This window comes from Paraniabella hibiscisoli, assembly GCF_022512515.1.
Lineage (GTDB): Bacteria > Bacteroidota > Bacteroidia > Chitinophagales > Chitinophagaceae > Niabella > Niabella hibiscisoli.
In genome coordinates, this window is the sequence record NZ_JAKWBK010000001.1 from 1,625,371 (window position 1) to 1,740,713 (window position 115,343).

Annotated in this window: 121 protein-coding genes and 8 pseudogenes (2 of these 129 only partly in view); 67 read left to right on the plus strand and 62 right to left on the minus strand. The window is 42.2% G+C overall.

The annotated features are described in order from the left end of the window. Positions 1-105 carry the 3' end of a RagB/SusD family nutrient uptake outer membrane protein gene (locus MKP07_RS10460; RefSeq protein WP_240847144.1) on the plus strand. The gene continues 1,605 nt to the left of window position 1, outside the view, so only the last 105 of its 1,710 coding nucleotides appear in the window; its start codon lies off the left edge, out of view; its stop codon occupies positions 103-105. A gap of 80 nt (positions 106-185) precedes the next feature. Here the strand turns inward: MKP07_RS10460 and MKP07_RS43690 are convergent. The 3 genes and pseudogenes from MKP07_RS43690 to MKP07_RS43700 form a co-directional block, all read right to left on the minus strand. Next, positions 186-380 (minus strand): annotated as a pseudogene (locus tag MKP07_RS43690) (tRNA ligase subunit PheS family protein); the annotation flags it as partial. After that, positions 377-897 (minus strand): annotated as a pseudogene (locus tag MKP07_RS43695) (tRNA ligase subunit PheS family protein). The pseudogenes MKP07_RS43690 and MKP07_RS43695, both read right to left, overlap by 4 nt. Positions 898-947: 50 nt before the next feature. After that, on the minus strand, positions 948-1,223 hold the full coding sequence (locus tag MKP07_RS43700; RefSeq protein WP_240847148.1) for a hypothetical protein: 276 nt from the start codon (positions 1,221-1,223) through the stop codon (positions 948-950). A 52-nt stretch (positions 1,224-1,275) separates the two neighbouring features. On the opposite strand from MKP07_RS43700, the gene MKP07_RS10485 reads away from it, so the two are divergent. From MKP07_RS10485 to rlmD, 4 genes are all read left to right on the plus strand, one after another. Then, complete coding sequence (locus tag MKP07_RS10485) at positions 1,276-1,800, plus strand: META domain-containing protein (RefSeq protein WP_240847149.1); 525 nt, start codon at positions 1,276-1,278, stop codon at positions 1,798-1,800. Positions 1,801-1,937: 137 nt separating this feature from the next. Then, complete coding sequence (locus MKP07_RS38310; RefSeq protein WP_262919253.1) at positions 1,938-2,150, plus strand: methylenetetrahydrofolate reductase; 213 nt, start codon at positions 1,938-1,940, stop codon at positions 2,148-2,150. Between the two features lie 82 nt (positions 2,151-2,232). Continuing rightward, positions 2,233-2,895, plus strand: a complete 663-nt coding sequence (locus MKP07_RS10490) for a methylenetetrahydrofolate reductase (RefSeq protein WP_262919254.1) — start codon at positions 2,233-2,235, stop codon at positions 2,893-2,895. Positions 2,896-3,031: 136 nt separating this feature from the next. Then, positions 3,032-4,471 (plus strand): 23S rRNA (uracil(1939)-C(5))-methyltransferase RlmD, encoded by a 1,440-nt coding sequence (gene rlmD, locus MKP07_RS10495; RefSeq protein WP_240847150.1) that lies wholly within the window; start codon positions 3,032-3,034, stop codon positions 4,469-4,471. Positions 4,472-4,555: 84 nt separating this feature from the next. Here rlmD and MKP07_RS10500 read toward each other — a convergent pair whose 3' ends face one another. From MKP07_RS10500 to MKP07_RS10530, 7 genes are all read right to left on the minus strand, one after another. Further along, positions 4,556-5,422 (minus strand): DUF4185 domain-containing protein, encoded by an 867-nt coding sequence (locus MKP07_RS10500; RefSeq protein ID WP_240850760.1) that lies wholly within the window; start codon positions 5,420-5,422, stop codon positions 4,556-4,558. Continuing rightward, positions 5,376-5,882, minus strand: coding sequence for a hypothetical protein (locus MKP07_RS10505; protein WP_240847151.1), 507 nt, complete (start codon positions 5,880-5,882; stop codon positions 5,376-5,378). The genes MKP07_RS10500 and MKP07_RS10505 overlap by 47 nt, the downstream gene beginning before the upstream one ends. A gap of 109 nt (positions 5,883-5,991) precedes the next feature. Then, positions 5,992-7,749: a RagB/SusD family nutrient uptake outer membrane protein gene (locus MKP07_RS10510; RefSeq protein ID WP_240847152.1), complete on the minus strand. Its 1,758-nt coding sequence runs from the start codon at positions 7,747-7,749 to the stop codon at positions 5,992-5,994. Between the two features lie 10 nt (positions 7,750-7,759). Beyond that, positions 7,760-7,903 (minus strand): hypothetical protein, encoded by a 144-nt coding sequence (locus MKP07_RS10515; RefSeq protein ID WP_240847153.1) that lies wholly within the window; start codon positions 7,901-7,903, stop codon positions 7,760-7,762. Continuing rightward, positions 7,891-10,455, minus strand: a complete 2,565-nt coding sequence (locus MKP07_RS10520) for a SusC/RagA family TonB-linked outer membrane protein (RefSeq protein WP_317235990.1) — start codon at positions 10,453-10,455, stop codon at positions 7,891-7,893. Before MKP07_RS10520 ends, MKP07_RS10515 begins: the two co-directional genes overlap by 13 nt. After that, positions 10,439-10,798 carry a carboxypeptidase-like regulatory domain-containing protein gene (locus MKP07_RS10525; protein WP_240847154.1) on the minus strand — a complete coding sequence of 120 codons (360 nt, stop codon included), beginning with the start codon at positions 10,796-10,798 and terminating at the stop codon, positions 10,439-10,441. Before MKP07_RS10525 ends, MKP07_RS10520 begins: the two co-directional genes overlap by 17 nt. A gap of 236 nt (positions 10,799-11,034) precedes the next feature. After that, the gene (locus MKP07_RS10530) at positions 11,035-12,093 is read right to left on the minus strand and encodes a hypothetical protein (RefSeq protein ID WP_240847155.1); all 1,059 of its coding nucleotides are present in this window, start codon (positions 12,091-12,093) and stop codon (positions 11,035-11,037) included. Positions 12,094-12,654: 561 nt separating this feature from the next. On the opposite strand from MKP07_RS10530, the gene MKP07_RS10535 reads away from it, so the two are divergent. The 8 genes from MKP07_RS10535 to MKP07_RS38330 all read left to right on the plus strand — a co-directional run bounded on the left by MKP07_RS10535 (position 12,655) and on the right by MKP07_RS38330 (position 17,349). Next, the gene (locus MKP07_RS10535) at positions 12,655-12,861 is read left to right on the plus strand and encodes a hypothetical protein (protein ID WP_240847156.1); all 207 of its coding nucleotides are present in this window, start codon (positions 12,655-12,657) and stop codon (positions 12,859-12,861) included. A 5-nt stretch (positions 12,862-12,866) separates the two neighbouring features. After that, positions 12,867-13,310 carry a rhomboid family intramembrane serine protease gene (locus MKP07_RS10540; RefSeq protein WP_240847157.1) on the plus strand — a complete coding sequence of 148 codons (444 nt, stop codon included), beginning with the start codon at positions 12,867-12,869 and terminating at the stop codon, positions 13,308-13,310. Positions 13,311-13,355: 45 nt separating this feature from the next. Then, a complete protein-coding gene (locus tag MKP07_RS38315; protein ID WP_262919255.1) occupies positions 13,356-13,862 on the plus strand; it encodes a rhomboid family intramembrane serine protease in 507 nt (168 codons plus the stop codon). After that, positions 13,777-14,202 (plus strand): rhomboid family intramembrane serine protease, encoded by a 426-nt coding sequence (locus tag MKP07_RS38320; RefSeq protein WP_262919256.1) that lies wholly within the window; start codon positions 13,777-13,779, stop codon positions 14,200-14,202. Before MKP07_RS38315 ends, MKP07_RS38320 begins: the two co-directional genes overlap by 86 nt. A 5-nt stretch (positions 14,203-14,207) precedes the next feature. Next, a complete protein-coding gene (locus MKP07_RS41100) occupies positions 14,208-14,294 on the plus strand; it encodes a hypothetical protein (protein WP_317235991.1) in 87 nt (28 codons plus the stop codon). Positions 14,295-14,357: 63 nt separating this feature from the next. Further along, positions 14,358-15,470 carry an endonuclease/exonuclease/phosphatase family protein gene (locus MKP07_RS10550; RefSeq protein WP_240847158.1) on the plus strand — a complete coding sequence of 371 codons (1,113 nt, stop codon included), beginning with the start codon at positions 14,358-14,360 and terminating at the stop codon, positions 15,468-15,470. Between the two features lie 377 nt (positions 15,471-15,847). Next, positions 15,848-16,354: a class I tRNA ligase family protein gene (locus tag MKP07_RS38325; protein WP_262919257.1), complete on the plus strand. Its 507-nt coding sequence runs from the start codon at positions 15,848-15,850 to the stop codon at positions 16,352-16,354. A gap of 20 nt (positions 16,355-16,374) precedes the next feature. Further along, entirely contained in the window at positions 16,375-17,349 is a 975-nt protein-coding gene (locus MKP07_RS38330; RefSeq protein ID WP_262919697.1) for a DALR domain-containing protein, read from the plus strand. Between the two features lie 66 nt (positions 17,350-17,415). Here the strand turns inward: MKP07_RS38330 and MKP07_RS10565 are convergent, their stop codons facing one another. Beyond that, on the minus strand, positions 17,416-19,407 hold the full coding sequence (locus MKP07_RS10565) for a M48 family metalloprotease (protein ID WP_240847159.1): 1,992 nt from the start codon (positions 19,405-19,407) through the stop codon (positions 17,416-17,418). A 201-nt stretch (positions 19,408-19,608) separates the two neighbouring features. On the opposite strand from MKP07_RS10565, the gene MKP07_RS10570 reads away from it, so the two are divergent. Further along, positions 19,609-20,205 carry an ABC transporter permease gene (locus tag MKP07_RS10570; protein ID WP_240847160.1) on the plus strand — a complete coding sequence of 199 codons (597 nt, stop codon included), beginning with the start codon at positions 19,609-19,611 and terminating at the stop codon, positions 20,203-20,205. 41 nt (positions 20,206-20,246) lie between these two features. Next, the gene (locus MKP07_RS10575; RefSeq protein WP_394803557.1) at positions 20,247-20,657 is read left to right on the plus strand and encodes an ABC transporter permease; all 411 of its coding nucleotides are present in this window, start codon (positions 20,247-20,249) and stop codon (positions 20,655-20,657) included. A gap of 311 nt (positions 20,658-20,968) precedes the next feature. On the opposite strand, the gene MKP07_RS10580 is transcribed toward MKP07_RS10575, so the two are convergent. After that, positions 20,969-21,652, minus strand: a complete 684-nt coding sequence (locus MKP07_RS10580) for a hypothetical protein (RefSeq protein WP_240847161.1) — start codon at positions 21,650-21,652, stop codon at positions 20,969-20,971. Between the two features lie 70 nt (positions 21,653-21,722). Continuing rightward, positions 21,723-22,076, minus strand: a complete 354-nt coding sequence (locus MKP07_RS10585) for a DUF3127 domain-containing protein (RefSeq protein WP_262919258.1) — start codon at positions 22,074-22,076, stop codon at positions 21,723-21,725. Between the two features lie 101 nt (positions 22,077-22,177). Between MKP07_RS10585 and MKP07_RS10590 the strand changes: the two genes are divergently transcribed. The 3 genes and pseudogenes from MKP07_RS10590 (at position 22,178) to MKP07_RS10600 (ending at position 24,598) form a co-directional block, all read left to right on the plus strand. Beyond that, positions 22,178-22,381 (plus strand): hypothetical protein, encoded by a 204-nt coding sequence (locus MKP07_RS10590; RefSeq protein WP_240847163.1) that lies wholly within the window; start codon positions 22,178-22,180, stop codon positions 22,379-22,381. Then, positions 22,336-22,794 (plus strand): hypothetical protein, encoded by a 459-nt coding sequence (locus tag MKP07_RS10595; RefSeq protein WP_240847164.1) that lies wholly within the window; start codon positions 22,336-22,338, stop codon positions 22,792-22,794. Before MKP07_RS10590 ends, MKP07_RS10595 begins: the two co-directional genes overlap by 46 nt. An 848-nt stretch (positions 22,795-23,642) precedes the next feature. Beyond that, positions 23,643-24,598 (plus strand): annotated as a pseudogene (locus MKP07_RS10600) (alpha/beta hydrolase family protein). A 65-nt stretch (positions 24,599-24,663) separates the two neighbouring features. On the opposite strand, the gene MKP07_RS10605 reads toward MKP07_RS10600, so the two are convergent. The 6 genes from MKP07_RS10605 to MKP07_RS10630 form a co-directional block, all read right to left on the minus strand. After that, a complete protein-coding gene (locus MKP07_RS10605; protein WP_240847165.1) occupies positions 24,664-25,716 on the minus strand; it encodes a right-handed parallel beta-helix repeat-containing protein in 1,053 nt (350 codons plus the stop codon). Continuing rightward, the gene (locus MKP07_RS10610) at positions 25,713-26,126 is read right to left on the minus strand and encodes a hypothetical protein (protein WP_240847166.1); all 414 of its coding nucleotides are present in this window, start codon (positions 26,124-26,126) and stop codon (positions 25,713-25,715) included. The genes MKP07_RS10605 and MKP07_RS10610 overlap by 4 nt, the downstream gene beginning before the upstream one ends. Before the next feature lie 10 nt (positions 26,127-26,136). Continuing rightward, a complete protein-coding gene (locus MKP07_RS10615) occupies positions 26,137-26,940 on the minus strand; it encodes a choice-of-anchor Q domain-containing protein (protein WP_240847167.1) in 804 nt (267 codons plus the stop codon). A 221-nt stretch (positions 26,941-27,161) separates the two neighbouring features. Next, complete coding sequence (locus tag MKP07_RS10620; RefSeq protein WP_240847168.1) at positions 27,162-28,037, minus strand: hypothetical protein; 876 nt, start codon at positions 28,035-28,037, stop codon at positions 27,162-27,164. Between the two features lie 523 nt (positions 28,038-28,560). Beyond that, the gene (locus tag MKP07_RS10625) at positions 28,561-29,067 is read right to left on the minus strand and encodes a hypothetical protein (protein ID WP_240847169.1); all 507 of its coding nucleotides are present in this window, start codon (positions 29,065-29,067) and stop codon (positions 28,561-28,563) included. 131 nt (positions 29,068-29,198) lie between these two features. Continuing rightward, complete coding sequence (locus MKP07_RS10630) at positions 29,199-30,260, minus strand: tetratricopeptide repeat protein (protein WP_240847170.1); 1,062 nt, start codon at positions 30,258-30,260, stop codon at positions 29,199-29,201. A 282-nt stretch (positions 30,261-30,542) separates the two neighbouring features. Between MKP07_RS10630 and MKP07_RS10635 the strand changes: the two genes are divergently transcribed. The 9 genes and pseudogenes from MKP07_RS10635 (at position 30,543) to MKP07_RS10670 (ending at position 37,316) form a co-directional block, all read left to right on the plus strand. Further along, the gene (locus MKP07_RS10635; protein WP_240847171.1) at positions 30,543-31,235 is read left to right on the plus strand and encodes a hypothetical protein; all 693 of its coding nucleotides are present in this window, start codon (positions 30,543-30,545) and stop codon (positions 31,233-31,235) included. Positions 31,236-31,421: 186 nt separating this feature from the next. Next, positions 31,422-31,571, plus strand: coding sequence for a hypothetical protein (locus MKP07_RS10640; protein WP_240847172.1), 150 nt, complete (start codon positions 31,422-31,424; stop codon positions 31,569-31,571). After that, positions 31,571-31,830 (plus strand): annotated as a pseudogene (locus MKP07_RS10645) (M16 family metallopeptidase); the annotation flags it as partial. The gene MKP07_RS10640 and the pseudogene MKP07_RS10645, both read left to right, overlap by 1 nt. A 135-nt stretch (positions 31,831-31,965) precedes the next feature. Beyond that, complete coding sequence (locus MKP07_RS10650) at positions 31,966-32,325, plus strand: M16 family metallopeptidase (protein ID WP_240850767.1); 360 nt, start codon at positions 31,966-31,968, stop codon at positions 32,323-32,325. Then, positions 32,319-32,744, plus strand: coding sequence for a M16 family metallopeptidase (locus MKP07_RS10655; protein ID WP_240847173.1), 426 nt, complete (start codon positions 32,319-32,321; stop codon positions 32,742-32,744). The genes MKP07_RS10650 and MKP07_RS10655 overlap by 7 nt, the downstream gene beginning before the upstream one ends. A 57-nt stretch (positions 32,745-32,801) precedes the next feature. Continuing rightward, positions 32,802-34,868, plus strand: a complete 2,067-nt coding sequence (locus MKP07_RS10660) for a M16 family metallopeptidase (protein WP_240847174.1) — start codon at positions 32,802-32,804, stop codon at positions 34,866-34,868. A 318-nt stretch (positions 34,869-35,186) separates the two neighbouring features. Further along, entirely contained in the window at positions 35,187-35,537 is a 351-nt protein-coding gene (locus tag MKP07_RS43705) for a hypothetical protein (RefSeq protein ID WP_317235799.1), read from the plus strand. Next, on the plus strand, positions 35,480-36,217 hold the full coding sequence (gene recA, locus MKP07_RS10665) for a recombinase RecA (protein ID WP_317235800.1): 738 nt from the start codon (positions 35,480-35,482) through the stop codon (positions 36,215-36,217). The genes MKP07_RS43705 and recA overlap by 58 nt, the downstream gene beginning before the upstream one ends. Before the next feature lie 172 nt (positions 36,218-36,389). Then, complete coding sequence (locus MKP07_RS10670) at positions 36,390-37,316, plus strand: LacI family DNA-binding transcriptional regulator (protein ID WP_240847175.1); 927 nt, start codon at positions 36,390-36,392, stop codon at positions 37,314-37,316. Positions 37,317-37,395: 79 nt separating this feature from the next. Here the strand turns inward: MKP07_RS10670 and nagA are convergent, their stop codons facing one another. Next, entirely contained in the window at positions 37,396-38,589 is a 1,194-nt protein-coding gene (gene nagA, locus MKP07_RS10675; RefSeq protein ID WP_240847176.1) for an N-acetylglucosamine-6-phosphate deacetylase, read from the minus strand. Between the two features lie 2 nt (positions 38,590-38,591). Beyond that, entirely contained in the window at positions 38,592-39,920 is a 1,329-nt protein-coding gene (locus MKP07_RS10680; protein ID WP_240847177.1) for a sugar MFS transporter, read from the minus strand. Between the two features lie 238 nt (positions 39,921-40,158). Between MKP07_RS10680 and MKP07_RS10685 the strand changes: the two genes are divergently transcribed. The 6 genes from MKP07_RS10685 to MKP07_RS10710 all read left to right on the plus strand — a co-directional run bounded on the left by MKP07_RS10685 (position 40,159) and on the right by MKP07_RS10710 (position 44,115). Next, positions 40,159-40,896, plus strand: a complete 738-nt coding sequence (locus MKP07_RS10685; protein ID WP_240847178.1) for a glucosamine-6-phosphate deaminase — start codon at positions 40,159-40,161, stop codon at positions 40,894-40,896. A gap of 34 nt (positions 40,897-40,930) precedes the next feature. After that, positions 40,931-41,941 carry an alpha-amylase family protein gene (locus MKP07_RS10690; RefSeq protein WP_240847179.1) on the plus strand — a complete coding sequence of 337 codons (1,011 nt, stop codon included), beginning with the start codon at positions 40,931-40,933 and terminating at the stop codon, positions 41,939-41,941. Positions 41,942-41,987: 46 nt separating this feature from the next. Beyond that, complete coding sequence (locus tag MKP07_RS10695) at positions 41,988-42,128, plus strand: hypothetical protein (protein WP_240847180.1); 141 nt, start codon at positions 41,988-41,990, stop codon at positions 42,126-42,128. A 159-nt stretch (positions 42,129-42,287) separates the two neighbouring features. Then, positions 42,288-42,455, plus strand: a complete 168-nt coding sequence (locus MKP07_RS10700; RefSeq protein ID WP_240847181.1) for a hypothetical protein — start codon at positions 42,288-42,290, stop codon at positions 42,453-42,455. After that, positions 42,452-43,009, plus strand: a complete 558-nt coding sequence (locus tag MKP07_RS10705; RefSeq protein WP_240847182.1) for a hypothetical protein — start codon at positions 42,452-42,454, stop codon at positions 43,007-43,009. The genes MKP07_RS10700 and MKP07_RS10705 overlap by 4 nt, the downstream gene beginning before the upstream one ends. Positions 43,010-43,062: 53 nt before the next feature. Further along, positions 43,063-44,115, plus strand: coding sequence for a type 1 glutamine amidotransferase family protein (locus MKP07_RS10710; protein WP_240847183.1), 1,053 nt, complete (start codon positions 43,063-43,065; stop codon positions 44,113-44,115). Between the two features lie 539 nt (positions 44,116-44,654). On the opposite strand, the gene MKP07_RS10715 is transcribed toward MKP07_RS10710, so the two are convergent. Together MKP07_RS10715 and MKP07_RS10720 are read right to left on the minus strand one after the other, a co-directional pair. After that, complete coding sequence (locus MKP07_RS10715; RefSeq protein WP_240847184.1) at positions 44,655-44,855, minus strand: SGNH/GDSL hydrolase family protein; 201 nt, start codon at positions 44,853-44,855, stop codon at positions 44,655-44,657. 56 nt (positions 44,856-44,911) lie between these two features. Next, a complete protein-coding gene (locus tag MKP07_RS10720) occupies positions 44,912-45,529 on the minus strand; it encodes a GDSL-type esterase/lipase family protein (RefSeq protein WP_240847185.1) in 618 nt (205 codons plus the stop codon). A gap of 329 nt (positions 45,530-45,858) precedes the next feature. Here MKP07_RS10720 and MKP07_RS10725 point away from each other — a divergent pair, with 329 nt between their 5' ends. The 8 genes from MKP07_RS10725 (at position 45,859) to MKP07_RS10760 (ending at position 51,359) form a co-directional block, all read left to right on the plus strand. Next, a complete protein-coding gene (locus MKP07_RS10725; RefSeq protein WP_317235992.1) occupies positions 45,859-46,182 on the plus strand; it encodes a carboxypeptidase-like regulatory domain-containing protein in 324 nt (107 codons plus the stop codon). Beyond that, positions 46,155-46,865 carry a TonB-dependent receptor plug domain-containing protein gene (locus MKP07_RS10730; RefSeq protein WP_240847187.1) on the plus strand — a complete coding sequence of 237 codons (711 nt, stop codon included), beginning with the start codon at positions 46,155-46,157 and terminating at the stop codon, positions 46,863-46,865. Before MKP07_RS10725 ends, MKP07_RS10730 begins: the two co-directional genes overlap by 28 nt. Before the next feature lie 14 nt (positions 46,866-46,879). Further along, positions 46,880-47,572, plus strand: coding sequence for a hypothetical protein (locus MKP07_RS10735; RefSeq protein ID WP_240847188.1), 693 nt, complete (start codon positions 46,880-46,882; stop codon positions 47,570-47,572). Between the two features lie 11 nt (positions 47,573-47,583). Then, complete coding sequence (locus MKP07_RS10740) at positions 47,584-49,011, plus strand: SusC/RagA family TonB-linked outer membrane protein (protein ID WP_240847189.1); 1,428 nt, start codon at positions 47,584-47,586, stop codon at positions 49,009-49,011. A 24-nt stretch (positions 49,012-49,035) separates the two neighbouring features. Continuing rightward, entirely contained in the window at positions 49,036-49,488 is a 453-nt protein-coding gene (locus tag MKP07_RS10745; RefSeq protein WP_240847190.1) for a hypothetical protein, read from the plus strand. Then, entirely contained in the window at positions 49,461-49,829 is a 369-nt protein-coding gene (locus MKP07_RS10750; protein WP_240847191.1) for a RagB/SusD family nutrient uptake outer membrane protein, read from the plus strand. The genes MKP07_RS10745 and MKP07_RS10750 overlap by 28 nt, the downstream gene beginning before the upstream one ends. Then, positions 49,829-50,788, plus strand: coding sequence for a RagB/SusD family nutrient uptake outer membrane protein (locus MKP07_RS10755; protein ID WP_240850769.1), 960 nt, complete (start codon positions 49,829-49,831; stop codon positions 50,786-50,788). Before MKP07_RS10750 ends, MKP07_RS10755 begins: the two co-directional genes overlap by 1 nt. Positions 50,789-50,936: 148 nt before the next feature. Beyond that, positions 50,937-51,359 carry a hypothetical protein gene (locus tag MKP07_RS10760; RefSeq protein ID WP_240847192.1) on the plus strand — a complete coding sequence of 141 codons (423 nt, stop codon included), beginning with the start codon at positions 50,937-50,939 and terminating at the stop codon, positions 51,357-51,359. Positions 51,360-51,513: 154 nt separating this feature from the next. Here the strand turns inward: MKP07_RS10760 and MKP07_RS10765 are convergent, their stop codons facing one another. Continuing rightward, positions 51,514-53,244, minus strand: a complete 1,731-nt coding sequence (locus MKP07_RS10765; protein WP_240847193.1) for a M60 family metallopeptidase — start codon at positions 53,242-53,244, stop codon at positions 51,514-51,516. A gap of 219 nt (positions 53,245-53,463) precedes the next feature. On the opposite strand from MKP07_RS10765, the gene MKP07_RS10770 reads away from it, so the two are divergent. From MKP07_RS10770 to MKP07_RS10795, 7 genes and pseudogenes are all read left to right on the plus strand, one after another. Next, positions 53,464-55,368, plus strand: coding sequence for a glycoside hydrolase family 97 protein (locus tag MKP07_RS10770; protein WP_262919259.1), 1,905 nt, complete (start codon positions 53,464-53,466; stop codon positions 55,366-55,368). 76 nt (positions 55,369-55,444) lie between these two features. Further along, on the plus strand, positions 55,445-55,600 hold the full coding sequence (locus MKP07_RS38335; protein WP_317235993.1) for a hypothetical protein: 156 nt from the start codon (positions 55,445-55,447) through the stop codon (positions 55,598-55,600). A 150-nt stretch (positions 55,601-55,750) separates the two neighbouring features. Then, positions 55,751-58,639, plus strand: coding sequence for a hypothetical protein (locus MKP07_RS10775; protein ID WP_240847194.1), 2,889 nt, complete (start codon positions 55,751-55,753; stop codon positions 58,637-58,639). Next, on the plus strand, positions 58,615-60,714 hold the full coding sequence (locus tag MKP07_RS10780) for a glucoamylase family protein (RefSeq protein WP_240847195.1): 2,100 nt from the start codon (positions 58,615-58,617) through the stop codon (positions 60,712-60,714). The genes MKP07_RS10775 and MKP07_RS10780 overlap by 25 nt, the downstream gene beginning before the upstream one ends. Next, entirely contained in the window at positions 60,684-61,442 is a 759-nt protein-coding gene (locus tag MKP07_RS10785) for a hypothetical protein (protein WP_240847196.1), read from the plus strand. The genes MKP07_RS10780 and MKP07_RS10785 overlap by 31 nt, the downstream gene beginning before the upstream one ends. Then, a complete protein-coding gene (locus MKP07_RS10790) occupies positions 61,426-61,932 on the plus strand; it encodes a hypothetical protein (RefSeq protein ID WP_240847197.1) in 507 nt (168 codons plus the stop codon). Before MKP07_RS10785 ends, MKP07_RS10790 begins: the two co-directional genes overlap by 17 nt. Positions 61,933-62,153: 221 nt before the next feature. Next, a pseudogene (locus MKP07_RS10795) lies at positions 62,154-64,417 on the plus strand (GH36-type glycosyl hydrolase domain-containing protein). A gap of 113 nt (positions 64,418-64,530) precedes the next feature. Here MKP07_RS10795 and MKP07_RS10800 read toward each other — a convergent pair. The 5 genes from MKP07_RS10800 to MKP07_RS38340 form a co-directional block, all read right to left on the minus strand. Beyond that, complete coding sequence (locus MKP07_RS10800) at positions 64,531-65,529, minus strand: TonB-dependent siderophore receptor (protein ID WP_240847198.1); 999 nt, start codon at positions 65,527-65,529, stop codon at positions 64,531-64,533. A 38-nt stretch (positions 65,530-65,567) separates the two neighbouring features. Further along, the gene (locus tag MKP07_RS10805; RefSeq protein ID WP_240847199.1) at positions 65,568-66,911 is read right to left on the minus strand and encodes a carboxypeptidase-like regulatory domain-containing protein; all 1,344 of its coding nucleotides are present in this window, start codon (positions 66,909-66,911) and stop codon (positions 65,568-65,570) included. Between the two features lie 191 nt (positions 66,912-67,102). Continuing rightward, entirely contained in the window at positions 67,103-68,356 is a 1,254-nt protein-coding gene (locus tag MKP07_RS10810; RefSeq protein WP_240847200.1) for a PepSY-associated TM helix domain-containing protein, read from the minus strand. A gap of 134 nt (positions 68,357-68,490) precedes the next feature. After that, complete coding sequence (locus MKP07_RS10815) at positions 68,491-68,772, minus strand: hypothetical protein (protein ID WP_240847201.1); 282 nt, start codon at positions 68,770-68,772, stop codon at positions 68,491-68,493. A gap of 106 nt (positions 68,773-68,878) precedes the next feature. Then, positions 68,879-69,001: a hypothetical protein gene (locus tag MKP07_RS38340; protein WP_262919260.1), complete on the minus strand. Its 123-nt coding sequence runs from the start codon at positions 68,999-69,001 to the stop codon at positions 68,879-68,881. Positions 69,002-69,363: 362 nt separating this feature from the next. On the opposite strand from MKP07_RS38340, the gene MKP07_RS10820 reads away from it, so the two are divergent. Beyond that, positions 69,364-70,947: a glycoside hydrolase family 28 protein gene (locus MKP07_RS10820; RefSeq protein WP_240847202.1), complete on the plus strand. Its 1,584-nt coding sequence runs from the start codon at positions 69,364-69,366 to the stop codon at positions 70,945-70,947. 109 nt (positions 70,948-71,056) lie between these two features. Here MKP07_RS10820 and MKP07_RS10825 read toward each other — a convergent pair whose 3' ends face one another. From MKP07_RS10825 to MKP07_RS10875, 13 genes and pseudogenes are all read right to left on the minus strand, one after another. Then, on the minus strand, positions 71,057-72,049 hold the full coding sequence (locus tag MKP07_RS10825) for an FAD:protein FMN transferase (protein ID WP_240847203.1): 993 nt from the start codon (positions 72,047-72,049) through the stop codon (positions 71,057-71,059). A 49-nt stretch (positions 72,050-72,098) separates the two neighbouring features. Continuing rightward, positions 72,099-72,494 (minus strand): ferredoxin reductase domain-containing protein, encoded by a 396-nt coding sequence (locus MKP07_RS10830; RefSeq protein ID WP_240847204.1) that lies wholly within the window; start codon positions 72,492-72,494, stop codon positions 72,099-72,101. Beyond that, positions 72,452-73,765, minus strand: coding sequence for an NADPH cytochrome P450 oxidoreductase family protein (locus MKP07_RS10835; protein ID WP_240847205.1), 1,314 nt, complete (start codon positions 73,763-73,765; stop codon positions 72,452-72,454). Before MKP07_RS10835 ends, MKP07_RS10830 begins: the two co-directional genes overlap by 43 nt. Further along, on the minus strand, positions 73,728-73,946 hold the full coding sequence (locus tag MKP07_RS38345; protein WP_262919261.1) for a PepSY domain-containing protein: 219 nt from the start codon (positions 73,944-73,946) through the stop codon (positions 73,728-73,730). Before MKP07_RS38345 ends, MKP07_RS10835 begins: the two co-directional genes overlap by 38 nt. Further along, positions 73,939-74,238 carry a hypothetical protein gene (locus MKP07_RS42375; RefSeq protein WP_394803646.1) on the minus strand — a complete coding sequence of 100 codons (300 nt, stop codon included), beginning with the start codon at positions 74,236-74,238 and terminating at the stop codon, positions 73,939-73,941. The genes MKP07_RS38345 and MKP07_RS42375 overlap by 8 nt, the downstream gene beginning before the upstream one ends. Before the next feature lie 100 nt (positions 74,239-74,338). Continuing rightward, positions 74,339-74,818 (minus strand): DUF2271 domain-containing protein, encoded by a 480-nt coding sequence (locus MKP07_RS10845; protein ID WP_240847206.1) that lies wholly within the window; start codon positions 74,816-74,818, stop codon positions 74,339-74,341. A 96-nt stretch (positions 74,819-74,914) separates the two neighbouring features. Next, positions 74,915-76,054: an ankyrin repeat domain-containing protein gene (locus MKP07_RS10850; RefSeq protein WP_240847207.1), complete on the minus strand. Its 1,140-nt coding sequence runs from the start codon at positions 76,052-76,054 to the stop codon at positions 74,915-74,917. Continuing rightward, positions 76,024-76,377 carry a hypothetical protein gene (locus MKP07_RS10855; protein WP_240847208.1) on the minus strand — a complete coding sequence of 118 codons (354 nt, stop codon included), beginning with the start codon at positions 76,375-76,377 and terminating at the stop codon, positions 76,024-76,026. The genes MKP07_RS10850 and MKP07_RS10855 overlap by 31 nt, the downstream gene beginning before the upstream one ends. Before the next feature lie 541 nt (positions 76,378-76,918). Further along, positions 76,919-78,445, minus strand: coding sequence for a S8 family serine peptidase (locus tag MKP07_RS10860; protein WP_240847209.1), 1,527 nt, complete (start codon positions 78,443-78,445; stop codon positions 76,919-76,921). A gap of 337 nt (positions 78,446-78,782) precedes the next feature. After that, positions 78,783-80,003: a hypothetical protein gene (locus MKP07_RS10865; RefSeq protein ID WP_240847210.1), complete on the minus strand. Its 1,221-nt coding sequence runs from the start codon at positions 80,001-80,003 to the stop codon at positions 78,783-78,785. Positions 80,004-80,271: 268 nt separating this feature from the next. Further along, positions 80,272-82,122, minus strand: a complete 1,851-nt coding sequence (locus tag MKP07_RS10870) for an outer membrane beta-barrel protein (RefSeq protein WP_240847211.1) — start codon at positions 82,120-82,122, stop codon at positions 80,272-80,274. Then, positions 82,119-82,343: pseudogene (locus tag MKP07_RS42380) on the minus strand (TonB-dependent receptor plug domain-containing protein); the annotation flags it as partial. The gene MKP07_RS10870 and the pseudogene MKP07_RS42380, both read right to left, overlap by 4 nt. A 17-nt stretch (positions 82,344-82,360) precedes the next feature. After that, positions 82,361-82,705 (minus strand): carboxypeptidase-like regulatory domain-containing protein, encoded by a 345-nt coding sequence (locus MKP07_RS10875; protein ID WP_240847212.1) that lies wholly within the window; start codon positions 82,703-82,705, stop codon positions 82,361-82,363. A gap of 275 nt (positions 82,706-82,980) precedes the next feature. Here MKP07_RS10875 and MKP07_RS10880 point away from each other — a divergent pair, with 275 nt between their 5' ends. Next, positions 82,981-84,045 carry an AraC family transcriptional regulator gene (locus MKP07_RS10880; protein WP_240847213.1) on the plus strand — a complete coding sequence of 355 codons (1,065 nt, stop codon included), beginning with the start codon at positions 82,981-82,983 and terminating at the stop codon, positions 84,043-84,045. Between the two features lie 8 nt (positions 84,046-84,053). Here the strand turns inward: MKP07_RS10880 and MKP07_RS10885 are convergent, their stop codons facing one another. Then, entirely contained in the window at positions 84,054-84,797 is a 744-nt protein-coding gene (locus MKP07_RS10885; RefSeq protein WP_240847214.1) for a hypothetical protein, read from the minus strand. A 290-nt stretch (positions 84,798-85,087) separates the two neighbouring features. Continuing rightward, a complete protein-coding gene (locus tag MKP07_RS10890) occupies positions 85,088-85,882 on the minus strand; it encodes an alpha/beta fold hydrolase (RefSeq protein WP_240847215.1) in 795 nt (264 codons plus the stop codon). 421 nt (positions 85,883-86,303) lie between these two features. Here MKP07_RS10890 and MKP07_RS10895 point away from each other — a divergent pair, with 421 nt between their 5' ends. Together MKP07_RS10895 and MKP07_RS42385 are read left to right on the plus strand one after the other, a co-directional pair. Next, a complete protein-coding gene (locus MKP07_RS10895; protein ID WP_240847216.1) occupies positions 86,304-86,753 on the plus strand; it encodes an SRPBCC family protein in 450 nt (149 codons plus the stop codon). 598 nt (positions 86,754-87,351) lie between these two features. Beyond that, positions 87,352-87,489: pseudogene (locus MKP07_RS42385) on the plus strand (hypothetical protein); the annotation flags it as partial. 111 nt (positions 87,490-87,600) lie between these two features. Here the strand turns inward: MKP07_RS42385 and MKP07_RS10900 are convergent. From MKP07_RS10900 to MKP07_RS10915, 5 genes are all read right to left on the minus strand, one after another. After that, a complete protein-coding gene (locus MKP07_RS10900; protein WP_240847217.1) occupies positions 87,601-87,792 on the minus strand; it encodes a cold-shock protein in 192 nt (63 codons plus the stop codon). 263 nt (positions 87,793-88,055) lie between these two features. Then, positions 88,056-88,493, minus strand: a complete 438-nt coding sequence (locus MKP07_RS38350; protein WP_262919262.1) for a fatty acid desaturase family protein — start codon at positions 88,491-88,493, stop codon at positions 88,056-88,058. Beyond that, positions 88,463-88,969, minus strand: a complete 507-nt coding sequence (locus MKP07_RS38355; RefSeq protein ID WP_317235994.1) for a fatty acid desaturase family protein — start codon at positions 88,967-88,969, stop codon at positions 88,463-88,465. The genes MKP07_RS38350 and MKP07_RS38355 overlap by 31 nt, the downstream gene beginning before the upstream one ends. A gap of 609 nt (positions 88,970-89,578) precedes the next feature. Next, positions 89,579-89,950, minus strand: coding sequence for a hypothetical protein (locus MKP07_RS10910; protein WP_240847218.1), 372 nt, complete (start codon positions 89,948-89,950; stop codon positions 89,579-89,581). Positions 89,951-91,078: 1,128 nt separating this feature from the next. Beyond that, positions 91,079-91,429: a hypothetical protein gene (locus tag MKP07_RS10915; protein WP_240847219.1), complete on the minus strand. Its 351-nt coding sequence runs from the start codon at positions 91,427-91,429 to the stop codon at positions 91,079-91,081. A gap of 172 nt (positions 91,430-91,601) precedes the next feature. On the opposite strand from MKP07_RS10915, the gene MKP07_RS10920 reads away from it, so the two are divergent. The 7 genes from MKP07_RS10920 (at position 91,602) to MKP07_RS10950 (ending at position 97,109) form a co-directional block, all read left to right on the plus strand. Further along, the gene (locus MKP07_RS10920; protein ID WP_240847220.1) at positions 91,602-91,901 is read left to right on the plus strand and encodes a hypothetical protein; all 300 of its coding nucleotides are present in this window, start codon (positions 91,602-91,604) and stop codon (positions 91,899-91,901) included. 215 nt (positions 91,902-92,116) lie between these two features. Then, positions 92,117-92,842, plus strand: coding sequence for a trypsin-like serine peptidase (locus tag MKP07_RS10925; protein ID WP_240847221.1), 726 nt, complete (start codon positions 92,117-92,119; stop codon positions 92,840-92,842). A 455-nt stretch (positions 92,843-93,297) separates the two neighbouring features. Next, positions 93,298-94,263 (plus strand): IPT/TIG domain-containing protein, encoded by a 966-nt coding sequence (locus MKP07_RS10930; RefSeq protein ID WP_240847222.1) that lies wholly within the window; start codon positions 93,298-93,300, stop codon positions 94,261-94,263. A 543-nt stretch (positions 94,264-94,806) separates the two neighbouring features. Further along, positions 94,807-95,058, plus strand: coding sequence for a hypothetical protein (locus MKP07_RS10935; protein ID WP_240847223.1), 252 nt, complete (start codon positions 94,807-94,809; stop codon positions 95,056-95,058). A gap of 43 nt (positions 95,059-95,101) precedes the next feature. Continuing rightward, complete coding sequence (locus MKP07_RS10940) at positions 95,102-95,815, plus strand: hypothetical protein (RefSeq protein WP_240847224.1); 714 nt, start codon at positions 95,102-95,104, stop codon at positions 95,813-95,815. Next, positions 95,812-96,534, plus strand: a complete 723-nt coding sequence (locus MKP07_RS10945; RefSeq protein ID WP_240847225.1) for a hypothetical protein — start codon at positions 95,812-95,814, stop codon at positions 96,532-96,534. Before MKP07_RS10940 ends, MKP07_RS10945 begins: the two co-directional genes overlap by 4 nt. Before the next feature lie 29 nt (positions 96,535-96,563). Continuing rightward, positions 96,564-97,109: a GNAT family N-acetyltransferase gene (locus MKP07_RS10950; protein ID WP_240847226.1), complete on the plus strand. Its 546-nt coding sequence runs from the start codon at positions 96,564-96,566 to the stop codon at positions 97,107-97,109. A gap of 304 nt (positions 97,110-97,413) precedes the next feature. Here the strand turns inward: MKP07_RS10950 and MKP07_RS10955 are convergent, their stop codons facing one another. From MKP07_RS10955 to MKP07_RS10970, 4 genes are all read right to left on the minus strand, one after another. Next, positions 97,414-98,157: a hypothetical protein gene (locus tag MKP07_RS10955; RefSeq protein ID WP_240847227.1), complete on the minus strand. Its 744-nt coding sequence runs from the start codon at positions 98,155-98,157 to the stop codon at positions 97,414-97,416. 249 nt (positions 98,158-98,406) lie between these two features. Beyond that, positions 98,407-99,078, minus strand: a complete 672-nt coding sequence (locus tag MKP07_RS10960; protein ID WP_240847228.1) for a hypothetical protein — start codon at positions 99,076-99,078, stop codon at positions 98,407-98,409. Then, positions 99,045-101,123: an N-6 DNA methylase gene (locus MKP07_RS10965; protein ID WP_240847229.1), complete on the minus strand. Its 2,079-nt coding sequence runs from the start codon at positions 101,121-101,123 to the stop codon at positions 99,045-99,047. The genes MKP07_RS10960 and MKP07_RS10965 overlap by 34 nt, the downstream gene beginning before the upstream one ends. Continuing rightward, on the minus strand, positions 101,120-102,013 hold the full coding sequence (locus tag MKP07_RS10970; RefSeq protein WP_240847230.1) for a DNA-methyltransferase: 894 nt from the start codon (positions 102,011-102,013) through the stop codon (positions 101,120-101,122). The genes MKP07_RS10965 and MKP07_RS10970 overlap by 4 nt, the downstream gene beginning before the upstream one ends. 259 nt (positions 102,014-102,272) lie before the next feature. Between MKP07_RS10970 and MKP07_RS10975 the strand changes: the two genes are divergently transcribed. Then, entirely contained in the window at positions 102,273-102,569 is a 297-nt protein-coding gene (locus MKP07_RS10975; RefSeq protein WP_240847231.1) for a DUF4357 domain-containing protein, read from the plus strand. 32 nt (positions 102,570-102,601) lie between these two features. Here the strand turns inward: MKP07_RS10975 and MKP07_RS10980 are convergent, their stop codons facing one another. The 6 genes and pseudogenes from MKP07_RS10980 to MKP07_RS42390 form a co-directional block, all read right to left on the minus strand. Beyond that, positions 102,602-103,390 (minus strand): competence protein CoiA, encoded by a 789-nt coding sequence (locus MKP07_RS10980; RefSeq protein WP_240847232.1) that lies wholly within the window; start codon positions 103,388-103,390, stop codon positions 102,602-102,604. Positions 103,391-103,446: 56 nt separating this feature from the next. Further along, entirely contained in the window at positions 103,447-104,640 is a 1,194-nt protein-coding gene (locus MKP07_RS10985; RefSeq protein ID WP_317235802.1) for a TIR domain-containing protein, read from the minus strand. 12 nt (positions 104,641-104,652) lie between these two features. Continuing rightward, entirely contained in the window at positions 104,653-105,054 is a 402-nt protein-coding gene (locus MKP07_RS10990; protein ID WP_240847233.1) for a hypothetical protein, read from the minus strand. Positions 105,055-105,114: 60 nt separating this feature from the next. Next, positions 105,115-105,783 carry a hypothetical protein gene (locus tag MKP07_RS10995; protein ID WP_240847234.1) on the minus strand — a complete coding sequence of 223 codons (669 nt, stop codon included), beginning with the start codon at positions 105,781-105,783 and terminating at the stop codon, positions 105,115-105,117. 138 nt (positions 105,784-105,921) lie between these two features. Next, positions 105,922-106,053: a hypothetical protein gene (locus MKP07_RS38360; RefSeq protein ID WP_262919263.1), complete on the minus strand. Its 132-nt coding sequence runs from the start codon at positions 106,051-106,053 to the stop codon at positions 105,922-105,924. 517 nt (positions 106,054-106,570) lie between these two features. After that, positions 106,571-106,912, minus strand: a pseudogene (locus MKP07_RS42390) (DUF6166 domain-containing protein); the annotation flags it as partial. A gap of 346 nt (positions 106,913-107,258) precedes the next feature. Here MKP07_RS42390 and MKP07_RS42395 point away from each other — a divergent pair. From MKP07_RS42395 to MKP07_RS11030, 7 genes are all read left to right on the plus strand, one after another. Continuing rightward, positions 107,259-107,681 carry a S24 family peptidase gene (locus MKP07_RS42395; RefSeq protein ID WP_394803559.1) on the plus strand — a complete coding sequence of 141 codons (423 nt, stop codon included), beginning with the start codon at positions 107,259-107,261 and terminating at the stop codon, positions 107,679-107,681. A 396-nt stretch (positions 107,682-108,077) separates the two neighbouring features. Further along, positions 108,078-108,287 (plus strand): hypothetical protein, encoded by a 210-nt coding sequence (locus MKP07_RS11005; RefSeq protein ID WP_240847236.1) that lies wholly within the window; start codon positions 108,078-108,080, stop codon positions 108,285-108,287. A gap of 321 nt (positions 108,288-108,608) precedes the next feature. Next, entirely contained in the window at positions 108,609-109,931 is a 1,323-nt protein-coding gene (locus MKP07_RS11010; protein ID WP_240847237.1) for a DUF6538 domain-containing protein, read from the plus strand. Positions 109,932-110,099: 168 nt separating this feature from the next. Beyond that, positions 110,100-110,444, plus strand: a complete 345-nt coding sequence (locus tag MKP07_RS11015; RefSeq protein ID WP_240847238.1) for a helix-turn-helix domain-containing protein — start codon at positions 110,100-110,102, stop codon at positions 110,442-110,444. An 84-nt stretch (positions 110,445-110,528) separates the two neighbouring features. Further along, on the plus strand, positions 110,529-111,440 hold the full coding sequence (locus MKP07_RS11020; RefSeq protein WP_240847239.1) for a toprim domain-containing protein: 912 nt from the start codon (positions 110,529-110,531) through the stop codon (positions 111,438-111,440). Between the two features lie 49 nt (positions 111,441-111,489). After that, a complete protein-coding gene (locus MKP07_RS11025) occupies positions 111,490-111,882 on the plus strand; it encodes a DUF2958 domain-containing protein (RefSeq protein ID WP_262919264.1) in 393 nt (130 codons plus the stop codon). Positions 111,883-112,079: 197 nt separating this feature from the next. Beyond that, positions 112,080-112,475: a DUF2958 domain-containing protein gene (locus tag MKP07_RS11030; RefSeq protein WP_240847241.1), complete on the plus strand. Its 396-nt coding sequence runs from the start codon at positions 112,080-112,082 to the stop codon at positions 112,473-112,475. Positions 112,476-112,508: 33 nt separating this feature from the next. On the opposite strand, the gene MKP07_RS11035 is transcribed toward MKP07_RS11030, so the two are convergent. The 3 genes from MKP07_RS11035 to mobF form a co-directional block, all read right to left on the minus strand. Next, on the minus strand, positions 112,509-112,892 hold the full coding sequence (locus tag MKP07_RS11035; RefSeq protein WP_240847242.1) for a hypothetical protein: 384 nt from the start codon (positions 112,890-112,892) through the stop codon (positions 112,509-112,511). Further along, positions 112,870-114,570 carry an ATP-dependent DNA helicase gene (locus tag MKP07_RS11040; protein ID WP_240850773.1) on the minus strand — a complete coding sequence of 567 codons (1,701 nt, stop codon included), beginning with the start codon at positions 114,568-114,570 and terminating at the stop codon, positions 112,870-112,872. The genes MKP07_RS11035 and MKP07_RS11040 overlap by 23 nt, the downstream gene beginning before the upstream one ends. 220 nt (positions 114,571-114,790) lie before the next feature. After that, a protein-coding gene (gene mobF, locus MKP07_RS11045; protein ID WP_240847243.1) for a MobF family relaxase crosses the window boundary here: on the minus strand, positions 114,791-115,343 show its 3' portion. 275 nt of this gene lie beyond the right edge of the window; only the last 553 of its 828 coding nucleotides appear in the window; the start codon falls outside the window, past its right edge; the stop codon is at positions 114,791-114,793.

A 115,343-nucleotide genomic window follows, 5' to 3' on the forward strand; every position in this document is an offset into this window, starting at 1 on the left:
GTTGCGGCATCAAGAACTATAACATATACGGACAAGAACAATTATCTGCCACTGCCACAGGAGCAGATAGACCGGGCACAGGGGACTTTAACCCAAAATCAGTAACCATTCTACCCCTCAAAAAAAAATTCCCATCTCAAAACAGATGGGAATTTTTTATAAAAAACAAGAATAATTCGTGGCTATCAGGTGGCGCTCGTAAACTGCTTCAGGAACCTTACATCGTTCTCGCTAAACAGGCGGATATCATTAATACCATATTTCAACATGGCAGGACGTTCAACACCCATACCAAATGCAAAGCCGGTATATTTCTCCGGGTTGATACCGCAGTTTTGTAATACATTGGGATGTATCATACCGCAACCTAAAATTTCTACCCATCCCGTTTTTTACAAATATTACAACCGGTACCGCCACAAATAAAGCAGCTTACATCCATTTCAGCACTGGGCTCCGTAAAAGGAAAATAAGAAGGGCGGAAACGAACGCGGACATCCTGGCCATACATTTCCCTTACAAAGAAATATAAAGTTTGCTTCAGGTCGGCAAAAGATACATTCTCGTCAATATATAATCCTTCCACCTGGTGAAAAAACAATGGCTTCTGGCACTGATGGTTTCGTTACGGTAAACGCGACCCGGGCAAATAACACGGATCGGCAGTTTCCCTTTCTCCATTTCGCGTATCTGGGTATTGCTGGTATGTGTACGGAGCAACCAGTCTACTGCACTGTTTTCTCCTGCATCTACATAAAAAGTATCCTGCATATCCCGTGCAGGGTGGTGCTCGGGCATATTCAAAGCTGTAAAATTGTGCCAATCATCTTCAATTTCCGGGCCCTCAGCAACGGCAAATCCTAATCTCTGGAAGATGGAAATGATCCGGTTGCGCATCAACGATATAGGATGACGGCTTCCCAAAGGCGTTTCATCTCCGGGAAGACTTAAATCAATGGACGCAACCTGGCTTTCAGCGCGGTATTGGCCGCCTTCAATGCTTCCAATTTTGCCTCGGCAAATTGTTTAAATTCATTCAGTATCTGTCCCGCTTCCCTTTTCTGCTCGTTAGGCACATTCTTCATTTCGCCCATGGTTTCTTTAACCAATCCCTTGGTACCTAACCATTTAATACGAAATTCTTCTACCTGCTTCTCATCCGCAGCATTAAAAGCGTCTATTTCGCTTTTATATGCGGCTATTTTTTGTAACAACTCCTGCATAGCCTGCAAAGATAAAGCAATGAATTATGTATTTTTGGTAAATCGGTTCCGGATGGAAAAACTAAATGCAGCAAATGAAAAACAATCTAACTATTTTATCAGGCTTTTTGATAACAGCACTTCTTTTTCCTGTAAGAAAAATGAAGCTTCTATTGCAAAAAATGAAGCGGAGGCTTATCCGGCTACGGGAGAAAGAACCTATACTAAGGGTGAACTTAAGGTTGAAGAAAGCTGGAATACCGGTTTGCCCGTTGATTTTTCGGGAATCTGGAAGGTCATTGAATTTAATGGTATAGTGGCTGATGATAAACAACCTTTAGCGATACTAACGGTAGCCAGCGATACTACAGTAAATATGGCTGCGAACTGTAACTCATTTATTTATAAATATAGAATAAATGGGTCTAACAAAATATCATTAAATGCTTACTATTCTTCTGTAATGGCATGTAAGAATTTTTACCTCGATAAAAACATAATGAGTGTTTTTAATACGGTAGTTCAATATAAGATACTGAATAAGGTATTGAAATTGGGCGATGCAGAGGGTAAAGTTTTTATGATCGCTACAAAGTAATACACAAACCTCACATAATTATTTATGCTATAGCTGCTCGTTGGCTTTGTCCCTGCCGAGCGGTTGTTTCCGCCTGAAATTAAATTATGAAGTGTTTTAAACACTACCCGTAATTTTGCAGCCAACAAAAATCAGGAATGAAGGTAATTGATCACATTAACAGAGCAAAAGAGAAAAACGAAACGCTGATCTCTTTTGAAATACTTCCGCCGCTGAAGGGTAAGGGAATAGAAGGACTATATGACCATATGGACCCTTTGATGGAGTTCAAACCTGCTTATATCAATGTTACCTATCATCGCAGCGAACATGAGTTCAAAAAAATCCTGATGGCAGCTTTAAAAAAGTAACCATCAGGAAGCGACCAGGTACTGAAAGTATTTGTGCTGCGATCATGAACAAATACAACGTTGACACAGTGCCCCACCTTATTTGCGGGGATTCAGCGTTATGGAAACCGAAGATGCCCTGATCAATTTAAACTACCTGGGTATTGATAATGTGCTGGTATTACGTGGAGATGCAGCTAAAAATGAAACAGCTTTTATCCCTCAACCGGATGGGCATTTATATGCTGTTGATTTACTAAAACAGGTAGTAGACCTTAATAATGGTGTTTATTTGGAAGAAGAGCTGCTGAACAGCCGCAAAACCTCTTTTTGTATTGGTGTTGCCGGATACCCGGAAAAACATTTTGAAGCGCCGAACATGCAAACAGACCTGGCTTATCTGAAAGCCAAGGTGGACGCAGGCGCTGACTATATTGTTACCCAGATGTTTTTCGACAACGCTAAATATTATTCTTTTGTAGAAGCCTGTCGCGCCAATGGCATTAATGTGCCAATTGTACCAGGACTGAAACCTGTTTACAGCAAAAAGCAGTTAACCATATTGCCTAAGATATTCTCGATCGATCTTCCACAGGAACTTTCCAACGAAATAACGAAATGTAAAAACAACGCAGAAGTAGAAAAAGTAGGAGAGGACTGGTTGCTGGCACAGAGCCAGGACCTGAAAAAGAACGGAGTGCCGGGACTGCATTATTACACTTTGGGAAAACCTGGCATTGTAGCAAATGTGATCCGGAGGCTCTGATTATTGTGCTTAAGCAATGCATTTGAGCTCATCATATAAAATATAAATAATTCTATGTACGATGTTTGCTGTACGATGTACGTGCAGCAAATCAGAATACTATATCGTACATCTAACATCGTAAATCGTACAGATATTGGCTCGCAAGAAGAAAAATATAACACTCGAAAACGTATTAATTGAAGATTATGCAGCGGAAGGAAAATCGCTGGCACGTGTAGAGGGAAAAGTAATTTTTGTGGAACAGGTGGTACCTGGCGACGTGGTAGATATATGTCTTACTAAAAACAAAAAAGATTGGGGTGAGGGCTGGCCTTTGCGTTTTCATTCTTACTCCGACAAAAGGGTGGATCCGTTTTGTACGCATTTTGGCACCTGTGGTGGTTGTCAGTGGCAGATGCTGCCTTATGACCTGCAGTTACAGTATAAGCAAAAACAGGTACAGGATAATTTAAAACGTATCGGGAAGGTGCAGCTACCAGAAATCTGGCCGATTATTGGTGCAAAAAACATTAAACGATATCGCAATAAGATAGAATATACATTTGGGACAGACGAGTTTTTAACCAAAGAAGAGTTTAACAGGCGTAAAGCAGCTGCATTGAGCGGTCCTTCAGATGGAGGGGATTTGATTAGCCCGGGCGCTGCCGGCTTTCATGCCAAAGGATCCTGGAGCAAAGTGGTAGATATTCAAACCTGTCATTTGCAGTCGGAGCCAACCAATGATATCAGGTTAGCTATTAAAAAGTATGCTTTTCAAAACGGGCTTAACTTTTATAACCTGCGGGAGCAGCATGGCTTTTTACGCACGATGCAGGTACGCCTTTGCGAAACCGGCGAGTGGATGGCCAATATTATGGTGGGTGAGGATGATCCGGAAAAGATCGAAGGGCTGATGCAGTTTGTATTGGCGCAATTTCCTGGCATAACCTCTTTATTGTATACTGTTAATACCAAAAGAAATGATAGCCTCCACGACCTGGAGCCCGTAGTATACCACGGGAAAGGTTATGTAATTGAGAAGCTGGAGGATTTCCAGTTTAAAATAGGACCAAAATCCTTTTTCCAGACCAATACCCGCCAGGGCGAGGAATTATACCGGATCACACGCGACTTTGCCGAATTAACCGGGAGAGAGACTTTATACGATCTGTATTGCGGTACGGGTAGCATCGGCATATTTTGTAGTCAGAATGCCGGGAAAATCATAGGGGTAGAAATGATTGATGCTGCTATTGAAGATGCCAAAGAAAATGCGGCGCTCAACAACCTGGATAAAACACATTTCTATGCGGGCGATGTGATCAAGGTTTGTGATGATGATTTTTTTGCCAAACATGGCCGCGCAGACGTGATCATTACCGACCCTCCGCGGGCAGGGATGCATGAAAAACTGGTGCAGAAGATCAATGAAATGGCAGCTCCTACTGTGGTGTATGTAAGCTGTAACCCTGCTACCCAGGCCCGCGACCTGGCTTTACTGGATGAAAAATATATGGTGACTAAAATTCAGCCGGTAGATATGTTCCCGCATACGCTGCATATTGAGAATGTGGTGCAGCTAAAATTGAGGTAACTACAAATAAAACTTATTAAAAAGCCCGGAACGACTGTCATACATTAACATCGTTCCGGGCTTTTTTGTACAATGATGCGGTTACTACAAATCTCCCATATCGGCTAATTCGGCCTTCATCAAAAATGTATTATAAGGCATCCACATCGACATCAGGAAATAGAGGTTATCGCCTGTAGCAGATAATGGGTGAAGGTAGGAGCCATATAATTGAGAATAGGCACTACCAGCCGCCAGTTCGTAAGGACTGCTCCAGGGACCGGTAATGTTTTCAGCTGTTCGCATGGTAATATTATACCGGTCTTCGCTAAAATACGTTAGGATCCATTTGTTGTGTTTGGTATTATAAACAAAAGAAAGTTCACCCACCTTTTCGTTGATGAGCACTGTTGCCGCCGACTCGTTACCGGGTATCCATTGACTACTGGTGCTGTTCCAATATTCATATAGGTTTTGGTTTTCAATATCAGCCTCTTTAAAACGGGCCAAATAGGCCGGGTTAATTCTTCCTGCGTGCGTGCCCATCATGTACACATAGCCATCCTTTTTGAAATAACCCACCATGCCGAAATTGCTGTTGGCAGAAAACAATACGGTTTCACATTTCTTCCATGTCTGTCCGTTATCAACCGATTTGTATAAACCCGAATAATTGATGATCCATCCGGTCCAGTTTCTGATATTAAAGTAATGTACATAATCTGCTCCATTTGCCCGGATTGCTGCCGAAGGTATGGATGTCAGGTTTCCGTTTCCCGACTGATCTTTTCCACCTGGCACTATTTCCCTGGCGCTGCCGGCATTATCTGTTGCCATGCTTCCAAATGTAAGCCCGTCATCTAGTTGGGTGTCGGTAGAAAATGCCAGCACATTAGAGCGCCAGCTACCTCCATTAGGGCCAGGATTAGCGGCATTTGGAACAAAGTCCTGTCCAAATGTGTCGCCAAAAATATCCCGTAATTGTTAGGTTGCATCTCCCAAACAATGCCCAGGTCGGTGCCACCCACATTCCATTTGCTGGCTGTATTATTCGGGTTAGGAAATGATTCGTTACCAATGGGCTTACCGTTACGCGGGCTACTCGCTGCATGCTTCTTATAAAAAAGCCCCGGCGATTATCTACATTTAAGGTAAGTATGTTTGATGCATTCCCATCTTTGTAGTGAGCTTTCAATAATAATTTAAACGACTCAGGGTCCGTCGGCTGAATAGCGTAGCTAAAGCTGTAAGATGCTATCAGCTCGCTGCGGCTTATTTTGTTGCTGTAGCTGTTTCCGCCACTTTTTGTAACGGAGATATAATCTATAGCATCGAGATTTTTGAAACTTAAAGCGGCAGACACTTTTTTCGTTTGCTTATCGGGAACAAGGAGCGTCTGGCTTGCTGTAATTTCATCTGTTGGTGTAAACAAATCTTTTTCACCCTCTTTTTACAGCTAAAAAGCAAACAAAGAAAACACACCCATATCGTGTAATGTATAGGTGTGATTTCTTTAACCGGGATTACAAATTTCTTAAACATTAATATCCGGGGTTTTGTGTATAGTTACCTTTTGCCCAATTGATCTGAGGTTGAGGGATCGGGAAAAATTCATCACGTCCTGATGTGAACTTGGCAATATTAAACCATGAGAACCTGGTTTTTTCGATAGCGAAATAGTCATTCATTGTTTTCTCTAAAATACCCCAGCGTTGTAAGTCAAAGAAACGACGTCCTTCTCCTGCCATTTCCAAACGATTTTCCCATTGCATCGCCTTCAGGGCAAAATCCTTGGTCCAGTTACAATTAATGCCCGGCTTATAGGTTTCTATGCGGTAATTTAAAACAGGCTGACCATTGGCTTTAACCAGGCGGCTCGTGCTGTTTGCAGCTCTCTGGCGAATTTTGTTAATAGGTTCCAGCGCTTCCTGGTGCCTGTCCAGTTGAATAAGTATTTCCGCTTTCCACAGCAAAACTTCATCGTACCGGATCATTCTTTTGTTCATCGAGTTAAATTGCCATCCGTCGTATAGTAAACATCCGCAATTGGGCCGGGGCAATTCTTTAATCGATTTGAAATAGCCGTATTCTGCTGCATTACGAACGCCTTTGTTTTCAAAGATCAGGTTCGGATCATATTTCCAGGGCAGACCCGGTGCAGCAATAGTATGACTGAACCGCGGATCAAAGCTGTTATTAGCAAAATAGTTGGCGGCACCATCTGCATAGCTGTTATTGTTATATGTGTCGAATAAGGGCAAACCGTCGGCGCCTGTTTTGAAAGCGTTGCCCATAGCGTAGCTGATGTGATGAAAGCCGCAGCAGGTAAAGCCTCCCCAGTTAAATGGATGGTTCAATCCTTCGCCACGATTTATTTTTCCACCGGTAGAGCTACCATCATTGATGGAATACTGAATTTCCCAGATGGACTCTTTGGTTTTGTTATCAAACCCAACTTCAAAGTTGTCAGAAAAGTCAGCCTGCAATCCTACTTTAGCGCCTTCCTGGCCGGTGATCTTATTGATATAAGTTAGCGCTTCAGTCAATCTGTCTTTATTGATGTTAACTACCTTGTGCATGTCATCCTGCTCATAAGCCATAAACATCAATGTTCTGGCCACCATTGCAGTGGCTGCATTTTTATCTACCCTTCCTTTGTCCTCCTGGGTATCGGGTAGCCGGTTTTCTGCATCTTTAAAATCGTTCAGAATTTTTTCCCACAGATACTGATCGTTCGGATGGGTTTTGTCCCTGTTAGGCACCGCTTCAAACTCCGCAGTAGAGCCTACTACATTTTCATCGATATAGGGAATATACTTAAAGAACTGTTTAAGTCTGAAGTGTACAAATGCGCGGATGAACTTTACCTCGCCGATACGGGCGTCCCTGGATGGATAGGCTTCTGCGCTTATCAATTGCAGTTTTTGTATGGCGGTATTACAACGTTGAATGATCTGGTAAGATACGTACCAGGGGTAGTCAAGTGGCCAGCCGTTAGGGTTTAAGCCCACAAATGTTTCCATATTATGCCAGCCATCGCCATCCCAGGTTCCACCACCACCTTTATATGAGTCATCGGCCCGCATAGAACCCGACCACCAGGGAGAAAACGGCGAATCGAAAGATGGTATGTCGGTCATTCTTGCATAGGCGGCAGTAACAAAACCGTCCATGTCTTCCGGCTTGGTCAATAAGCCTTCATCTAAAACCTGTTTGGGTGCAACATCAAGATACCTATCGCATCCTGTAAGAAACAGGGTTAAGAAGGCGGATAATAAAAAGTATTGATACTTGTTCATGGTGAATAATTTAGAATGTAACATTAAGTCCTAAGGTGTAGAAAGCGGGAGTCAGGTAGCCATAGCCTGGCATCTCAGGATCGAAGCTGGTGAACTGGCTATTTTTAATGGTAAGGATATTTCTTGCCGACGCATATATTCTCAGGTGTTGCATCCTTGCCCGCGCTGATATTTTTTCGGCAGGGTATAGCCCAATTCAATATTTCTCAGCTTCAGGTAAGAGCCATCTTCTACAAAATAACTGGACATGCGCAGCTCCGCATTTTGATTGGAGTTAGAGATGGCCGGGATATCAGAGTTGGTATTGTCAAAATACCAGCCACCTAAAATACGGGTAGGATGGTTTTTATGCGCCGGTACACTTATATTCCATAGGTCTGATTCGTATTTCCAGGCGTTCAGCACCTTATTACCAAACACGCCCTGGAAGAATACATTCAGATCAAAATTGTGGTAGCCCAAATCGAAAGTGATACCGCCAAAGAGTTTGGGATCTAACACGCCGATATAAGTTCTGTCATTTAGTTCTTCTATCTTTCCGTTTCCATCCAGGTCTTTGTACCGGATACGCCCGATAGCCTTGCCCGTTTGCTCGGCATGATTGTCTACTTCTTCCTGGGTTTTGAAAATGCCATCTGCCACTAATCCATATAAAATATTGGGGCTTTTTCCTACCACATTATCCTCTTTACCATTTCCAGGATATTTATTAATGACGTTCTCTGGTATACTAATGATCCGTGTTTTGTAGGTTCCAATGTTCGCTGAAACCCCGTATTGAAGGCCGTACGTTGTTTTATCCTTATAGCCTAATTCAAATTCAATCCCCTTATTATTCATAGCTGCACCATTGATCCAGGGCTCACCGCCTTCTCCCATAGCCGCGATATAGGGTGTTTGTACCAGTATATCGGTGGTCTTTTTGAAATAATAATCAAACGAACCATTTAAGCGATAATTGAAAAGACTAAAATCGATGCCCAGGTCAGTTTGTTTGGTAGTTTCCCATCTCAGGTCAGGATTGCCCAGCCAGGTTCTTCTATAGCCCGAAAGCAGGGGGCCGGTTTCATTTCCCATAATAGGATAGGATGTGCCAAAATAATCTGTAGTAAATGGTGTGGAGGTATAGCCTCGTGGTAATCCCTGCACGCTACCGTTGGCGCCCCAGCTGGCTCTTATCTTCAGGTCTGAAATAAAGCTTAGATTTTCCATGAATTTCTCCTGGCTGATTCGCCAGCCGGCAGAGAACGCAGGGAAAACCGCATACCGGTGATTCACTCCAAAAAGCGATGAGCCATCTCTTCTTAGCGTGGCAGATAAAAGATATTTCTGATCGAAAGCATAGTTAGCCTTGGCGAATAAAGAATAATACACATATTCATCAGCTGTGCTGCCTAAAGAATACTTGTCGCCCGTAGTAATTCCTAAGTGTGCAAAATCTCGGTCTTCCAGGTAAACTCCTTCGCGCCTGGCACTGAATCCCTCTTGTACAAACCTTGTGTACTCAATACCTCCCACGGCATTAAAACTATGCTTCCCTTTATTCAGGTTATAAGCTAAAGTATTCGTCCAAACATAGCTTAAGGAATGTGACTGCGTGTTGCCTACATAATTTTCTCCGTTACTGCTTCTGCCACCGGTTTCTGACCACTCTTTATCCAGGGCGCGGTTATAGGCGTTACCATAGTCAATTCCGAATTGGGTACGGGCAGATATGCCTTTCCATATATTAAGATCTGCAAAAACATTACCAATGATCTTTACAAAATGGTTGGTATTATCTTTATTGTCAGTCAATACGCGCACCGGATTGGTAAAGTCGTCAAAGCCTGCCGCCCCGGCCCAGCCGCCGTTAATATCGCGAACAGGAACTGCGGGAGGATTAATCAGGGCCCAACGCAACTCATTAGCATCCCTGTATTGTAAATAAGAAATGGCCAGGTTTTCGCCTACTTTCAAACGATCGTTAATCAGGCTGTATTCTGTGTTAGATCTGATAGAGTACTTCCTGAAGAACGTATGTATTTGCGTTCCCTCATTATTAAAATAACCGAGCGAAAACAGGCTTTTAGATTTATCCGTACCCTTAGATACTGTTACCTGGTGCTCTGTCATGGTAGCCGGCCGAAGAATTTCATCCAGCCAGTTAGTGTTGGATCCTCTTACCGTTTTATCTGCATTGAGCCATTCTGCAGGTTTTACCGCATCCAGCACTGCTCTGCCATCCGCGTCTCTGTGCCAGGTGAAATCGTAGGTTGCGGGTAAGTTTAAAGGGGTGCCGTATACCTGCTCATCGTAGGCATAGGCTCTGAACATAGCGGTACCATATTGCTCTGCATTCATTAAAGTAGGTTTTTGAGTTACCTTACTTTGTGCCAGGCTTCCCGAGTATTCCACTTTGGTCTGGCCCGTTTTTGCCTTTTTGGTTTGAACCAGTATTACACCGCCCGATGCCCGTGCTCCATAGATACTGGCCGATGCCGCATCTTTTAAAACCTGCATAGACTCAATATCAGCGGCATTGATGTCGCGAAGATTTAAGTTCTCTGTAGGCATACCATCCAGTACGATAAGGGGCCTTACACTTCCCGAAAGAGAAGAAAGTCCCCTGATCTGTACCGTTACGTTTTCCGCGGGGTTGCCGCCATTGGTCGTAATATGTACACCTGCCAGTTTACCTGTAAAGATTTCATGGCATTGGCAGATGGGTTTTTGGCGATATCATTATTGGTAGCCATGGATATGGCCCCGGTAAGGTCTTTTTCTTTTGTACCATATAACCCACATACACTTCCTCAAGCAGGGCCACTTCATTTTCCAACGCTACATCAATTACGGGCAGGCCCGCCACTGCCCGCTCCTCAGCTTTTTTCCCTGCGTACGTGAATACCAATATTGCTTCGTTTGAGGCGACAGCTATCTCAAATTGGCCGGCACTATTGGTAACCGTAGTGCTATTTGTTCCTTTTATACTTATGCTCGCGCCATTTAAAGGGGTTCCTGTTTCCTTTTCAGTAACAGTACCTTTCACTATTCGGTCCTGGTACATATTTACAGCATTTGCGGATGCATGCAGACAAATAACCTGGCAAAAAAGGAAACAGGCCAAGATCATTTTGCATGTATTATTCATTGTTTTCTTCTTCATAATATTTGAGAATTGGTTCCGGTTCTTTAATTTGGATTCTGTTTTCGGCTGCTATTTTCTTGGACAGCTTTATCCGGTGAGGTATATTATTTTTTCGGTATAAATGCTAACCGCCCGGCTGATTGTTTTCTGATTTTTCATTTGCTGTTTTTTATCTTTTTAATGAATTTATCTGCGGCTAAAGGGCTGATGCCAAAAACAAATGTGCTCCCCTGCATAAATGGCTCTTTCAGCTCAAAATTTTCAAAAGCAATGCCTCCGGGAATGGGAGACTGACTGGCCCAGTAAGTGTACCGGCCGTTTACCAGCCCTTCCCGCTTGTCTTTGCTATGCCTGCTGTACCAGTATTGTGTTGCTTTTGCACCATAGTATTTCCAATGGTTGTTGGTCCCGGTGGCGTATACCGCATCAGTAGGATTTTTCTCATCCGGTGCAGCAATAAAATAGGTCTGGCCTCTCCTGTCTTTTATAAAATCGCTAACGGGGAAATGAGCGTGGGGTGTAAACCCATCTTCTTTGTATTGGGGCCAAAGTGCTCCAGAGAAGGTCGTCCCTGTTTCTAAGTATACATTTCGCAGGCGTGCATAGTTTCCCATGGTAGCCGTAACAATAAAATGGTCGAGGGCCTTTGAGCGAGCCGCAGCATAGGTTGTAATTTCCACTTCGTAGGGTTGGTTCTCATAAAACCGCAGCCTTGTATATACTATTGCTCCATTTTCAAAGGGTTCTGAATAGATATATACGGTTAATGTTTCTACCCCGGCTATTTTTTCAACTATGCCGGTTGCGGGTGTATTTTCCGGCACCGGAGTGGTGCTCAGGGAATCATTAGCGCTCCAGAATCTTTTACCTCTTTTGTTGTCCAGTTGACTCATTTCAAGTTCGGAAAGACCGCGGTGCTTATCACCCTTTATCACAGGCTCAAAAGCTATAAAGTTCATTACCTCCATCTTTTTGTGGCCCAGGTAGGACGTGTATATACGTAATAGTCCACGTGGACCGGGCAATGGAGCCAGGCCTATCTGTAACCCTTTTGCATGGCCCCAAACCGGTTGTGCAGGCATCTCCTGTGAAGGCTGTACCCATAATCTCCCTGTGTGGGGAGGTGTTAGCTTTTCCCATTCCTGCGCAGTAACAGCAGTGTAAGTGAGCAAAAGAAACATGCAGGATATAAAAGCAGCATAGAAATTTTTCATACAAACAAATTGATTTCTTATCACCGGTTGATGTATATTTCCTCCAACAGGCGCCGAAAATTCTGTGAATAAAGTTTTTGGCGAACCGGCTGTTTGCCACTTTATGTATACTGCGTATATCAGCTACCTCTTACACTGGAATAGGCAACGCAGTGAAAAAATGATCAAAGCATACCCTATAACCCATGTGCATGTCAATTACTTCTTTTCACCCCGTTTTAAGTCACAGAATTTATTATCGGCTTAATCGTTTAAGCATTTTCTAAAAAAATATTTCGAAGCAAGCGCCTTACAAAAATACTGCTTAATCGTTTAAATTGCCAAATTTTTGATCTAAAAAATTACCAATTATAAATTTTGCGTTGATGAATGAAATGGCAAACTACCGAAAAGAGAACGGCTTTACCGGTAAACATCAATCCTCAAGCCGGGGAAATAGGATGTATTGAAAAGTAAAATCAGTTGTTGGGTTTAAACTTAACCGGGGTATTGGGTTATTGACAGCGTGCATATTGCATTAAAAATAGACTTTAAAAGAAATCCATAAACTATCTTTGTCCGATGAGTTTTAATTACAGGCCTGCAGAAAAGTTTCCTCCGGCGGTTAAGAACCTGATCATGATTAATGTGCTGGTTTGGGTGGCCCAGTTGATTTTTGACAACCGGATGGATCCGGTTTTTATGGGAATAGGATATGAGGGGGATTTACTTCAAAAATTGCATTGTGGCCTGTTGGTAGTGAAAATTTCCGCCCCTGGCAACTGGTAACGCATATGTTTGCGCATGCAGCTTCGGGCCAGTACATGTTTTTCCATATTCTCTTTAATATGTTTGCCTTGTGGATGTTTGGGCGTATTTTAGAAAATGTATGGGGCTCTAAACGTTTCCTTATCTTTTACATGATATGTGGATTGGGTGCGGGCGTTGCTCAACTATGCACCGATTCTGGCATGGCAGTTGGTGCATCAGGTGCTGTTTTTGGTGTGCTGGTCGCTTTCGCAATGACATTTCCCAATACCGAGCTGTATATGATGTTTATACCCATACCTATAAAGGCCAAATGGGCGGTGATGGGTTTAATAGCCATAGATCTTTTTGGCGGGGTTTACCAGGTACAGGGCGATAGTATTGCCCATTTTGCTCACCTGGGTGGCGCCGTAACCGGCTTTATTTTAGTGAAGATATGGAACAAAAGAAACCGGAGAACGTTATATTAGCAGACGCATGCAGATCAGCGGCAAATTGTAAAAAGAAGATTATCTATGGCGATTTCAGATCGAAATTATGATTCACGGCTTTCCTTTGGAACGAAAGTAAACCCTTTAGTGGTGCTGATAGGTATTGCTATGATCATTTTCGTGGTACTTACTTTTTTCAGAGGCCTTACAATTCTAAAACTACCCGAAAATGGCGATGTAACGGGTGTTTTTAATAAAAATGTACTTTGCTGGTTTGCATTGTCAGGCGATACAGCCCTTGCGTTGGGGAAACCCTGGACGGTTTTAACCTACTCTTTTGTACATACCAATATCTGGCAGTTGTTTGCCAGCATGATATGGCTTTGGAGTTTCGGGTATATCTTAGTAGACCTGACCGGTTTTAAGAAAATTGTTCCCGTTTTTTATACGGAACAATTGCCGCGCTGCCGCTTTCCTGCTGGCAAAGAGTTTTTTACCCGTTTCGTTGACCGATACCCAGTATTTTTTAGGAGGAGGACCAGCTATTTTAGCGGTTTGTGCTGCTGCTACAACAATCAGCCCCAACTATAAAATATTTCCGATGCTTGCCGGGGGTATTTCATTATGGATATTATCTGTTATTTATTTAGCTATTGACCTGGCAACGCTGCCCCTTAATAGTCCTGAACTGTATATTGCTCATCTGGCAGGGGCTTTAATGGGATTTCTGTTCATTCTGTTACTGAGAAAAGGGATTGATGGGAGTGAGTGGATGAACAATTTATATGACTGGGTAACGAATATTTTTTCAACCCGGAAAAACCGGAACATCGTAGAAAACAGATCAAGTCAACACTTTTTTATAATGCAACAAAGGCTCCTTTTTCAAAAACGCCTAAACTTACTCAGCAAAAACTGGATGAAATTTTAGATAAGATCAATCAGCAAGGCTATGATGCATTATCTGAGGATGAAAAAGAGTTTTTAAAAAGAGCCAGTAATGAAGATTTAAAAGGAAAGTAAAATTTACAGATTCTCCAGCGAAATCTTCTTTTACTTGTCTATCTTCCGGTTGCAAACTACATCATGGGACTTTTTGCAAGAATAAGCAATCGGGTACTGTTTGTAATAAATAGTATAGTTGTCCTGGCCTTTTTATTGGCTTGCATCAACCCTTATATCAACCCCGAAGAAGCGCCTTTACTCTCGTTAATCAGCCTCGCTTTTCCCTTTTTATTGCTGTTGGTTATTGCCTTTCTTATATGGTGGCTCTTTGTAAGGAAAAAATGGGCACTGCTATCTGGTATTGCCCTGTTGCTGGGCGGCGGAGAAATCACCAACTTTTTTGCGGTAAACTTCTTCAGCTCTTTTGATGAGAAAAAGGAAAAAGACCATGTGCGTATAGCTACCTGGAACGTTGCCCGTTTTATAGAAATGGTGAAGAATAATAATATGGGCAGTCAAACCAGGTATAAAATGCTCAAGCAGATCGGCCAGGTAAACGCAGATATTTTGTGTTTCCAGGAATTTTCATCATCTGTAAAACAGGATTGGTATAATAATATAGTGGCCGTGGGTAAGGGATTAAACTATCCCTATCACTATTTTTCGCACGAAAAAGATGGCGACAGCTTGTTTAATGGCAGCGTCATATTTAGCCGGTTTCCTATTGTTGATACGGGCATGGTAAGATTTCCACGCCCTACTTTGCCCGAAGCGTTGGTTTTTACGGATATTAAAATGGGTAAAAAAATGATCCGTGTCTATACCACTCATTTACAGTCAAACCAGTTCAGAAAGGCAGATCTATCTAAAATACAGGAGTTAAAAGGCATTAAAGGCAATGTTTGGGGTAATGCACGATATATATTATCCAAATTAAGTGTAGCCATTACCCATCGTAGTATACAGGCCGATATGATCAATAGCATACTGAGCAATAGCCCGCACCCGGTTATTTTTTGTGGCGATCTTAATGACGTACCCAATTCCTATACTTATAAAACGATTAAGGGCGATATGCAGGATGCCTTCCTGCAAAAAGGTTTTGGGGTGGGGCGTACCTATACCTCACTGTCTCCCACACTGCGAATTGACTATATTTTTACCGATCAAAACTTTGGAGTAGACCAATGTAAGCGCATTACAACAAAGTCATCTGATCACTATATGGTGGTAGCAGACCTTAAACTCAGATAGTCTAAAATGTCCCACCCGTCGAAAAAAAGGCTTAACTGATCGAAAACCATTATTTCATACATGAGACCTGATTTACATTCGATGCTGAATAGTAAAACGGGTTATTATGAAGGTAGCTGCATCTCTTTTGTTGATTTTGTTTTTCGCAGGCATAAGGGCTGATGGAGAAATCAAATGGTAAAACCCGATGAAGTAAGGTATTCATAAGAATACTCCAGGTAGATAAAGAAGGAAAACAAACCTATTCAAAAATTATAAAGTGAGTAAATCCCTAGAAAACTTCCAATATCTAATCTAAACATGCCGGGGCTTCAATCCCGGTTTTTTATTGCCTTAGATATCCGTTATTTTTGCAATCTTTAGAAATGTCAGAAGAAATGAGTGAGTTAAAAGTATATAATTCGTTATCAAGGCAAAAAGAGGTTTTTGAGCCGGTTACTCCGGGATATGTGGGTATGTATGTGTGCGGACCCACAGTGAGTGGCGAAAGTCATTTGGGGCATGCAAGACCTTACGTAACGTTTGATGTTTTGTACCGGTATTTAACTCATTTGGGATATAAGGTTCGTTATGTGCGTAATATAACCGATGCCGGTCACTTTGAAGAAGAAGGCCGCCAGGCAGAGGATAAAATATCGCAAAAAGCAGTGTTGGAGAAACTGGAGCCCATGGAGCTGGTGCAGAAGTACACCAATTTGTTTCATTGGGCCATGTTGCAATTCAACAATATACCTCCTTCGATTGAGCCTACTGCAACCGGACATATTGTAGAGCAGATAGAGATGATTAAGAAACTGATTGCTGAGGGGTATGCTTATGAGAAAAACGGGTCGGTATATTTTGACGTAAAAAATATGCAGCTAATTACGATTACGGAAAATTAAGTGGACGGAAGATAGAAGATCTGCTCGAAAATACGAGGGAGCTGGAAGGGCAGGGCGAGAAAAACAACCAGGCAGATTTTGCGCTTTGGAAGGCAGCGCCGCCGCAGCACATCATGCGCTGGCAAAGTCCATGGGGAGAAGGATTCCCTGGCTGGCATATTGAGTGCTCGGCTATGGCAACCAAATATCTGGGAAAGCAATTCGATATACATGGGGGTGGTATGGACCTTCAGTTTCCGCACCATGAAAGTGAAATTGCACAAAGCACTATTTGCAATAATTCAGCACCGGTTAAGTACTGGATGCATAATAATATGATCACCATCAATGGTCGCAAGATGGGAAAAAGCTACAATAATGTAATCAAACTTACAGAGTTGTTTAGCGGAGATCATCCTTTGTTGAGCCAGGCATTTCATCCGATGGTGGTAAGGTTCTTTATTCTGCAGAGCCAGTATCGGAGTACGCTTGATTTTAGCAACGAAGCCTTACAGGCATCTGAGAAGGGGCTGAAAAGATTATGGGAAGCTTATGAAAACCTGATCAAACTTCAATCAAGAAGCGGCGAATTAGCTATGGATGCAACAGATAAAGAGCTGGATCAGAAAGTGAATAAGCTGGTAGATGAGTTTGAAGAATTTATGAATGATGATATCAACACTGCTAAAGTGTTGGCTAATATGTTTGAACTGGCTCCGGTTATTAATGGCATAAAGGATAAAACAGTAGATATTACTGCTTTATCTGCCAATACTTTTAACAAGCTGCAAGTTCAGTTTAAGACTTTCCTGGAAGATATATTCGGGTTAAAAGGCGTATCAGCTGCCGACAACGAGAAGCTAAAAGATGTAATGCAGGTGCTTATTGACATACGTAAAGAAGCAAGAAGCAGGAAAGACTTTTTAACTTCTGATGCGATCCGTAATCAACTGGCGCGTATTGGTATTACACTTAAGGACGAAAAAGATGGAACAGTAAACTGGAATGTTGACTAGTGCTAGTTCATCAATTGGGCTTTAAAATTCAGCAAAGCCCATTTTTTTCGAAAAAGCTTCTGAATATCACATCAAAGAAATATTGATGCTATTGATAGCATCCTGAACTTCGTTATTCATGTACGCTCCGTCGAAGAAATAGGCACGACCGGTATTTACGAAGCGGTCGAGTAATTCTTTTTCATCTTCTTTCAATAAAGGCGCGAATAATTCATCTGTACTGATTTTTTCCACAAGTGCCTGAAACCTGGTTTCTGCGCCCGATTCTCTAAGCTGGTGAAGGCGGGCCTCGATAACCTGACGCTCCAGCGTTTCCCCAAAGAAACTAAGCTGGCTACGGTAGTCATTGATGATGCGAATATTTTCCTCAATGTCCTGGTTTAAAGCTTTATAAGCCAGGTAGTGTTCTTTATATTGCTCCAGCTGGTTATTTTGAATGGCTTTATGTAAGAAGTACTGAAAAATAGCGCTGTTGTTTTGAGCGATCTTCTCCTTATTACTTTCAATTTGCCCGTCAATTTGTTGTATGATTTCAGGAATACCCTGTTTCTTGTACTTATTACCGTCATAATCAAAAGTTTTTATGCGGTGCTCTTTATTATTCAACAAGAAGTTAAGTGTTTCCTTGTCGTTAGCAAGAGCTGTCATTTCAGTTGCAAGACTTAATTTATCGGTGCTGAATAAATGGTTAGCACTGACTTCATGCTCCTTGTTATTAAACTGATCGAATTCAAAATTTTCGGGGTTAATATTATCGTAGTAGCCATTAAATACTTTAGGTAAGGTTGATCTTTTGAATGTGGAGAGATAATCCTCTTGAAATGCATCCAGCGACTGTATGTGAGGCACTTTTTCATAGTTGACAGATTGAAATAATTGCTCGGAAAAATAAACCTGGTAGTCTTCAATATGATTCAGCAGGTATTTTGCGATTTCGCTATCATCGGTTGTAGGTGTTGAATACTGTTGCAGGTTTTGTAACCTGTCTTCCAGTCGGGGGTGCGAAGCCCATTGATCTTCAATATTCAGTTTGGATAAGTTCAACTTCGTAATATCTGTTAAAGCAATAGCAGGTACTCCGTTTTTTATTGCAATGTTTTCTTCTGTGGCAATAAAGTTGAGCAGCCAGGTCGATTTATCGTAAATATTGTCCGTTTTAATATTGGCTTCAATTTTTCCCTGGTAATAATTCAAAACACGGTCGCGAACACCGTCTGCATAAGGTAAGCGCAGTAGCGCATTCGACAAAAAATATCCATTAGTACTTATTGCTGCAATATTATCTGCGTGAAACTCCATTTCTCTTGATAGCGCCGCGTGATTGATATTTAAAACCTGGTACAGTTGTCTCAAAATCCACTGAATAGCTTTAATGATATTGCCCGAGAGCACCACGAATACGGCAATAAGTCCGTGAATATTGGCAATGGACTGCATAGCATTACCATACGAATTGTTTTCATAAAGCAAATTGTGAATGAACCGGTTGGTGGTGTAGATGTAGCTGCCAATCTTCATTGTTTTTTGAGAAAAATGCCCGAACTCATGTGCGATGACAGCTTTCAGTTCATTCTCTGTCAGTACATTCACTAGTCCAATCCCAATAGCCAGGTTTTTCTTAGTTGGGAAAAACAAGCTTAAAAAAGTGGAGTCATAAAACACAAAGGCGTTAACATCGCCGGCGAGATAAACTTTTTTGGGTTTGTCGGTGCCAATCTGTTCAGCAAGTGTATAGATCATCTCAAATAGCCGGGGCTCATCTTCCTGGTAAATCTCTTTCAGGTTAGATCGGTCTGCCTTTAAATTGGAGAAGAAAAATTTGAAAAGAAAGAAAAACACGATTAATCCGGTAGCCATCAATCCAATCGCCCCAATGATGCCCCAAAGCCCTCTGACATTGGTAATGATCGCCAAACCTATTTTTAAGCAATAAAACGCCAGGATAGCAGAAGCGATTACCAATAAAATATACACAATAATAAATAAGATAATAGAGAAGACCGACTTTTGGGCACTCCTTTTAAATTTATTCGATACGTTAGCAGTTATGTGAGACATCTTTTGAATTTGGTATAAATATAAGACGTTTTTTTAACCATACAAATGCAGCGCTATTAACTGTAAATTACTTTACATCAGTTCAACTCCCAGGCTACGAAATGCTAAAAACTGTTACATTTGCCTCCCTGTGTATAAGCTTTTGGCAACTATAAAAAAGACTGGCGTATTCTTACGCGTGACAAGGTAGGGCTTACCCTGATGTTTGTAATGCCCATTGTGCTGGCTATTGTCATTACCACTGTGCAAAACAGCACGTTTGAGCTGGTGAATGATAAAAAGGTACCTCTCTTGCTTTTAAATAAAGATGAAGGTGTTGCAGGCAAAGAGCTGGAAACAACGCTGGAAAAGGGCGGTATGTTTACAATTAAGAAACTGTCTGCCGGGCAGGATGAGGAGTTGCTAAAGCAAAGACTGCAAGATAAAGATGCTTTGCTGGGACTGGTAATACCGCAGCAGTATTCAGCTGATGTTATGGCGAAATCAGAAAACGTTGCAGGGCAGGCATTACAATCTGTTGCGGTTAGTGCAGATGGTAGTTCGGGTTCCCAATTGCCGGCATCTGCTTCTGTTGTATTATTCTACCATCCTGTGTTACAGGCTTCATTCAGGCAGGGTATTGACGGCGCACTGAACAGCGTGTTGCAGATTGTACAAAGTAAATATATAGTACGGCAACTGTATAGCGCTATCAATGATTCTGCGGCTATACCGGCCGACCTGGAACAGCAGATACTGACCAATCAAACACCTATACAACAGTTTTCAGTATCAAAAGATGGGGGCACACTATTGTAAATGCTACGCAACACAATATCCCTGCATGGACAGTGTTTGCCATGTTCTTTATTGTCATATCGTTAGGAGCAAGTATCGTAAGAGAAAAGAACAGCGGTAGTTTTATGCGACTTAAAACCATGCCCACTTCTATTACCCTCGCAATAGTATCTAAACAGATTGCTTACGTGATCATCACCGTTATGCAGGCGCTGGTTATTTTCTCCATTGGCAAATGGATATTCCCGCTCATTGGTTTACCGGGGTTAGATTTTCCTCAGGATAAAGCAAGTCTTTTACTGGTTATTATTTTATGCGGCTGGTGCGCTGCCAGCTTTGCTATTATGATTGGCGTTTTTGCCAAAACCCAGGAGCAAAGTAATGGTATCGGTGCGGTTACTATTGTACTGTTTGCTGCTATCGGGGATTACTTGTGCCGGCATTTGCGATGCCACAATCGATGCAGAGCCTGATGCGCATATCTCCGCTGCATTGGTGTTTGGAAGCCTTCTATGGTTTGTTTTTGGAAGGAGGGAAACTCAAAGATATTGTTACAATATTAATTCCAACCATAGTGATGATTCTGTTATTCCAGCTAATTGCACATTGGGGAATGAAGAAGCAGGGATTGGTGTAGGTTAAGCAAATACAGTTGGCAGATGACAGGTGATAGTTGGCTGTTGACTGAAATAAAAGGTATTCGAATCGCAGGCCTTATTTGATACTCACCGTTTTATTTGTTGAATATTTTCGTCTATCATCTGTCATCTGCGTACTGCCATCTTTATATCGTCCATTGGTCGTGCACAACGCCTACCAGGTAATACTTTCCACCTATTTCTTTAAACACTAACCTAACAGATTTCCAGTCGATACCTCCGTTCTTTTTGGAACCCGGGAAATGACTTTCAGTAAAATCGCTGCCTTCGTATTTAGATTTAAGATTGTTTATTGAATTGCCTGTTTCAATGAAATTATTAATATCATACTTTTCAGGCGCCACAAAATTGGCGTCGTATACAAACTTTTTAAAGTATTCGGCTGCTGTAAGACTTATTGGATCGCCGCTGCCATCAAAACTGCCCCAGTTTACCTTTTTGTTTTTATTAGTAGTAACCAGTGTATTGAACTCTTCCCGCGAAAATTTCCTGTCCTCGCCGGATACGGTTGCATAGGGTGAAAAACGAACCCCTTCTTCCGGGTGTATCAATGAGTCCAGCTTTGCATATTGCTTATCTTTAAAGATGGTCAACACCTCTTTGGTAAGGCTGGTCAGTACAGAATCTTTGCTAAGCCTGATCTGAGCCGAGTCAGGCTGAGTTACAGTAACAAGTGAATCAGCGCGCTCGCCAATATCATAAGTAGTTGAATCTTCGCCGGGTTGGCCGCTGCCTTTTTTATTACAGCCGTTTTTACAGCCGGTGATCAATACGCTGCCCACCATCAAGAGCACAAAAAACTTCTTCATTGCAATAAGATTTTTCTTGGGATAAAGGTAAAATGCAATAGACTATAATAGTTATAACAAAGGCTTAAAACTAAAATGGAAGGTCATCTTTAGAATCATCATAGTTTACATCGGGAGGCATTTCGTCAGCATAGCTGCTATTACCACCACCTGATGCGCCACCCGCTGCTTCCACCTTCCAGGCTTTCACATCTGTGTACCATCTGCCATTATATTCCCTGCTCTCCACATCGAAAGATATATTGAGGGTATTACCGATCTGGAGGGCACTTTCATTGATCTTATCACCCCAAATAGAAATACATACTTTCTTAGGGTATTGTCCTCCGGTTTCCACAATAATGTCTTGTTTTTTCCATTCTCCATTCTTGCCCTGGCCTTTTTGCAGGGGTAACATCTGTACTAGTTTCGCTGTTAAATCCATAAAATATTTATTGGCACAAAGATAAAGGCATTACCAATAGCCGGTAAGTTTCATTGCGCTTTTCATTGCCCCGCGCATTATTTTTGTAAAAATTGATTATTATGCGCATTCCATCCATTGCAGCCTTAGCCTGCCTTTTGTTTACTATGCCTGTAATAGCGCAGGAAGACCTGGCCTATCAAAAGCCTTCAGCGTCTATTCTGGCTCTTACTGACTACGAGCCTGCCCCTTCTGTGTCTATGGATACGAAAAAAACTATATGCTCTTGTCTTACAGGAGCGTATACAAAACCCTGGATGACCTGAACCAGGATGAAATGCGACTGGCGGGATTACGCATTAACCCGGTAACGAATATATCCGCCACTGTTACTTACAGTAATAATTTAAAGATCCGGAAAATAAAAGATGTAAAGGCAGAACCTACCCAGGTATCGGGTTTACCAGCGAACGCGAGGATTACTTATATATCCTGGAGCCCTGACGATTCAAAGATCGCATTTACCAATACCACTCAGGGTGGGGTGGAACTTTGGATAATAGATGTAGCTGCCGCTACAGCAACAAAGCTTACTGAAGCTAACCTGAACGCCAATATGGGCATGCCTTATACCTGGTATAAAGACAACAAAACATTGCTGGTGAGGATGATCCCGGCGAACAAAGCTGCGTTGATCGACTCAAAAAAGATCTCCCTAAAGGACCGATCGTTTCCGTAGCCGAAGGTAAGGTGTCGCAAAACCGAACCTACCAAGACCTGTTAAAAAATAAAACGGATGAGCAGAACTTTGAAACCCTGGTGAGTGCTGAATTATATAATGTGAGCATTACGGGTGATAAGAAGCTGTATAAAACGGCTGACATTTACGATAACCAGTCTATTTCTCCGGATGGCAACTATGTAATGTTAACTACCATTAAAAAACCGTTCTCCTATATTGTTCCGCTAAGCAGGTTTCCGCAGGCGGCTGCTGTTTACGATTTACAGGGCAAAGAAGTGAAAATAGTTAACGAAAAACCGCTGGTTGAAATAATGCCAAAAGGTTTTGGGGCGGTAGTTACCGGAAAGAGAAACATGGCCTGGCGTGCTGATCAACCAGCATCTCTATATTTTGTGGAAGCGTTGGATAAGGGCGATCCTGCTAATAAGGTGGATTACCGGGATGAGCTTTTTACCTGGGAGGCGCCTTTTACTGCCGCCCCGGTGTCTATTGCTAAAACAAAGCAGCGTTATGGGGGTATAGTTTGGGGCAATGCATCAACTGCCATTTTATTTGATAGCTGGTACGACACCCGCAACCAGAAAACTTACCTGATCAATCCTTCAGCGTCTGGCCAGCAGCCACAGTTGGTTTTTGATCGCAACTACCAGGATATTTACAGTGATCCGGGGACTTTTGAAACAAAGGAAAATGAATATGGGAGAAATGTGCTGGCTATTGAGGGTGATAACCTCTTTTTAATCGGAAAGGGATTCACCAAAGAAGGGCAGTTCCCCTTTATCGACGAGTTTAACCTGAAAAATTTAAAAACAAAAAGGTTATATCAAAGTGCTGCTAAAGATAAAATGGAAACCATCTATTCTATAGAAGACCTTAAAAACGGGGTTGCTTTGGTACAGGTACAGTCTTCCAACGAATATCCCAATTATTATTTCCGCAATTACAAAAAGAAGATAGCGCCTATACAGATCACTTTTAATAAAAACCCGTTTGAAGCCATTGCCCATGTGCATAAAGAAGTAATTCATTACAAACGTGCCGATGGAGTAGATCTTTCGGGAACCTTATACCTGCCGGCAGGATACGATAAAACGAAAAAAGAAAAATTGCCATTGTTGATATGGGCCTATCCCCAGGAGTTTAAAGACAAAAACAGTGCGGGTCAAAGCGATAAAAATCCCAATGAATTTACATTCCCTTATTATGGATCCTTTGTATATTGGGTAACCAAGGGTTATGCAGTTCTGGATGATGCTTCATTCCCGATCATCGGTGAAGGAGCGAAAGAGCCGAACGATAATTTTATTGAACAACTGGTTGCAAATGGTCGCGCGGCTATCGATGCTGTAGATAAACTCGGTTACATCGATCGAAGTAAAGTGGCTGTTGGAGGGCATTCTTACGGAGCATTTATGACAGCTAACCTGCTTACCCATTCCAATGACTACGCCTGTGGTATTGCACGCAGCGGTGCGTATAACCGAACTTTAACGCCCTTTGGTTTCCAGAGCGAGCAACGTAATTACTGGGATGTGCCGGAGATTTACAATACTATGTCTCCCTTTATGAATGCACAAAAATCAAAAAGCCGATTTTGCTGATTCATGGAGAAGCAGATAATAACCCCGGCACCTTTACGCTGCAAACCGAACGTTACTTCCAGGCGATTAAGGGGCTGGGTGGCCAGGCAAGGATGGTGATTTTACCTAAAGAAAGCCACGGTTATGCTGCTAAAGAAAATATACTACATACGCTTTGGGAACAGGAACAGTTTTTAGATAAATACCTGAAAGGGAAGTAATGCAATAGGTTGACAAACAGGAACGGCGTTAACCCTGTTGTGGGGTTGACGCCGTTTTTATGGATTTACCACAATAATAGTTTTGCTGTATTCTTTTTTCCATCCCCGTCAATCTGAGCAATACGCAGGAAAATTTTAGTGTTGACAGATTCAGGCCGGCTGCCACTTTTCGAACAACCCCAAAGCGTGGCTGTTCCTGCAATGAGCATTATTAAGAATATCTTTCTGTTTTTTGCATCGATCAAAAAGCACAGCAAGAAAAAATAAATTAAAACCGGTAAAAACATTACCTGAGGAGCTTCTATAGTGTATTCGTAATGCAATGGCAGGTCTGAGTTACCACTTAATGCTAATGATTGTATGGTAGCCAATTTCTTAAACTGCTTTCCGTCAGCAGATACTTCAATATCGAAATAATCATTGTTTGTTTCGGTTAGTGTGCTCCATTTGACAAATAGATGCTGGTTTTGTACGGTTGCTTCTATAAGCCCAAAATGAACAGGCAATACGCTTTCATTTTCAAAAGCTCCCATGTCTATATGGGATCCTGCTATGCGGTTCATGATTGCTAAATCCAGTTCGCCCGACTGCACAGCGTAGCCGGTTGTGTTGGTTTGCGGATCTCCCGCATTAATACAGGGACTGGCAGCCTGTAACTTGTATTCCGATGTAAAAAGCGGGGCTGAATTGATGTTGCCGGTACCGCTAAACCCTCCCTGGATATTAGAGAAGGCAATATGTATTGAACTGTTGGACAGGCTGGTAATGGAGTGCGTATTATCCCAAAAAATACTGTTTTGTATCAAAAAACTATTGGAGTTGTTGAAAATTGTATTGCCGTTAGCATTAGTGTAGGGATGATATATATAAACATTGTCGGCGATTGTGCAATTGGTTACGGAGACAACATTAGCTTGCGCCCATATAGCAAATCCTGCAAAAGCAGCATTGTTGTAAAAAATACTGTTTTGTATAGAAGCACTACCATTAGTGAGAAATATACCTCCACCGTTACCGCTGGTTCTGTTGTCAAAAAAACGGCAGTTACTAATATTTATAACTCCATCGCTGCAAAACAATCCGCCCACACCAGTACCCCGCCCGCCGGTAATATTCATCCTGTCCAAAACCTTTTTCCCATCCCCGTCCATCTGAGTACCGAGCTACCATTTCCTTTTAAAATAGTGGGGGCGGTATTGGGGCTGCGTTCATGCAAACTGGTTTCGTTACCAGAAAATCCCCCATAGATATTTAAAGCTTTTGTTAGGTTAAACCATTGATTGTTGCCGGGCTGATAGGTTCCTGCTGCGATCCATATCGTGTCGTTATTTGCTGCAACATCTATTACGGCCTGCAGGTTATTGCTTGCATTAGCCCAGCTACTCCCATCAGCCGAACCGGAGGCTGACGGCTTTACATACCGGGTATTTTGTGCCCTGATGGAGAAAACAGAACCGGTTAGAAAAAGTAAAAAAGCAGATTGGAGGAGAATGTTTATTGATTTATATAAGGGGGATTTCTTTTTCATACCGTTACGTTTATTGTTCTGATATCCTGAGAATCTTACTATAGGTTTTTTTACCATCTTTATCAACTTGTACAACTCTTAAGAATAAGTTGTTACTGTTGCCTGATGACTGATCCTGCTTCGAGCAGCTCCAAAATATTACTCCTGCAATGAGCAGTAAGGCCGCCAGTCCTGTTTTATATCTTTGCATACCAGCGGGGAGTAGAAGCAGCAATGTAAAAGTTGCCGCTCCCAAAACGGACATCAGTTGAGATATATCTGTACTATATTGATAGGTTAACGCTGTATTTGAGAGTCCTGCTATTGCTCTTGATGCTACCATGGCAATTGTTGTAAACTTTTTTCCATCTGCCGATATTTCAATGGCAAAATGATCGTTATTAATTTCCGATTCGGTTGACCAGTTAATCAACAGCTGGCCGTTTCTGACAGCGGCTGACAGGGCTCCAAACACTACAGGCAGTGCAGTAGAATTGCTTTCATAAGCCCCTATATCAATAGATGTTTGGGCAATACGGTGATTACCTCCCAGGTCTCCGTTACCATAAGTGCTATTATTGTAAAAAGTTCCATTGCCTGAGTTGATGGCCGGGCTTCCGGGTTGCAGGCTAAAGTCGCCTGAAGCGGGATTGGCAAACGCGGGGTTGATTGTTATTATATTGGAACCTGTTATGGTTCCCTGGCGTGTGGCATTGAGAATAGAATTTTCGATGTTGATGATTGGGCTGCCATTGCTTACAGCTATTATGTTGGCCGTGCCATTGTCCGTCCATAATATGGAGTTGTAAATATTGTTCGCCACAGGATTGTTCACATCCAGCGCACTGCTTCCCGGGTTGTACGCGGTAGTATTAACGAGCGTAAGGGTAGACTGAATGTTGTAAAAGGGAGTATAGTTGTTATTAGCGTAGGCCAGGCTGTTAACAACGGTTGTATTGCCTCCGTTTCTAACTGATACGGCCGTGCCCTTATAAGTTCCTGCAAAGCTTGTACCGGGGCCTATCGTATTATTGATAAATGAGGTACTATTTACTTTTAGTATTCCCTGGCCAAAAGTATTAATGCGGCACCCACTCCACCGTTGGCACCACCCTGGGAGTAATTATCCACAGCATTATTTGAGAAGGAGCATTTGTCAACGATTACCGAAAATATACCGGGAACACCGTATCCGGCTGCATCCAGCTGCATTACATCAATTGCAGCCCCCGAATATCCTGCATAGTTATTTTGAAAGGTACATTGTTCTATACTAAGCGCGTTACTACCTGTAGATATGCCATAGTAAGTTAAAGCCCCGCTGGAAAAAGCGCGGTTATCCGTAAAAATGCAGTTTCGTATCAGTGGAGTAATATTGACGGAGCTGAAATTGCAGGAAATGAATATGGAGGAACCGGTGTATCGTGGGTATAATGAATTAAACACACTGCCTGCATTGGCGTTACCCTCCGAAAATGTGAAACCATCGACGATTAGCGAGTTGTCAATAGGTTGTGGGTTGGAAGGATTCAGCTCAATCACCATGATGTGATAACTATTATCGCTATTGGAGGCTGTTGCGCCAATATTACCACTTAGAATGGTTGGGTTGGCAGCAGTATTTCGTTGCGTTAAATTAGTTTCGGTACCCGCAAACCCACCGTATACCTGTAAGTTATTTCTCCTGATATTAAAAAAATGATCGCGGTTATTGGTGGTGGACGGATAATAAGTACCCCTTGCTACCCATATTTGTGTAACAGAGGCATTCGCATGGGCTGCGGTTAGCGCCATTGTAAGGCTTTGATAAGCGTTTTGCCAGGAACTGCCGTTGTTACTTCCTGTGGCGGCATGGTTTACATAAATGGTTTGAGAGAACAGGAGTGGGGCATAAAAGTTTAATACGAGCAAAAAGAATAAAAACTTTTTCATGATTGGGTCAATTTTGAAAGGGCTAAATAGAAGATTGTAGAAAAGCCGATGATCTTCACGAAGATTTATTTTGCAGGTGCTAAAGGTGAAGCTTTGCAACCGGGTCTCCAAAACGATGAAAGGATGAAATGCGGACAGAGGGCGGACAAAATCCGGACAATCGTTATTTATTGTAAATCAATCACTTATATTTTGTATGAAATAAACAAAATAGAGGGGCACTTCTTTTTAGGGCTGTGATGAGTAATCTTGTTAATTGTTTGGATAGGGATATGCTTCGTTTCCGGCGGCTATAAACCGGCTTGCATTTGTTATTTAAAGAAGGCGGTTAGTTAGAGCGGATCCGGTACTCGAAATAGTACCATACCGCCACCAGCAATAATAAACCGATAAAAATGATGATCACCATATTTATAATGTGCCTGCGTTGTTTCATTTGTACAAATATGGCCTTTAGGGCGGCCTGCGCCAAAATGCGAGGCGGACAATTTCAGGACAATCAGGAAAGTGGTGATGAAGATGCTCAGCTCCTGGTGGCTAAAGTTTTCACGTGGTCTTCCAGACTTTCATCTGTCGCGAGCTTTAAAATAATTCTTAAGCGTCTTTTGCTACGGGCTACACTCTCTTTACCTATACCCAGCACATTAGCAATTTGATAATTATTAAGCTGCAGAAAAATAAGCGCTGCAAGTCGCTCCATCGCCGGAGTGAGCCCTTCATATCGCTCCCCGAGTTGTTGAAAAAACACAGGATAGGCCTTTGAAAACTCCTGCCGGAAATTTTCCCAACCAGCTTCCGTGAGCAGAGGCTCCGCCAGTAGCTTTTCTGCTACTTCATGGGTTAGGTCCTTCGACTGATCGAGTTGCACCCGAAGCGAATCAATAAGATTGTTTTTCTCTATCAGATGGCGGGTAAAAACATCAATTCTGTCCCTTGCATCTGCTACCTGCTGCTCGGCCTGTGCATGCCGCTCCCTTGCTTCTCTAATCTTAGTTTGATCACGGGTTCTTTTTTTATTGTATAAAAGCAACACAATGACGGTAAGCAACAAAATACCTACCAGGATAGCATTGCGAAGACTTTTCTCGCGGTTAACTGAAGCCTGAACCAGAGTTAAGGAATGTTGCAGGTTGTCAAATGCAATTTGTGCGTTAACAACACTCAGTTCGCTTTTTTCAGTCGTTCCTTCTCCTCCTGTTTATATTGGTTCTCCAGTTCATAATAATAAAAAGCACTGTCTATATTCCTTTGAATGCGGTAGATATTAGCAAGGAGGCCGGTTGAACTGATTAATTCGGCGGTTAGGGTATGTTCCTTAGCTATAGCCAATGCTTCAGCTGCAAAAGAGGCTGCAATGTTATATTTGTTTTGTTTATAGTAGAAAGTAGATAATGCATTTTGTGCTATGGCAATATTGAGCCAATCCCCACATTCCCGGCTGGCCTGCAGGTAGGCATTCAATAAAGGGGCCGCAGCATCGAAGTTACCCTCGCTGGTATAGGTGCGACCTATATTGCCCTGGGCTATTCCCGTCCATAACCTGACAAACCTGGGGTCAACATCGTTCGATACAGATGCTATAATATGGTTATAAAACCAGCGGGCACTGTCTGGCTTATTTAAATTACGATAGGAAGCGCCGAGTAAATCAAGCTGAAAAATATATACTCTCGGGTCGCGGTGAATGCTGTCTAAATTCCAGGTTTTAAGTCCCTCCTTTCCATATACTATACATTGAGCATAATTGCTTTGGCCGAATAAAACAGCGCTGATGCCAAAAAAACGATTATGTACATAAGGAAAATGCGAAAACCCTATGCCGCGTTGTATTTCTACAGCTTTCAGGTTATAAAGCAAATGTGTTTCACCTGATGGCGGTATGTCGGCCCTTATACTATAGAGTTCGGCATTTAATTGGGGATCGTTAAGAGGATAGGCTATTTTGATAACGCTGTCAATAACACCGTAGTATCGTGATGCCAGTCCTTGTTCTCTTGCTGCCATTATTTCAAACATCATTAACCGAACTCCCAGCCTCCGGTCCGGATGCTGGTCTACGTAATGATGCAGCTGGTTAATATCATGCCAGTAGCGTTTTGTAGCAACGGGGTCGTTTTTGGTTATGCGAAGCGAGTCGAAAAATACCTGAGAGGCGTAGCTTTGATCTTTTCCGGTCTTTTTCCAGGCTTCGATATAAGAGCTGAGACGCTTAGGTTGTGCCAAAACAACCATCTGGCAGAGAAGTAATACAGTGCATACAGTCAATTTTAATCGCATGGGCATGTACTGTAAAAATAATCGTTTGCCGGTAGATGTACTTGATGTTGGCTGTGTTATTTATGGGAAAGAAGTGCCGGTGAAAGAATATCCTGCTTGACAGCAAGTCAGGTATTGGGGGGCGCTAAAAATTTTTATTTCGATCTTGCGCCTTCAAAGCGTGCAAATACACCTGGCTGCAGTATCCGCACTCTTAAAATAATTCCATTACTTTGCCATCATTACAGTATGTCAAAACAGCTTTTTATATCGCCACAGGGCCTGCAGCAGGCAGATGAACAACCACCGTACCCCGTACACCCTATATTGAAACTATTCGCTAATTTTCTGTCTTACCTGTTTCACCCGGTATTTGTGCCGATCTATGTAATAGCGTTCCTGTTATTTGTAGAACCTTTTTTATTTGTGGGCGCTTCGGGTCCGGAAAAAATGTTAACGCTGGGCAGAGCTTTTATTAACTATACCTTTTTTCCGGTTATAAGCGTGTTATTGTTAAAAGGGCTTAACCTGATCAGTTCTATTAAATTAAAGGAGCGAAAAGACCGGATCATACCTTTTATCATTTGTAATATCTGGTATTTCTGGATCTGGTATGTATGGCGGGGTTTGCCAGGAGTACCCAATTACCTGGTGGTTTTTGCTTTTAGCGTTTTCCTGGCTTCATCCATCGGACTTTTATCTAATATCTATCTAAAAATAAGCATGCACGGTATCGGTCTGGGTACTGCAACCGCCTTTCTCTGCCTACTGAGCTTTGATCCTTCATCCGCTAACATCACTATTTACCTGGCACTTGCTATGTTAATTACGGGGTTGGTAGGTACATCCCGCTTACTGCTTTCAGCACATACACCACGGGAATATTACCTGGGTCTGGGCGTAGGAATGCTGGCGGTTATTATTGCTAACTGGGTTATTTGATTAATTTTTTAAATATGACTGAGTCGGCTTAATTGTGTTCGTCGCATTGATTTCAGCCTTATTATCTTTTTTATTGACAAAAATATTATATGAACGGTAGTTAGTGAATATCGTTTTTTATTAGTTTCGTTTAACTAACAGGCACCTGGTCTTTTATATTTTTATTTTAATTCTTAACAAAATCAGATGAAGAAAATCAACATTGGCCTTTTGTTGCTGGCAGGCGCATTGCCCGCTATGGCGCAAAAGGTGAAGTTTACAGAATTCGATTTGAGCAATGGCATGCACGTAGTGTTGCATGAAGATCGTACAGCGCGGTGGTCGTTACATCGGTAATGTACCATGTAGGTAGTAAAGACGAAGTGCTGGGTCATACCGGAATGGCGCACTTTTTTGAGCACTTGCTGTTCGAAGGGTCGAAGAACATAAAAAAGGGCAGTTCATGAAAATAGTTTCCCAGAACGGGGGACAAAACAATGCCAATACCAGCCAGGATCGTACTTACTATTTTGAGGCCTTCCCCAGCAACCAGCTTGAAACCGGCCTTTGGTTAGAAAGTGAGCGCCTGATGCATCCGGTAATCAACGAGGATGGCGTTAAAACGCAAAACGAAGTAGTAAAAGAGGAGAAGAGATTGCGTATCGATAACCAACCTTATGGTAACCTGATCGCCTCGGTATTTAATAAGCTGTTTACCAAACACCCTTATCATTGGCCCATTATCGGTAGTATGGCCGACCTGGACAATACCAAACTTCCCGACTTTTTAGCCTTCAACAAAAAATACTATGCACCTAATAATGCGGTATTGGTAGTAGCTGGCGATATAGACCCGGTTAAAACCAAAAAACTGGTAGAAGCTTATTTTGGTCCTATTCCTAAAGGTCCGGCTATTGAAAGAGTAAATATTAAAGAAGATCCTATTACACAACAAATTGTTGATACTGCTTACGACGCGAATATCCAGGTTCCTGCTATTGTAGCCGCATATCGTACCATTGGTATGAAAGAGCGTGACGCGATTGTACTGGACATGGCTTCGCAGATCTTAAGCGGAGGCGCCAGCAGTCGCATGTATAAAAAATGGTAGACCAGAAGAAGAATGCAGTAGCGGTGCAGGCGTTTAATTATACCCTTGAAGATTATGGAGCCTACCTCACTTTTGCTATACCGAATGGTAACCAAAGCCTGGACAACTTGCTGGCGGATATGGATGAAGAAGTAGCCAAGCTGCAAACTTCTCTTATTTCTGAGGCGGAGTTTACCAAGCTGCAAAACCAGGCGGAAAACGACTTTGTAAGTGGTAATAATACCATGATGGGGATTGCTGAGAGCCTGGCAAGTGGTTACACTTTCCACGGAAACACCAATTATCTGAATACAGAACTGGACCTTATCAAGTCTATCACACGCCAGGATATCCAGGATGTTGCTAAAAAATACCTGAATAAAAATCAGCGTGTGGTGCTTTATTATTTGCCTTCAAAGAAAGAAGAAGCTGCTAAATAATAGCTCTGGTTATCTGAAGTATTTTAAAAATATTGCGTAAGCATTAAATAATCAATTATGAAGAGAGTTTTTATAGCATCTGCAGCTTTGTTCTTTTGTACGGCGGCATTTGCACAAACCATAGACAGAAGCAAAAAGCCAAAAGAAGGCCCCGCTCCTGTTATTAAAATAGCCGATCCGGCAAAATTTGTTTTACCTAATGGTATGACCGTGCTAGTGGTAGAGAATCATAAACTACCCAAAGTAACGGCCAGTCTTTCTACCAATCGTGGAGATATTGTAGAAGGGGATAAAGCTGGTGTTATCGGTTTGATGGGCGATATGCTGAATGAGGGCACCAAAACCCTTTCCAAAGAGGCATTTGATGAAAAGGTAGAAGTGATGGGTGCTTCTGTTTCGTTAAACTCCGGCGGCGGATATGTGTCGGCTTTAAACCGGTATTTCGAGCCCAGTCTGATGTTGATGGCTGACGCTTTAAGAAACCCGGCTTTCGAAAAAGAAAATTTTGATAAACTAAAATCGCAGGCCGTAACTAATTTGAAATCGCAGGAGAAAAATGCAAAATCTATTTCTTCAAGGGTAGTAAATGCAATCTCTTACGGAAAAAATACAGCGAGAGGAGAATTTCAAACAATCCAGACTACGGAAGCCGTTACAATCGACGACATTAAAAGCGCTTATCAGAAATACCTGAGCCCGGCGAGCAGTATCTTGACTTTTGTGGGCGATATTACTCCGGCCCAGGCTAAAGAGTATGCCACCAAAGCATTTGGCAGCTGGACCGGTAAGAAAATTGAAATTGTGAAAAGCACGCCGGTGGCAAACCCTGCAAAAACGGAGATCGACCTGATCGATGTGCCTTCTGCAGTACAAAGCGAGATTTCAGTAGGAAATTTAATTAATAATCCGTTTACTAATCCAGATCATTATGCGCTGGTGCTGGCCAATCATATTCTGGGAGGTGGTTCTGAAAGTAAGTTATTTATGAATCTCCGGGAGAAGCATGGCTTTACTTATGGCAGCTATAGTAACCTGCCTGCAGATCGTTACCAGACGATGTTTAAAGCCGGCGCTTCAGTGCGTAATGATAAAGTAGATAGTGCTGTTGTGGAAATGGTAAGAGAGATTAACAATATGCGTGCGGGTAATATTACTGCCGAAGAGCTTGCCACTGCGAAAGCCGTATACAATGGACTTTTTGCTTTAAGAATGGAGAATCCGCAAACTACGGCAAGCTATGCATCTACTATTTTGATCAATGGCTTACCCAATGATTTTTACAGAACCTACCTGCAAAAGATCAATGCGGTAACTGTGGCTGATATTAAAAGAGTAGCGCAAAAATACCTGAACAGCGCCGACACCCGCATCGTAGTAGTGGGTAAAGCTTCGGTAGTTAAAGAGGGGTTAAGCAAGTTGGGCTACCCGATTAAGTTGTATGATATTTACGCGGCTCCTGTAACTGAAGCGGCTATGGCTCCATCGGCTAATGTTGATAAAAGCATTACGGCGCAAGCAGTGGTAGATAAGTATATTGCTGCAATCGGCGGTAAAGAGGCATTATCTAAGGTAACTTCTATGAGCTCTGATATCACTATGAACGTGAGCGGCCAGTCATTGGGCGGTGTGATGAAGAATGCAGCGCCTAATAAATCATTTATGCAATTGTCGATGGGCGGCATGACGGTAATGAAAAGAGTGTTCGATGGAAAGAAGGGTTACCAGGAGCAAATGGGACAAAAGAAAGAACTGGGTGCAGATGAGGTTGCAGCGGCAGGCGATACAAAGGGGCTTTTCCCTCAACTGTATTACAATACAGGCGGATTTAAATTAAGCGCTCCAACTGTTGAAAAAGTAAACGGAGAAGATGCTTATAAAATTATTGTAACTAAACCAAGCGGCAAAACGGAAACAGAATACTATTCTGCAAAAACAGGATTTCTCCTGAAACAGGAGGGTAAAGTAAAGGCAGCAGGCCAGGAATTAGAACAAACTATGGAGTTTAGTAATTATACTTCAGTAGGGGCTTTAAAATTACCGGGCACCATGACACAATCTGTTATGGGGCAAAGTTTTGAAATAGCCATGAAAAAACTACAAGCTCAACGAAGGTGTTACGGATAAGGATTTTGAATAGTTTGGCCTGTATATAGCATAGAAATATAACCTTCAAATAAAGTAAAAGACGCATCAGCTGTTGCGTCTTTTGCTATTTGGGGCCTAAAAACCAGGAATTCTGCCAATCTTAACGCAAAGACGCCAAGGTGCGACGATTACGTCGAGGAGATTGCGCTATTTTCTTCGCGTCATTGCACCTCGGCGGTTAAGTATTTGATTGATGAAAAATAAATCCAAATAAATTAGCATTATTGTACTAAATATATTAGTTTTGTTGTTGATAATTATTTTAGACAGGAGATAGCTAAATTGTAATTTTGGATTATGGCAAAGACAGATAAATCACCCGAGATAGACGTTAATAACGAGAAGTTTAAAGCACTAAAGCTTACCATGGAAAAGATCGACAAAGATTATGGTAAGGGTAGTGTAATGATGATGAATGAGAAGGCTGTGGAAGCGCACGCAGTGGTTTCTACAGGTTCTATTGGCCTTGATACGGCGTTGGGCATTGGCGGCTTACCTAAAGGTCGTGTAATCGAAATATATGGTCCTGAATCATCTGGTAAAACAACTATTGCTACACACGTTATAGCAGAAGCACAGAAAAAGGCGGTATGTGCGCTATTATTGATGCGGAGCATGCTTTCGACAGCGTATATGCGCGTAAACTAGGCGTTAATGTAGATAACCTTTTAATAAGCCAGCCCGATTACGGTGAGCAGGCATTGGAAATTGCAGACCGTTTAATCCTGTCTGGGGCACTGGATGTAGTAGTGATTGACTCTGTAGCAGCGCTTGTACCTAAGAGTGAGCTGGAAGGAGAAATGGGCGACAGCAAAATGGGATTACATGCCCGTTTGATGAGCCAGGCTTTACGTAAGCTTACTGCAACCATTTCCAAAACCAATACCATTTGTATTTTTATCAACCAGCTTCGTGAGAAGATCGGAGTAATGTTTGGTAATCCTGAAACGACTACAGGTGGTAATGCATTGAAGTTTTATGCTTCTGTAAGATTGGATATACGTCGCCAGACGCAAATAAAAGATGGTGATGAAGCAATTGGTAACCGTGTAAAGGTAAAAGTGGTAAAAAATAAAGTGGCACCTCCGTTCCGTGCTGCTGAGTTTGATATCATTTTTGGCGAAGGTGTTTCCAAAACTGGTGAAATCATTGACATGGGTGTTGAGCTGAATATCATTCAAAAAAGCGGATCCTGGTATAGCTATAACAGCGATAAACTGGGACAAGGCCGTGATGCAGTAAAAAGCTTATTAAATGATAATCCCGAGTTAGCAGGTGAAATAGAAGCTAAGATCAGGGAGAAAATAGAAGAACTGAAGAATTCTTAACAGGTATATTTTATTTGACGGGTTAGTAGAACCGCCTCTTTCGGGGCGGTTATTTTTTGTTTATCCCGTAGCGGCATGCTTTTACCGGGTCAATGGCCAGCTGGTGCGGCTACCGGAACCATGCGGATTTTTAAGTCAAAATAGTTATCTTCATCGGATATAGCTTTTATGCATGGGGCGTTTTGTAACTATTAAGGATATAGCCAAAAAATTAAATATTTCTGTCTCTACCGTCTCACGTGCGTTAAGAGATACTTACGACGTAAACCAGGAAACCCGCGAAAAGGTATTGGCATTAGCGAGTGAGCTCAATTACCGGCCCAATTTTAATGCGATGGGCCTGGTGAACCGTAACTCGCACAATATTGCAGTCATCCTGCCATTTATCACCAATTACTATTTTTCTACCGTCATTACAGGCATACAGGAAGTAGCTTATAAGAATGATTATAACATTATTCTCCATATCACCAACGACTCGCCTGAGCGCGAACTGTCTATTATAAAAAATCTGGCAGTCTCCAACCTGGATGGATTGTTAGTATCCGTTTCCACCAATTCTGATGCAGGAACCCATTTTCAACAGGTGATTGACACGGGTATTCCTATCGTATTCTTTGACCGGGTATCAGATGCTGTTCCCACTTCGAAAGTAATGCAGGACGACTATAATGGCGCGTTTGAAGCCGTTGAGCATTTAATTGAACGGGGATATAAAAAGATTGCCCATATAGCAGGACCTGAAGGATTAAGCTTTACACAAAAACGTAAAAAGGGTTACCTGGATGCCTTGAAGAAGCATGGTCTTCCTGTAAAAGATCGATGGATCGTTTACTCTGGTTTTTCCCAGGAAGACGGACAGCAGGATGCCGCAAAACTGTTTAGCCGTAAAGACCAGCCCGATGCTATTTTTGCAGCGAATGACCGGAAGGCAATTGGCGCTATGGTTACATTGAAGGAAAAGGGGCTGCAAATTGGAAAGCAGGTTGGCGTAATAGGTTTTACTAACGATCCTGTTTCAACAGTTGTTACACCTACCTTATCTACTATTGCGGAACCGGCATTCGAAATAGGCAAAAAAGTTGTGAACTGCTGCTAAAGCATATTAACAAGCGCAATTTTATAGCCGAAGATGTGATACTACCCGGAACATTAATAGCAAGAGCGTCTACGCTGCGCTAGCTGTTGTCGCTGCTATAAATAACATTTCCCTCCACGATCGTTTTGCGGATCTGTATATCCTCATCAAACAATATCAGGTCGGCATCCTTGCCCACTGCTATCGATCCTTTATGCGAATCAATACCCATTATACGGGCTGGGCTAAGGGTGATCATTTTGATGGCATCGCTTAAAGATACTTCGGCGAGGTTAATCATATTCCTTACCAGTCGGTCTGCTGTAGCCACACTTCCTGCAAATGAGCTCCGGTCGGGCAACCAGGCCACTCCTTTGTCCACCACTACTTTTAACCCCGTGTCCAATCCTCCCAAAACACTATCGCCTTCCGGCATGCCGGCGGCGCGCATGGCATCGGTGATCAATGCAATATGGTCTGCTCCCTTTATTTTATAGATCAGTTTTAATAAGGGCGCTGGTAAGTGAACACCATCTGCAATAACCTCTACATCCATTTCATCGATCAGGTAGCCGCTTTCAATGACACCTGCATAGCGGTAGCCATTACGGCGCATTACCCCCGACATGCCTGAGTAAAAATGAGTAGCTAGTGTATATCCATTTTCAAAGGCCTCTATCACTTCTTCATAAACAGCATCAGTATGAGCTATGGCCGGTAAAATACCCCGCCTTCGCAAAAATTTGCCCATTGCTACAGCACCTTCCAACTCCGGGGCAGAGCTCCAGCGCTTTATCGAAGAAGATGCTTCCACTACTTCTTTATATTCTGCAGGATCCGGATTGCGGATATATCTCGGATCTTGCGCGCCACGCTGATTCATCGAAAAATAAGGTCCTTCCAGGTGCATACCCATTAGCTGAGCGCCATTCGTATTCCTTTTATTGGCGCGTTCAAATACCTTCAGTGTTTCGAGCAGGTTCTTTTTCTCACTGGTAAGCGTAGTGGGATACATGGCTGTAGTGCCATAACGGGCATGGGTTTCGGCAATCGTAAGAAACGCTTCTTCTGTTCCATCCATGAAATCGGCTCCGCCTCCTCCATGTATATGCAAATCGATAAAGCCCGGCGAAAGGTATAAGCCGGCAGCATCAATTTCTGCAGCGCCGTCTATCTCAATATTTTTATTGTCAATACTTTCAATCAATCCATTCTTTATAACAACTATACCGTCGTTCACAATATCCTGCGGGGTGATGATTTTTGCGTTGACTATTTTAAGAAATGTATCCATGTTTAAGATTTTAACGACCATTTTTTTACTTTATGGCCATAAAAGGCATAATAGATAAGGTAAAGGTAGCAAGGTATTAATATCCAGTACGCTTCTTTAACACCCTGCATGTCTGCCAGGTAACCGTATACCAGCGGGAGTAATCCATTTCCACAAAGCCCCATGATCATAATAGAGGCGCCCAGCTTTGTAAATCTCCCCAGCCCCTTCATGGCCAGTGGCCAGATGCCGGCCCAGATCAACGAATTGGCAAATCCCAATAATACCAAGAACCAAATGGATAGATCAGTGTCATGTCCCAGGAATAGTACCTGTGTTTTTACCAGTACGATCAATAAGGAGAACACGCAGCCCAGCATAGTGAAGAGTTGAAAGGCTTTCTTCTGGCTGATGAATTTAGGTATGGCAATAACCCCGAGCATGTAGCCGCAAATGGTAGCAAATAAAGTATAGGACGGAAATACTTTGGCTTCCAGCAGTGGTATATGCATAGAAGTTGCATATCCGATAATAGTATCAATGGAAATAACCTGTGTACCTACATGTAGAAAGATAGCCACAGCGCCCAGGATAAGAAAGGGGAAATCAAAAATGCTTTTCTTACCGGCATTGGCTTTAGACAGCTCGGCATCTTCATCTTCTGTATTGATCTCAGGCAGCGGTGATTTCAATATGAGTAACCCTAGTAATAACAACACAATGCCAACAACCAGGTAAGGGATCATTACCCTTTGTATCAATTCATCCAGAACTACCGATCTTGCGGCCGGGGTCATAAGGGGGATCTGTTTAAAAAGCTCCGTATCTGTTTTGCGCAGTATTACCGCGGCAAAAATCAGCGGCGCCAGAATACCGGCCCCTTTATTGCAAACGCCCAGTATGCTGATGCGTTGCGCGGCCCGCTCTATGGGGCCGAGAATAGTGATATAGGGATTAGCTGCAGTTTGTAAAACCGATAAGCCTGTTCCCAATGCAAATAACCCCGTTAAAAACATACCATAAGTACGGGTGGCTGCTGCTGGTATAAAAATAAAAGCTCCAATTGCCATTATAGCAAAGCCAATCGCCATGCCTTTTTTAAAGCCGGTTCTTTTTAACATGTAGGAAGATGGAACTGATATAACCAGGTACGAAATATAGAAGGCGAAGGTGACAAAATAAGATTCGAAAGTGGTGAGCTCGCAGGCAATTTTAAAGTAAGGGATTAAGATGGCATTGACCCAGGATATAAAACCGATCACGAAAAATACAACAGCAATAATGCTGATGGATACAACGATCCTTTTACTATCAGGGGACTGAGTGGGTATATTAATAGTTTGTTCTTTCATGATAATCGTTAGGCGTAAGGCCCAAAGGGCATTACATTGTTTTTGCTAAAATATCGATAAATGCTACTTTACCTACGCTAAGAAGCGGATAAATGATTGGCAACGTTACCGGTATCATTGCCGATAACGTTACCGTTGTTTTATTGGCCCTTTCAGGTTCGTTCGTATTGCTTAATTGATACTTTTGGTTACAACGATGCTTTCATCGCCCAAACTTTAAAAACAGATATCAATGGAAATGATGGTACTAAAAGATAAGTACGAATTAGGAATTGCCGCCGGGAAAAAAGCCGGCGAGCTGATCCGCAATACAATTAATGAAGCAGGACAGGCCAATATCATACTGGCCACCGGCACCAGCCAGTTCCAGACGCTGGAACAATTAATAAAAGAAGATATCGACTGGAGCAAGGTAGTGATGTTTCATTTAGATGAGTATATCGGGCTGCCGGTTACACATCCCGCCAGTTTCAGGAAATACCTGAAAGAACGTTTTTTAGAGAAAGTACCCGCATTGAAAGCATATTACCTTATTAATGGTGAAGCAGATGCAGAAGCTGAGCGCCTGCGTTTGAATGCTATTATTCAGCAGCACCCGATTGATGTTGCATTAGCAGGTGTTGGAGAAAACGGGCACCTGGCTTTTAATGATCCTCCCGCAGATTTTGAAACTGAAGATCCTTACCTGGTAGTCAACCTGGATGAGCAATGCCGCATGCAGCAAATGGGAGAGGGATGGTTTGCCTCGCTGGAAGAAGTACCTGCACAAGCCATCAGCATGTCGGTAAAGCAGATCATGAAATCTACACATATCATTTGTTCGGTTCCGGATGGCAGAAAAGCACAGGCGGTAAAAGACAGTATTGAACAACCTGTAAACCCTGTATATCCTGCGAGTATCCTGCAATTACATGCATCCTGCAGTTATTACCTGGATCAATCTTCAGCAGCATTGTTGAGCGTAACCTCTCAATAAAAAGGGATATTAAAGATTCTTAAATTAGATCCATATGAAATTATTCAATAGATGGCTTTTATCAGCGGGCTTCTTATTAACCTGTTTTGTTGCTGTTGCGCAAAAAAATAAGGAGCTGCTTCGCCTGCCGAATATACCTGCAGATGGGGTGCCCTTTGCACAGATATTCGATAGCAGGGTGAAAGACGCTTCGGTATATCAAAAACAAGGCAATAAATTTTATTTTATTTGGGGCGCCACAAAACCCGATCCGATCCAGGGGGTAACCATCAGCAAATATTTCCCCTCGTATCGTAATCCCGAGCGGCATCTTGATATTGAGTGGTATAAAAAGAACCACCCGGATTGGGTCATGTATAAAGAAGATAAGGTAACACCGGCCTACGGCTATATATATGACTATGGCGGACTGGTTCCGCTGGATGTATCCAATCCTGAAGTGCGTGAATTTTACTTAAAGGAATTTATGCTGCCGGCGGTTAAACAAGGCTATAAAGTGGTGGCAATGGACAACGTGGATCTGGGTAACTGGCCGGGTGCAGTGGGCAGATATGAAAAAGGGAAATGGGTACAGCTATATACCGGTAAGAAAAATGACAAGGCCTTCCAGGAAAATATGATCGGGTGGATGCGTTACTTATCGGAGACACTGAACCCAATGGGTGTTCAGGTGGCGGCGAACATCAAAGCAAACAGTGCTCCGCAAGATGTGGTGTTACGCATGATGCATTCCGTAAATATATGGCTGGATGAAAATGGGTTTACTCATACCGGTAAAAATATTACGGGGAGCAATTGGCAACGACAATTCGATTTTTTAAAAGAGATCGCACCAATCAAAGGATATGTTTCTATTAACCAGGTAGCCGGTGCTGTGGAACAGACCGATGTAGCGCAGATCGAATGGGTAATAGCTAATTTCTTATTGATGCGGGGATCTCAAAGCCTTCTGGCTATTACACCATTTATTGATAAGAAGGCGATCTACCAGGAATTTCACTACCGCCCCGAAATGAATGTAATATATAGGATCGCCTGTAGATAAAGCCGTTCAGCAACAAAACGCCTGGACGAGAAAATTTACCAAAGGAATGGTTGTAGTTAATCCTTCAGCTACAGAAACGGTAACCGTTACCTTGCCCAAAGGCAAGTGGAAAACAATAAGCGGCCAGTTAAAACAAAGTGTATTACAGGTAAGGCCCGCTTTTGGTTTTGTATTAACCAGGCTCTAAACGCTTCTATAAATTTAAAAATGATTGACTAATGAATAATAAGTTCAATATACCCTGTTTTGTGCTTGCGATTATGGGCGCCCTATTAACAACGGGCGTCTCAGCGCAATCGGCACTACCAAGGCGGAGCCTAAATGGGTAGATGGGTTCCCTGTAGTGATGATCGGCAACTGGGATATCAAACCCACTTTCAGGCGAAGGGTGGGCGCTAACCCGGTATGGATTGATGAGATCTTTAAAAAGGAATCGACCGAAGAGCAGGTGAAAAAATATAAAGACATGGGAGCCACCCTGGTAATGGCATTTTTTATAAGGGCTTTGGCTTGAATGCCGAGAAAGAAGAAATTGATGCTACCCGTAAGCTGGTTGCCAATTGTAAAAAATATGGATTAAAAACAGGTGCTTACATAGGTTCAACATTGCCCTTTGAAACCTTTTTTGCTGAAGTGCCGGAAGCAAAGGAATGGGTGGCGCCGGATTACCAGGGGCAGCCTGTTACTTACGGAAGCCAAACCTTTCGCAAACTGGTATACTTTCAGCATGAGGGATACAAAGCTTATATTAAACGCGTATTAAAGATAGCGGTAGAAGATATTAAAGTGGATCTGATTCATTTTGATAACTCTTCCGTACAGGCGATTGCTCCAGTGTTCTATCATCCTTTGGCGGTTCAGCATTTCAGGGATTTCTTAAAGAAAAAATACACGCCCGAACAATTAAAGCAAAGGCTAGGCTTTAGTGATGTTCGCTTTGTTGAGCCACCTACTTATAGCAAGAGCATTGGCATACTGCATGATCCTTTGTCTCAGGAGTGGGTCGACTTTCGTTGCCGGCAGCTGGCTGACTATTACGGGGAAATGGCGCAGTACATCAGAGCCTGAACCCGGAAGTAGCAGTAGAATGTAATCCGCATGGCTTAGATGGCCGTAATTCGATGTGGAATGAAAGCGTAGACTTTGCAAGGATATTGCCACACACCAATTATTTTTGGACAGAAGGGGAGCAGACGGGTTTGTCAGAGAATGGAGCATTGCTTTCCAAGATCCGTACTTTTAAAATTGCCCGCACTTTTGATAACCGTGTATTTATTAAAACTAATGATAGTCAACTGAAGATGGCTGAAGCGTTGGCTTATAATAGAGAAGGTATAGGATTGATCGGCGGCATGGAAGAAATGGATGGAGGGAACTATCATGCACCACTGCCACTAACGCAAGAGCAAAAAGACTATATTAAGTTTTTCAAGGAGCACTTTGACTACTATAAGGGAACAACGAATATCGCTGATGTGGCGGTCTTACATACATTTAACAGCATGGCTTATAACAGCGACCTGCCTTATCAAAGCACTTTTCTTTTTGAGCAAAGTCTCATCCAGGGAAAAGTTCCTTTTGATGTGATCTTCGAAGAGCAACTCAAAAACCTGGATCGCTATAAAGTATTGGTTTTGGCCAACCAGGAATGCCTTACAGATGAACAGCAGGATCAGGTGCGTTCTTTTGTACATAAAGGTGGTGGCCTTGTTATAACAGAGCATACCTCTTTGTATAATGCCTGGCATCAGAGAAAAGAAAATTTTGGCCTGGCTGACCTGATCAAACTGAAAGCCCCCGATTGGCATGATCGCCGTACTCCGGAAGCTATTCTGCCAGTATCGGAACAGCGTAATGAAATAGGAAAAGGACGTGTCATCTATTTACCTGAAGTTATTCCATCTGTGCCCAAACCAACAATGGTGCCTATGGCTGGCCCTTATTTTAAACTGGCTAAGAATCATCAACAACTGATTGATGCGGTTCAATGGGCTTCCCGAAATAATTTATCTCTCCTTATAGAAGGGCCGGAGACGGTAACAATGGAGCTATTAAAACAAGAGAATAAAAACAGGCTACTACTGCACCTGGTTAATTTCAATTATGAAAAAGCTCCGGCAGAAAATCTTACAATAAATCTTAAAATTCCGGAAGGGAAAAAGTACAAAAGCTGACGCTTTTAAGCCCTGATCGCAAAACAACGGCCAACAACCTGACTTTTACACAGGAAAAAGGAATGATACAATTTGCGATTCCACAGGTGAAGTTATATGAGCTGGCGGCTGTAGAGCTCAAATAGCTTATCCATTAAATTCATAGTATTAGACTTTATTGTTCTCCCTTAATATGAACGGTTCTCACGCAGAGAGCCGTTTTGTTTACGGACATTGGTGGCTGGCATATAACCCAATGCATGACATTAAACAGGTATATGCATAAAAACGCAGCTATACAATACTTAAAGCTCTGCGATATCTATATGGAGTGTGGGTTTCGCACCGCAGCTGTATTGGAAAAGGTTATTTTATTAAGATTGCTACCGGGTATAAAAAAGCCAGGCAGTAGACTCCACTGACTGGCTTAAGAATTCATTTATATCCAAAGTATTTCGTAAAGAGAATTAGTCCAATAGAACTGCCCGTAAAAAACTATTTTACCAGGTATTGCACCAAAGGAGATTGTATGTCTTTTAAGCCTTCTCCTGCTAACTTAGCTATCGCTGTAGCTCCTGCTTCAGATAGATGAGTATCATCCTTTTACCTTTGGGTAGTTTGGTAAATTTACCCGGCTCTATATATATATACAATTGTTTAGATGCTTCCGGCCCTAATTGTTGAACGAGCCCGCGTGATTTTAGATTAAGATCTATCAATGGTACTTTCATCTCCTTCGCCAGTGTTCTAACCTCGCCCAAGTAAGCTTCAAAACTATTAGGTAGCAGTGTTCCGGTTTTATCAAACTTTCTTCGGGTTATAGAGGTGAAAAGTACGGGTATACCTTTTTCGCTCTCGTTTCGGATATATAGTTGATGAGGTTTTGGCGGTAAGTACTGTGCGGGTCTGTATGACGCAGGCTGTCATCCTTTTCATCGTTAGGCCCGAACATAATAAACACGTAATCGCCTGGCATTACCTGGTCGATTGTTTTTTGCCAATAACCTTCCTCCCTGAAACTTTTAGAGCTTCTGCCGCTTCTGGCCATGTTTTTAATAACTACTTCTTCAGTAAAAAACTGTGGCATCATCTGCATCCATCCACGTATGGGATAATTATCTCCGCCAAAGCCGTTCAGGTATCGCTGATCGTAATCGCACATAGTGGAGTCGCCAATAGAATAAATCGTTATTTTCTTTGTTTCCGTAAAGCTGTATAAAAATAACAAACAACCCAGGGCAATAAACAATCTTTTCATATCCATGATTTTAAATGATTCATTCAAACTTGATGTTTTGCTAATGTAGTTTTTTTTAAGGCTGAGACCGGTGTAGCGCCCGCAAATATCATCGGCATCGTTACCGATAACGATACCGGTAATTTTTACTGCTGTCTTTCGTAGAAGAGGATTAAAAATATATATCTTGGTTTTCATTAACGAAAATGTTTGCCCAATTGCTTTTGTGAGATACGGTACGGAACGAGGCCGGTACGAGTAAACAGCAGGTCCTTTAATGAGATAGCTGATGCTGGCTACTAATGTAAAATACAGTAGGCGTGATGAACTGATTGTATTAAAATTTTTATTCTTAATGAAGCATCGAAAGGGGTTATAAATATTTTCGGTCGTTCTTTATCCACAGCGTGAAGCGTTCAGGAAAGTATCTGACCGTAAAACAATAAAAATATACGGATGAAATTAATTGCAGTATTGCTGTTATCAGCTTTTAGTTTTTCTTTTGTTTCGCGCAAAGCAACCGCCGCATCAGTGGTGAGGTAACAGACTCCGCAACCGGTGGCCCTCTTGCAGGGGTAAGTATATTGGTGAAAGGTAAATCAGGTGGAACGCAAACCAATGCACAGGGTAAGTTTACGCTGACTGTTCCTGCTAATGACACATCAACTACATTACTGGTGGAGCATGTAGGATACCAGGCACAGGAGATCACTGCGGGTAATGAAAAGCTATTACATATTGTACTTGCCGCAAGTATGTCGCAGATGGAAGAAGTAGTAACGATTGGATATGCAACCGTGAAGAAAAAGATCTCACCGGATCCGTGGTTTCGCTTAGCAGTAAGCAATTAAAAGATATTCCTGTAAACTCACTGGCAGAAGCCCTTACCGGGCGAATGGCGGGCGTGCAGGTAACTACTTCAGAAGGGGCTCCGGGTGCAGAGGTTCAGATAAAGATCAGGGGTAATGGCTCTATTACACAGGATATAGCACCGCTTTATATAATAGATGGAGTACAGGTGGAAGGAGGACTGGCAGGTCTTTCACCGCAGGATATAGAATCGGTAGATGTACTAAAAGACGCGTCTGCTACTTCTATCTACGGGGCAAGAGGCGCTAACGGGGTAGTCATTATTACAACCAAAGGCGGCAAAGAAGCAAAGCCTGTTATCAGCTATAATGGCTTTGTAGGTTTAAAACAACTGGCCAATCGCCTGGAAGTATTAAGTCCTTATGAATTTGTTGTGTCGCAATATGAAAGAAGCCGTGGCACAACAGAAGCGCAGACTTCTTTTGCTCGTATATACGGAAACTGGGATAGTTTGGGTGTATACCGCGATATACCTGCCATTGACTGGCAAAAAGAAACATTTGGTAATGATGCCTGGATGCAGACGCATAACGTAGGGGTTGCGGGCGGCAATAAAACGACCCAGTATAATTTAAGCCTCACGAGTAATAACGAAGATGGGGTGATGCTTAACTCTGGTTATGACAGGAAGCTGATCAATTTCAGGATGGACACACACGCGTAAGCAATGCATTAAAAGTGGGCTTCAATGTTCGTTACGCCAACCAGGCTATCACCGGTGCCGGTACTTCAGACGGAGGGGCTTCTACTTACAATATGCTTCGCCATACTATTAAATACCGGCCTTTTGTATTAAATAATTTATCGCCCAACGACCTGGATGAGGCTTACTATGATGAAACCAATGCAGGCAATGCTTTAGGTATTATCAACCCTATACAACTCAGCAATGCACAGTACAGTAAGAAGCTCAGTTCGCTTACTAACCTGAATGGCTATGCCAACTATACATTTAGCCCGAAATTCTCCTTCAGATCTACAGCCGGTATCAATTTCAATAACCAAACCTATCATACGTTCTTCGACTATATCACATCCAAAGCCCGTACTCAGGGTGCCAGTATGCCAATGGCCGGGGTGTTAACCAATAATGTATACAACCTGTCTAACTCCAACGTATTAACCTATACCAATTCAAGAAAAAGCAATCATCGTGTAGATGTGCTATTGGGTAATGAGCTGTATAATGTGAAAGCAAAAAGTACCGATATACAACTAAAGAACTTTCCTGTAGGCATTACTCCCGACAAGGCGCTGAATCAGCTAAACATTGGTACTATTATTCCAACCTATCCCCAGTCGGGTAGCTATGAAAGCCGTATTGTATCTTTTTTACAAGAGCCAACTATGCGTATAAAGATAAGTTCTTAGCTAACTTCAGCTTGCGGGCTGATGGTTCTTCTAAATTCGCACCAGGCAATCAATGGGGTTACTTTCCTGCCGGTGCGGTGTCCTGGCGTGTTTCTAAAGAATCGTTTTTGGAGAACAGCAAAATTGTATCCGATCTGAAGATCAGGGCTAGCTACGGTGCTACAGGCAATAACCGTATAGACGATTACCTGTACATGAACATTTTTAGTCCTACGGCTAAGTATGCGCTTAACGAGCAGGTGGTGCCGGCTTATATGGTGGGTAGCCTGCCTAATAAAGACCTGAAATGGGAAACCACTATTTCGAGAAACATCGGGGTGGACCTGTCGCTGCTGAAAAACAGGTTATCGCTTTCGGCGGACGTTTACCTGAATACGGTAAATAATCTATTGATCGATGTGCCCATACCGCCAACTTCAGGTTATAGCACCCAGTTGCAAAATGTAGGAAGCCTGTCAAACCGGGGACTTGAAATACAGCTTAGCGCAACGCCTATTCAGAAAAACGAGTTTACATGGACCACAGAGTTTAATATCTCTTTTAACCGTAATAAAATTGAAAAATTAGCAAATGGGCTAGACCAGTATTTTGCTTATTCTGGTTTTGGTATTTCCGGTCAGCCGGCGGACTATATTGTAAAAGCCGGTCAGCCCCTAGGCACGATGTATGGCTATGTTTCCGATGGTTTTTACAGAACCGGTGATTTTAATTACGATGCGGCCACCAGTGTCTATACATTAAAAGAAGGCGTGGTAGATGTAGCCCAGGCAATAGGGATAGCACAACCTGGCTGGATGAAGCTCAAAGATCTCGATGGAAATAATATAATTGATGAGAATGATAAAACCATCATCGGCAACGCTAACCCTAAATTTTCGGGAGGTATTAACCAGCGGTTTACTTATAAGAACTTTGACTTAAGTGTCTTCCTGAATTTTGTTTATGGTAACCAGGTATATAATGCTAATAAAATTGAATTTACCAACGGTTATGGCTCTCATACCAATTCCCTTGCCTTTATGAAAGACCGCTGGCGTACCGTTGATGAAAACGGTAATGTATTGCAGCAGGTGGCTACCGTGTCGGGTAAGCAGGTGGTTACTGGCGTAGCGCCTGAGCAATTGGAAGCCATCAACAAAGATGCAAAATACTGGATCCCCATCAGTGGAGCAGGCGCCTGGTATCCTACATCCTGGGCAATGGAAGACGGATCTTTCTTAAGAATTAATAATATTACCCTGGGGTATACCTTACCACGCAATATGCTGAACAGGATCAAATTTAAAAATGTAAGGGTGTACGGCACCGTCAATAATCTTGCGGTACTTACCGGCTATTCCGGGTATGATCCGGAAGTGAATACCGGAGGGCCACCCCGGTTACGCCAGGGGTTGATTACTCCGCCTATCCCAGGAGCCAGGTATATATTGTCGGATTAAATATTTCATTGTAATAATAGGGTTATGACAAATCAAAGAATAGTACCATTGATGCTGGTTGCTGTAGCATTATTGTTTACAGCATGCAAAAAGTACCTCACCCTTGAGCCACAGTCGGCTTTTGGTGAAGACTATATGTTCAGTAGCGTCATTAATACCAGAAGCGCTGTACTGGGCGTGTACGATCAACTAGCCGGCGACCAGGGTTATGGTAGCCGCTTTAGCCTCATTTATCCCTACGATAATGATGAAATGATAGGGGTAACCAATGCATCGGCACCAGATAATAGCTCTCGCGATATGGCACGTTATAATGTGCAGCCGACCAATGCGCAATTGTTATTACCTTTTAATCAATTGTATGCAGGGATAGAGCGTGCAAATATCTGTATCAGGAATATACCGGGAATGAGCTTGTATAGAGATGGAAGCGAGGCCGATAAAAAGAGTTGCAACGGTTATACGGTGAAGCGCTAACCTTAAGAGCCCAGTTTTATTTTGAACTGATTCGTAACTGGGGCGATGTACCCGCATCATTTATTCCATCAATTGATCAACCCAATCTTTTCCTGGAAAAAACCGATCGGGACGTGATTTATGATAGCCTGATAGCGGATTTAAAAAGAGCAGAAGATCTGGTGCCCTGGCGTACAGAGGTGAGCTCTGACGAGCGTATTACTAAAGGAGCCGTAAAGGCGTTGCGTGCAAGGTTAGCCTTGTATAGCGGGGGTACTCACTTCGTAAGTCGGGCAATATGGAGCGGCGGGCCAATTATACAGACTACTATAAAATTGCTCGCGATGAATGTTATGAGGTGATGCAGAGAAGGGATCAGCACACCTTAAATCCCAGTTTTCAATCGGTGTTTAAGGATGCGCTGGATGCGTATAAAATAGATCCGTATGGAGAAGTGATGTTCGAAGTGGCTATGGCAAGGGAGGTGGATAGCAAGTTGGGGTATTACGATGGTCCGCGGTTTTATGTACCCGGAAATACAGCATTGTTAGGTAATGGCTCTATCCGCGTGATACCGGTGTATTTCTACTCCTTCGATTCGATCGACACGCGTCGCGATGTAACCTGTGCTCCTTATTACAATAATGCCGACAATTCCAAAACGCTGCAAACGCTAGTGAATATGACGAGCGGAAAATTCCGGTCAGACTGGATAACGCCTGCCCTGGCTTCCGCAATCCAGGCCACTGGTATCAACTGGCCGGTTATTCGCTTTTCTGATGTGTTGCTGATGTTTGCGGAAGCCGACAATGAATTAAACAACGGTCCTACACCCGCCGCCAAAATGGCTTTTGAAGAAGTGCGGAAAAGGGGTTTTAAAGGTAATGAATCAAAAATAGGTACAACGCCAGGAGATAAGGACGGCTTTTTTAAAGCCCTTTTGAACGAGCGTTCTTTTGAGCTGGGAGGAGAGGGTATCCGCAAATATGATTTGATTCGCTGGAACCTGCTTGGCGAAAAGATCACTTCGGTGCGTAGCAATTACACCAAAATTATGAGCCGGGAAGCTCCGTATAATAATCTGCCACAATACCTGTTCTTTTTACCGGGAGCACAACAATTAACATTGGGCAATTCCTTGTATAAACCCTCACCAACAGCTATAACAGGCTATACACGTGTTAACTGGACGAGGGCCATTACCGAAGCCTGGATCACTAATGTGGCTCAGCTCTATAAACCCAATCGTAGCGAACTTTTGCCCATACCTCAGGCGGTAATTGATGCCAACCCCAAAATTACCCAGGACTATGGATATTGATAAATGGGTATATGAATTCTGAGAGTTAAACCGCCTTCAGGGGCGGTTATTTTTTGCAAAATATTAAGGACTTTTATACAACGGCAATAAATAAAGCGCTGTCTGTTAAATGTAAAAACTATTAAGTATTAACAATAAAACTTAGTATATGAATAAGCATTTAAAATGGACGGTACTGTTATTAGTAGTAGCTACATTACTGGTAAGTTGTAGCAGTACCCAGTATGTGCAAAATGACCGGGATTATGACCGTGGGCGTAGCGATAACTGGGTACTCCTGGGCGAACGACGTGTCGATTCAAGAAACCGCGACGAAGCTATTTACCCCAGGGGGCGATATAATAATTTTTCGCAACTCCGGTTTACAACTACAGGCAGGGATATCAACTTATATGGCGCAACCATAGTGTATGATAACGGCAGACGGGAGTCTTACAAATTAAATGGAAATAACCGTACGGTAAGGTTAAGAAATCGCAACACTAATATACGGCAGATCAACCTTGACTACAATACGGGACGGTATGACCGACGCTCTAATCAGGGGTCTATTTTAGTCTATGGCAGATAAGAAAAAGTATAAGAGAAACAGCCGCTGGAGATGAACTAGCGGCTGTTTTATTTCCCATTATTGGCCTATAATTTTACCAGTTTGAATTTTTGAGCATTACCTGTGTTTTTGGTCCATATCTGTATTTTGGTGCCATTGGTACTAAATCCTCCATTTACATCCAGGTTTTTGTCCGATGCACATGCAGGTGAAAAGTATAGTAGCCATCGCCTACATAATTAGGTGTCCATCGTTGAGCCGCAGCGTTAGCATTTGTATATACCTGTATTTGCGTGCCATTAGCAGATGCGCCGCTCCTTACATCCATCACTTTAGTAGTATCTGCCAGTGTTTTTAAGGCAAACTCACCATTGCCCAGGCTTCTTAATAACCATTTTTGATTATTGGAAAGCGGATTATTAGGTGTCCATAATGCTACTACAGTACCGTTGGGCGGAACACCGCCACCACTTACATCCAGCACACTGCTGTTGTTTACTGCCGAAACAATTTTATAAGTGGCCCCATTTTCAATAAGACCTGCATTATCATCTGTAAGTGTGCTGGGCTCTATGGTTGGGGCAGGCAAGCCAAGCCCTGCTATTTCGGTATAAATACTTTCATTAACCTTAAAGCCCCATTTTCTAAAAAAGGTTGTCAGGTTCTTACCGCTGATGGTACATGCTTTGAGCATGAAATAGCGCATCTTCTGCTCATCCGTGGTGCCCGTTGGTTTCTCTACCCGGGTTTGTTTGTGCAGGTTGATGTAAAAAGCATCGCCAAAAGCCAGCCATAACTGATGGAACATAAACAACCGCGTGAAGTTCCCGTCCGACATGTAAGTATTTAGGTTAAAGTCTTTATCAGTATTGGTATTGGCGATGTAGTTTAAGGCGTTAGTGGTGGAAGTGCCTTTTAAACGGTTAACCCCACCACCGCTTATGGCACGTTCTGCAGCGAGTGAATAAATGTTCACCGTCACCTCTCCAAGGGTAGACCATTTCCAGGGTTGCTGCTGGCGCATATGTCCCAGCTCATGCCAGGAGCCCCAACCATTGTTCACCATATTGGGGTAAGTCAGGCAATCATTCCACAGGCCCGGCGCAAACCAGGTTCGGTAATAGCTGGCTGCGCCCCATAAATTCCGGGCGGGCGATTCTACCATCGCAATCTTGTGCGTAGGTTTCATGTGTTCCGGAGCTGAGTTGTCAAAGCCCGATATATAGTCTTCTCCAAACTCAACAGCCCTGTCTATTAACTGCAAAATGGTATTGGCATTGGTATTACTCGTAGCGCCGGCGCGGGTTCTACCAGTAACCAGGTAGGTGCTGTTGTTTACCAGCAGCACATCAGGTGAGCCGGTATAGGTGGTTACCTGCGACTCCCAGTCGGTAGTTTGATCTTTAATAAACAACGGGGCTCTCACAGCGCCACTGTTAAAAGTGATTTTTACCTTACCGGCCGGAGTGCCGCTGGTGGTATAACGTATCCATACCAGCCCACCATAAGTATCTGATGATATGGTATTGTTACCAGCCGTTAGCTGTACTGAACGCGGGTCCCAACGTAAGGTGTCCCTGGAGTAAGTGCCTATCAAAAGTTTGGGCAGTGTAGTGCCACTTAATTGTTGCACGGTAAGGGTCATAGCAACTCCCGGAGGAAGATAGAAGCCCGTGGGGTCAAAGTCCGACCAGGGATTACCCAGTTGTAACCTGTTAAAAGACTCGGTGGTTCCCATGATCTTCTCAGTGAATTCCTGTTCAGTACTTCCTAAAGCCCCCAATGGTACAGGGTTAACGGAACGGTTCATTGTTTTTTCCGGACCGGTATTTTCGGTAATCAGGTTTTTCTTGCACGATACTATAGACAGTGCGGTGATCACTGCTATGGTTAGTAGTTGTTTCATTTATTGGTTTTAAAGGTGATATAAATAGAGATACAGCGAACTACCCGGTAGTAGAGAAGCAAAGCAACAATTGTGTAACCTAAGATAGATACGAGTTATACATATTCGGCCGGACAAACGTTTGCGCTAATTTGAGAACGATCTTTGTATTTGTAATGTGTTTTTAGTACACATTAATTAAAATATCCTATTTTCGCTTTTCTTTTAAAAAATATATGAATGAAAAGATTGATTGCCATGGTTACCATGATGCTCGCAATTGCCTGTTCCAATGCACAGGTAATACAATCGCCGGACGGTGCACTACAACTTACATTTGAGGTTAAGGATAGTATTGCCCTTTATAGCTTGAACTTTAATAACCAGCCGGTTTTGTTAAAAAGTAAACTTGGACTGGAGATAGCCAATGGACCATCTTTTAAAGAAGGATTTGGCATTAAAGATTTCAAGATCAACAAAAAAGATGAAAGCTGGCAGCCCGTTTTAGGAGAGGTAAAACAGATACGCAACCAGTATACCGAATTGGTTGTTTACCTGGCTCAACCTGCTTATCAACGGGAGATAGTCATACACTTTCGCCTGTTTAACGATGGGGTGGGGCTGCGTTATGAATTTCCCGAGCAGGCTAATTTAAATTACTTTGTGGTAAAGGAAGAAGCTACGGAGTTTGCATTGCCGGGAGATGCCAAAGCCTGGTGGATACCAGGTGATTATGATACGCAGGAATACAATTATACCACGTCGAAATTATCGGAAGTACCGCAATTATTTGATAAAAGCTATGACGGTAATGCGTCACAAACCATTGCACCCGGCACCCTGCAAACACCATTAATGATGAAAACAGATAATGGGTTCTATCTTAATTTTCATGAGGCTTCATTAATTGATTACCCTGCTTTACATCTAAGCCTGGATGAAGATAAGTTCGTACTAAGATCTCATTTAACACCTGATGCACAGGGAAAGAAGGGATATATTCAAACACCTTTTCAAACACCCTGGAGAACAGTAATTGTCAGTAAGAAGGCAGAAGATATACTGTCGTCTAAATTGGTGCTCAACCTGAATGAACCTACTAAATATGAGAATACTGATTGGATCAAACCTGTAAAGTATGTAGGTGTGTGGTGGGAAATGATCATGGGTAAATCTACCTGGAACTATGCCAATATTAACAATGTGCACCTGGGCAGAACGGATTATTCGAAGCTGCAAACCAATGGTACGCATGCAGCCAACACGAACTATGTTAAGAAGTATATCGATTTCGCAGCAAAGCATGGTTTGGATGGTGTATTGGTAGAAGGCTGGAACGAAGGATGGGAAGACTGGTTTGGCAAATCGAAGGAATATGTATTTGATTTTGTAACGCCCTATCCCGATTTTGATATGAAGACATTAGCGGATTATGCCAGTGCCAAAAATGTACAGCTGATCATGCATCATGAAACCTCCTCTGCCGCAACTAATTACGAGCGTCATTTTGATACCGCTTTTGCGTTTATGGATCGATATGGTTATAAAGCTGTAAAAACAGGCTACGTGGGCAATATTATTCCGAGAGGCGAACATCATTACAGCCAATGGATGGTGCAACACTATCAACGTGTAATTGATAAAGCCCTGCAGCACAAAGTAATGGTGAATTCACATGAGTCGGTACATCTTACCGGCCTGAATCGCACTTACCCTAACTGGATTGCTGCAGAAGCTGCAAGAGGTACAGAATATGAAGCATTTGGAGGTAATAACCCCGAGCATACCACCATCTTACCCTTTACGCGGTTAGTTGGTGGTCCTATGGATTATACGCCCGGCATTTTTCAAACCAGGCTGGATTACTATTTTCCGGGTGATAAGCGATTTGTACAAACAACCCTGGCTAAACAATTAGCCTTATACGTAACTATGTACAGTCCATTGCAAATGGCTGCAGATATTATCGACAATTATGAAAGATTTCCCGATGTTTTTCAGTTTATTAAAGATGTTGCGGTTGACTGGGACGATACAAAAATACTAAGCGCAGAACCAGGCGATCATGTATTAATTGCCCGCAAGGCCAAAGCAAAAGATGAATGGTTTGTTGGGGCATTACAGATGAGCAAGCCCGGACCTTAAATATCGATTTTAGCTTTCTGCCCGCCGCGCGCATTATGAGGCAACTATTTATGAAGATAGTGAAGACGCGGACTATATAAATAATCCACAGGGCTATCATATTTATAAAAAGATAGTAAGTCGCAAAACAAAATTGTCCGCAAGGCTCGCCCGGAGTGGGGGTATAGCGATCAGTATTAAAAAAATTAGCATTCTGATAAAAAGAAATTATCCGCAAGCCGCCTTCATTTGAGGCGGCTATTTTATTGATTAATAGCAAGGTCGGTTAATCCCGGCTTGAAAATTGCAATGTTCTAAACCGTAAAATTATTGTGATGATGGGGCGCAGTGTGTAAAAAATTCCCCACTATAAACTATTCAAAAAATTTTAAACAATAGCCGGATGAAAATAGCAAGGCCCGTTGATGATTTTGTGGCAAAGATGCGAGAGTATTTTACCTCCGAAGGAACCTATCCCTTTAAAAATGAAGATCCTTTCAGGCTAGATCTCCTGAGCAACGCGCAAATGGAATCGCATGGAGTACGTGTTGCAGCCCAGCATGAAATATTATCAACAAAGCAACCCGATAAAGTATTGCGGAGGCTGAACGATAATGAAGAAGTCATCGTGAAAGTGCAGGAGATGCTGGCAGAAACCATTAGAGAGAAGCAGGCCATTGCGCCGGCCAGCGAGTGGTTTTTAGATAACCTTTACCTCATTAAAGAGCAGATCAATATTTCCCGAAAACACTTACCTAAGGGATATAGCCAAACACTTCCTATTCTGGCTAAAGGCAAATCTGCAGGTATGCCCAGAGTATATGATATTGCTCTTGAAATTATTTCGCATAGCGATGGCCGAATTGATGTAGCCAACCTTACCGCTTTTATCAATGGATATCAAACTAAAAATGTTTTAACCATTGGTGAGCTATGGGCTATACCCATCATGTTGCGATTCGCGATCATAGAAAACATCAGGCGCATTGCTTCCAGGATAGCCATAGACCGGTTGGACAAGAACGATGCTATTTACTGGTCGGAAGAGTTTATAAAAATTGCACAAACAGAGCCGCGCAGTATTATCATTGCAACAGCTGAAATGGCGAAGAGTGATGTGTCGCTCAACAGCGCTTTCGTGGCCGAATTTACCAGGCGTATGCAGGGTAAAGGGCAGGGACTGGCGATCCCTTTATCCTGGATCGAGCAGCAGCTTTCGGATACCGGACACTCTGTAGCTGAGCTGGTGAATGTACATAACCAAAGCCAGGCTGCAGGCCAGGTGTCTATGCGTAACAGCATAGAGAGTATCCGGTTGTTGAAGACAACTGAATGGAAAGAGTTTGTTGAAAGTGTAAGTGCAGTAGAGCAGATATTGCAGAAAGATATTACGGGTACTTACCCATTGATGGATTTTGAAACACGTGATTGTTATCGCCATGTGGTGGAGTGGATCGGTAAGAAGTCGAAAATGGCAGAACATGAGGTAGCTGCTTTGGCCGTACACCTCGGTGCCAAAAGAAAGGAATCCGGCAAAGCCGAACGGCAGCATCATGTGGGTTATTTTTTAGTAGATAAAGGGCGTGATGAATTAATAAAGGCAGCTGGTACACAACTGGATTTAAAGGACCATTTAAAAGTGTTCTTCCGGAAAGAAAGATTGCCATTGTATGCAGGGTCTACTTTTCTGTTTGCCATAGTGGTAAGTGTTTTACTGGCGTTGACAATATACAGGGAAACCCATGCAATGGTATTGAGCATAGCTACGGGTATTTTACTTTTTGTGATACTTGGACATTTTGCTACGGTTGTCATCAACTGGATATCGACTATGGTGGTAAAACCTAAGCCGCTACCCAAACTTGACTTTTCAGGAAGAATACCCGATGTATACAGAGCAGTAGTGGCTGTACCTTGTCTTATCGGGTCTAAAACTGGTATTGAAGAACTGGTGAGTGATTTAGAAGTACGGTATCTTTCCAACCCTCAAAAGAATTTGTACTACTGCCTGCTAACAGATTTTGCAGATGCGCCACAGGAAACAATGCCACAGGATGATACACTGCTGGCTTATGTTAAAGAAGAGATACAGCTGCTGAATAAAAAGTATGCAAAAGAGAATACGGAAGACCGGTTCTTCCTTATGCACCGTGCACGTAAGTGGAACAAGAAAGAAAAAGTGTGGATGAGCTATGAGCGTAAAAGAGGAAAGCTCGGCGAGCTGAATAGCTTGTTGAGAAATAAAGGGCATGATGATTTTTCGGTGATAGTAGGCGATACATCAGTGCTGGCCGACGTGAAATATGTAATTACCCTCGATGCGGATACGCTATTGCCCAGGGAATCTGCCTGGAAGATGATCGCAACTATGGCGCATCCGTTGAATCGACCGGTGATCAATGAAAAGAAAAAGAGGGTAGTGGAAGGATACGGTATTCTGCAACCCCGTACGGCTATTAACCTTCCCGCAAAGACCAGCTCTGTTTATGCGCGCATGCATAGTAACGATTCCGGTCTGGATCCATACACCCAACTGGTGTCTGATGTGTACCAGGATCTTTTTGAAGAAGGCTCTTTTATCGGCAAGGGGATCTACGATATCGATGTGTTTGAAAAAGTGTTGGGTAAAGCCTTTCCTGAGAATCGTATCCTCAGCCATGATCTGTTAGAGGGCTCTTATGTGCGTTCGGGTTTATTAACCGATGTGCAGCTTTTTGAAGACTACCCTGAAACCTACTGGACCGATGTAAGCCGCCGCCACCGCTGGATAAGAGGTGACTGGCAGATCGCAACCTGGGGCCTGCCCTTTGCACCGGATGACAAAAACAAGTTAAAGCGTAACTATATTTCATCTCTGTCCAAATGGAAAATATGGGATAATATCAAGCGAAGCCTGCTCACTCCTGCCATGTTGCTCTTGCTGGTACTGGTATGGCTCTTATTTCCTAATCCCGGTGGCTGGATGATCGGCTTTATGGTGTTCTGGTTTTTTATGCCCGTTGTTACCGGGTTCATACAACTCTTCAGGAAGCCGAAAGACCTGGATACCCGATCGCATATTGCGGAAGTGATTGAGTCTTTTAAAAAGAGCGTAGCACAGGTTGTTTACAATATTGTAGTGCTCCCCTTTGAAGCATTTAAAAATGCAGACGCTATATTTTTAGCCAATTGGCGCCTGCTGCTTTCCAAGCGCAGATTATTACAGTGGACACCTTATGCTGCTCAGAAGGCAGGGGGAAGAAGAGTATTGCCAGTGCCTATAGTTATATGTGGCAGGCCATTTTACTGGTAGCTATCATAACAGCCCTGGTGATTATTTTCCAGCCTGCCTCACTTTTTATAGCAGGTCCTTTTTTATTGGTATGGTTTATTTCACCGATTGTGGCCTGGAATGTAAGCAGGCAGCGGAGTCGTAAGGATTTCTCTTTATCTGATTCAGAAACGGATTTCTTACAGGTGATCAGCCGTAAAACCTGGGCTTTCTTCGAAGACTTTGTGGTAGCCGGAGATAATTACCTGCCGCCGGATAATTACCAGGAAAAACCAATTGAGGTAACGGCGCATCGTACTTCTCCCACCAATATCGGTCTTTCTACACTGGTCAATTTATCGGCTTATGACTTTGGATACATTTCACTATGTAAGCTGGTAGAGCGTACCCAGAATACCTTTAATGCACTGAATGATATGGAGCGCTATAAAGGTCATTTTTATAACTGGTACGACACTGCCAATCTTCAGCCGCTTTATCCCCGTTATATCTCGGCGGTAGATAGCGGAAACTTTGTAGCCAATATGCTGGTGTTGCGTCAGGGGTTACTCGAATTACCACATGATAAAATTTTCAATCAACAATTTTATAAAGGGTTGCATCATACCTGGAAAGCGGCGATGCAGGCAACTCCCGAAGCACCGATGATTTTTAAAGAAACAGATAATTATCTGGGTCGGTTAGCCCAATCGCCGGTAGAAACATTAGGCAGTCAAAAAACTTACTTTGAAAAATTACTGCAGCAGCTTAATGTTGTAAAGGCTGATACAACTGCCAATACCAATGCAGAACTGCAAGGCTGGCTGGCTAAGTTTGAGGCCCAGATTGCCGATGCACAGTTTTCACTGTCGCTCTTAACACCGTGGGTAGATTTATTGCCGGTACCTAACGGACTTGAAGCATTAAAAGACTTGGATAAGATTCCTTCTTTAACAGAGATCCGGGATCTGCAGGAAAATCTGTTGCCGCTGATTACCGAATTGTTGAACGACGCAGGCGAACATCAACAATGGTTACAAAGCCTGCAGGTGGCAGTACAATCTGCACATAGTCATGCATTGGAGAAACTCAGCAAAATAGAAAAGCTGGTGAATGAGTGCGCTGGCTTTGCAGAAGTAGAATATGATTTCCTGTATGACGAAGACAAGCACCTGTTCCACATCGGTTATAATGTAAGTGAAGATGTAAAAGATAAAAGCTACTATGATATACTGGCATCGGAAGCTCGCCTGGGTATCTTTACGGCCATTGCGCAGGGTAAAGTGCCGCAGGATAGCTGGTTTGTATTGGGCCGGCTGATCACCAACGATGGTACCGCGCCGGTATTACTTTCCTGGAGCGGATCGATGTTTGAATACCTGATGCCCGAACTGGTGATGCCTTCTTACGAAAATACTTTGCTGGAACGAACTACGCGGGGTGTGATACAAAATCAAATAGATTATGGCCGGAAAAAAGATATACCCTGGGGTATTTCTGAATCTGGTTTTAACCTGGTAGATGCACATCTCAATTATCAATACCAGGCTTTTGGTGTTCCCGGTACAGGCTTAAAAAGAGGATTGGGACAGGACCTGGTGATTGCACCTTATGCCACTATGCTGGCCTTAATGGTAGAGCCCGAACCGGCATTGAAAAATCTATTGTTATTAGCAAAAAATGGATTTGAAGGTCGCTATGGATTTTATGAGGCAGTAGATTATACGCCATCAAGAATGCCGCGTGGCACAACACATGTGATTATCCGTTCTTTTATGGCCCACCACCAGGGAATGGGGTTTTTATCTGTTGCCCGTTTACTGTTGGGCGAAAAAATGCAGCAACGATTTGAGCGCGATCCGCAGTTTCAGTCCGCACTGCTACTATTGAAAGAAAAAGCGCCCAAAGCAACCAACTATTATACGCAGGACGATAGCGCTGCCAGCAAAACGGTAGCCAGCCATGAGTCGCATATAAGAATTATTAGAACACCTAATACTACAACGCCCGAGGTGCAGTTGCTTTCCAACGGGCGCTACCACATGGCTATCAGTAATTCAGGGGTAGCTACAGCCGCTGGAAAAATATGGCGATATCCCGCTGGCGGGAAGATGTAACGGAAGATAACTGGGGAACGTTCTGCTATATAAAAGATGTCTCCAGCCAGGTGCTCTGGTCCAATACTTATCAACCTACCCGTGCAAAACTGGAAGTAGATGAAACTATATTCTCGCAGGGGCATGTAGAGTTCAGGCGCGTGAATAAAGATTTTGAAACAAAAACAGATATCGTCGTTTCTCCTGAAGATGATGTTTCTATCAGGCGGATCAAAATAACGAACAAGAGCAATAGCATTAAAACACTTGAAGTAACGGGTTATACCGAAGTGGTCATTGCGCCGCAAGCAGCTGATGAGGCACACCCTGCGTTCAGCAATCTTTTTGTGCAAACCAGGATCAGCGAAAATGATAAAGCTATTCTTTGTACCCGGAGAGCCAGGTCTAAAAATGAGCAGCCACCATGGATGTTCTTTATGATGAATGTAACGGGTGCGGACAAAGAAGAAATATCTTTTGAAAGCGACCGGATGCGTTTTATTGGCAGAACTCGTTCGCTGGCTGCGCCATTATCAGTCGTTAATAACGGGCCTATGTCCGGCACTGATGGTTCTGTATTGGATCCTGTAGCCGCCATCAAATATAAGATCACGCTAAAACCAAGACAAACGGCTACATTCGAAATTGTAATTGGTATAACAGAAACGGAAGACAATTGTAAGCACCTGATTGATAAGTACGATGATATGTACTTAAAGAACCGGGCGTTCGATGTCGTGGACACATAGCCAGGTGCTGTTACGGCAGATCAACGCCAGTGAAGCCGAAGCGCAGTTGTTTAATTCTATGGCCGGGCATATATTGTATGCGAACGCCATTCATCGGGCCGAATCCAATATCATTGCAGGTAATCGCAAGGGGCAATCTGGTTTGTGGGGATACTCAATCTCCGGCGACCTTCCGATAGTATTGGTAAGAGTACAGGATAGCGATAATACGGCATTGGTAAGGCAGCTAATTAAGGCGCACTCTTACTGGCGCATGAAAGGCCTCGCTGTAGATCTGATTATATGGAATGATGATTTTGGTACTTATCGTCAATTGCTGCACGACCAGATCATGGGCTTTGTAACGGCCATGGGGGGCGCTACAGTAGACCAGCCGGGTGGCATCTTTATCCGCCAGGGCGATCAGCTTTCGACTGAAGACAGGATCTTATTCCAGACAGTTGCCCGCTTAATTTTTATGATAATGCCGGGAGCCTGCAGGAGCAAATGACCAAACAAAAGCCGGGCAAAGCGTTACCACCTGCATTGAAAATCACTGGGCAGCATCTTTTTGAATCAGATGAACAGGTAGTTTTGCCGGATAACCTCGTGTTTAGCAATGGAATTGGCGGTTTTACAGCCGATGGTAAAGAGTATTTTATATTAACAACAAAGGATCAGACTTCACCAGCGCCGTGGGTAAATATTATAGCTAATGCGGAGTTTGGAACCATGATCTCTGAAAGCGGATCAGGTTATAGCTGGGCTGAGAATGCTCATTCTTACCGGCTTTCGCCCTGGAAGAACGATCCGGTTTCTGATAAAACAGGAGAAGCGTTTTATATCAGGGATGAGATCAGTGGTAAATATTGGTCGCCTACCCCATTGCCATGCAAAAGTGATAAGCCCTATATAACCCGCAATGGTTTTGGGTACACTGTTTATGAACACATAGCTTTTGGTATAAAATCAGAAATGTGGGTTTTTGTAGATGTTAACGATGCCGTGAAGTTTACTATTGTAAGAGTAAAGAACGTTTCATCCAAACCCCGAAAGCTTTCCGTTACAGGTTATGTGGAGTGGGTGTTGGGAGATACAGCGACCAGTACGCGAATGCATGTTGTTACAGAGAAAGACCTTGAAACCGGTGTATTGTTTGCGCGCAATCATTATAACAGCACATTCGCCGAGAGAATATCGTTCTTCGATGCTGATGGCGCCAACAGGTCGTATACCTGTGATCGAACCGAGTTTATTGGCAGAAATGGGTCATTGGCTAAGCCCGAAGGATTATTTAGAGAGAAGCTGTCTAACAGGTATGGTGCTGCACTCGATCCCTGCACAGCAATACAAATAGGTGTAGAGTTGCTGCCGGACGAAGAAAAAGAAGTTGTTTTTAGGTTGGGTAGCGGTAAGTCGGAGCAGGACACACGGATACTGGCAGCTAAGTATAAGCATGCAGACTCCGTTCATGAAGCTCAATCAAAAATTCATGATACCTGGAATCATATACTGGGTAATGTATTTATTAAAACACCCGATGAGGCATTCAATGTGATCACGAATGGCTGGTTGGTATATCAAACACTGGCCTGTAGAATATGGGGCCGTAGCGGTTTCTACCAATCAGGTGGCGCCTTCGGATTCAGGGATCAGTTGCAGGATACTTTAGCGTTGATGCATACTCGCCCGGATGTAACAAGAGGACAGATATTGTTAGCTGCATCCAGGCAATTTAAAGAAGGCGATGTGCAGCATTGGTGGCATCCGCCAACAGGACGGGGGTGCGCACCACTTGTTCCGATGATTACTTATGGCTGCCCTACGTAACAGCCCGTTATATTGACGCAACCGATGATATGGCCTTGTTGGATGAGTATGTTTCATATATCGAAGGTCGCCCGTTACGCCCCGATGAAGAGAGTTATTATGACTTGCCGGTTTTCTTAAATGAGTGGGAATCCGTGTATAATCATTGCAAAAGAGCTATTGATTTTGGACTGAAGTTCGGTGAACATGGTTTACCGCTGATTGGCTCAGGCGACTGGAACGATGGGATGGATAAGGTGGGTGAACATGGCAAGGGCGAAAGTGTATGGCTAGGCTTTTTTCTGTATGATGTATTAATGAAGTTTTCTGTAATTGCGGATAACTATGGCGATAAAGAGTTTCATATCAAATGCATCAGCCAGGCTGAAAAACTCAAGGATAACATTAATAAAAATGCCTGGGATGGTGAGTGGTATCGCCGCGCTTATTTCGATGATGGTACGCCTTTGGGTTCCTCGCAAAACGAAGAGTGCCGCATTGATTCTATTTCGCAGAGCTGGTCAGTAATTTCAGGAGCCGGTGAACCCGAAAGAATAGAGCAGGCCATGGCTTCTTTAAACGAGCACCTGGTAGATCGGGAGAATGGCATCATTAAATTGCTGACACCGGCTTTTGATAAGTCGGATCTGTACCCAGGCTATATCAAAGGCTATGTACCCGGTGTAAGAGAAAATGGCGGCCAGTATACGCATGCAGCTATCTGGACGATGATGGCTTTCGCGATTAAAAAGGACCGTGAAAAAGTTTGGGAGTTGTTCTCAATGGTTAACCCGGTAAACCATGCAGTTAATAGCCAGGAAACCCATAAGTATAAGGTAGAGCCTTATGTGATGGCTGCTGATGTTTACGGCGTAGCGCCGCATGAAGGGCGGGGCGGCTGGACCTGGTACACGGGCTCTGCAGGATGGACTTACCAGTTAGCATTGGAGCATATCTTAGGGTTGCAGAAAAAAGGCAATAAGCTTCACATCAGTCCTTGTGTACCCGATAGCTGGCCCGAATTCGAGGTGAACTATAACTTTGGTGCTACGCTGTATAAAATCAAAGTGTTGAATGAGCAAAAAAAGGACAGCGTTCAAATAACATTGAATGGAACTGAAACGGGCGAATCCTTTATTTTGTTAAATGACGAAGGTGGAGAGCAGGAGGTGTTGGTAGTGATCTAGTTCACCATATCATAGGCACCTACTATAAACGAAAAGAGGCGAACCGATCGCCTCTTTTCTTAGTTATGATTGGTAGTAAAGCTATTTTTAAAACCTGTAAGTAATACCTATTCTCATGTTTCTTCTTGCTTCAACAATGTAGGAGTAATAAGGAACTGCTCCTTTGAGGTTGCCAATGCAGTAGAGGGGGTGGTCATAGACCCGGCAGTCATTAGCCTTTGATCATTCAGCAGGTTATTTACCAGCATGGAGATGGCGTAACGACCTTTTTGATAACTGATACCACCGTCCGCTCTGAAGTAGTCGGGGAAGTTCGTGGTTTTTGAAGTACCTACTACGCGACCTGTTTGTGATTGAATGCCACCCGATAAACCAAATCCTTCTAAGAAGCCTTGTTGAACTCTATACTGCAACCATATGTTGGTTACACTATACGGCACGTACGGCGTTCTATTACCAACGGTGGCAGCTGATGCTGTAGTAGTTGAAGCTTTGGTTATTCTCGAGTCAGTATAAGCGTAATTGGCAGTCAGATTCAAGCCAGGTAAAACCTCGCCCACTATATCTACCTCAATACCTTTTGAGGTGGTTTCTCCGGCCTGTATATTAAACGTTTGGTTGCCTACTACATGAGACGCATCGGGATCTGGCACTAATGCATTCACCCTTTTTATATTGTAAACAGATATGGTTGACATCCATCTGCCCGCAAACCATTCTTTTTTGATACCTGCTTCAATATCGTTACCACGAATGGGCTTAAATGCGTTGCCAAAGAAATCGGTGCTGGCAACCGGTACAAAGGTTTGATCAAATAAGGCATACACTGAAGTGGATTTATCAACAGAGTAGCTCAGGCCCACCCGTGGAGAAAATACTTCATCCTTTTGATCGGCAGCACCTGTTTTCCCAACATTTTTCATATCAGTAAATCTCAGCCCCAATGATAGGCGTAGTTTTTCCTTAAAGAAAGACATTTCATCGTGTATAAATGCTGATGTATAAGTGCTTACACTCATGTAGCTACCTGCCGCTGCTCTTGTATATATACTTTTGGAACGGTCAACTACAGGGATCTGGCTGGCTGGTAAACCATACCTTGGGTTGTACACATTAAATAATACACTGTCAGCAAAATATAAATCTGATTTTAGTGTTGGGAAGTCTCCCAGAATTTTTTATTTCCAAAATCAGCACCCATTAAAATGGTATGCTTTATCGGGCCGGTGTATTCAACACCGGAGAATGAAAACTGGCCGAACCGGTTTTCACCCGCTTCATCAGACATGCTGTAGTAACGGCTCATGCCTCCATCGGCCGTTAAGTAATTAGCCCAGGTACTCGTGGCTTTCATTCTAAAATTGAAATAGGCAATTTGTGCATGTGCCTCCCAGCGATCGTTGATCTTATGATCAAAGTATACATACGCACTATGATCTTTTAATTTTCCGGGCTCCATGGCTGGATCACCATAAAAGAAATTATTTCTAATTCCGGGATCAGCGTATTGTTTGGGAGAGAAAGTGTAGTTGCCATTCGATAAATATTTAGACCCCTGAAAATTATATTCTAATGTTACTGAAGTATTGTCGCTGATAAGATACTTCAATGATGGAGCCAGCACAGTACGGTTGCTGTAATTATATTTGGTAAAGAAATCTTTTTGTTGCGCAGACGCCGCAATTCTATAAAGCAGTTTGCCATCTTTGCTGAGTTTACCATCAAAGTCTAAACCACCGCGGTAGGTGCTGAAACTGCCCATAGAAAAATTGACAAGCCCTTTGGTTTGTCCGGTTGGTTTCTTAGTTACTACATTATAAAAACCTCCTGGCTCTCCGCTGGCCAGCATAAAGCTCCCCGGACCTTTTACAAACTCAATCCTGTCAATCATGATAGCATCTTCTGCAGTTGGTCCCCAGGATGCTTCAATATTCATCCCGTTTCTGAAAGCCGGGAGTTTAGAGCCACGCATTCTTATATTGGCGTATTGATTATCCCAATGTCCCTGGCGTATAACTCCACTGGCATTACGGGTAACTCCGTCTACTATATCAAATACCTGCTGATCAATTAAAACATCAGATGTAACCACCTGTATGTTCTGCGGCAAGTTGAGAATGGGTGTTTTAAGCCTCATTGAGCCACTTAAATCATCTACCTTATAACGGTTGCGGGAACTTTTTATAATGATTTCTTCCAGCTCCTGCAAGCTGCTGTTGACGGTTATAGAAATATCGGCAGTTTCATTGTTGCCTACTTCAACTGTTTGCTCTACGGGTTCACTGCCTATAAAGGATACCACAATGGTATACGTACCGGCATCTAATTTTCGAAAGTAAAACACGCCGTTTTTATCGGTTACTGTGGTACGGTTCGTATTTTTTACCTGCACCGTAGCGTTGGCTACCGGCTTATTATCTGAACTATGAACGGTTCCTTTAATAATGGAAAGTGGTTCATTGGCTGCTGCAGCTGTTACAACAAATGCCAGCATCAGCAAGAGAGGAGACTAGATATTTCATAATAAAATCACAATTTGCGCGCGAAATTAGAATGAGATTAGAGTTTGTCATTTACGATATCCGGAAAATTGAACACCGCGATCGGGAAAAACAAAAGAAATTTTTAATGACAAAGGGCCGATAAGTATATATCAACCCTTCTATTACAATATCTTATGTGAGTTTATAAAGTTGCCGGTTCTGACGTGGCCACTTTAATACTTTTTACCTGCGGTTTAATTGCTTTGGCTACCGGCTTCTTTTTCTTTTTACGTTTGCCCCACCATACTAAAAAGCCCGTCACGGGCAAACTGGCGCCGATCAAGGCTCCAAAGAAGGCCAGTATTTTTCCTGGTAAACCTAAAATAGAACCTACATGTAGATCGTAGTTCATTCTACGCAATTTGGCAGCGCCGGAGACTTCACTGTAATTTTTATCATATACCGGGTTATTGCCTTTTAACTCTTTTCCTGTATGCTGATCAAACACAAAACTATACCGGTCATAATATTTACCCGCGGTTGGGTATACACTGATATTGATAGCGCTTTTAGGTTTTGCCGTATCCGCAAAATTGTAATAAAAGCCCTCTGCTTCAGGGTGGGCTGCCGCTACTGTATTCCAGGTCCTATCCATAATTGCGGCTGGCGTATAAAATTTACCAGCTTGTAATGAGTCTGAAGTTGCAGCCTTAAACTCGGGCAGGCTATCACCTCCCGATGTAACCCAATATAGACCATTGCTGTACCATTTAATACCGTATACCATACCAGTAAGTGCAATAATGGCCAGTACGATGAGTGCATAAAAACCTAACACATTATGCAGGTCGTAGTTCACCCTCTTAAAGGAGGCTTTGGTTTTGATGGTAAAAGCCTGTTGTTTAGCAGCTTTGGTCCATTTGCGGGGCCACCAGAGTACAATGCCGCTAATCAATATAATTACAAAGATTAAAGTGCTGTAATTAACAATGGGACGGCCTATTTCGTAAGGCAGCCACAAAAACCGGTGCCCGTTTAATATAAACCGGAAAAAATCGGTTTCCCCTTCTTTCCGCTCTATGGTGCTGATCACATCGCCTGTATAAGGGTTGATTCTTAGTATAGTGTTACCCTTCCTTCCTTCACCCAGAGAAAGATAAATAGCATTGCCCTGTTTATAAGAGGCATAACCTACTCTTTTGCCGGGATAAAGCGAATCTGCAATTTGCATTAGTCGCGAGGGCGCTATCACCGCTTCTCTTCGATGGTCTACTTTGGTTTCGGGTTCCAGCAATCCTGTGATCTCTTCATTAAATACCCAAATGCAGGCACAAAGACAAACCACCACCATAATGGCGCCTGTAATTAAGCCCAGCCAAAGATGCAGCCAGGCCGCAACACGATAAAATAAGCTGCGTTGTTTCTTCTTTTTCGGGGCTTTGCCGTTTGTAATCATCACCGGTATTTTGAAAAATGAACGGCGAAATTATACGCAGGGCAAGGCAAGCCATTTACGAGAAACGGAAAATTTTAAACATAAAAAAGCGGCCGAAGCCGCTTAGAAACTTATTAAACTGATAATCAGTAATCTTACTGGTTAATGGTAAAGCCGTTATCAGCAGCAAATTTTGCCTGTGCCGATTGTAAATTGGTCATAACAGCGGCCTGGCCGTTGATGATATTGGTCATTTCATCAGCCCCTTTCATTCTTTCCTCTTCTGTTTTCGCCTCACCTATTTTTTTGTAGGCAGTATAAATGCTTTTAATGTATTCGAAATAACGGGTAGCGATCAGCTTAAAATCTTCGCCCCCTTTTCCAACAGGCTCCAATTTCTTCAATGCGTTGATCCTGATATCAACAGTATCTTCCATGGCTTTGGCCGAGCGGGCAATTCCGTCGAAATCTTTTTATCGCCTCTTGCCTTTATTGCCGCCTCTGTGGTTAACAAGGGTTCAGACATGGTTTCCTCCAATGCCGCTACCTGCTCATAGTATTGGCTTGCCGTAGCGGGCGCTGGCGTATCTCCGTATCGGCTGTTTTAGACTTACAGGCTGTAAAAGAAAATGCAGCAATAGATGCAATTATAAATAGCTGTTTCATTTGTTTATTTTTTAAGACTTGAGCGTTCCAAAAAGTATGCCCGAAAGATAAGGATATTCACAATCAATTGAGTAGAACCATCTATGCATTTATTATAAGTGGTAGCGTCGCTTTTGCAGGAGTAATAAATAAGCGATGCCTGTTTTAATTATGATGTGTGTTCAGTGGATATACTTAAAATGCCGGATTCAGGTGTATGGGCTCAAATTGGAAAGGCGGGGACGTGCGTATTTTCGCAATCGATTGCGGTTTTTGTAAGCATTACAGCCGGTGAATCGTTTATTTTTGAAATAATTCCGGTTGGTTGCCATAGCTATCTCGATTGAAACCGATTCCGGACTTTTATTAACAAATAAAGTGAAATGATCAAAAACATTTTTGCAGCCATTATTCTTGCCGCTTTTTCCACAACAGTTCAGGCGCAGTTTAGCTGGAGTAAACTACCTGAAGTAAAGACAACCTCATTTAAGAAGGACAGTTTCAATATTGTAAAGTATGGTGCCATATCTAACGGAACTGTACTGAATACAGAAAGTATTACCAAAGCCATTAAGGCATGCAGTGCTAATGGCGGAGGTGTAGTGCTAGTACCATTCGGTATCTGGCTTACCGGGCCGCTGGAGCTTAAGAGTAATGTAAACCTGTATGTACAGAAAGGAGCTATGTTGCTATTTACAGACGACAAAACAAAATATGAAATAGTGGCCGGTAGTTATGAGGGCCGGAGCTCAGCGCGCAACCAGTCGCCGATATGGGCCAAAAATGCAGAGAATATTGCGATTACGGGTGGCGGTGTGATAGATGGCAATGGTGATATATGGAGAGGCCTGACCAAATCTGCTGTTACAGAATCCTTCTGGAACGCAAGAGTGAAATCTGGCGGTGTTTTAAGTACCGATGGTAAACGGTGGTATCCTTCGGAGCAGTTTAAAGTAGTGAGCGAAACAAAGCGTAGCATGCTGCTAGAGCCAGGCAAGCCCTTGAGCGACTATGCAGATATGAAGGATTATTTAAGGCCTAACTTACTGGTGCTTACGCAATGCAAACGCATTTTGCTGGAAGGGGTTACCTTTCAGAACTCAGGAGCCTGGAACCTCCATCCTTTAATGAGCGAGGACCTGATCATCAGGAATGTAACGGTGAAAAATCCCGACTATTCCCACAACGGAGATGGTTTAGATATTGAGTCCTGCAAAAACTTTATCGTGGAAGATTGTGTGTTTGATGTGGGCGATGATGCTATCTGCATAAAATCAGGGAAGGATGAAGAGGGCCGTAAACGCGGTATGCCTACGCAGAACGGTATTATCAGGAATAACCTGGTGTATAAGGGCCACGGTGGTGTAGTAGTGGGTAGTGAAATGAGCGGCGGCACCAAAAATATTTTCATTGAGAACTGCCTCTTTGTAGGAACTGATAAAGGATTACGTTTTAAATCGGCACGCGGTCGTGGTGGTGTGGTAGAAAAAATTTATGCCCGTAATATACAAATGCGCAATATAGAGCAGGAAGCCATTTTCTTTGATATGCACTATGCGGTAACTTTTGCAACAGATGGTATAAGAAAGATCGATACTACTTTTGGCGAAGGTACCCCGGTGTTCAGGGACATGGAGTTTGAAAACATCGTTTGCGATGGTGCAAAGAAAGGCATTTTTGTACGTGGCTTGCCCGAGGCTGCCATACAAAATATCCGCATAAAAAACACAACGCTGATCACGGACATTGGCGCCGAGCTTATCCTGGCGGATGGAATAATACTGGACCAGGTGAAGTTTGAAAGCAAGCAGAAAGACCCTGTGGTATTCGTGAATAACAGTAGTAATGTAGAAATTAACAAGGCCGTTTATCCGGCAGATACAAAACTATTCATTAAGGTTTTGGGTGGTAGCAATATCAAGGTAGACAAAACACTGGTGAATGCAAGGGATGTGGCGAAATGGTAATAAACAGGTATATACCTCCAAATAATACAAACCCCGGAAGTTGATCTGCTTCCGGGGTTTATATTTTACAACTATTATAACTGAACACAATAATTGAAATTTGACCAAACTAGCGGTTTACTTTTTCCATCTTAAAACCGGTACTGGTGATATATTTCCCTGCATCGGTAATCATAAAAGCCTTGTATTGCGGGAACTGTTTCAACAGTTTCAGTCCGGCGTCTTTACCTAATACCATAATGGAAGTACTAAAGGCATTGGCCATTTCCGTATCGGGTCCTGTAATGGTTACACTGGTCAACCCTGTTGCGGGGTAGCCTGTTGCCGGGTTAATGATATGTGTGTAACGCTTGCCATCGATCAGTGCATACTTTTCATAGCTGCCTGATGTAGTAATGGCCCCGTTAATAGCTATAGCGCCCACAAGGTTGTTACTTTTAAAAGGGTCGTTAATGCCAATGCGCCAGGGCCTGCCATTAGGCTGTGCGCCCCAGGCCTGTATATCACCGGTGGCATTGATCAAACCGGCTGTAATGCCTCTTGCTATCATCATGTCCCTGCATTTATCTGCCGCATATCCCTCACCCAGTGCTCCAAACCCTATTTTCATTCCGGGTAATTTTAAGAAAATGGTAGAGCTGTCTTTATTGATGATGATATTTTTATAACCTACTTTTTGTTTGGCTTTTTTAACAGCCTCCGTCGATGGCATAGTCGTCATCGTGCCGTCAAACTTCCATATCTTTTCCATAGCCGCAAAGCTGATGTCAAAAGCGCCATGTGTTAATTCGGATATTTTCAGCGCACGTTCCGTAAGCTCCAGTAATTCCGTATCTACTTTCACGGGCCGGATACCGGCATTCCGGTTCACCATTGAAACCTGGGTTTCGGGTTTCCAGTCGGAGATCAAAAATTCGATTCTTGATATTTCTGCAATAACCGTATCAATATTGTGTTCAGCAGTGAGGGAATCCTTTGCTACTATCGTAATATCGAAATTTCCACCCATTAAGAACGCGCCACGGGTACGCTTTACCTGCGAGAAGCGGATATGGACAGTATCAGAAAAAGAGGTAATATTATATGTTTGAATCGCATGCATGTTTTTTATCTGGATCTGCCAGATTCTTTAACTTCCGGAGCTTATCCAATTAATAACAATCTGTAAGCACTTTTCCCTGCTCTACCAACTCTGTAAGTTTGACGTTGCTTTCAGTGGCACAAATATCCTCTAATACTTTCATAACATCGTTCTGCATAGACAAAGATCCGCAAAGCATCAATATGCCGCCCTCTTTTAATGTTTGTAAAACAGCATCACTGTTTTTTAGTAAACGATGGCTCACATATTCCTTTTCCTCCTCACGCGATAACACCAGATGAAGGCCGGACAGCGTTCCTTTTTTCAGCTGATCTTTTAAAAACGGCTCGTATAAAGTAAAGGAAGACCGGTTACGAAACCCACAGTAAAGTTCAACCGGTAGTTTCCTGCGATTCTCACTGATCATTCCCAGGAAGGGTGCAATACCCGTTCCGTTGGATACCATGATGATTTTTTTGCCCGCTTCGGAAAACGGAAATGTTGGTTTTTAACCAGTTTCACTTTGATTTGATCCCCCTGCTGCAAATTATTCAGAAAGCCTGAGCCTAACCCATGTTCATGTAGCTTCACACTCAGTTGCATTTCTTTACCGATCTTTCCAATGGAGTATAATCTTTCACGGTGGTCATTTTTAGGGTAGATCGCCAGCAGATCTCCGGAAACTGCATGCCTGAGTTTCAGCGATTTTAAACGGATCATAAAGCTGCTTTCTTCATCTGGCACCGTACGGCTGGTTACCGAAACTTTTTTCAGTTCAGTAGTATCAGGCTCCAGCAATTTGCGGGGCATCATCATATTAAACCCAGTCTGGCGTGTCCACTCGGTTAACCAATCGCTGAAATCCTGCGGCGACTTGTCATTAACGGTAAAAACCGGCATTAGTGCCTTTGCCCATTTTGTACTTTGAAGCAGGGTTGCCACGTCAAATGCAAATTGACAAAACTGGCGATAACTCCTGGAGCCAAAACCTACGATAGAAAATTGAATATCCTGTTTCTGGCTATACTGTTGTATACGATCAGCCAGCTTTTTCGCATTAGAAGGGGCATCGCCCTGGCCATAAGTGCTGGTCATGATAACCAGGTGTTCAGCATTAGGAAATGCAGCAAAGTTGGAAAGGTCGCTCAGGAACACTTTTTCGCCATGCTTGATCAGCTGAGTGTAAATAGCATCCGCAAATTTAAAAGTGCCGCCGTTTTCTGATCCAACCAGTATGATAATCCGGGCATCTTTTGCTTTGAACTTATTTTTAGACCGTCCCCGCCTGCGTTTTAAAGTAATAGCAAAGCCAGAGTAAATAAAGAAGAGAATATAAGCAGATGCCAGTGCCATGATCAACGCCCAGATAGTACCCGACCTGCCCGTATGCCAACGCAGGCTGAAATTAGCCAGCTGGTAAGTCGTTGTATAATCCTGTTGTGCCAGTATATCTCCGGTGAACTGGTTGATGCACAGTTCCCGGTCCTTGAGCTGAACATTGTAATAGTCTTCCGGAAAGTCTGAAAAAGGGTATTGAAGTTTCTGAAGGCTGGAGAGTGGGGTTTGTTGTAAAACAGCAAATTCAGCCAGTTCTTTTAAAGGCTCTTCTTTGATCTGACTTTCGTCGATCAGCGCACTGGCTTTAGCGGGGGCGGCATAAACCGGTATACCGCCATGTAAGTTCCGGTGAGTGCAATAGCTAAAATAAAAAAAGTGAGATGCGGCCGAATACCACATGGTAATATTGGGCGAAGCTGGTTTTCTCTACGTTGGAGAAAAAGTTCTTCCAGCCGTTTTGCCTTTGCACCACCAGGAATATACCCGATACCGCAATTAGGATCAGGAGAAAGGCGGTAATGCCCATCAATATCCTTCCTGTTTCGTGTATAAACAGCGACGGTGCAAAGTAGTCATCCATTGGAACAGTGGCTTTTTTCAGTAGGCTTGCCGAGTATCTTGCCTGTTACCGGATCTACATATACCTGTTGGTCGCCACCTTCTTCAGTTGCGTATTTAATTAAAACAAAGCTGTGATCGTCAACAGATACTTCTTGTATTCCAGGAAATTTTTCCTTTAACAGGGGTACGGTTTGGGCTAAAGTGAGCGTATCAAAACCAGCTGCTTTGTAATCACGGGACTTTTCTATAACCGGTTCAAATGCGAGAAATATACCTGTTACGGAAGCTATGGTTAATAATAAAAAGAAGATATAGCCAGTGTTAAATGGCTATATCTCCAGACTGAAATGATCATCGTTATTTTTATAATGTTGACGGGCTTCTGTCTTGTCAACCTATTAACTTTTGAACTTAACTACCACTAAACCTTATGTACCTGATATAACCCTTACCATCCGTTTTGGCAGCCAGGCCTGCGGTAGTAAGCGGTACTTCTGCATCCTTTGTGTGATACTGTTTCTCCTCAACGGCGCTTTCAAAACGAAGCGTGTACCCGGCATTCAATTTTTTGCTATCAATTGCCAGCGTTACTACGGCACGATCACCTCCACCTATGGAAGCACCGGTTACAGCGCTTATTTTTTCCTTACTCTTTGCCTGGAATTTATACCACTCTTTTAAAGTGTTGAACCATTGTTTATCAGGTCCCAATACCCGAAGTGTTTTCTCGTATTCACCCTTAGGATTCATTAATGATATAATGACGTAAGCCTTTTCACCCTGGTAACTGTTCATCTGTATCATGCATTTGTAGGAGCTGGTTTGTGCTACGCACGCACCGCCCACTAAAAACAAACTAAAAGCAATCAGGCTTTTTATAATTAATTTCATGTTTATTTTATTGTAAGAAAGTAATAGAAACATTGTTGTTTTTCAAAAACTCATTCTCTTTAGCCAGGTCATAAGCGGTTTCTTCAAATCCTGTTTTCAGGTCTTTTTCACGCCCAGGGCAATTAATGATTTCAGTATCTGATCATCTTTGGCAGTTAAGGCAGCTTTGTGTAAAGCAGTAGCGCCTTCTTTATCCTGTGCGTTGATGTTAGCGCCTAATTCAGCCGCTTTTTTGATCAGGGCCGGATTTTCTTTAGCAACTGCCAGGTGAAGCAACGAGCTGCCATCGCCCTGTGGCGCAGTTACATCTAAACCTTTGGCTTTTAACAAGGCTAGCTTTTCTGTAAAATCATCTCCCTGTGGTTGTGCCTGTCCTCCGCCCATTGCACCAGCAGGTCTGCCTTCCCGGAAAGAATTGAACCAGTGATAAGCCAGGTTATGTCCGTCTTTATCCACTAATTTAATAGCTGCACCTTTTTGTAATAACAAATTCACCACTTCGGCAGAGCCATTGGCTACTGCTTTTGTTAAAGCCGATTCGCCTTTTTCATTTACCGCGTTAACGTTGCTAGTTTTAGTGAGCAAGGTAGTGATCAGGGCTACATCTCTGCCTCCCGCTGCGTTGATCAATACCGTATTGCCTTCATTGTCTTTTTTGTTGATATCAACGCCTTTGGTAAGGAAATAATCAATCAACTCTTTGTTAGGGCGACGTGCCAGGGTATGTAAAATGGTAGCTCCGTCTTTGGGATTGATCGCTTTTGGGTCCAGCTTTAATTGTTCTACCAGGTATTGATACACATCTATCCCATTTTGAGACATCCTCGATCCCTGTGTGGCAAAGAAAAGCGCACGATTGGTAGGTCTAAGGCCTTTTGCCATTAACTTTTGCATAATGTCCCGGTTACCCAGCTTTGCTGCATAATCAACCGCAGTGCTGCCATACTCGTCTTTGTCGTTGAAGGATAGTCCTTTTGTTACCAGGTAGTCAGACAGGCTTAAATCTTTGTCATTGGCAACTCCCATTAATAATAATGTAGCGCCGTCATCATATTTCTTTTTGGGGTCTACTCCAGCTTTAAATAAGGCGTCTAATACCGGGATGTTTTTACTTCCGCCTGTAAGCGCGTTAGCTACAACAGAAGTGCCATGGCTATCGTTGAGGTGTACGTCTGACCCTTTTTCTATCAGGTAGTTGATCAACTCTATATTGCCCCTTGATGCAGCCCAATGCAAATAAGAAGCACTATGGTGTGTTTTTTCATGACACCATTGCCTTCCTGCTCCACCATAAATTTAATGGTCTCCAAAGGAGCCTCATTTAAGATAGCTCTTGCGGTAGGGTCCCATGACGCCGCATCAGGTTGCGATGGACTGTTACCTTTGGCGATCTCTGCTTTTACCTGGTCAACCGTTGGCTGGTTTTTCCAGAACTCCGGATTCATTAAGGTATTGGTATACTGAGCTGCAGAAGGTCCTCCCGGACGTCCGCCACCACCCGGCTGTGCGTAGGAAATAATAGTGAAGAGCGTGAAGGCGCCCAAAAATATTTGCTTCATATAATTTGTTTCAGTGTTTTATGAAATTCCTGTAAAGAAAAACTGAGCGCGAAGGTAAAAACAGTTGACGGCGGGCAGGTTACGAAATACGGAAAACTTAGGACGCAAGCCGGAAAACTTAAGGGAGTAAAGGGCTATTAGAGGGTATAGGTCAGCAAGATATGCTTGATATTCCTTAACTCCTGCATCGTTCGTAAGTGTAGCGATAATGGTAGCCGTGGCTTAACCATTAAGAAGTTAAGAGTAGTTAAGTCTGTAATTTCTTAGTGACCTTAATTCCTTGGTGGTTTATGATTGATGCAGATACCGGGGGCTTAATCATTAAGAAGTTAAGAGTAGTTAAGTTTGTAATTTCTTAGTGACCTTAGTTTCTTAAAGGTTTATGATTGATGCAGATATCGGTGGCTTAATCATTAAGAAGTTAAGAATAGTTAAGTCTGTTTGTCTTAATGACCTCAATTCCTTAATGGTTTACAAAAACAGCGGAATTCAATAAATTAAGCCCGACCTCTCTTATAAAATGAACCGGATGGTTACCCAACTAATTTAAATTCTGAGCAAGGGTATAGGCTTTCTGCATATCAGGAAATCCATACCCATAGGGTAATATAGGATTGGCATAACGGTCTGCAGATTGTCTGATGATGTCTCTTATTTGCTGATTGGTCAGGTTGGGAAATGCCTGCCATAAACAAGCTGCCATGCCTGTGATTGCCGGTGCTGCAAAAGAAGTTCCGGTTCCTGTAGCAATAGTACCTAAACTCGTTATACGGTAAGCCCCCGCGCCCATTGCAATAACATCCGGTTTTATCCGCCCATCAACCGTCATGCCGCGTGAACTGGCAGTGGTAACGGTTCCTGCCGCGTTGGCCATTCCTATTGCCAGTGCTCCCGGCGAGTCTGCCGGGCTGCCTACAAAGCTGCCATCATTACCTGCTGACACAACCACCAATATACCTTTTGAAAAAGCCATAGATACTCCACGGGAGGCATGAGCGGTAGCTCCATTGAGTATTTCGAATGTGTTAGTCATGCCCGGTAATGGAAATTCTTTATAGCCTAATGAAGTGTTTATTACGTCCGCTCCGACACTGTCGGCATATTCAAGTGCATTTACATAATAATCTTCCTCAATGGGGTATTCGTCTATATTGTCTTCGGATGTAAGCAACAAATAACTGGCTTCGGGTGCAGCGCCAATATACTGGGCGGGTTTGGCGCCACCGATAATGGAGAGCACGCTGCCGCCATGTTCATCCATAAAAAACGGATCAGGTTGTTCGTAAACAAATGATTTAGCACCCACCAGGTGCAGGTTGTTCAACATAGCGTTCCTATTGGCATCCTTAAAGCCGGCGTCAATTACGGCGATAAGCATATTACGTCCTTTAAAGCCCAGCTGGTGTAGCGCATTGCCTTTATTCTGCCTGATATTTTCGTAAGCCGGGCCATAAACACTATTGTCCGGGCCTATAGTAATATTAGGTGCTGCTGCATTACCGCCTGGAAAACTCCAGCTGGCTATAGGACCCTGGTAAACATTTTTTCTTTTAGCCCATACTACTTTGGCATCAGCTACAAAAGGAAGCGCTTTATACTTTTGAAGCAGGGTTGGATCATTCACATGTACGCTCACCGTTTTCAGCCATTTGCTTTTGGCAACAATAGTTCCGCCAATTTTTGCGATCTCCTGCAGGTATTCTTCTGCTATAGGCAGGTCATTTTCATCTACATTTATGGATTGCTTTTGCCTGCGTTGCAGGGCTCTGGCAGAAAGAAATCCGGAAGGGTTGCTGAGCGATAATGTGGCATGCCTGCCTTTATCTTTTAATATAAGGCGAAGCTTATAAACATTAGAATCGGTAACAGTTACAGCGCAGCGGGCCAGCTCCTTGCCATCTTTTCCCTGGGCTATTACATTGGTTTGCCCGGCCCATTTAGCCTCAATAACACCTTGCGAATAAAAAGCTACTATCTGTTCGTTCTCAGACTTCCATACTACTTCTGAAGCAGCAAGCGTGTCTTTATCTTTCAGCACATAAAGCGGTATTAAATAAGAATCATTCAAATTGAGTGTAATGCTCGCAGGACTCACAGAGAATTTCGCCGAGGGTGGTTCTGGTTCCGGTAGTTTTTCTTTTTACAGGCAGTCATATGCAACAGTATGATCAGGCAGGAGATGATCCATAAACTCAACCCGGCTGATATGCCTGTAGCAGCTGCTTTTACGATATTATTTTCTGGGAATCTATTCTTCAATTTGTGGAGGGTATTTATTTCCAAATTTACGACAAATGCCATGCCCGTTTTATGTAAAAGTTTGTTCTTCAGTACTTCTGCCGGACGGTAATAACAAAGCCCGCCGGGTTAGGAATAACACAGCGGGCTCCTTATAAATATTTAGATTAATAAGCGCCTAAATAGAAGCTACCTGATTGGTTTTTCAATTTAGCACCTTTGGTAACCTGCTTAGTTTTCCAGTTGATCAAATACAGGTTGCCGTCAACACCATTAGGTGTCATAGGCACGTAAGCGTAATCACCTGCTACGCCAATATGCTGAAACTGGCCAAAAGTACCGGTTAAAGCTTTACCTCCATTTTGAGCGGCTGTAAGACCAGAGAATCCTGCATCTGTTTGATTTTCAATAGTCAGTTTAGTAGCAGTTCTTGCATTTACGTCAACTAAAGCAATATACCCGCCGGCTACTCCTGTTTCAGTATATAAGACAATACCAATACCGTCCTTTATATATCTCCATGCGCTAATAGCTACGTTGTTGGCCGTTCCTAAGGCTGTTTTTAAATTAAAGTTATAGCTGTTATCGTATTCATTAGTTGTACTGCTGATGCGCAGGATTTGAGAACCCGAAGTAGCTGTTGCCTGGTAGACATGTCCGTCGGTGCCTACATACTGTGTCATGGTACGGTAGGAGTGGTTATTTACTTTGCTAATAGCTGGATCTACGTAAATTAATTTAGGATTAGAAAGTGAAGGGTAATCAACGACTAAAGTTGCCGTTCCTAAATCTCTCGTACCGCTGCTCCACGCCTGATTTCCTGAAGTGTTGATTGTTGATTGTTTGGTGGGGTCTGTTCTACTTAAATTACAGCCGATAAAAATTTTAGTTTTTGCTGCATTTAGTACTGGCACATCGATACGACCAATTTGATATCCAGCTTTAGTTTGCTCTGCAGTAAAAGGGATTGTAAATTCTGTCTGCCTCGTAATTTGGGGATCGTTTAGGTTCAATACCGCTATTTTCGCTGTGCTTTTTACGTCAATAAAATCAGCGCCGGCACCTGTTCCACTTGCCTGTATGGTGGAAGAGGCATATACACCTACTCCAATGCCATCAGCTGCAACCACCCAGCGTGGAGAGGAGCCTAAGATTGGCTCTGTATTAACCTCTTCGCGGGTATCAGCAAAATTCTTTTGACCCTCAACTTTGTATTTGTTGAAAATGCCTCCATCTGTTCCTGTGTATTGGATATTATAAAGGAAATTGCCATTTGTGGACCCCTGCACACGTGCAGTACGCTGAGACCTCAAGCCGTAACCACTCGCGATGGCGTTTACTTCGAAATTAGGGTTGATGGCCTGGTCCAGTGTAATCGCATACGCCATGGTACCACCATTGCCTGCAGTCCCTTCACCGTCAGGGATAGCAGCTGTTAAGGTAACATACTTTCTTTCCCATGCATCAGGACCTGAAGGGCCTTCGGCAACGGGGTTATCACTTTTTTACAAGCGCCCAAAGTACGGCTGCCAGTACCGCGCCAAACATAACTTTTGTTAAAAGGTTATTGTTCATATTTGTTGGTTTTTTATCTGATGGAGTTTACCTGGATGAACATTTCGAATGGTGTCGACTTGCCAGGTTTATTCCATATTGTTATTTATTAAAATTGTTGATGGTATAGTTTAGTTTTAAGAATAAGGACCTCCCGGGTTTTTGAACTCCGAAATTGTCATATACTTCTGCATTGAAAATATTTTTACAATCCAGGCTCACTACCAATTTTCCTGTAGGAAAGCGATAGCTGGCGCCCAGGTCATTAGGAAATTGTGCAGGTGTGGTAAACCACTCCGACTCTATCCATATCGTGCTGAAAGGCGCCACGTAGCCCAGGTTATAATAAAGATTCAACACAGAGCGCTTCTGAAAAACATTGTTTAATCGGTATTGAACATTTCCGTTTACAGTAAAAAAGGGTTCATTAGGTACTTGCCTGTCATAAAGAGAATGTGGATTTCCTCTTTCATCGGTTTCTACTTTAAACAAAGAATTAAACTTAGATAGGTTGAACATGGCGTTGAGCCGGTTGTTGAAAATGTAATTCACTTCCGCCTCAAAACCTACCGATTGGGTTTTGGATAGGTTAACAAATTGTGTTACTTGTATATCTTCTACCTGGTTTTCACGCCCCTCTATTACCGGGTCGATACGGGTTTGCTGTATAATTTTATCATACCCGTTTCTCCAAAAGGCATTGGCATAAAATGACCATTTATGTTTAGCGGATCGCGATATATTATAACGGGCCCCGAGGTTATAGTTGATAGCCATTTCGGGCAGTATATCCGGGTTGGGTAACAGGTTGTTTTCTGGCTCACCATAAATATGGCGATCGGTAGGCATGATGAAAGACTTATCAGCAGAGACAATCAGGAATCCATTAGTAATGGGCTGATAAGAAAGTGTACCGCCAAAACCCCTGTTATCTCTTTTGGTTTTGTTGTTTTCATAAACCAGTACTCCCTCTGTCTCTCTCAATGGGATAGTTTGATCCGTAATATAGACAGCATATTTACCAAAAACATTTGTTCTGAGTTTTCCTTTCAACAGTTCTGACTCGTAATTTAAGGCCCATATATTGGTAGTTAACTCATTCTGTGTGATCCACCTGCTTCTTGCGGGATTGAGCAGATCTTTATCGTTTCGGTTAGAGTTTTCAAATTTGTGATTGAGTGATACACGATGACCTGAAACGATGGTGTAAGCCAGGTTAGAACGTACATTGGATATGGTTCGATCTATATCACTTATTATAGCTTCCCCCTGCTGGCCTCTTCCTGGTTCGTATCCGTAAGTTTCGGGTGGACCTTCAGAGTTTTTAACCAGTAAAGTTCCATCCCAATTATACCTTAGACTGACAGTATCCTGCAAATAAGTATTGCGCATGCTGTGTACAGCATTCACTGTCAATGCAAGCCCGTCCACAAATAGATTTCTTTTGGTATAGTTTAGGCTGAATACATGCGCCTGGTATTCATTGAAGCGGCCAAAATAAGGTTTGGTCATGGTGATGCCATGAGGAATTTCTTTATAGGAATCTGAAATATTATAGCCTACAAAGAACTGGTCAGCCCATTTTACATCAGTAAAACCCAGTTCGAAACGTCCGCCGATGGTTTCAAACTCATCATTGGGTCTTCTTGTGCGATAATTTCGGATGATACGTCCTCCGGGCAAAGTATACTTGGAAAACTTGCCCCACATTTCATAGTTATTGTCAGAGTGGCTAAAAAATCCTGAAGCACGGCCTGTTAGCCCATTTTTCTGATTGCGGTACAGCGTACTAACGTCCGCGCGGTACGTATTAAAAGACCCGTAGGAAAGAGCAGCCGTAATATTATTGGCAGACGCATCTTTCTTCATTACTACATTAATCGCTCCTCCAATATAATTGCCACTCAAATGCGCCGGTAATACCCCTTTATAAACTTCTATTCGCTCTATCATGGCGGCGGAATATTATTTAGATTGAAAGAAGAACCATATGTAGAGATCTCAATGCCATCCAGAAAAAGGCCGATGGTGCTTCCCGACATACCGTTCAGGTTATATTCGATGGGTGATCCCTCACCGCCATTTTGCCGAACTCTTACGCCTACCGCCCTGTCTAATAACTCGTTAGTGGTTAAATTCCGTAGGGAAGCCTCTTTGGTTTCGATAACGGTTACCGCAAAGCCTTGTGTTTCTAGTGCTCTTTTTTAGTTACGCCTCCAACAATAACTTCTTCCAGGTCTTCCTGCTTCGATTTTTTTAGCCGGATATTTAAAATGACTGTTTTGTCTTCGGTAATATTAATTTCAGCATTCTGGGACTCGTATCCAACCATAGTAGCAGTTACGGTATGTTTGCCGGCTGGAAGGGATAAAAGATAGGCGCCTTTGTTGTCGGTAGTAGCAAAGATGCTATTATTCGTTACGCCGATGGTTACTTTTTCTGCGGGTTGCCCTTTTTCATTGGTCACGGTTCCTTTTACCACGCCGGTTTGTTGCGCCTGCAGGTTTGGACAAAAAAGACAGCCATGCTGCAACATATTACCCACACAATTGTTTTGTTATATCCCATCTGCTTACGCTATTTATTCCAGTGGAGGGGGAAAAGAGCCTGCCCGGCGTTTAAAAACGGCTGTTGGTTCTTACAGGATCGTCCGCCACTTTTCAGGGTGCAAAGGTGAAATGGTTCATTTACTGGAAACGGAAAAGCAATAACGCAATCGGGAATTTCATAAAAATTCCGCATTCCGTAAGCCTTCCGGAAGAAAATAGCGGATTTTTGTGGTGAGATCAAAACTTTAAGGCAGGATCAAAAATGGCAAGTGTACGACCCATGCTTAGTAATGAACTATTAAAGGAAACGGTAATTCCCTACTCAGACCTATTCCAGATGGAAGAGCATGAAGTAGTGGAGTCGCATAACAGCGACCTTTTCGATCCTCATAACTGCGATTTCTACGAGTTTCTGACCAAAGACATTCACTTTATACGCATATTGGGCAATTCTGCTCAAACCCACGAATTTTCCTTTAAAAGCTATAAACCTTATGTAAGCCTGGTGTTTTCTTTTAAATGCCGGGGTATTTTTAACAACAGGCTTACGGGGAAAACCTTTGCCGATGTGCAGCATAACCAGAGCAGCCTGATATTTATCAATACCCAGGTATACGATAATTCCTGGATCAGGGAGGCAGACTCGGAGCTTTATATCATTAATATTGAGGTAGATTATTTTAAACGCTTTCTTTCGTCCGATAACCCGATGCACGAAACTTTTTTCAGTAGCCTTAATGAAAACAACCCTGTGCTTTTAAACGAACGAAGCATAGAAGTTACTTCCCGAATGAAGTCTTTGCTGTACGATATGTTTTTGTTTGAACATAAAAGCTATTACAAAACCCTTTACCTGAAGTCCAAATTTATAGAGTTGCTGATGCTGCAGTTTCAGGAATATGAAACACTCTATAAAGCAATGCCTGAAATTTACACCAGCGACAGCAACCTGGAGAAAATGTATGATGTAAAGGATATTATTGATGCCGATATCAGCCGCTCCTGTACTTTGCTGGATCTTGCACAGCAGGTGGGCACCAATGAATGCTACCTGAAAAAGCATTTTAAACAGGTATTCGGAACCACTGTTTTTGGGTATGTGCACACCCAGCGCATGAACCGCTCCAAAGAGTTGCTGATCAACGAGGACATGAAAATTGCCGAAGTAGCAAAATTATCCGGCTACAAACATGCTTCCCATTTTACCACGGCCTTTAAAAAGTATTTTGGTTACCTGCCGCACCAGATCAAATTACTATTGATCACCTTATTCCACCAGTCAGAACTTGTATTCGAACTGGAAGCTTTAGCCCTCCTTCCTGTTTAAAGAGTAATTTATTCTGCGGTTTGGGATGAGTCGGGCTGTTGCATAGTCGCTTCCTCCGGTGTTACATCTGGCTCATCCCCTTCTTCAGGATCTGCCTCCAGTTCCTCTTTGGTATATTGATGGTAAGGTTCGAATGTTTTTAGTTGACCGTTGTACACCAGCGCATCTTTGTTATACTTGAATTGGATAATAATGCCATCCAGGGGCGAGGGCTCCAGCTCAGTTTTGTCAATAAAAATCTTGCTTCCTTTTTTAAAGGAATTAATAATGGGCAGGTCCGAGCTATACTCTTTCCAGTATAAAATGTCACCCAGACTCGAAATAACAAAGAGTGCGCTACTTTGAAAGTCTTGTTTTTCTAATAAGAAAGCCATATCGGGTTTACCCTCCTGGCTACGACCGGTAAAATTGCCAAACGCATAAATTTTTGGTGCGCGGTCTTTAATAGATGTTAGATGATATTGCCCGTCCCCATCCCCATCCTTCTCGTAATATTTATTATCCATAAATATTTTTACAATAGCCCTTTTATAATTGACCGGAATATTATCGTATTCGCTGATGCGGAAGGTAGCGCCTTTCCAGTATTCATAATCCTGCATAGTAGCCAGGCCGTGTTCATCAGCTGTTGCATCAGTAGCATACTCCACATCATTAGACAGGGCCTGCGTAAATCCGTCTTTGATACCTGCATCATATACAAATACCCCGACGGCAATAAGTATCAGTACAGCGAGTACTGCAATCCACAACTTTTTTTGCGACTACCTGTTTTTGCTTGCTCTTCCATGTTTAGCGATCTATGTTTTGATAAGCCTTGAATAGAGTGGCAAAATAAGCAAGTTTTAGATATTATAAGTTTTAAGGATGCTTTTTTCGATAAGGTCACAAATTACTTCGATAAAATATCTTCGAATATTACTTTGATAACTGACGGAGGAGTATGCCGGGTAGTTGATCAGAATTCGTATAGTTTATAATGATGGATGCCATTTCATAGCAAAGTAGCATTTCTGACACTATCAAAGTGAGGCAGGACCTATTATTCCTCCTCGAAAAACCGCTCCACCAGCGGCACAATAAAATCGCTGTTTTTATAATCAGGTTTCAAGGTGGTAATCTCACCCATATAACCGCCATGGCCGCCGGGTATAATAGCTAACCGGCAGTTCGGTATCAGCTTTGACATAGCAACTATATGTTCTGAGGTTGCTACATCCTGGTCACCGTTTACCAATAAAACCGGCGCTTGTATGGATTGTATTTCAGCATCGCTAAATTCTTTAAAATGGATCATGCGGTTGGCGCATTTCTGGTACATTGTCATTAGTTTGGCACTATCGGGTGTAACGGCTAGAAACGCATCCTTATAAGCCTGGGGCATTTGCTCAAATGTGCCTTGTTTCATAAATTCCCAGAACTGCGGGAAAGTGCCATTCTTTTTCAGCAGGGGAGAGCCTGCAATGATTTTATAACAAAGTTGCGGATGCCTGATGGCCATTTGTAAAGCCGTATTAGCACCATTGCTGAAACCGAAAATATTGGCTTTGCTAATACCTAAACTTTTAAGCAATGAAGCCACATCATCGGCATCCTGCTCGAAAGAAAGTTCGCTGTTACGATCACTGGTGCGACCGTGCGCCTGCAGCTCCACGCCAATAACCTGATGGTTAGGTGCCAGCAAAGGAATGATCCTGCCAAAACTGGTTTGAATGGTGGAGCCGCCTCCGTGAATTAACAATAATGGTTGGCCCTCGCCATATATTTCATAATACATACTAATGCCATTTACTTTGGCATGGCCCGATCTCATGGGAAGGGTATCGTTAGTTGTCATATTATTTGTTGCGTTTATGGCAGGTGGGTTATTACAGGCTGTTATCAATAAAACAGCAGTTAGAAAGATAATGATTTTATGGATCATGATGTTGGGTGATGTGCTCACAAGGTAGAGATTTTACAATTCTGTTAGTTAATTAACCGCAGAGAGCCAGAGAAATAGAGATAAAGCAGCGCATTGTCGATTACATATTAAATTGTACTTCATCAGGATTGAGCGACATCTCCGCGTATTCTTTGCGTCCTCTTTGCTTTGCGGTTAACTTCTTTCGTCTAATCGTATATCACCCCTTAATTGTCGCAGATGCACTCGCTGTATATTCTTTTTACATACCATCTTTGTATGGTCAATGAGTGGAGCAGCAACCACGCAAACGGGCGACACCGAAAAGCCATACGAGTAGGATAAATCTAATATTATGTCTGACAACAACGTTTCACTACACAGGGTGCTTAAAGCATCTCCCGAAAAAGTATACCGTGCTTTCACCGAAAGCCTTGCCATGGCCGCCTGGTTGCCGCCTTATGGGTTTCTTTGCACCGTTCATGAAATGAATCCTGAAACAGGCGGATCTTTTAAAATGTCATTTACCAATTTCACCACTGGCAATAGTCATTCTTTTGGTGGTAAATACCTGGAAGTAAAACCGAATGAGTTTTTGAAATATACCGACCAGTTTGACGATCCTAACCTGCCTGGAGAAATGGTAACCTCCGTATGGCTATCAAAAAACCTCGCGGGTACTGATATTAAGATCACCCAGGAGAATATCCCGGAGATGATACCCGCTGCTATGTGCTACCTTGGCTGGCAGGAGTCGCTCGAAAAGTTGGCCAAACTGGTAGAGCCTGAGATACCAGATGCATAATTGAGCAACATTCTATACACAATTATGAAAGATCAGCCCGAGGTTGGTCTTTTGTTTTTAAGAATCAGGATGTTTTACAAAAACGGCGGAACCCTCGCCGGTTTATCAGCAATAATGATTTCATTGACCGCTGCTATACTCGATTAAACATTTTATCCGCGTGCTCAATAAGCATTTGTGAAAGGTTCAGGACGCCTCTATACTTTTTAATGTTTTCTATTTTATATTTAGCCATTTTTAAAGAAGGAATCTGGCATTACCTGAATGTGAAAAGGTAACTATCGGTAAATATTTTTGTATGGATTTACTATTGAATGGGTCCGGAATGGATTATAGAATTTCCCACCTTCTTTTGAAGGCAAAAAATATTTAATTTGCCAGGATCAGAATATGTTTCGCCTGCTGCCGGTTGAGTTAAGCCAGGTATTTATATTGAGCAAAGACCGGAATATGAATGCCGTTGTCAGGCACCCTCCCCAATAGCGCGCTTAAATTTTATGATAGTTGTTTTTCACGAACTAACGAGAAATGCGGGCTTCTAAACAACATATTTACAATAGGGGGACTCAAGCTTTGACATGTAAGTTTATTTTCGTCAGATAGAGCTGTTGAGGTCGTGATTGGTTTTCGAAAGGTCAACAATTTTGAGGCGCATGCCCGGGTGCAAATGGGAGACCATATTATTGTTGGATCAATTGGCGCTGAAAATTTTCAGAAATTAGGCGTGTGGGTGTAGCTGAATTCCGGATTATCTGATTAGATCTCCCCGGTCTCTGATATGTGCAGCAGGGATTTAATGAAAAAAGCCCCGGATTAGCGAGGGCTTTAAATGATGATGTCGTATAAATTAAATAACTGTTACGTTAATTGCATTTAAACCTTTTTGACCATTTTGAACCTCGTAAGACACACGATTGCCTTCACGGATCTCGTCTACTAAACCTGAAACGTGAACAAAAATGTCTTGACCACCTGTTGAAGGTGTAATGAAACCGAAACCCTTGGTTTCATTAAAAAACTTAACTGTACCTTCTTGCATAAAATTCTTGTATAAAAATTAATAAAGAACAAATATACAAAAGAATATTCGTCATGTGTTGGAGTGTTTGCTCTTTAGCAGCGTAATCATTTGCCTAATGATCGCCCTACCGGGCTGCACATAAGGCATAACACGCTGAATGATATCACGGTAGAAATAATCCGGCGATAAGCAACAGTTGCTGTATTCTTTAAGAAATAAGGCAAGTTTAGTAGGGTTTACTCATCCTGGGTGTTTATAATAACGAATGCCTGGCGTGCAGGTCAATCCTTGCCGCCGTGTGTTTTTAGATGTGCAACGTGAGATGCAACGGCCTCATACATAGAGCCATGCTCTATATAAGGTATATTCAGGTCGGTACATGCCTGTTTGATTATTGAGCTGATGGCAGGGTAATGAATATGAGAGATCTTTGGGAATAAATGATGTTCAACCTGAAAGTTAAGCCCGCCCACCCACCATGTTATGAGTTTATTGGTGGTTGCAAAGTTTGCCGTGGTTTTTAGCTGATGCAGCGCCCATTCGTCCTCCATTTTATTAGTTGGCTGTGTTGCTGTGGGAAAAGCTGTTTCCTCAATAACATGTGCCAATTGAAATACCAGGCTAAGTATAATGCCACTAGATGCAGCGAATACCAAAAAGCCTATGCACCAGGGCACAAAACCAACCATCAGGATCGGCAGGATAATGAATAAATACAAATGCAATCCTTTGAAAAACCAAAACAGGACATGGTCAATACGCCTGAATTTTTTAAAGGCACATTGCCTACCTTATTACGGAAGTACTTTTTATAATCGGTATAGAAAACCCAGGCTATGTACAAAAGTCCGTACAGGAGCCAAAAGTACATATGCTGAAATTTGTGAAAGCCGTGTCGCTTTTGATGAGGCGCCATTCTTAGCAGTATGCCAGCTTCTATATCATCGTCCACGCCTCCAATATTTGTATAGGCGTGGTGAACGATATTGTGTTTGGTGTTCCACATAAAGCTGCTTGCGCCTAAGAGATCCAAGGTGTAGGCCGCTGCCATGTTTACCTTCGTATTATTGCTGAAACTGCCATGTGCGCCGTCATGCATCACATTAAATCCAATTGCGGCAGTTAGCAGGCCCAGGAAAAGGCATTCCGTTAGCGCAAGCCATGCCTGCGGCGTATAAAAACCAGGTGAACATATATCAGTATATAACTAAGGATCAGGAAAGTTGCTTTGACGTAAAGACCTGAGTTCCCTGTTGGCGCTAAATTATTGACCCGGAAATACTCATTTACTCTTTTCTTGAGCTCAGCATATATCGAAATACTGGGGGAATAAAATTTGGGGGTAATTATAGCTTTATTCATTTGCAATCATTAATGTAATAAGTCGTTACTAGGAGAAATCTTGGGAATTTGGTATAAAAAACATGTTAGTCGGATACTGTTCTATGTGCCGGTATAATGTACCTCTGATATGCAAATATAGCCTGTTACTACCGCAATGGACTGTTAATAGTGTCTGTATCTATTCTAAGTTTCAATTCGCAGAAGTTTATACGTCGGCCTTTTAAATTCCTCACACATCTGAGCTATGTAGTTCATGTGAAAGGATAAGTCTACTTCAGCAATTTATATCATTTTCGTATTGATCTGGATAAATGATATTGCAGGCAGTCCTCATTAAAAAAGGCCAACCTTAGTTGACCTTTTTAGCTCCCCCTGCTGGACTTTTATTGAACCAAATTTTGTATGATTTGAAAGCACTTGTTGAACTTACCGATAGATATAATAGATGACCTACAAAATTTCAGTATCTGAACGTATACGAGATCATCAGATAAGCCCATATCGGAATGCGTTTATGATCGGGAAGTTTCTTCAAATACTCCATTTGCTTTTGTGCAATGTAATACGAAAAGCCCTGGTTAATTTCGAGGTTTTTGATGGGTGTAAGTCTGATCGACAGATCATTTTCAAATCCTAAATATTTCTTCTCATTCATTCCCTGGTCGTTTATCAGTGGATGCTGTATATAAAATAGATGATAATCTGACCTGATCGATATCTTTTTGCCGACAGGGAAGAGGGCGAACAAATAAGGGTTAACCAGCCCCTTATTATTTACGTCTGCCGGAAATTTTGTAAAGAAGTTCATGTTGCCCATAAATTTCCAGGCCACCCCATAAAGTACGTCGAAGTTATTAGATTGATAATCGGAGTTCGTTTTATCGCCGCTTAGGATTTCTGCACCCAGTCGAAGGGTAACGGGGCGGTAGGTTAGCTTTAGCTCCGGCTGCAGGTAGTAAGCATTAAGCCGTTTGTTGGCGTTTGCTTTGCCATATTGGTAGTACCCGCTTACAGTAATATAAAGAATCTCTCGTTCCCATTCAATGCGGCCACCACTTGTAAACCGCTTGTAGATTTTCTGGGTTTTAAAAAATCTACAGCATTAATCGTAGTAACTGTTACTGCCTCTCCGGGGCGGTAGGCAAGGTGGTGAATCAGCAGCCACTTATATTTGTGGTCTGCAACCGGGGAAATGTTTTTATCAAGCCATGGTTTGTATTTGCGGGTTGCTAATGTAAAAAAATCAGTTGAGAGCTTAGCGTTGTTGTAGGTTAGTCTGAGACCTTCGTGCGATCTGCTTTGTTGCGCCCAGGGGGCATCCGAAAAAATTCTACCATTGTCTAAAAGAACGCCCTGTCTGCCTATTTTAACTGTAAGGTTATCAAAGACTTTTTCTGAAGGTATAACTCGAAAGCATTGATGCCGCCGACAGAAGAAGGCTTATCTCCCTTACCCCATAAATGGATTTCCTGTAAGGAGGTGTGAAACAAAAAGTCCTTTTGAGAGTAGCTTATATTGAGTCTATTTCGCTGGCTCGCATATAATTCAGTTTGAACGCTGTCATTGGTAATCTGGCTATAACTATTTCTGTATTCTACTCTAGGTCTTATTTCAAGGCTTATGGATAATTTTTTTGTAGACTGCTATCTTGGCCTCTCACGCTTCCGGAAAAAAGTAAGCCAAAACATAGACAGTTTTTTAGTATGTTTTTCGAACTTTCCATTCTAATAAGTCGGGAAAAATAAACTAAATTATTAATCTACAAAATTAGTAGATTAATAATTTGAAAGAAAAAAGAGATTCAAACTATCTGCTTGAATCTCTTTTTGTCATTACTGCTCCCCCTGCTGGACTAAATTTGAACCAAATAACTCAGGATTTGATGAATTTTGTGACATTATTTGATTGAAACACCTATCATACTATGACTTCGAATAATACTATAAAAGACGCGTTTATATTAATGATTTTCAATTATTAGATTATCATTTTCGTCTACTTTAAGTAATAAAGGAGTACTGTCATAGCTAAACATGACGGGTGAATTACCAGCCCATTTGATGGCGGCTTTTATCCTTTCAAATAATTCTGTGCTATCATCGAGAATATAATGAATTTTTTGGTCGATTTTTTCGACTTCAGACTGCGTTTCTAATATTTGATCTAGTTGTTCAATATAGATACGCTGGAAAGCTTGTTCATCTTTGAATTTTTCAATTCCTGAGAGAAGTTCACTTTTTTGTTTTTCCAGTCTTTCGACTTCTTTTAGTGTTGAATAGACTTTTTCTAAAAAATCCTTTTCCGTTATCATTAACTTTTATTTTTTACTTAAAAATACCCTAAAAGTAGCTCGGCTTTTGTAGATAAAAAACGGGAAAAATACCCCTTTTAAATACCTTAACTAATTGTACTTTCCAGTCAGTAATTCATTTTGGTGAGAAATTGCCGATGAAATAGAAAATTATAACCCAAATTATCACTGCATGAAGAGTCTTATCATCCTCTTGTTATTTGCCATACATTTAGTTGCTTGTAAAAGTAAGAACTCTAAAAGCATTACAGACGTAAAGAGTGTAGTTATTTCAAATGTAGGGGAGTTCATCATAACTGACAGTTCATTGGCAAAAGAAATGGAAACTGTCGATACAATTCCTGAAAATTCATTAGACGAAGATCAACTCAATCAATTGGTTCCTTTGCGGTTTGACTCCGCGATAGGAATTCAAGTTTTAAAAAATTACGCTAGTTATGATCAAGTCCTAAATGAGCTAGTTGCCAGGTAGGAGCTGGGATTATATACGATTTTGGGAGATTCAACTATACGTAAATCTGGCTTCAACAGGGCAAGACTATTCGAAAAAATAGAGACAGCAAAACTTATTGAGGTGAGAGGCTTGATTCAATCGTTAGAAAAAGCAATTTACAACGACAGGTCATTTCCGATTTATAACATCCTGGATACATCAAAAGTTGCCTACGCAAAAAAGTCCTTTGCCTTTTGAGTAAAGCAAAGCTTCCTCCGAATATACTTTCTAGGAAAATAACTACCGTCGCAATAGATCGCGATCTGTTATCGATTGCAAAAACATATAATATTTGTGAAACATCGAAAAGATGGAAATATGATAGAGATGTTCAATTTTCCGAATGTACGGCTTTTGCTATTTCCGAAGATTTGGTGTTAACCGCAGGTCATTGCATTGACGCAAGTAACTTTCGCAATTTTTATTTTATGCTTGGTTTCGATAGGGATCCTATGAGTAGCATTACAATAGATAGTTCTAACATTTTTGAGCCAGTAGAATTCATAGACGGCATTAAAGAAAGCTCACGGGGAATGGATTTTGCACTTATACGAGTGCACAAAAAAATCCCCCAAAATAAAATATACTCATGCTCTAGTGTGAAATCACTACAGAGCCAAGAAAGATTTTATATGGTTGGGCATCCTTTGGGAACATATGCAAAGATATCTATAGATGGGATCTTATTAGAAAACACGAATAAGTATTATTTCCAACTAGCGATAGACGCATTTGGAGGGAATTCTGGATCTCCCGTATTAAGCGAGTTTGAGCATAAAGTGAAAGGAATTCTTATCTCCGGGCATACCGATTTAGTCGAAGGGAAAAGTTGTTCCGAATTTGTCTTTTGCGACTCGAAAACCCATTGTTCAGGTGAAAAGTCTTTAGGATTTCCAGTGTATTTGATCGCCCGAAGGTAAAGGCTTATTTGAGCAAACATCCACTTCCTAACAATCTATAAAAGTAAGTAAACACTAAAGAGATAATGTTTCTCCTCAAAAGGGACAGAAAATCTAATTAGATATTTTTTATCAAAAACTAACAACAATGAAATCATCTCTATTTAGCTACCTTCTGATAGTTACACTGATTTTTTCGGAATAGAAGTAAAAGGACAGGAACAACTACTTCGAAAAATGGTTGACGCGAAATCAACACATAAAAGAAGTTTGCCTCAGTACAATTTAGATAAATCAGTTAGTATCCCCTCCGGAGGCAGCGCCTTGGGTTTTACAGGTTTTAATCCACAGATTGGCGGAAAAGGATCTATTATCAAGCTAACTGGCACCGGTTTCAGTGATGGGATAAAAGTTAGCATTGGAGGAGTGCCAATGAAAAAATTAGCGTCACGAGCTCTACAGAAATTCAGGTACAGTTGGAGGAAGAAGTAAATGGGGAAATTGCAATTACGTCTTCAAAGGGACAAACGGTTTCCTTGTCTGGTTTTAAATACGTTGGGCCGCCTGAAATTATCTCTATTAGCAAGAAGAAATTGGAAGAAGGTGACAAGCTTAATATTGTCGGAAAAAATTTTACTAATGATGTAGATGTCTCGATTGATGGCATAGAGCAAACTGTAACTATATTGAATGATACTGAGGTTGAATTGATAGTCGAAGGGCCTGTAAGTAAGGGGTTAATTAAATTAAAAACGCCTGTAGGTGAGACTTCTTACGGTGGCAGTACACCATTTGATGCCGCAGCCAATATCACTGTACCATTGCAAGGGCAGGGAATAAATATTATTCCGACTCCGACTTTTAATTTTACCCAAATACATGGAGGCGATAATTTTGGTTTTCGACTTGGATTATGGGGGAACATGCTTGGTACTGACAGCACAATGGAAAAAGTGGTTAGCAACTTACTTGTCCCCCAAATCAGCTTATTTGGTTTAAGAGGTGAGGGACTATTGCGCCTTACTAACTTAGATCAGAAAAATAGTGTGGGCTTATCTTTTCAATTAAACCTTCTATTGAAGAAGGTCTCCTACTATGATACTAGCAGTAAGGATGTTTCTTCCTTCAACCCATTTGTATTGCATCCCAAAGTCGGTATGACGTTTAACCTATTCAACAATTACGTCTTCATCGGCAGTTATCTGAACTTGCTTTCAGTTGCAAAAGAAAACGAGAAATTCGAAACATTTTTCAGTACTAGAAAGTCAACATTTATTTATCCAAACTTCAATTTGGGAGGAATTTTTGATTTTGAAGGAAGTAAGCAGAGTATAAAAGTTGAACTGGATCTTGTAGTTCATAATGGCGAAACACGAATGCTGTTCCAGACGAGAGATAAAGTAATTCCATATCTTAAAATTGCACTGTTAAGCGATTTGTAGGATATAAAATATTCGTAGTAGCATTGTTTAAATTTTTTATATCGTGAATTTCTTAATGCCTAATGACGCAAGCTAGTTTACAGGTACGGTTTGGGAAGTGGATCGCGGCGTAATGACGGGACGCAGCTAACTACCAAAAAGGAGCATATCAAAAAGAAGTGCTCGGACACGCTCTGCTTTTCTTTAAAAATCTAAAATTTGCATTTAATAATGCACCCAATTTATCTAAGCCCTTTCATGTTTAATATTTTTGGAAATGTCATTTGAAAAGTCTAACTTCAGAATCTAAATTATTGCTGCAATGAAACTTGACACTACTTCCCCCAAAAGTCTTCTCTTGAAAATGAGAGTCAATCTGCAAAGCTTAAAACGATTCACGAACTCAAGGATACAGAAGCAAGAAAGCCAAAAGCGCTTGAGTCACTGAAGGCCAAACTGAGTTCATTAGCGGCGTCGTTACCTGATGATGAAAGGACGATGCTTGCTCAATTAGTCGGGAGTGATGCTGACGAGAAACAAACCAACTCTAGCTACGAAAATCAGGTGCATACAAATCCGCAACAGTCGCATAGCACTGGTGGAGGGATCGAAAAGGAAGTATTTACTAAGCCTCAGCAATCGCACAGTACTGTTGGCGTTATTGAGAAAGCAGTTTTCACAAAACCGCAACAGTCGCATAGCACTGGTGGAGGGATCGAAAAGGAAGTGTTCGCTAAGCATCAACAATCCGTTAGTACTGACGATGGGACAGGCCAATCCTCGCCCTCTGATCAAAATAAGAAGACTCAGGACTGATAATTATATAACTTTATTTACTCGCTACAAATAATCTAATGAAATGGAGCTTCCGTTTTTTAACTTCATCGATACCTTAGATGACGACGAACGTAGTATACTTAAAACTGCCTTATCTCAAAAAATAGATCGTTATTTTGATTCGAACAATCATTTGCAGATAAATAGTGAAGACGAAAGAAACCAGTTTGATCAATTAGCAATGTCCCTCAAACGTCTAAGCGTTCATTCTAATATCATTCCCGCAGATGGAATTTTATATCAGGGTTTTCCGGCTTGGTTAAATGAAGAATTGTTACAAAAAGTAATTACCGAAGGAGAGGGCCGCCGCTTGGAACCTTTGGAACAAATTGATCATTTCCTTGGGTGTGGTGGTTTAATTGCCGACGAATTATCTGTATCTGCTGAGCTATTAATGTTTATACAAAATTTGGTCCCAGTAGTTGTAAGTCCTACTGGAATCGCTAGCTATATTTATTATGATCAAGAAGGGGCAGGAATTCGCCCACACGTCGACACTGATGTTTTTTCACTGAATTTAATTTTAATGCTGAAACATGAGGTAAGTTCCAGTTATATGCCCTCAGCGACCATCGTTTTTCCTGCATTTATGGAACCACAGTCTTTTAGGTTAAAAGTTGGAGAAGTATTAATAATGTACGGCGGCAACGTGATCCATACAAGATCCAGAATTGCTCCAGGGGAAATTGTCCATCTGCTTACAATTGGCTTTAATTTAAATATGAAATCCGCATGACAAAAGAGGAATTCTATGCAGTTGCTACACCAGGAAAATTTAAATCTATCGCTGATCAACTGAATGATGACGAGCGAGATGTGTTTAAGTACAAAATATCCAAGCTTTGCGTGGAGCAGCTTGTCAATAACTTTGACATCGACTCAAATCCAACCGAAGTTGAGCGGCTAAATACTGCTTTAGAGTGCTTGTCAATTATTCATCCGTACAGTCATCGTATTCCTGAGTATGGCCTTGCTTACAAAGGCCGCCCTGATTTCATGACCGACGAATTACTGTCAAAGCTTCAACAGGAGGCGACAAAATTCAGAGAAGAGGCGGTCATAAATCTGGAACAATTTATAACATGTGCGGAAACACTGGATAAAAGTTCGGTCGCTGAGACATTAGAAGACATGCAAGAACTGAACGATCTAGTTGAAAAGCATGCTGGAAAATGTCTGCCTAGTTTCATTTCAAACTATATTTATTACGATGAAATTGGCCATTGCAGTAAACCTCACGTTGATAATGGGTTTACGGCGGTGACTGTAATGATAGCTTTGAAACACGAGTCTAATTGCAATAATTTAAGTTCTTCTAGTGTTGCTTATTGGCCTAAAAAAATAGACTTGATTACAAACTCAAGCCAGGAGAGCTTGCAATTTTCTTCGGGGCAGGCACTCTTCACGGGAGAACACCTGTTGGCGAAGCGGAGTGTGTACACTCTCTATTGTTAAGTTATAGGCCACAATTATGAGGAAAGAAAATGATGAAATATACACCTGAAAAGATTTTCACAAAAAATCTAATTCTAGAACCTATTAAAGTCAGTCACGCCGCCTTGTTGTTCACGCAGCTGCAATCAGACAAGTTATATACATATATTCCCGTTAATCCCCCAGAAAGCATCGACAAGTTAGAAAATAAATACGAAAGATGGTCAAAGGGAGGATCGGATGACGGCAGAGAAATCTGGTTGAACTATGCAGTTTATCATCGATCGATCGATAGTTATGTAGGAACTCTACAGGCTACTATTCAAAAGCAAGGTAATACTTATATAGCCTACGAAGTATTCCCTCATTTTTGGCGTCAAGGCATAGCTAAAGAAGCATGTCAGAGTTTAATTGACTACTTATTTAAAGAATTCAAATTGAAGAGAGTCATGGCGCATGTTGATACTCGAAATATCGCATCGCAGAAATTACTTCAGTCATTAGGATTTAGCTTAGAACAAACATTAATAAATGCAGATGAGTTTAAGGGCTCGAAGAGTGATGAGTTTGTATACGCTTTAGCGAGCCACAAATGAAGATAATCACCAATTACCCATATTTCTGAATTGCTGGAATGATGAATTAGGCCGGTCGCAAGCAGACATATGAAATATCTTTGTTTAGATCGCAAAAGAATCACGGCCAATATTGGACGAAAACTTTTGCCGGATAAAGATTAGCGGCCTTTTCTCTAAAAGAACAAATGGGTTCAGAAATGAACCCATTTTGTCATGACCGCTCCCTAACTGGACTATTATTGAACCAAATAACACAGGATTTGCAAGGAATTGCCCAGTTATCTTCATTGCGAGTATTGGACTAAAAGATAACTTTTGACTGCTAATTACGATTTCCGTAAGTGTATTGGTAAGCTTCTTTGTATATCTTGATTGTATTACTATAGAACTGGTTGAGCTTTTTTTCTCTCAATTTCGGTTTTATTGAACCGAATATATGGTCTATGTCTTCTTCATTATTCACTGCCATGCTCAGATTCACGATAAGGCAAAGTATGGAGCCGTTTGAAGTGGGAGCGAATTTGGGATAGAACAAAGGCACTGAGTCAGAATCAAATACTCTGATGGAATCCATAGATTCTAGCGTTTGTTCCGTGTGCTTTTCTGCTACCCCATAAAATTGTAATGAGTCAGCAATAGAGTAGGCTTCATTAACAGGTTCCCCGAAAAATGCACGATCTTCTAAATCGGCAGTAATCATTCCTGTTGATAGGCCGCCACGTATACCTACACCCAAGTCGAGTAAACTCATTTGAAGTCTCATAATTGAGCCGATAAAATGCAATGTTGCGCCCTGGCTTAAATCTTTTGAGATGAGAATAATTGAATCAGCACAAATAAGCCCTTTAACAACAGAACCTCTAATATCTTCATGTTCTTCGTCATCCTGTATTACTCTTATTGCTACTGGTTTTTCAATGTCTTTAATAATTGATATAACATTGGCCATCAATTCTAGATGCGCAGACAAATCGCTTGTTATCCGATTTTTAAAATAGGATAACTTCATAACGGTGATCATTCTTTCCGCCGTTATGGGCCAGTTGTTTGTTTTGGTTGTTGCCATCTAGTAGTGTCGATAATGAATTATTTATTTTGAAACGTCTTCGTATACAAGAGTTTTAAATATAATATTGACCAAGCCTCGAGTTAGTAAGTCGTCTTTTTAAACCCTGGATAGTAGACCGCTTCGGTCATGATCTCTTCAAAGCAAGTGATACTCAAAAATACCCAATGTTATAATATCAAAAACGGGGAAATTCCCGGCTCTAGGTTATGATCATTCGTACCGCAGTTTAAAAAAGTGGGTGTTATTTTACTCACTTGCAGTTCTTCGAATCTCCGCTAATGATAGAACTGCGTTATAAATATCTGTTCTAGACACCTGAAGTCTAAATGCTTCAATTACTGCGTCATCAAACGCTATTCGATCACTTTGTTCTAACTCATCAGCAATTGGCAAAATGCCTCTCTGTGTTAATGGAAGAAAGGCAGCCTTGATTTGATCAACCTGATCCGCGTTAAGTTGGTTGGCATCAAGTATGTGCATATAATTCTCTATGCGATCTTTATTGAGATCGAGTGCTCCTAAACCTCTCCCAAAGCCCATGCCTTCAATCATGAACATAGAAATTGCAGTGTTTAATAGTGCGTGGTGAAGATCGATATCCACTTGTTCATCCCTTGGTTTCAGAGTTACAAGCCGTTGATCTGCAAAAGATGGTGGATTTACTCTTCCTACGAATAAGCGGTCTCCATAGTTTATAAACATCACTAAATCGGCCAAACTATCGGTGTTCATCTCATACCAATGAAGATTGTTTTTCGAAAGTTTCTGTATATTCTCTGCGGTAGAAAAACGTTGTATCCAGCTTAATGCTCCTTGATGCCCTAGCGATTGCAGCTCTTCTTCTGTCCGGGAACAAGAAAACGCCTCACGAGAAGGGGTCATGCTTAAGGTTCTAAATTCTGTAGGACTTTTAGCCAACGGTCGTAAATATTCTGCTTCGATATTGTGACCAGTTTGCGGATAAAAAATTCATTCATACCTCTTCTTTCGCCACGTCTAATTTCAAATACAGTATTTAGGGAAATTAATGGAAGTTGCAGAACCCAGTCGCAATTTACGAATTGAGCATTTCCGCCAAGACCGAGGGTGCGGAAAGATGTCATGTTAGTTTGGCTTACCGTCCTAATAGTCATTGTATCGCTTGCCGTATCACCTAATTCTATTTGAGCGGCAGCAAGTCTCACAATTTCTTCATCTTCCATTTCTTCTAAAGGGCAGGTCAACACAACAAACTTAATATCTCCACTCGGCTGGGCTGGATCGTCCTTCTTATCCATGATAAGAATATTCGTTATAACATCGCTATTTCTAAACCATCTCCCTGCGCCGGACGTTATAACGCATTTTAAATCATAGTAAGTAGCCAGCTCGGTGTAAAAGTCATCGCCCCAATCTGTTCCTAACCATGAGTTCGTTATGATTATACCTAGTCGGCCACCGCCCCCTAGTAATGGGTAAAGAGAAAAGGGAAGGTATGCAGCAACATCAGCTCTGCCAGTGAAACTTCTTCCGGCCAGCATTGTAGAATAAACATTATCCAAAGCATTTCCAAACTGACTTCGTCCGGCTTGCGCAACAAATGGTAAATTGCTGGTTATCGCTTGAAACGTGCCGAGACGTTCAGAAAACACGGTACCTGTTGATGGATTTCTAAAATCTATGTTTGTTGTAGGGGTAAGGCTGAAAGCATCTTGCTTGAATATCCTTATAGGCATATGCATTAGACTGGGATTTGCTAAAGCAAAAGTTGCGATTTGGACAGCCTGTGGGTCCTGATCAGAAGCATAGACTGTTGCTGAGGCTTGCTCTGGATTGACTCCCGCAGCAAGTTTATTTTCCAAGGCAGCACGGGCTATAGTTCCGCTTCCGCAACAAGGGTCTAATATTCTATCGCTTTCCAAATCCCGCATACATATATTTACAAGTAATCTTGCCAGCTCTATCGGCGTGGGATATTGGCCTCGTAGCTTCCTTGTTGCTACTTCAACCGTAGCTTCAAGAATACCTGAAAGTTGAGCTTGATCGACTGATCCAATCCTTAAATCGGAAAGAAGATGGTTAAACTGTTTAAGATGATCCCAAGCTTTGGCCGGTATAAATGATAAACCAAGGCTATCGGAAAATATTGTCCAAAAGTTGCAGGCGTCTGAAAGTTGTGAGAACAGGGCTAACGCTTGGGAAGGCGTGGTTTCATCATTTATGGATGAAATCGTCTGAGCTCGCATGTCCCTTTCTCTCAGAATATGAGCGAAAAGAAACTTTCCAATCCAATTGGAAATGACTGCTTGTGCAAGAACCTGTTCTTTTGTTCCTTTGCCGTATTCTGCGCTGTAACGATCCCACCAAACTGTAAGTTCATTTCTGAACCCTGCATCCCTAACAGCGGCTCTTCGTATTGCCTCAGACGTTTCGCCAGCATTTTCCATTATTAGGCCGGTGATTCCACCGCTGCGATAAGCCTCTATGAACTGTCTTCCTTCTAAATCACCTCGGTCGAATTGGTCATTTAAGTAGCTTATTATGTCGGCGGCGAGAGTTTCCCATCGTCTCCGATAGGTACTTACTGCTGTACGCGTTGTAATATCTGCTAAATCATTCCATGTTCGTTGAACTACATAATTTCCCTCTGTATTACGAACATAAAGTATCGCATTGCTGACATTCCAAAGTAAAAAGCTATCAAGACCTAATGCTCTTGCCTTCGTCTCGGCATTACTCCGAAATTCAAAATCATCAATTCGTGTGTCAGGCATTTTCAGCTCCCATCCTTGCAGAATGCGAGCTGTTTCTCTGTCACCGAATAAAAGTACGTCGGGGAATAATGCTCCGCCGTCAGTGCGAATGGTTTGTTCGCCACCTGCGTCTTTGATTGAACGATTATTCTGCGAAACAATTGTTTTGACATGACCGATCAGGTCAATAGCCCAAGACCGCTCATTATAAGCGGCTATAGATTTACTCATATGGGAAGTTTGGTATCGGCAGAGATTAGAGCATTGACATCCACCATTCCCCGTTTGTTTTTTTGACCGTTTTTAGCTGCGGGGTGTAATTCCGAAAATAGAGGAGGGGCAGGCTGCCGATTTTTAAAAGCCTGTTCCACTTCGATTAGTCTTTCTTTGGCGACGCCTATATAATCGATTTGTTTTTCTTTAAACAAATGAACTTCTTCATTTTTCTCTATACCAATGAAACGTCTTTGCTCTAATGCGGCTGATACTAAAAAGCTCCCGCTTCCAAACGCATTATCCAACACTACATCGCCTTCATTAGTAAACATGCGAATAAGATAACGACCCAAAGCAACCGGCTTTTGAGTAGGATGCCACACTCGACCACCAGTTTCACTCTCAGCAGTTTTACAATAAAGTGTATCTGTTGGGTATCTTTCGCCCTCGCTCTTAACTTGTACTGGTTTAAAATCGCCGTAACTACCAGTATACTGTGCTTTTCTAATTCCTTTGTTGTAGGGCTCGCCAGGTGACATCACAGGTGTGTAATTCGGTTGACTCCCATAAAATATACAGATGTCTTCATGTTGACGAAGAGGCTGTCTTCTAGCATTTAGGAAATTGGTTGGTTTGCTTTTTATCCAAACAAATTTGTATCGAAACCATTCCTCATTACTCAGAATAAGTTTTGCTGTAAAAATTCCCTGTGAAGACAGCGCAATGACGCCTTTAGGTTTGATGACACGCTTGTATTCTTTCCAAAGTTCTTCAAGGGGAATTACGCTATCCCATTTATTTTGGGTTGTACCGTAGGGCAAATCACATAGGATCATATCAACGGACTGATCGTCTATCCGTTTCATGACGTCTAGGCAATCCCCCTGATAAATATTTCCACCCAAGTACTCCATTTAGGATAATGCTGAATTTTATGGTTTTGAGCTTATTAACCGACGATCAGATGAAGCGTAATCCATAAGGAACGCGGATAAATATTAGCGAAGATATCGAATTCGCTTCTAGAAATCCTAAAAAATTTAGTTTTTTGCCGTCGAATAAGCTACTGATGTCAAATATAAAGCAACCGTAACTAACTCTAATCACCATGAAAGATTTAAATTACATTTTTCTAAATTTGGCATTACACAGAAATTTAATGATATGAGTGATGAGTCTTTCGCAAAAACAAATGTCACGATCAAGATGCTTTTGGAAAGCAAAGTTTTACGATCAGGTACTGAAATATTTTGTCCAAATTCGACAGTAAAAGGATTTATTAACCACGACGGTTCGGTATCAGTAATAATTGGAAATCAAGAAAAGAACTTTGAATCTTTAAGCGGCGCAGCAAAATATATTGAAGGTAGAAGTATCAATGGCTGGATTTATTGGCGAACTAATACTGAGAACGGGCAAGTAGCACTCAGTGATTTTCGAGATGCTTATTTAAATCTTTAAAAAAGAGGATGATCATATTAGTGCCTATCACATTAAAACCGGCGCCTATTGTTGGGCAATCGCCTCTTAAAATTCATTTGAGCGCTGTCATGTCTTATATTATGAGCTTCAATTTCTTGATTGACCTGTCTTATGTTGTTCAATGTTTGTGTAGCCCATATGAGCCATTGCCCGTCGGTAGTTACTTTAACAAATTGTTCACGAGCGAGCAGAGCAACTATAGCATACCTTCCTAAGCGGATCGGGAATAGGCAATAGAGGGAGTTTTTCAACTGATTATCCGCTTCTGAATTTGTACCAAGAAAATCGAAAACAACAGGAACCTTACTAGTAATCCATGCCGGAGGAAAACATTCCTCTACGAAGTCAATTTTAAAAACACCTTGGCTGATTTGCTGAAAGCGTTCCGCTTGCTTAGCAAAACGGGGGAAATCTCGCTTTAATCTAGTACCATCGACAATCCAGACGAGATTTTGATAAAAGGCTTCGCGTGCTAATTGTTCGTTTGGGTCGATGTGCGAATGCTGAAATTCAAGCGTAATGCCTTTGTCTGTGTAAATGTCCGCTCTATGTGGTTCATTTGTATTCTTATCAATAAAAGAAACTTCTCTAAATTCTTCAGGAAAGTGATTCTTCCATTTGCGATGCCATTCCGTTTCAGGTTCCCACCAACGATCACAGTCTTTAATTATTTTGTGCGCCCAATGATGCAGCTTAATGTTACCGCATTTGGCAATAACTTCACTTTTGCACTGTTCACAGATACCTTTCTCTCCCTTTAGAGCTTGAGATCGTTGACCGTTTACTAATGCGTATTGCATCGAAAAACCTTTTATAAGTGAAGACTGTAAATCCTCAACTTAATGAACATTATTTTTTAAATGGCTATTAAATTAACTCGTTCCTGAATAAACCCAGCAATCTTATCAGGCGAGAATTTACGAGCATCGACATACCCATCTGTTTTAAAAACTCCGTCAACGGCTCCGTCGTCAGTTCGGATAAACATCACACGGTTATTTTCTCGTTCCATAATGATTTCTCTGATTGCTCTAAACTCAATTCCACACCAATCTTTTTTCTGATAATCTGAACTAAGAAAAACCACATCTAATTTTGCTCGTTTGTAAATTCCCTGAAGTAAAATATCCAATGATGGTTGTGCGAGTTGTGAGACATAGTTATTATCATAAAAATATCTGTTCGGACCAAGTGATCGTTCTAACTCGGTCACAATTTCTTCTACAAGAGGTCGAGATTCACCAGGGAAAGAAAGCGCCACGTCAAATACATGATTAGAAACATCTACGGCATTCACAATGTCTCGCATGTTTGAAGGTATTTTTATGCCCTTTGCGTGTAACTCTTTTAGCAAGTTCACATCTTTGAGTGCCCAGTGCGTTCTATTCAATTCAAGTTTTCCGATATCTAGGTCAAAAGACATTTCGTTTAATTTTTCAAATGTCAGGAACTCCTCAATTGTCCTGATATCATATTCGACTTTAACTTTGTCACGCCGAACTTTAATGTCGCGCACATAGCCAAATTTTGGTGACTGTTTACAAGATGCCTCATAAGCGAAAATCGATGGCAAACGTTTCAGTTCACTAATTGATGCTGGATCAAATGCACCGAATTTTCTTGTCAATTCGGGATCGGTATATTCACGAATACAGCGAGGTAATTCAATTTCAAAAGGTTCTCCATTCCATTCTTCTGAATCACCTGACACAAACAAATTAAACAAGGGGCCGTGGGATGGTGTTTCGGTCAAGCTCAGCAAACCTTGTAACGTAAGCGTATCTGTGAAAATTAGATCGAAAAGACTTTTTAACTGAGGCCAAAGTTGGTCATAAGGGTTTGGAAGTTTTTCCGTATCATAAATAGGAAGTGAATTGTCACCTGTAAGTTTCTCATACAGAAGTGCCAATTGGGAATATTTGCGAGTAAAATTATTTACGCCTGTCCATTTTGCATGATCTGGCGTTGTACCATTAATTACCACTTCCATGGCTTGTCGTAGAGCAGATACTTGTATAGACAGCTTAGCTAAAGATATTTCATTCTTCATGACTAATTATACCTAGTTAATATAGCTTATAGTATCAGGAATTATGTTGACGAGTCCATGAGATAATATATCTTCGATCGAGCATCCCGCCTTAATCATCCAATAAGAGGCTTCTTCCGTCTCGGCTTCTGCATAAAAGGGATAGCCTTCGACCCATTCTCTAGTCACAAAACTTTTTGCTTTGGCCTTTAAAAAGTTAGGTTGCGTTTCTTTGTTATCGATGTTTCCTAGATTCACCATTCCTCCAGTGGTTAAAGTCTCGACAGTAGTCCCCGTAAGGATCATCCAATAAGAGTTCTGCCCTGTCTTGGTTTTTGCACAAATCGGATAGCCTTGTATCAATTCCCCTGATGGAGATGTTACCTTCGCTTTAAGGAGCTTTGAAGATATTTTTGAAAAGTCTTGGTTACTCATCTTTTTTACAAATATAGAAAACAGATATAGAAGTCCTATACGGAAAACCGTAAGGCCGGATCATAGTTTTACCAATAGTGAAATCAGGGCAAGATTGTCGACGTCAACTTTTATTTTGACGCCGGACGGATATTCAAGTGTGATTTTTGGGGACACTTCTTCTTCTATGGCGGTTTCGACATATTCATTTCGCGGTTTAGAAGATGTGGAACGTGTTGCCTTGGTCTCGGCTTCTGAAATCCTGTTTACATCTTGCTGGTCCCTCTCTGGAAACAAATTTTCAATGATCGTTCCAGTCCTTAAAACCTTCATGCGGGATAATCCTAATCCTGACGCATCTCTACTTACTACATCGATGTATCGGGAATAGGGACGATGCTTGAAGTCGATCAGCCACGCCAGGATTTCGACATTCTTTTCACTCGTATTAATTGCCAATTTTAGAAAATTGTTGAGGGGTTTGAACTTGTCGGCATCAAACCTTTTAATTTTTGTAGGGCGAAGTTCTTCATTTTCAGGGCATTGGAAGAATGATTTTAGCGTATAAAGATCTGCTTTTGTGTATCGATTTCCGGTGAAAAGCAGGTGGCATTCCGACCTTAAACTTGCAGGCGTTGGATGCTTTAAATTAAAAGAAAGCTCGCCGCTGGCTTTTTTTTTCGAATAGTTCCAAAACTTCTGTTCTGTAATTGTCCATTTTCTGTTGTTATTTTTAGTTATTAAATTCAATTTTTTTGAAAGGCTGCAATCAAAAAGGCCTGCTCAAGAATGAGCTGGCCGTTGCTAACCTATGAAAAAATCATTGCGATCAATTCTAATCTCGAACGTTTTTTATTCTATGATTTTGTAACCATTCTCTGAATCCCTCTATGTTTTCAGGAAAAAATGTACGACATTGCCGTTTTTCAATAAAATAGTAAAAACACCTGCGGCTTCGATGTATTTGTATAACTCATCTGAACTGTATTCAAAGCCATGGTAATAGGCAGCGTCGGTCATTTTTCTTCGAAAGCTAGTGAAAGACAAATTTACAAAATTGATTATATCAAAAAACGGGAAGATTCCCGGTTGGGCTGTTACATGGCATCGTTTTTCTTTTTTCGTCACTTTTCATTTTTTCATAGGTTTCTTAGCCATTAACGCCAGGAGTTTTCCTTCATCCTTCTTAAAGCGTTGCCGCAGTATTGCGGCTCTTTTGTGTAAACGTTCGTCCCTGTGATATGAGAAGATAGAAAGAGTATATTGAATTTCCGAAGCCAGAAGATACTCGCTGCTATCTTCCAGGTGTGAGTACTGCCTTGTGAAGAATTCCCGCTGTAGACTTCTACGAATAGTTTTAAAGGCGGCTTGCCTGTCAAAAGGCGGTTTTTCAGGTTCGGGATTTTCTTCCTTTATCCCGAAAAAGCGGAGGCTGAAGGCATTTTCCAGTTATAGGAGAACTCCTTTCTATCTACGTATGCCCAGGCCACTTCATCCAGTAGATTCACCGAAAACTTTTTTGTCGAGAGATTTCTTTTTAAAATGATTTCGCGGCTTCCCCGGAGAATTCGTAATAACGGGTATAGTAGTCGTAGGTGAGTTTTTCGCGGTGATCGATTAGGAAATCCGTTATATCAATTTCTATTTCGAAGTTTTCTCGCTTTAAGGGATAAATGTATTTTTCGGCAAATGCCTGATAAATATTTGCAGACCATTCGGTATACCGAAATATATGTGAGCAAATAGCCAAGGCGACTATTTTAGCGCCAGCGCCTTGATGACCCCAACAAAAATCTTGCTCCTTCGAAGCGAATGCGGGGCGCAGTTTGGCGGCTTGCTTAGGGTTGATTTCTTCTCCGTTTACCCAAATGCGACCGTTGTAACTTTTTTGATGGTAATAGAGTTCTTCTTTTCAATCGAACCCTTGTCGAAGTCCATGACATACAGATTGTCGTTGATCTCGTATTCTCCGTCATATTCACCTTTGATGATGAATTTGTGAGACGTTAGGCTCGTCTTGTCTGTTTTTTTCGGCATAGCTGTAGTTTTTCAAGCCTTGACAGAAGCATTTAGGCGATAACTGGTGCAATTTCTGACGGCTGGTACAAAAGCTTTATTAAATCAGCAGAATTCCTATAAAGGTAGCTATTGTGCCCAAATTTCGTATGGTATCAGCCGCATAGGAATATATTGACAATTTACTTCGATTCAGATATTCATACTGTATGCGAACAAATGAACCACATCGTTTATCCAAGATCGCCCGGTCATCTCCGCGAAAGTTGGTCGATAGAGGGGATTCAGGACTTTGTTGGGATAGCGGCGATAGCGTCGACCTGCATAATTTTCTTACTCAAAATTCTATTCATGTACAATTAGTAAGGATCGTAACCAATGCAATGCGACCTAGCGGGTTACACCCAGGCGGAATTGCAGTAGTAGATCGCGGGAAGCCGACCAAAGAAGGCCAAGTCGTACACGTAAGATATAATGGTCATGAAGTGATCCGTCGTTTAATCAAGCGGGCAGGGCAATGGTTACTTGTAGCGGATGACCCTCGTATAGAAGAACTGTTGATTACAGATGAGGACATAGTTGAAAAACTTGGTGTCGTAACGGCGGGTATTATTTTGCTTCATAATACCTAGGCAAATAGATACATCAGAACATTGTCATATAATTTGCTATTGAATAATACCTTGTATAATTGTCGTTGACTCTTTGCCTTTGTTCGATAGCAATCGTTTAAAGAAGTTATGGTACCAAAAAACAGCCTCTTTCGGGGCTGCGTTTTTATTGAAATCATTTTAGCTGTATTTTTCTAACCATTCTTTTTTCTGTTCGAGACTTGTGCCATTACCACAGGCTTTTTGGTTAAATTTGTGACCCATTAAATCTTGCCTGAACGCGATCAGGGCTAATAAGCTGCCAATAGAAGACTTGTATATCCATATTTTCAAAATGGATTTTCATGGATGAACAACGATTTTGTTGAAATTGGATACTTCTAGTGAGCAACTGAAATCCTTTTTTAAGGAGCAATTATGACAGCAGATAGTAAAGACTCCAGTATTTCGTTTTATGAATTAGAACAAGCCTACAAGATTGCAGCTCGTATCGTTGCCGTCTTCGGAGACGCTTACTTGCCTTCATTTCAAAGGTTACATGAAGAAGTTCAAAAACGTAACAAACAGCAATCGCTGAAATCTATAGCCTTAGATATTGCCAACAAATCAAGGGCTTTCGACAATTAAATTATGGCTTGCATTTCTTTCTTTTAAGAGATAAGTTCTCTTCGCTGAAACGATGAAGGTCGAACCCAAGCATATACCCAGAATAATACACATTGGTTGTAGGCGAAAGTTTTATCTAGTTGTTATTACATGATTAAATATGATGCAGGAATAATATGGCAATCCTCACGGGTGCGCCATTACTTCCTAAAGGGAAGATCATCCTCACCAAGATAGTCATTGATAACAACGAAAATTTGCCTCTTTAGGCAAGCTTTCGGGCATTTTGCCGTCCTCGTTTCACCCAAATTCGAACCCAAAATCGAACCCAGCGAGGGGCTAATGCAGTATGTTATCAATCTTGACGGTCGCTATTATTTCAGCCGCCGTGTACCATCTGAACTCATTGAATTCGATAAGCGTAAGAAGATACGTTTTGCGTTGCGAACGGATAGCAAGCGAGAAGCCTTACGTCTCGCTGCAATCAAAAACGCAGAACTTGAAAGCTATTGGCACCAGCTTGTCCAAACGGGAAAGAAGCACTGTCATGACCTTTATGAGGCAGCGGTCAAACGTGCTTCGTTATGGGGAACGCAATATCAGACTAATCAAGAATTAGCGGATGGGCCGATTTTGGAGCTATTGCGAAGACTCCAGCAAGTCGACAAGCAGAACGATAACCCGCATCATGTCGAAGCCCTCTTAGGCGGCGCACCGAAGCCTGTCATCAAGCTTGATGATGCATTAAAGAAATATTGGGAATATTCCCGAGAAAAGACACTTGATAAATCGCCCAACCAGGTGCGGAAGTGGAAAAATCCCCGCAAATTAGCCATCCGTCACTTTATCGGTTGTGTCGGCAACAAACCGATAACTGAGTTGACGCGAGATGATCTTTTGAAATTCAAAGATTGGTGGATCGCGCGTATTGAGGAGGAACATTATGCGATCAATAGCGCCAACAAAGATTTTATTCACGTTAAGTCTGTCGTTTCCACGGTTAATAAAAACCTGAAATTGGGAATCGACACATCCCATTTATTTATGGAACTTATACTTGAAGATGACGATCAACGTCAGCGTCGTTCTTTCGAAACTGATTACATTCTGAATAAGCTTCTTAGTCCTGCAAATCTGGAAGGCCTGACCGATCAAGAAAAATGCGCCGTATATGGGATTGCCGAATTAGGCGTAGGCTTAACAGAACAAGTCAATCTTGATCCGTGCAATATCATTCTTGACGATCCGATCCCGCGATTAGTTTTCATTCCCAAAAAACAAAAAGGACTGAAAACGAAATATCGGCGCCGGGAAATACCTCTCATTGGCTTTGCGCTTGAAGCATATCGAAAATGTCCGAACGGTTTGACTGCCTACACTGATGCGCCTGACCGTTTATCAAGCGTTGTAGGAAAGCATTTCAGGGACAAAGGGCTTTACCCTACGGACCAACACACCCTTTATTCACTGCGGCATAGCTTCCAGGATCGCCTTTTAGAAGTAAATGCGCCTGATCGTGTGCAAGCGGATCTTATGGGTCATAAGTTTTCCCGTGAAGCTTACGGTAAAGGAGCTACCTTAGAAAAGAAAATGGAATGGTTGAAAAAATACAACTCAAATCTTAATCTCGTCGGTAACATGATTGATGAAAAACGCATACAATAGTGTTAATTCTATTGACATCGATGCGAACCGAACATTCATCGAGATGGATAATGATGGATAAACATAATATTGTTTGACTTTCAGTTCGTCGTTTTGATATCACCATCGGCTTCGCACTATGAAAACCTTCATGGTTATTTTAATCAAAACATTGAGAGCCGCATATAGATGTTAAACAGTACGTCAGTTGATAATCTAAATATTTTCACGCCATCCATTATTGTAACACCCGATGTAGCGAAAGTTATCGGTAAGAAGAAGCTAAGCAAGTCCATACAAACCTGTTGTCCGAAATGTCAGATGGCATTTTTAGTTGATGATCCTTGGCTGCATACGAAAGAAGCGGCATCCATCGTCGGTTTTGAGCCTGACACTCTCGTAAAACACAGACATCTCGATAAACGCCGTATTCCATTTCTAAGGATCGGAAGAACGATCCGTTACCCGCTTTCCGGATTGATCGGCTACAAAGCGCAAGTACGAAAAGAAATGGAAGCGCAATTAATACCGTAACTTGAAAATCGGGAAAGGTGTTGCTGTAACAACATCCTTTCCCAAACCACGCTCAATATCACAATTAAATCTATCGGAGATCGCATGAACATCGAACAGGCGAAAAGCATTCCGCTTGCGCAAATTTTAGATAAACTAGGTCATCAACCAACGCAACAGAAAAAAAACGAAGCGTGGTATCGCTTTCGTGATGAGAAGACGGCAAGTTTTAAAATAAACATACCTATGAATGTTTGGTATGATTTCGGGGTCGGTAGAGGCGGTGGTGCGATCTCGTTTGTTCAATACCATTTGGAACTGTCAGGCGAAAACTTTGCCGTCACTGACGCTCTAAGATGGTTGACAAACATGATGGGGAATACGCCTAAGATATCACCTGTCATTCGCAGTAACGAGAAGGAAATATCTACCTCATCCTCTCTGTTTGTCGATAACGTTTCCACCATTAAACATGAGTTACTGATTGAGTATTTGGAAAAGCGGGGCATTCCGGTAAGCGTCGCGCGCCGTTACATGAAAGAAGTGAAAGTGGTTAACCGTGAAACGAAAAAGTATTTCAAAGCACTTGGAATGCGTAATGAAGACGGTGGTTGGGAAGTGAGGAACGCGTATTTTAAAGGCTGCATTGGTAGAAAGAATATTACCGTCATTCGTGGCTCTGATCCTAACTCAAATGGATTCCATGTATTTGAAGGAGGACTGGATTTCCTATCGGCAATCATTCAAAAGGAAAACGGACAACATTTTAAAGAAGACATTTATATTAGTCATTCCGTTTCCATTCTGCCTAAAGTCACGCCTTATATCAAAGACTATGAAAGATATGAGGTTGCTTATACATGGATGGATAATGACGAGGCGGGGAAAAAGGCAACGGTTTCCCTGGATAATTTTTTCAAGACACAGGATCAGCTTTTACACAAACCTCAAAACCGCCTATATCGACCATACAAGGACGTTAATGCGTGGCACATGGTTAAGATAGGTATCGAATAGCATTCGACTTATTACAGATATACATGAAAGAAGGATTATTGTTTTGTACTTGTTTTCCGAACCCGAACTAACCCGACTTTTTCAAAATAATCAATCTCGAAAAGACGAGATGGATAAAGTGCCAGCCGCCAAATTATTCATACCTGGAACAGGCTGTGCCTGGTTGATTACGGAACTAAATAGGTATAACCAATCCAAAGGATCAGGTCTGATTGATCTCGGTAATAATAATGTGACTTTTGGAGAAATTGATATTGATGAAATAGTCAGTTTTGCCGTAGGTCAAGCTAACCATGTCAGGCGCGATCCGTATTTCATTGGGAAATATCCCATCCGTACTTATCTATCTGCTGCTAAGGCATACGGCTTTATAGTTGAACAAGATACTTTGCTTGCGAAGTGGACACCGCATAGGCGATCTGGGCCTTCACCTGGTTCGTAAAATGAAAAATCATTTGCTTTCCGTTTTGAGGTAGTTGAGCGATGAGGCGGTTAATCCTGCCCGAACCACTCCCTTGCTTCCAACAATAATTTTCCCCGTCCGTCAGACTTCCTCGCGCAGCAAAATTACTGCCGGACGGTCGCTTAAATTCGTGCCTGCATTTCCCGTCATCGTCAACCCCAACGAAAGGAAATAAGATGACCGATTTATTTACCCCTGAACAATATCGACAGCAAATTTCTAACGGTATGCCTGAAAACTACTCGAAAGATCACTATCCCGTCGTAAGGTTACATATACTTTTCACAGGTTGCGAATGGCTATTGACCGAGCTTAACCCCGAAGAGCCAAATATAGCTTTTGGCTTGTGTGACCTGGGTCAAGGATTTCCTGAACTTGGTTATGTTGACCTCGACGAGGTTAGATCAGTAAAAACTGTACCGTTTCCAGTTATGCAAGATGTCTTTTTTAAAGGTGAGTACCCGATTAGCGTTTATGCCGATGCAGCTCGATCTATTGGGGCCATCACTATAGATTCCGAAGAGGTGAAGCGTTTTGTAAAAACGGAGCCTACACCTGACCCGTCGCCTTAAGTAATTAGAAGCGCCCCTTAATCGGGGCGTTTTTTATGGCTCTACGTTAGCCTGGGTTACTATAAACTGATCGTTGGTTTCAATAGACTTATAACGTTCCGAAACGACAGCTATGATGTAAGGTTCGTCAGCAAGGAACCTGTTAAAAAGCAAGTCGAACCGATAACCTTTCAGGGTCATTTTAAACGATACGAAATGAAGAACGAGCGAGTTGGGTTCGCTGCGTGTATCTAATATTGAAGCTTGCAAGTCTGGATAAACAAAACTTGCTTTCCGCCCGTCTTCCCAAATAATGACAAGCTTTTTGGTGATATTATGCGGGGCATGAAAGCTGTTTTCTACAGGGGTAGGTTGACCCGTGGGGTCACTTTCCTTAATTTCCCGTAGGATGTCATCAAAGGGTGAGTTTCGGCTCATAGTGCTTGATCCTGGGTTGAGAGACGGGGCTTTCGGATATTGTGTTGACTATAGTGGCTGCATGACGTTTGCGACGGATATGGGCATGAGGACGGCCATCTTTTAACGAGTGGGTAAGCTCTATGGCACTAAGGCGGTCGCCGTCATGACTGACCTGATCCAACAGTGATTGAACATCATCGGTATATATTCGTACTGCCTCACGGCCGCGAGACACGGAGACGTAAAATTGTTTCATATCACTTGCGGCAAAGGTGGCTGAAGGTTGGGCGATAAAGACCGCATCACAGGTTTTTCCTTGTGACGAATGAGATGTAACACAATAGGCATGATTGAAATGGCCGAAATTTTCCGCCAGCTTGTATGATACTTTACTAGACGTGTTAGTGACGATTATGCTGCCATTTTTATCAAATCGTTTGACGGTAAAAGTTTGGCCGTTATTAAGGCGTTTCCTGTCTTGATCCTTACCGTTTCTTGTAATGACAATCTGATCCCCTTCGGCAAGAGGTAGATTTTCAGTACGGAAGACATCGAAGGCGTTATTTTTCTTTTCACAACAAAACTCTTCTATCTCTCCTTGATCGTTCCGCAAGATAAGAGCTTTGTTTTTTGTACCCGTTACTTCCCAACGGCTACCACGTTTGATCTGCGCCTGGTTCTGGTTGAACTGGATGATTGCGCCAATACGTATGTTACGGATGTCCTGTTTTTCCGCATGGGTAAGATTGCAATTGATCAGGCGTTGTACGGTTTTATCACAGCCGTTGAGCTTGCCGGATTCTTTCAGGCGTTCACGTATGGCAAAAGTGACCGCTCGGCCTTGGTCGTGAGTAGGTGATACCGCAAGAACCGTCTTGCCGGCTTGTAAGGCTTGCATATAATCATCTGCAAGTGTGTCAGCTAATTTATCCGCCTCAATGCTTTGAACGGCACCCATAACGGCAAGGCGGTCAAAACCATCCTTAATTTGACCGCGTGAGATTGCTTCGACGGCTTTGCGGTAGTTTTCACAGGTTTGGCGGTATACGCGATTTACCTGGGCCGACTTTATCCCTGCCACAGTATTGAGAATACGCAGAGCATCACCTCTTATGACACTGGCGTGTTGACGCGTGTCACCACTTAAGATCAGACGCGCATCTTGTTCCGTAACAATCCGAAGCAGGGCCGTCATGTCTTTCGTGCCAAGCAATCCAGCTTCGTCAACCCACAGCACTTGTCTTTTCAGTTGTTTTTGCAAAGATGATGACGCAAGAAGTTTTGCCACGGTTTCGGCATCGCTAAACCCTTCATCCCGCAGTACGCCACGGGAAGCTTGCGCGGTGGGGGCTACAACAAAGACGCGCTTGCCTTTATTGAGTATCATACTGACGGCTTCTTTCATAAGTGTGGTTTTACCCGTTCCCGCGCGACCTGAAATAATAGAAACTCGATCCGAAGTTGTCAGTACATGAGATATGGCTTCGGCCTGTTGTCCTTTTGAACCAAGCTTAGGTGTATGACGATAAAGCGGCATAAGCGCACCCTTGCCATGACAAGCGAGAGCTACCATGGATTTTTCTTCGGCCAGTGCTTCTTGTGTCGTGCAAACGATTTTATGCTTGTCTTTAATCCTTAGAATTCGCTTATCCGCTTTGAAGGACTTTTCAATATCGCTGATGGCGATATGATCCATCCCCAAGGCGAAGCGAAAGGCAGTTTCAATATTCGTCGATCCTGCATGACGGACGCGCGTTCAAAACCTAGTTTTAATGCGTAGTCAATACAATCCTCAGCAACCATGTTAGCAGGTGCTGATCTAGGAGCATGACGAATGGGGGCGTCCGAGCCGATGCCGTCTTTCATTCCGGCATCTTCAATCTGCTTTCGCCAGTTACGCTTTAATTCCGTAAGCGTTACGTCTTTTGCTTTTTCTGACGATAGCGAGTACCTAACGTATCCAGGTCATTGGCATTAGTGATTTTATAGTCTTTGGCAAGTTGACCGAGTTCGTCAGTACGTTTTGAAAATAGCCTTATCACCTGTTCAGGTACACCGACCACTTCGAAGGCGTTTTTAGTGGTACGAACGGCATAACCTAATTTAATCAAGCGATCAGACAGGGTCTTGTGAAACAGCGCTTGATAATACGGCATATCTCTTTGAATATCGCGAAACTGTCCGGCTTTAAATTGCCGATCAATGGCGCACCAGGTCTGGTTCATGACAACACAATGGATATGCAAGTGAGGATCGCTCAGTGAATTTTTAACGGGCCTTGCGCTTTGGTGCACAAACTCACCCCAAAGCAATTGCCCCGTCGGAGTATCACAGTCTTGCCCCTTTTTCCGCAAGCGTGTTTTAGCATCTGCTTCGATGCGCAACATGGTGTCATGTACGCTGTCGCGGAAAGCATCTATGATATGCGAATTTTTTGAAAGTACGTTTAAAACTGATACTGATTTCGGC

Bases quoted from the DNA above. Each gene is read 5' to 3' on its own strand.
- MKP07_RS43700 (WP_240847148.1), bottom strand. From the start codon at position 1,223: ATGCAGGAGTTGTTACAAAAAATAGCCGCATATAAAAGCGAAATAGAC.
- MKP07_RS10485 (WP_240847149.1), top strand. From the start codon at position 1,276: ATGGAAAAACTAAATGCAGCAAATGAAAAACAATCTAACTATTTTATC.
- MKP07_RS38310 (WP_262919253.1), top strand. From the start codon at position 1,938: ATGAAGGTAATTGATCACATTAACAGAGCAAAAGAGAAAAACGAAACG.
- MKP07_RS10510 (WP_240847152.1), bottom strand. From the start codon at position 7,749: ATGAACAAGTATCAATACTTTTTATTATCCGCCTTCTTAACCCTGTTT.
- MKP07_RS10515 (WP_240847153.1), bottom strand. From the start codon at position 7,903: ATGCAACACCTGAGAATATATGCGTCGGCAAGAAATATCCTTACCATT.
- MKP07_RS10525 (WP_240847154.1), bottom strand. From the start codon at position 10,798: ATGTACCAGGACCGAATAGTGAAAGGTACTGTTACTGAAAAGGAAACA.
- MKP07_RS10530 (WP_240847155.1), bottom strand. From the start codon at position 12,093: ATGAAAAATTTCTATGCTGCTTTTATATCCTGCATGTTTCTTTTGCTC.
- MKP07_RS10535 (WP_240847156.1), top strand. From the start codon at position 12,655: ATGAGTTTTAATTACAGGCCTGCAGAAAAGTTTCCTCCGGCGGTTAAG.
- MKP07_RS10540 (WP_240847157.1), top strand. From the start codon at position 12,867: ATGTTTGCGCATGCAGCTTCGGGCCAGTACATGTTTTTCCATATTCTC.
- MKP07_RS38315 (WP_262919255.1), top strand. From the start codon at position 13,356: ATGGCGATTTCAGATCGAAATTATGATTCACGGCTTTCCTTTGGAACG.
- MKP07_RS10550 (WP_240847158.1), top strand. From the start codon at position 14,358: ATGGGACTTTTTGCAAGAATAAGCAATCGGGTACTGTTTGTAATAAAT.
- MKP07_RS38325 (WP_262919257.1), top strand. From the start codon at position 15,848: ATGAGTGAGTTAAAAGTATATAATTCGTTATCAAGGCAAAAAGAGGTT.
- MKP07_RS10565 (WP_240847159.1), bottom strand. From the start codon at position 19,407: ATGTCTCACATAACTGCTAACGTATCGAATAAATTTAAAAGGAGTGCC.
- MKP07_RS10570 (WP_240847160.1), top strand. From the start codon at position 19,609: ATGTTTGTAATGCCCATTGTGCTGGCTATTGTCATTACCACTGTGCAA.
- MKP07_RS10575 (WP_394803557.1), top strand. From the start codon at position 20,247: ATGTTCTTTATTGTCATATCGTTAGGAGCAAGTATCGTAAGAGAAAAG.
- MKP07_RS10580 (WP_240847161.1), bottom strand. From the start codon at position 21,652: ATGAAGAAGTTTTTTGTGCTCTTGATGGTGGGCAGCGTATTGATCACC.
- MKP07_RS10585 (WP_262919258.1), bottom strand. From the start codon at position 22,076: ATGGATTTAACAGCGAAACTAGTACAGATGTTACCCCTGCAAAAAGGC.
- MKP07_RS10590 (WP_240847163.1), top strand. From the start codon at position 22,178: ATGCGCATTCCATCCATTGCAGCCTTAGCCTGCCTTTTGTTTACTATG.
- MKP07_RS10595 (WP_240847164.1), top strand. From the start codon at position 22,336: ATGCTCTTGTCTTACAGGAGCGTATACAAAACCCTGGATGACCTGAAC.
- MKP07_RS10605 (WP_240847165.1), bottom strand. From the start codon at position 25,716: ATGAATATTACCGGCGGGCGGGGTACTGGTGTGGGCGGATTGTTTTGC.
- MKP07_RS10610 (WP_240847166.1), bottom strand. From the start codon at position 26,126: ATGAAAAAGAAATCCCCCTTATATAAATCAATAAACATTCTCCTCCAA.
- MKP07_RS10620 (WP_240847168.1), bottom strand. From the start codon at position 28,037: ATGAAAAAGTTTTTATTCTTTTTGCTCGTATTAAACTTTTATGCCCCA.
- MKP07_RS10635 (WP_240847171.1), top strand. From the start codon at position 30,543: ATGTCAAAACAGCTTTTTATATCGCCACAGGGCCTGCAGCAGGCAGAT.
- MKP07_RS10640 (WP_240847172.1), top strand. From the start codon at position 31,422: ATGAAGAAAATCAACATTGGCCTTTTGTTGCTGGCAGGCGCATTGCCC.
- MKP07_RS10650 (WP_240850767.1), top strand. From the start codon at position 31,966: ATGGCCGACCTGGACAATACCAAACTTCCCGACTTTTTAGCCTTCAAC.
- MKP07_RS10655 (WP_240847173.1), top strand. From the start codon at position 32,319: ATGGTAGACCAGAAGAAGAATGCAGTAGCGGTGCAGGCGTTTAATTAT.
- MKP07_RS10660 (WP_240847174.1), top strand. From the start codon at position 32,802: ATGAAGAGAGTTTTTATAGCATCTGCAGCTTTGTTCTTTTGTACGGCG.
- MKP07_RS43705 (WP_317235799.1), top strand. From the start codon at position 35,187: ATGGCAAAGACAGATAAATCACCCGAGATAGACGTTAATAACGAGAAG.
- recA (WP_317235800.1), top strand. From the start codon at position 35,480: ATGTGCGCTATTATTGATGCGGAGCATGCTTTCGACAGCGTATATGCG.
- MKP07_RS10670 (WP_240847175.1), top strand. From the start codon at position 36,390: ATGGGGCGTTTTGTAACTATTAAGGATATAGCCAAAAAATTAAATATT.
- nagA (WP_240847176.1), bottom strand. From the start codon at position 38,589: ATGGATACATTTCTTAAAATAGTCAACGCAAAAATCATCACCCCGCAG.
- MKP07_RS10680 (WP_240847177.1), bottom strand. From the start codon at position 39,920: ATGAAAGAACAAACTATTAATATACCCACTCAGTCCCCTGATAGTAAA.
- MKP07_RS10685 (WP_240847178.1), top strand. From the start codon at position 40,159: ATGATGGTACTAAAAGATAAGTACGAATTAGGAATTGCCGCCGGGAAA.
- MKP07_RS10690 (WP_240847179.1), top strand. From the start codon at position 40,931: ATGAAATTATTCAATAGATGGCTTTTATCAGCGGGCTTCTTATTAACC.
- MKP07_RS10695 (WP_240847180.1), top strand. From the start codon at position 41,988: ATGGTTGTAGTTAATCCTTCAGCTACAGAAACGGTAACCGTTACCTTG.
- MKP07_RS10700 (WP_240847181.1), top strand. From the start codon at position 42,288: ATGATCGGCAACTGGGATATCAAACCCACTTTCAGGCGAAGGGTGGGC.
- MKP07_RS10710 (WP_240847183.1), top strand. From the start codon at position 43,063: ATGTGGAATGAAAGCGTAGACTTTGCAAGGATATTGCCACACACCAAT.
- MKP07_RS10720 (WP_240847185.1), bottom strand. From the start codon at position 45,529: ATGAAAACCAAGATATATATTTTTAATCCTCTTCTACGAAAGACAGCA.
- MKP07_RS10745 (WP_240847190.1), top strand. From the start codon at position 49,036: ATGACAAATCAAAGAATAGTACCATTGATGCTGGTTGCTGTAGCATTA.
- MKP07_RS10755 (WP_240850769.1), top strand. From the start codon at position 49,829: ATGCAGAGAAGGGATCAGCACACCTTAAATCCCAGTTTTCAATCGGTG.
- MKP07_RS10760 (WP_240847192.1), top strand. From the start codon at position 50,937: ATGAATAAGCATTTAAAATGGACGGTACTGTTATTAGTAGTAGCTACA.
- MKP07_RS10765 (WP_240847193.1), bottom strand. From the start codon at position 53,244: ATGAAACAACTACTAACCATAGCAGTGATCACCGCACTGTCTATAGTA.
- MKP07_RS10770 (WP_262919259.1), top strand. From the start codon at position 53,464: ATGAAAAGATTGATTGCCATGGTTACCATGATGCTCGCAATTGCCTGT.
- MKP07_RS10775 (WP_240847194.1), top strand. From the start codon at position 55,751: ATGAAAATAGCAAGGCCCGTTGATGATTTTGTGGCAAAGATGCGAGAG.
- MKP07_RS10780 (WP_240847195.1), top strand. From the start codon at position 58,615: ATGTGGCAGGCCATTTTACTGGTAGCTATCATAACAGCCCTGGTGATT.
- MKP07_RS10785 (WP_240847196.1), top strand. From the start codon at position 60,684: ATGGCGATATCCCGCTGGCGGGAAGATGTAACGGAAGATAACTGGGGA.
- MKP07_RS10790 (WP_240847197.1), top strand. From the start codon at position 61,426: ATGTCGTGGACACATAGCCAGGTGCTGTTACGGCAGATCAACGCCAGT.
- MKP07_RS10805 (WP_240847199.1), bottom strand. From the start codon at position 66,911: ATGCTGGCATTTGTTGTAACAGCTGCAGCAGCCAATGAACCACTTTCC.
- MKP07_RS10810 (WP_240847200.1), bottom strand. From the start codon at position 68,356: ATGATTACAAACGGCAAAGCCCCGAAAAAGAAGAAACAACGCAGCTTA.
- MKP07_RS10815 (WP_240847201.1), bottom strand. From the start codon at position 68,772: ATGGAAGATACTGTTGATATCAGGATCAACGCATTGAAGAAATTGGAG.
- MKP07_RS38340 (WP_262919260.1), bottom strand. From the start codon at position 69,001: ATGAAACAGCTATTTATAATTGCATCTATTGCTGCATTTTCTTTTACA.
- MKP07_RS10820 (WP_240847202.1), top strand. From the start codon at position 69,364: ATGATCAAAAACATTTTTGCAGCCATTATTCTTGCCGCTTTTTCCACA.
- MKP07_RS10825 (WP_240847203.1), bottom strand. From the start codon at position 72,049: ATGCATGCGATTCAAACATATAATATTACCTCTTTTTCTGATACTGTC.
- MKP07_RS10830 (WP_240847204.1), bottom strand. From the start codon at position 72,494: ATGGTATCCAACGGAACGGGTATTGCACCCTTCCTGGGAATGATCAGT.
- MKP07_RS10835 (WP_240847205.1), bottom strand. From the start codon at position 73,765: ATGTGGTATTCGGCCGCATCTCACTTTTTTTATTTTAGCTATTGCACT.
- MKP07_RS38345 (WP_262919261.1), bottom strand. From the start codon at position 73,946: ATGGATGACTACTTTGCACCGTCGCTGTTTATACACGAAACAGGAAGG.
- MKP07_RS10845 (WP_240847206.1), bottom strand. From the start codon at position 74,818: ATGAAATTAATTATAAAAAGCCTGATTGCTTTTAGTTTGTTTTTAGTG.
- MKP07_RS10855 (WP_240847208.1), bottom strand. From the start codon at position 76,377: ATGAAGCAAATATTTTTGGGCGCCTTCACGCTCTTCACTATTATTTCC.
- MKP07_RS10865 (WP_240847210.1), bottom strand. From the start codon at position 80,003: ATGGCGTATGCGATTACACTGGACCAGGCCATCAACCCTAATTTCGAA.
- MKP07_RS10870 (WP_240847211.1), bottom strand. From the start codon at position 82,122: ATGATAGAGCGAATAGAAGTTTATAAAGGGGTATTACCGGCGCATTTG.
- MKP07_RS10875 (WP_240847212.1), bottom strand. From the start codon at position 82,705: ATGTTGCAGCATGGCTGTCTTTTTTGTCCAAACCTGCAGGCGCAACAA.
- MKP07_RS10880 (WP_240847213.1), top strand. From the start codon at position 82,981: ATGGCAAGTGTACGACCCATGCTTAGTAATGAACTATTAAAGGAAACG.
- MKP07_RS10890 (WP_240847215.1), bottom strand. From the start codon at position 85,882: ATGACAACTAACGATACCCTTCCCATGAGATCGGGCCATGCCAAAGTA.
- MKP07_RS10895 (WP_240847216.1), top strand. From the start codon at position 86,304: ATGTCTGACAACAACGTTTCACTACACAGGGTGCTTAAAGCATCTCCC.
- MKP07_RS10900 (WP_240847217.1), bottom strand. From the start codon at position 87,792: ATGCAAGAAGGTACAGTTAAGTTTTTTAATGAAACCAAGGGTTTCGGT.
- MKP07_RS10915 (WP_240847219.1), bottom strand. From the start codon at position 91,429: ATGATAACGGAAAAGGATTTTTTAGAAAAAGTCTATTCAACACTAAAA.
- MKP07_RS10920 (WP_240847220.1), top strand. From the start codon at position 91,602: ATGAAGAGTCTTATCATCCTCTTGTTATTTGCCATACATTTAGTTGCT.
- MKP07_RS10940 (WP_240847224.1), top strand. From the start codon at position 95,102: ATGGAGCTTCCGTTTTTTAACTTCATCGATACCTTAGATGACGACGAA.
- MKP07_RS10945 (WP_240847225.1), top strand. From the start codon at position 95,812: ATGACAAAAGAGGAATTCTATGCAGTTGCTACACCAGGAAAATTTAAA.
- MKP07_RS10950 (WP_240847226.1), top strand. From the start codon at position 96,564: ATGATGAAATATACACCTGAAAAGATTTTCACAAAAAATCTAATTCTA.
- MKP07_RS10955 (WP_240847227.1), bottom strand. From the start codon at position 98,157: ATGGCAACAACCAAAACAAACAACTGGCCCATAACGGCGGAAAGAATG.
- MKP07_RS10965 (WP_240847229.1), bottom strand. From the start codon at position 101,123: ATGAGTAAATCTATAGCCGCTTATAATGAGCGGTCTTGGGCTATTGAC.
- MKP07_RS10975 (WP_240847231.1), top strand. From the start codon at position 102,273: ATGAGTGATGAGTCTTTCGCAAAAACAAATGTCACGATCAAGATGCTT.
- MKP07_RS10980 (WP_240847232.1), bottom strand. From the start codon at position 103,390: ATGCAATACGCATTAGTAAACGGTCAACGATCTCAAGCTCTAAAGGGA.
- MKP07_RS10985 (WP_317235802.1), bottom strand. From the start codon at position 104,640: ATGAAGAATGAAATATCTTTAGCTAAGCTGTCTATACAAGTATCTGCT.
- MKP07_RS10990 (WP_240847233.1), bottom strand. From the start codon at position 105,054: ATGAGTAACCAAGACTTTTCAAAAATATCTTCAAAGCTCCTTAAAGCG.
- MKP07_RS38360 (WP_262919263.1), bottom strand. From the start codon at position 106,053: ATGACCGACGCTGCCTATTACCATGGCTTTGAATACAGTTCAGATGAG.
- MKP07_RS42395 (WP_394803559.1), top strand. From the start codon at position 107,259: ATGCGAACAAATGAACCACATCGTTTATCCAAGATCGCCCGGTCATCT.
- MKP07_RS11005 (WP_240847236.1), top strand. From the start codon at position 108,078: ATGACAGCAGATAGTAAAGACTCCAGTATTTCGTTTTATGAATTAGAA.
- MKP07_RS11010 (WP_240847237.1), top strand. From the start codon at position 108,609: ATGCAGTATGTTATCAATCTTGACGGTCGCTATTATTTCAGCCGCCGT.
- MKP07_RS11015 (WP_240847238.1), top strand. From the start codon at position 110,100: ATGTTAAACAGTACGTCAGTTGATAATCTAAATATTTTCACGCCATCC.
- MKP07_RS11020 (WP_240847239.1), top strand. From the start codon at position 110,529: ATGAACATCGAACAGGCGAAAAGCATTCCGCTTGCGCAAATTTTAGAT.
- MKP07_RS11030 (WP_240847241.1), top strand. From the start codon at position 112,080: ATGACCGATTTATTTACCCCTGAACAATATCGACAGCAAATTTCTAAC.
- MKP07_RS11035 (WP_240847242.1), bottom strand. From the start codon at position 112,892: ATGAGCCGAAACTCACCCTTTGATGACATCCTACGGGAAATTAAGGAA.
- MKP07_RS11040 (WP_240850773.1), bottom strand. From the start codon at position 114,570: ATGGATCATATCGCCATCAGCGATATTGAAAAGTCCTTCAAAGCGGAT.